84 protein-coding genes, 2 pseudogenes and 1 riboswitch (1 of these 87 cut by a window edge) are annotated in these 94,521 nt (G+C 71.7%); of the genes and pseudogenes, 44 read left to right on the top strand and 42 right to left on the bottom strand.

Going from position 1 to position 94,521, the window contains the following annotated elements:
• The first annotated feature begins 134 nt into the window (after positions 1-134).
• Positions 135-554, top strand: coding sequence for a phage holin family protein (locus GTY47_RS06680; RefSeq protein WP_029181040.1), 420 nt, complete (start codon positions 135-137; stop codon positions 552-554).
• A complete protein-coding gene (locus GTY47_RS06675) occupies positions 551-946 on the top strand; it encodes a DUF3618 domain-containing protein (protein ID WP_010037948.1) in 396 nt (131 codons plus the stop codon). Before GTY47_RS06680 ends, GTY47_RS06675 begins: the two co-directional genes overlap by 4 nt.
• 221 nt (positions 947-1,167) lie before the next feature.
• Here the strand turns inward: GTY47_RS06675 and GTY47_RS06670 are convergent, their stop codons facing one another.
• Positions 1,168-2,997 carry an endonuclease/exonuclease/phosphatase family protein gene (locus GTY47_RS06670; protein WP_010037946.1) on the bottom strand — a complete coding sequence of 610 codons (1,830 nt, stop codon included), beginning with the start codon at positions 2,995-2,997 and terminating at the stop codon, positions 1,168-1,170.
• A 305-nt stretch (positions 2,998-3,302) separates the two neighbouring features.
• Between GTY47_RS06670 and GTY47_RS06665 the strand changes: the two genes are divergently transcribed.
• The 8 genes and pseudogenes from GTY47_RS06665 to GTY47_RS06630 all read left to right on the top strand — a co-directional run bounded on the left by GTY47_RS06665 (position 3,303) and on the right by GTY47_RS06630 (position 10,773).
• Positions 3,303-4,721 carry a hypothetical protein gene (locus GTY47_RS06665; RefSeq protein ID WP_010037944.1) on the top strand — a complete coding sequence of 473 codons (1,419 nt, stop codon included), beginning with the start codon at positions 3,303-3,305 and terminating at the stop codon, positions 4,719-4,721.
• A gap of 153 nt (positions 4,722-4,874) precedes the next feature.
• Positions 4,875-6,320 carry an alkaline phosphatase PhoX gene (locus GTY47_RS06660; RefSeq protein ID WP_010037941.1) on the top strand — a complete coding sequence of 482 codons (1,446 nt, stop codon included), beginning with the start codon at positions 4,875-4,877 and terminating at the stop codon, positions 6,318-6,320.
• 48 nt (positions 6,321-6,368) lie between these two features.
• Positions 6,369-6,537 (top strand): annotated as a pseudogene (locus GTY47_RS40700) (TROVE domain-containing protein); the annotation flags it as partial.
• Positions 6,538-6,644: 107 nt separating this feature from the next.
• Entirely contained in the window at positions 6,645-7,286 is a 642-nt protein-coding gene (locus GTY47_RS06650) for a GntR family transcriptional regulator (RefSeq protein ID WP_010037938.1), read from the top strand.
• 29 nt (positions 7,287-7,315) lie between these two features.
• Positions 7,316-8,332: a 1-aminocyclopropane-1-carboxylate deaminase gene (locus GTY47_RS06645; RefSeq protein WP_010037937.1), complete on the top strand. Its 1,017-nt coding sequence runs from the start codon at positions 7,316-7,318 to the stop codon at positions 8,330-8,332.
• A gap of 94 nt (positions 8,333-8,426) precedes the next feature.
• Entirely contained in the window at positions 8,427-8,831 is a 405-nt protein-coding gene (locus tag GTY47_RS06640; RefSeq protein ID WP_010037936.1) for a VOC family protein, read from the top strand.
• A gap of 55 nt (positions 8,832-8,886) precedes the next feature.
• Entirely contained in the window at positions 8,887-9,924 is a 1,038-nt protein-coding gene (locus GTY47_RS06635; protein WP_010037935.1) for a LacI family DNA-binding transcriptional regulator, read from the top strand.
• A 252-nt stretch (positions 9,925-10,176) separates the two neighbouring features.
• On the top strand, positions 10,177-10,773 hold the full coding sequence (locus tag GTY47_RS06630) for a TetR/AcrR family transcriptional regulator (RefSeq protein ID WP_040902914.1): 597 nt from the start codon (positions 10,177-10,179) through the stop codon (positions 10,771-10,773).
• 187 nt (positions 10,774-10,960) lie between these two features.
• Here GTY47_RS06630 and GTY47_RS06625 read toward each other — a convergent pair whose 3' ends face one another.
• The 8 genes from GTY47_RS06625 to GTY47_RS06590 all read right to left on the bottom strand — a co-directional run bounded on the left by GTY47_RS06625 (position 10,961) and on the right by GTY47_RS06590 (position 18,634).
• Positions 10,961-12,160: a TerD family protein gene (locus GTY47_RS06625; RefSeq protein WP_010037930.1), complete on the bottom strand. Its 1,200-nt coding sequence runs from the start codon at positions 12,158-12,160 to the stop codon at positions 10,961-10,963.
• A 64-nt stretch (positions 12,161-12,224) separates the two neighbouring features.
• Entirely contained in the window at positions 12,225-12,446 is a 222-nt protein-coding gene (locus GTY47_RS06620) for a hypothetical protein (protein ID WP_010037929.1), read from the bottom strand.
• Positions 12,447-12,517: 71 nt separating this feature from the next.
• Entirely contained in the window at positions 12,518-13,507 is a 990-nt protein-coding gene (locus GTY47_RS06615; RefSeq protein ID WP_010037927.1) for a zinc-dependent alcohol dehydrogenase family protein, read from the bottom strand.
• Positions 13,504-14,355, bottom strand: coding sequence for a carbohydrate ABC transporter permease (locus GTY47_RS06610; RefSeq protein WP_010037925.1), 852 nt, complete (start codon positions 14,353-14,355; stop codon positions 13,504-13,506). The genes GTY47_RS06615 and GTY47_RS06610 overlap by 4 nt, the downstream gene beginning before the upstream one ends.
• The gene (locus tag GTY47_RS06605; RefSeq protein ID WP_010037923.1) at positions 14,352-15,293 is read right to left on the bottom strand and encodes a sugar ABC transporter permease; all 942 of its coding nucleotides are present in this window, start codon (positions 15,291-15,293) and stop codon (positions 14,352-14,354) included. The genes GTY47_RS06610 and GTY47_RS06605 overlap by 4 nt, the downstream gene beginning before the upstream one ends.
• A complete protein-coding gene (locus GTY47_RS06600; protein ID WP_010037921.1) occupies positions 15,290-16,663 on the bottom strand; it encodes a sugar ABC transporter substrate-binding protein in 1,374 nt (457 codons plus the stop codon). Before GTY47_RS06600 ends, GTY47_RS06605 begins: the two co-directional genes overlap by 4 nt.
• An 81-nt stretch (positions 16,664-16,744) precedes the next feature.
• A complete protein-coding gene (locus GTY47_RS06595) occupies positions 16,745-17,512 on the bottom strand; it encodes a DeoR/GlpR family DNA-binding transcription regulator (RefSeq protein ID WP_010037919.1) in 768 nt (255 codons plus the stop codon).
• Between the two features lie 312 nt (positions 17,513-17,824).
• Positions 17,825-18,634, bottom strand: a complete 810-nt coding sequence (locus GTY47_RS06590; RefSeq protein WP_010037916.1) for an NAD(P)-dependent oxidoreductase — start codon at positions 18,632-18,634, stop codon at positions 17,825-17,827.
• A 224-nt stretch (positions 18,635-18,858) separates the two neighbouring features.
• Between GTY47_RS06590 and GTY47_RS06585 the strand changes: the two genes are divergently transcribed.
• Both GTY47_RS06585 and GTY47_RS06580 read left to right on the top strand, forming a co-directional pair.
• On the top strand, positions 18,859-19,800 hold the full coding sequence (locus GTY47_RS06585; RefSeq protein WP_029181038.1) for a 5-dehydro-4-deoxyglucarate dehydratase: 942 nt from the start codon (positions 18,859-18,861) through the stop codon (positions 19,798-19,800).
• Positions 19,797-20,963, top strand: coding sequence for a hypothetical protein (locus GTY47_RS06580; RefSeq protein ID WP_029181037.1), 1,167 nt, complete (start codon positions 19,797-19,799; stop codon positions 20,961-20,963). The genes GTY47_RS06585 and GTY47_RS06580 overlap by 4 nt, the downstream gene beginning before the upstream one ends.
• Here the strand turns inward: GTY47_RS06580 and GTY47_RS06575 are convergent.
• Both GTY47_RS06575 and GTY47_RS06570 read right to left on the bottom strand, forming a co-directional pair.
• On the bottom strand, positions 20,900-22,138 hold the full coding sequence (locus tag GTY47_RS06575) for an MFS transporter (protein ID WP_029181036.1): 1,239 nt from the start codon (positions 22,136-22,138) through the stop codon (positions 20,900-20,902). The two genes, GTY47_RS06580 and GTY47_RS06575, sit on opposite strands and share 64 nt — an antisense overlap.
• A 78-nt stretch (positions 22,139-22,216) precedes the next feature.
• Positions 22,217-22,756, bottom strand: a complete 540-nt coding sequence (locus GTY47_RS06570) for an SRPBCC domain-containing protein (RefSeq protein WP_010037908.1) — start codon at positions 22,754-22,756, stop codon at positions 22,217-22,219.
• A 161-nt stretch (positions 22,757-22,917) separates the two neighbouring features.
• Between GTY47_RS06570 and GTY47_RS06565 the strand changes: the two genes are divergently transcribed.
• The 17 genes from GTY47_RS06565 (at position 22,918) to GTY47_RS06485 (ending at position 43,037) form a co-directional block, all read left to right on the top strand.
• Complete coding sequence (locus GTY47_RS06565) at positions 22,918-23,514, top strand: TIGR03086 family metal-binding protein (RefSeq protein ID WP_010037906.1); 597 nt, start codon at positions 22,918-22,920, stop codon at positions 23,512-23,514.
• 152 nt (positions 23,515-23,666) lie between these two features.
• Complete coding sequence (locus GTY47_RS06560) at positions 23,667-24,326, top strand: GntR family transcriptional regulator (protein WP_010037903.1); 660 nt, start codon at positions 23,667-23,669, stop codon at positions 24,324-24,326.
• The gene (locus tag GTY47_RS06555; protein ID WP_010037900.1) at positions 24,323-25,234 is read left to right on the top strand and encodes a dihydrodipicolinate synthase family protein; all 912 of its coding nucleotides are present in this window, start codon (positions 24,323-24,325) and stop codon (positions 25,232-25,234) included. Before GTY47_RS06560 ends, GTY47_RS06555 begins: the two co-directional genes overlap by 4 nt.
• Complete coding sequence (gene araD, locus GTY47_RS06550) at positions 25,231-26,961, top strand: L-arabinonate dehydratase (protein ID WP_010037897.1); 1,731 nt, start codon at positions 25,231-25,233, stop codon at positions 26,959-26,961. Before GTY47_RS06555 ends, araD begins: the two co-directional genes overlap by 4 nt.
• Positions 26,962-27,073: 112 nt before the next feature.
• On the top strand, positions 27,074-28,009 hold the full coding sequence (locus GTY47_RS06545; protein ID WP_010037896.1) for a sugar ABC transporter permease: 936 nt from the start codon (positions 27,074-27,076) through the stop codon (positions 28,007-28,009).
• Positions 28,006-28,902, top strand: coding sequence for a carbohydrate ABC transporter permease (locus GTY47_RS06540; RefSeq protein ID WP_010037895.1), 897 nt, complete (start codon positions 28,006-28,008; stop codon positions 28,900-28,902). The genes GTY47_RS06545 and GTY47_RS06540 overlap by 4 nt, the downstream gene beginning before the upstream one ends.
• Positions 28,899-30,182, top strand: coding sequence for a pectate lyase (locus tag GTY47_RS06535; protein ID WP_029181035.1), 1,284 nt, complete (start codon positions 28,899-28,901; stop codon positions 30,180-30,182). Before GTY47_RS06540 ends, GTY47_RS06535 begins: the two co-directional genes overlap by 4 nt.
• The gene (locus GTY47_RS06530) at positions 30,179-31,366 is read left to right on the top strand and encodes a Gfo/Idh/MocA family oxidoreductase (RefSeq protein WP_010037893.1); all 1,188 of its coding nucleotides are present in this window, start codon (positions 30,179-30,181) and stop codon (positions 31,364-31,366) included. The genes GTY47_RS06535 and GTY47_RS06530 overlap by 4 nt, the downstream gene beginning before the upstream one ends.
• Positions 31,363-32,211, top strand: coding sequence for a PmoA family protein (locus GTY47_RS06525; protein WP_010037892.1), 849 nt, complete (start codon positions 31,363-31,365; stop codon positions 32,209-32,211). The genes GTY47_RS06530 and GTY47_RS06525 overlap by 4 nt, the downstream gene beginning before the upstream one ends.
• Positions 32,208-33,716, top strand: a complete 1,509-nt coding sequence (locus GTY47_RS06520) for a glycoside hydrolase 43 family protein (protein WP_010037890.1) — start codon at positions 32,208-32,210, stop codon at positions 33,714-33,716. The genes GTY47_RS06525 and GTY47_RS06520 overlap by 4 nt, the downstream gene beginning before the upstream one ends.
• A gap of 34 nt (positions 33,717-33,750) precedes the next feature.
• A complete protein-coding gene (locus tag GTY47_RS06515) occupies positions 33,751-35,739 on the top strand; it encodes a pectinesterase family protein (protein ID WP_029181034.1) in 1,989 nt (662 codons plus the stop codon).
• 49 nt (positions 35,740-35,788) lie between these two features.
• Positions 35,789-37,138 (top strand): sugar ABC transporter substrate-binding protein, encoded by a 1,350-nt coding sequence (locus tag GTY47_RS06510; RefSeq protein ID WP_010037886.1) that lies wholly within the window; start codon positions 35,789-35,791, stop codon positions 37,136-37,138.
• A 125-nt stretch (positions 37,139-37,263) separates the two neighbouring features.
• Complete coding sequence (locus GTY47_RS06505; protein WP_029181033.1) at positions 37,264-38,061, top strand: rhamnogalacturonan acetylesterase; 798 nt, start codon at positions 37,264-37,266, stop codon at positions 38,059-38,061.
• A gap of 32 nt (positions 38,062-38,093) precedes the next feature.
• Positions 38,094-39,404 carry a pectate lyase gene (locus tag GTY47_RS06500; RefSeq protein ID WP_029181032.1) on the top strand — a complete coding sequence of 437 codons (1,311 nt, stop codon included), beginning with the start codon at positions 38,094-38,096 and terminating at the stop codon, positions 39,402-39,404.
• Positions 39,405-39,519: 115 nt separating this feature from the next.
• Positions 39,520-40,641, top strand: coding sequence for a pectinesterase family protein (locus GTY47_RS06495; RefSeq protein ID WP_010037879.1), 1,122 nt, complete (start codon positions 39,520-39,522; stop codon positions 40,639-40,641).
• On the top strand, positions 40,634-41,893 hold the full coding sequence (locus GTY47_RS06490; RefSeq protein ID WP_010037877.1) for a pectate lyase: 1,260 nt from the start codon (positions 40,634-40,636) through the stop codon (positions 41,891-41,893). Before GTY47_RS06495 ends, GTY47_RS06490 begins: the two co-directional genes overlap by 8 nt.
• Positions 41,880-43,037: an alpha/beta fold hydrolase gene (locus GTY47_RS06485; protein WP_010037876.1), complete on the top strand. Its 1,158-nt coding sequence runs from the start codon at positions 41,880-41,882 to the stop codon at positions 43,035-43,037. Before GTY47_RS06490 ends, GTY47_RS06485 begins: the two co-directional genes overlap by 14 nt.
• Before the next feature lie 3 nt (positions 43,038-43,040).
• On the opposite strand, the gene GTY47_RS06480 is transcribed toward GTY47_RS06485, so the two are convergent.
• On the bottom strand, positions 43,041-45,248 hold the full coding sequence (locus GTY47_RS06480) for a family 43 glycosylhydrolase (protein WP_010037875.1): 2,208 nt from the start codon (positions 45,246-45,248) through the stop codon (positions 43,041-43,043).
• Positions 45,249-45,504: 256 nt separating this feature from the next.
• Between GTY47_RS06480 and GTY47_RS06475 the strand changes: the two are divergent.
• Positions 45,505-46,653 (top strand): annotated as a pseudogene (locus GTY47_RS06475) (right-handed parallel beta-helix repeat-containing protein); the annotation flags it as partial.
• Positions 46,654-46,927: 274 nt separating this feature from the next.
• On the opposite strand, the gene GTY47_RS06470 reads toward GTY47_RS06475, so the two are convergent.
• The 3 genes from GTY47_RS06470 to GTY47_RS06460 form a co-directional block, all read right to left on the bottom strand.
• On the bottom strand, positions 46,928-47,761 hold the full coding sequence (locus GTY47_RS06470) for a pectate lyase (RefSeq protein WP_029181031.1): 834 nt from the start codon (positions 47,759-47,761) through the stop codon (positions 46,928-46,930).
• Positions 47,762-47,845: 84 nt separating this feature from the next.
• Entirely contained in the window at positions 47,846-48,694 is an 849-nt protein-coding gene (locus GTY47_RS06465; protein WP_010037870.1) for a hypothetical protein, read from the bottom strand.
• On the bottom strand, positions 48,691-49,296 hold the full coding sequence (locus GTY47_RS06460; RefSeq protein ID WP_010037866.1) for a SigE family RNA polymerase sigma factor: 606 nt from the start codon (positions 49,294-49,296) through the stop codon (positions 48,691-48,693). Before GTY47_RS06460 ends, GTY47_RS06465 begins: the two co-directional genes overlap by 4 nt.
• A 269-nt stretch (positions 49,297-49,565) precedes the next feature.
• On the opposite strand from GTY47_RS06460, the gene GTY47_RS06455 reads away from it, so the two are divergent.
• Positions 49,566-51,023: an NCS2 family permease gene (locus tag GTY47_RS06455; protein ID WP_010037864.1), complete on the top strand. Its 1,458-nt coding sequence runs from the start codon at positions 49,566-49,568 to the stop codon at positions 51,021-51,023.
• A gap of 72 nt (positions 51,024-51,095) precedes the next feature.
• Here GTY47_RS06455 and GTY47_RS06450 read toward each other — a convergent pair whose 3' ends face one another.
• The 6 genes from GTY47_RS06450 to GTY47_RS06425 form a co-directional block, all read right to left on the bottom strand.
• Positions 51,096-52,553: a penicillin-binding transpeptidase domain-containing protein gene (locus GTY47_RS06450; protein WP_010037862.1), complete on the bottom strand. Its 1,458-nt coding sequence runs from the start codon at positions 52,551-52,553 to the stop codon at positions 51,096-51,098.
• Positions 52,554-52,607: 54 nt separating this feature from the next.
• Positions 52,608-53,270 carry a response regulator transcription factor gene (locus GTY47_RS06445; protein WP_010037861.1) on the bottom strand — a complete coding sequence of 221 codons (663 nt, stop codon included), beginning with the start codon at positions 53,268-53,270 and terminating at the stop codon, positions 52,608-52,610.
• Entirely contained in the window at positions 53,267-54,592 is a 1,326-nt protein-coding gene (locus GTY47_RS06440) for a histidine kinase (RefSeq protein WP_010037857.1), read from the bottom strand. The genes GTY47_RS06445 and GTY47_RS06440 overlap by 4 nt, the downstream gene beginning before the upstream one ends.
• Positions 54,589-55,596, bottom strand: a complete 1,008-nt coding sequence (locus GTY47_RS06435) for a hypothetical protein (RefSeq protein ID WP_010037856.1) — start codon at positions 55,594-55,596, stop codon at positions 54,589-54,591. Before GTY47_RS06435 ends, GTY47_RS06440 begins: the two co-directional genes overlap by 4 nt.
• Positions 55,597-55,676: 80 nt before the next feature.
• Positions 55,677-56,147, bottom strand: coding sequence for a GNAT family N-acetyltransferase (locus GTY47_RS06430; RefSeq protein ID WP_010037855.1), 471 nt, complete (start codon positions 56,145-56,147; stop codon positions 55,677-55,679).
• Between the two features lie 3 nt (positions 56,148-56,150).
• Positions 56,151-56,924 (bottom strand): IclR family transcriptional regulator, encoded by a 774-nt coding sequence (locus GTY47_RS06425; RefSeq protein ID WP_010037854.1) that lies wholly within the window; start codon positions 56,922-56,924, stop codon positions 56,151-56,153.
• 132 nt (positions 56,925-57,056) lie between these two features.
• Between GTY47_RS06425 and GTY47_RS06420 the strand changes: the two genes are divergently transcribed.
• From GTY47_RS06420 to GTY47_RS06400, 5 genes are all read left to right on the top strand, one after another.
• Entirely contained in the window at positions 57,057-58,586 is a 1,530-nt protein-coding gene (locus GTY47_RS06420; RefSeq protein WP_078602789.1) for an aldehyde dehydrogenase (NADP(+)), read from the top strand.
• 99 nt (positions 58,587-58,685) lie between these two features.
• Positions 58,686-59,294 (top strand): DUF1349 domain-containing protein, encoded by a 609-nt coding sequence (locus GTY47_RS06415; protein ID WP_010037848.1) that lies wholly within the window; start codon positions 58,686-58,688, stop codon positions 59,292-59,294.
• A gap of 9 nt (positions 59,295-59,303) precedes the next feature.
• Entirely contained in the window at positions 59,304-59,768 is a 465-nt protein-coding gene (locus tag GTY47_RS06410) for a GNAT family N-acetyltransferase (RefSeq protein ID WP_029181030.1), read from the top strand.
• 76 nt (positions 59,769-59,844) lie between these two features.
• Positions 59,845-60,558 carry a DsbA family oxidoreductase gene (locus tag GTY47_RS06405; RefSeq protein WP_010037844.1) on the top strand — a complete coding sequence of 238 codons (714 nt, stop codon included), beginning with the start codon at positions 59,845-59,847 and terminating at the stop codon, positions 60,556-60,558.
• 95 nt (positions 60,559-60,653) lie between these two features.
• Positions 60,654-61,706 carry an aminotransferase class V-fold PLP-dependent enzyme gene (locus tag GTY47_RS06400; RefSeq protein WP_010037842.1) on the top strand — a complete coding sequence of 351 codons (1,053 nt, stop codon included), beginning with the start codon at positions 60,654-60,656 and terminating at the stop codon, positions 61,704-61,706.
• A gap of 78 nt (positions 61,707-61,784) precedes the next feature.
• Here GTY47_RS06400 and thpD read toward each other — a convergent pair whose 3' ends face one another.
• From thpD to GTY47_RS06370, 6 genes are all read right to left on the bottom strand, one after another.
• The gene (thpD, locus tag GTY47_RS06395; protein ID WP_029181029.1) at positions 61,785-62,684 is read right to left on the bottom strand and encodes an ectoine hydroxylase; all 900 of its coding nucleotides are present in this window, start codon (positions 62,682-62,684) and stop codon (positions 61,785-61,787) included.
• Between the two features lie 16 nt (positions 62,685-62,700).
• Positions 62,701-63,099 carry an ectoine synthase gene (locus GTY47_RS06390; RefSeq protein WP_010037840.1) on the bottom strand — a complete coding sequence of 133 codons (399 nt, stop codon included), beginning with the start codon at positions 63,097-63,099 and terminating at the stop codon, positions 62,701-62,703.
• Positions 63,100-63,142: 43 nt separating this feature from the next.
• A complete protein-coding gene (ectB, locus tag GTY47_RS06385) occupies positions 63,143-64,414 on the bottom strand; it encodes a diaminobutyrate--2-oxoglutarate transaminase (RefSeq protein WP_010037839.1) in 1,272 nt (423 codons plus the stop codon).
• A gap of 56 nt (positions 64,415-64,470) precedes the next feature.
• Positions 64,471-64,977 (bottom strand): diaminobutyrate acetyltransferase, encoded by a 507-nt coding sequence (ectA, locus tag GTY47_RS06380; protein WP_029181028.1) that lies wholly within the window; start codon positions 64,975-64,977, stop codon positions 64,471-64,473.
• Between the two features lie 339 nt (positions 64,978-65,316).
• Positions 65,317-65,868, bottom strand: a complete 552-nt coding sequence (locus GTY47_RS06375) for a DinB family protein (protein WP_010037835.1) — start codon at positions 65,866-65,868, stop codon at positions 65,317-65,319.
• A 42-nt stretch (positions 65,869-65,910) separates the two neighbouring features.
• Positions 65,911-67,011, bottom strand: coding sequence for an aminotransferase class V-fold PLP-dependent enzyme (locus GTY47_RS06370; protein ID WP_010037833.1), 1,101 nt, complete (start codon positions 67,009-67,011; stop codon positions 65,911-65,913).
• A gap of 188 nt (positions 67,012-67,199) precedes the next feature.
• On the opposite strand from GTY47_RS06370, the gene GTY47_RS06365 reads away from it, so the two are divergent.
• Genes GTY47_RS06365 through GTY47_RS06350 form a run of 4 tightly spaced genes read left to right on the top strand, consistent with a single transcriptional unit; the run spans position 67,200 to position 70,779 of the window.
• The gene (locus GTY47_RS06365; protein WP_010037831.1) at positions 67,200-68,045 is read left to right on the top strand and encodes a transporter substrate-binding domain-containing protein; all 846 of its coding nucleotides are present in this window, start codon (positions 67,200-67,202) and stop codon (positions 68,043-68,045) included.
• Complete coding sequence (locus GTY47_RS06360; protein WP_010037829.1) at positions 68,042-68,878, top strand: amino acid ABC transporter permease; 837 nt, start codon at positions 68,042-68,044, stop codon at positions 68,876-68,878. Before GTY47_RS06365 ends, GTY47_RS06360 begins: the two co-directional genes overlap by 4 nt.
• Complete coding sequence (locus GTY47_RS06355; RefSeq protein WP_010037827.1) at positions 68,875-69,666, top strand: amino acid ABC transporter ATP-binding protein; 792 nt, start codon at positions 68,875-68,877, stop codon at positions 69,664-69,666. Before GTY47_RS06360 ends, GTY47_RS06355 begins: the two co-directional genes overlap by 4 nt.
• 21 nt (positions 69,667-69,687) lie before the next feature.
• A complete protein-coding gene (locus GTY47_RS06350; protein ID WP_010037825.1) occupies positions 69,688-70,779 on the top strand; it encodes an amidohydrolase family protein in 1,092 nt (363 codons plus the stop codon).
• 236 nt (positions 70,780-71,015) lie between these two features.
• Here the strand turns inward: GTY47_RS06350 and cobC are convergent, their stop codons facing one another.
• The 14 genes from cobC to GTY47_RS06280 all read right to left on the bottom strand — a co-directional run bounded on the left by cobC (position 71,016) and on the right by GTY47_RS06280 (position 89,264).
• Positions 71,016-72,071: an Rv2231c family pyridoxal phosphate-dependent protein CobC gene (cobC, locus tag GTY47_RS06345; protein WP_010037823.1), complete on the bottom strand. Its 1,056-nt coding sequence runs from the start codon at positions 72,069-72,071 to the stop codon at positions 71,016-71,018.
• The gene (locus tag GTY47_RS06340; protein WP_010037822.1) at positions 72,061-72,987 is read right to left on the bottom strand and encodes a sirohydrochlorin chelatase; all 927 of its coding nucleotides are present in this window, start codon (positions 72,985-72,987) and stop codon (positions 72,061-72,063) included. Before GTY47_RS06340 ends, cobC begins: the two co-directional genes overlap by 11 nt.
• A 40-nt stretch (positions 72,988-73,027) precedes the next feature.
• Positions 73,028-74,710, bottom strand: coding sequence for a precorrin-3B C(17)-methyltransferase (gene cobJ, locus GTY47_RS06335; protein ID WP_010037821.1), 1,683 nt, complete (start codon positions 74,708-74,710; stop codon positions 73,028-73,030).
• A gap of 58 nt (positions 74,711-74,768) precedes the next feature.
• Positions 74,769-75,587 (bottom strand): precorrin-4 C(11)-methyltransferase, encoded by an 819-nt coding sequence (cobM, locus tag GTY47_RS06330; RefSeq protein ID WP_010037819.1) that lies wholly within the window; start codon positions 75,585-75,587, stop codon positions 74,769-74,771.
• 58 nt (positions 75,588-75,645) lie between these two features.
• On the bottom strand, positions 75,646-76,395 hold the full coding sequence (cobI, locus tag GTY47_RS06325; RefSeq protein ID WP_010037816.1) for a precorrin-2 C(20)-methyltransferase: 750 nt from the start codon (positions 76,393-76,395) through the stop codon (positions 75,646-75,648).
• Positions 76,392-77,774, bottom strand: coding sequence for a cobyrinate a,c-diamide synthase (locus GTY47_RS06320; RefSeq protein WP_029181026.1), 1,383 nt, complete (start codon positions 77,772-77,774; stop codon positions 76,392-76,394). The genes cobI and GTY47_RS06320 overlap by 4 nt, the downstream gene beginning before the upstream one ends.
• Complete coding sequence (gene cobO / locus GTY47_RS06315; protein WP_010037813.1) at positions 77,774-78,373, bottom strand: cob(I)yrinic acid a,c-diamide adenosyltransferase; 600 nt, start codon at positions 78,371-78,373, stop codon at positions 77,774-77,776. Before cobO ends, GTY47_RS06320 begins: the two co-directional genes overlap by 1 nt.
• Positions 78,373-80,379 (bottom strand): putative cobaltochelatase, encoded by a 2,007-nt coding sequence (locus GTY47_RS06310; RefSeq protein ID WP_010037811.1) that lies wholly within the window; start codon positions 80,377-80,379, stop codon positions 78,373-78,375. Before GTY47_RS06310 ends, cobO begins: the two co-directional genes overlap by 1 nt.
• Entirely contained in the window at positions 80,376-84,032 is a 3,657-nt protein-coding gene (gene cobN / locus GTY47_RS06305; RefSeq protein WP_063738897.1) for a cobaltochelatase subunit CobN, read from the bottom strand. Before cobN ends, GTY47_RS06310 begins: the two co-directional genes overlap by 4 nt.
• Positions 84,029-85,540: a cobyric acid synthase gene (locus GTY47_RS06300; protein WP_010037807.1), complete on the bottom strand. Its 1,512-nt coding sequence runs from the start codon at positions 85,538-85,540 to the stop codon at positions 84,029-84,031. Before GTY47_RS06300 ends, cobN begins: the two co-directional genes overlap by 4 nt.
• A complete protein-coding gene (locus tag GTY47_RS06295) occupies positions 85,537-86,478 on the bottom strand; it encodes a cobalamin biosynthesis protein (protein WP_010037804.1) in 942 nt (313 codons plus the stop codon). The genes GTY47_RS06300 and GTY47_RS06295 overlap by 4 nt, the downstream gene beginning before the upstream one ends.
• 120 nt (positions 86,479-86,598) lie before the next feature.
• Positions 86,599-86,672: riboswitch (cobalamin riboswitch) on the bottom strand.
• Positions 86,673-86,860: 188 nt separating this feature from the next.
• Positions 86,861-87,082, bottom strand: coding sequence for a hypothetical protein (locus GTY47_RS06290; protein WP_010037803.1), 222 nt, complete (start codon positions 87,080-87,082; stop codon positions 86,861-86,863).
• A 34-nt stretch (positions 87,083-87,116) separates the two neighbouring features.
• Positions 87,117-88,367: an inorganic phosphate transporter gene (locus GTY47_RS06285; protein WP_010037802.1), complete on the bottom strand. Its 1,251-nt coding sequence runs from the start codon at positions 88,365-88,367 to the stop codon at positions 87,117-87,119.
• A 144-nt stretch (positions 88,368-88,511) separates the two neighbouring features.
• On the bottom strand, positions 88,512-89,264 hold the full coding sequence (locus GTY47_RS06280; RefSeq protein ID WP_010037801.1) for a lysozyme: 753 nt from the start codon (positions 89,262-89,264) through the stop codon (positions 88,512-88,514).
• 196 nt (positions 89,265-89,460) lie between these two features.
• Here GTY47_RS06280 and GTY47_RS06275 point away from each other — a divergent pair, with 196 nt between their 5' ends.
• From GTY47_RS06275 to GTY47_RS06265, 3 genes are all read left to right on the top strand, one after another.
• A complete protein-coding gene (locus GTY47_RS06275; RefSeq protein ID WP_029181025.1) occupies positions 89,461-90,192 on the top strand; it encodes a class II aldolase/adducin family protein in 732 nt (243 codons plus the stop codon).
• Between the two features lie 83 nt (positions 90,193-90,275).
• Positions 90,276-91,403 (top strand): alpha/beta fold hydrolase, encoded by a 1,128-nt coding sequence (locus GTY47_RS06270; RefSeq protein WP_010037797.1) that lies wholly within the window; start codon positions 90,276-90,278, stop codon positions 91,401-91,403.
• Between the two features lie 297 nt (positions 91,404-91,700).
• A complete protein-coding gene (locus GTY47_RS06265; RefSeq protein ID WP_086012490.1) occupies positions 91,701-93,026 on the top strand; it encodes a hypothetical protein in 1,326 nt (441 codons plus the stop codon).
• Positions 93,027-93,042: 16 nt separating this feature from the next.
• Here GTY47_RS06265 and GTY47_RS06260 read toward each other — a convergent pair whose 3' ends face one another.
• Positions 93,043-93,456: a VOC family protein gene (locus GTY47_RS06260; protein WP_010037794.1), complete on the bottom strand. Its 414-nt coding sequence runs from the start codon at positions 93,454-93,456 to the stop codon at positions 93,043-93,045.
• 200 nt (positions 93,457-93,656) lie between these two features.
• Here GTY47_RS06260 and GTY47_RS06255 point away from each other — a divergent pair, with 200 nt between their 5' ends.
• A protein-coding gene (locus GTY47_RS06255; RefSeq protein WP_010037792.1) for an ABC-F family ATP-binding cassette domain-containing protein crosses the window boundary here: on the top strand, positions 93,657-94,521 show its 5' portion. The gene runs 734 nt beyond the window's last position; only the first 865 of its 1,599 coding nucleotides appear in the window; its start codon is at positions 93,657-93,659; the stop codon falls past the right edge of the window.

Here is a 94,521-nt window from a genome sequence, read left to right as displayed (position 1 = left end):
GGCGGGGAGGGGGGGCCGGGCTGGAGGGGGCGCGAGGCCGGACAGCCGGGGTGGTGGCCGGGCCGGGTTGAAGGGATAGCGGCAGGGTGGGCCGGGTACTCGGGGGTTCCTACTTCGAGAGGAGGCGGAACACCGTGACCGGGACCATCGATCATCGGGCCGTGCACGACGAGCGCCACTCCGTGGGCGAGCTCGTCTCACAGGCCACGGAGCAGCTCTCCCGGCTCGTGCGGCAGGAAGTTGCTCTGGCCAAGGAAGAGCTGGCCGAGAAGGGCCGGCGCGCGGGGCGTGGCGGTGGGCTGCTCGGCGCGGCGGGTGCCGTCGCCTACGCCGGGCTGCTCGCGCTGGCCGGGACGGGGATCGCCGCCCTCTCGCTGGTGCTGCCCGTCTGGGCCGCGGCGCTCATCGTGACGGGGGTGCTGTTCGTGATCGCGGCCGTGCTGGGCGCTGCCGGCCGGGCGCAGTTGCGCCGGGCCACGCCTCCCACGCCTGAGGAGGCCCTCGGCAGTGTCAGGGCGGACGTGGAGGAGATCAGGGAAAGGGCACATCGATGACGGATGCGACGGGTGGGGCCAAGGGGCCCGATGAGCTGCGGCAGCAGATCGAGCGGACCCGTGGTGAACTCGGGGACACGGTGGAAGAGCTGGCGGGGAAGGCCGATGTGAAGGGGCGTGCGCGGGCGCGGGCGGCCGATCTGCGGGACAAGGCCGGGGCGATGACGGTGCAGCTGCGGAGCAGCGCCGCGCAGGCCGGGCATACGGTGCACGACAAGGCGACGCATGTGGGGCCTCGGCCGGTGCGTGGTGTTGTCCGGGCGGGGATGCGGCATCCGAGGCCGGTCCTGGTGGCCGGGGCGGCTGCGGGGGCTGCGGTGGTGGCTGTCGAGGTGCTGCGGCGCCGGCAGCAGGTGACTCACCGGCGTCACGGGTCGCTCTGGCATCGCTGAGCGGGGTGGTGCCGCGCCGCTCGTGCCTATGCCCGGGGGTGGGTCGCGGCCGCGCCTCCTCGCCGTAGGCCGGTGCGGGCGCGTCTCGGCTCAGCTGCCGCAGACCGCAAGCGCCGGGTCGCGCAGCGCCCCGGACCCGGCAGTCGGCATGCCCTGGGGCTCGTGCCCGTGTGCCGTGGGGCCGGCTGGACCCATGGTGCAGCCGGCCCCTGGCCGGGGGCTTACGGACGGAAGCGCAGGACCTGCGGGTCGTGGTCGCTGATCTGGTCGTTGAACTCCGCGTTGACGTGCACGCTGTCGTACTCGAAGTCGCAGTCGCGGCGGATCGACGGGCTGATCAGGATCTGGTCGAGGACCTGGCTGTTGCCCTGGTAGACGTACGAGTAACGCTCGTTCCCGGGCAGCGACTTGACGGCCGACCAGAGTTCGCCGCGGCCTTCGAGGAGCTTCGTGGTCTGCGAGAACTCGAAGTCGTTGATGTCGCCCAGGGCGATGACGTCCGCGTTCTTCTGGGTGTCGAGGATGTCCTTGACGAAGGCGTTCACCAGCGCGGCCTGCTGGTGGCGCTGGGTCTCGGAGCTGCGGGCCGGTGGCTGGTACTGGGAGGTCAGGCCCTGGTCGCCGCCCTTGGAGTTGAAGTGGTTGGCGATCACGAAGACCGTGCGGCCGCGGAAGACGAACTCGCCGGCCAGCGGCTTGCGGCTGTTCTTCCAGGCCTCGTCGGCGGGGGCGATGCGGCCGGGGCTGAGCGTCAGGTGCGCCTTGCCCCGGATCTTCGTCACGTCCGTCGCCGTCGTGGCGTCGCCGCCCGCGCGGTCCGTGAAGGAGACCCGCTCCGGGTTGAAGAGGAACGCCTGGCGGATGTTGCCCCCGGGCTCACCGCCGTCGGCGCCGTCGGCCGGGTCGATCGAGCGCCAGTCGTACCTCGGGCCGCCGGCCGCGACGATCGCGTCGATCAGCTTCGTCATGGTCTGGTCGGCGGCGACCGTACCGTCGTTCTTCGCGCCGTTGTTGTCCTGGATCTCCTCCAGGGACACGATGTCCGGCGACTTCAGGTTGTTCACGATCGCGGAGGCGTGCTCGGCGAAGGTGTCGTCGGCCGGGTCGAGGTTCTCGACGTTGTAGGTGGCGACCGCGAGTTCCGAGGAGCGCTGCTTGCTCGTCGTCTCGCGCTTCAGGCCCGCGGACCTGAGCGTGCCGAGTTCGCTCGCGACCAGGGTGTAGCCGCCGAACTGGTTGTAGTCGAGCGGGCCCGCCGTCGTGCCGGTGAGGGTGTCGCCGACGTTCGCCTTCGGGAAGTCGGCCGTCGAGCCGAGGGACTGGATCTGGAGCCGGCCGGTGTTCTGGGCGTCGTAGGAGCCGTAGACCGTGCCGCCGTGGCGGTTGCGGTTCTCGTGCGGCTTCACCGTCACCCAGAGTTCGGTGTACGGGTCGGTGGCGCCCACGACACGGGTGTCGGTGACGCGGACGGTCATGCCCTCCAGTGCCTCGTAGTGGTCCAGGGCGTACGCCGAGGGCTTGAGGGGGAGGGCGTTGATCGAGCCGTTCGCCGTGGTGTCGCCGGCCGGCGCGTAGGCGGCGGGGACCGACTTCGCGTCGATCGTCGTGGCGGCGGGCAGCTGGTTGCCGCTGGAGACGACCGTGGTCGTCGGCTTGGTGATCTCCGTCAGGGACTGGTTGCCGGAGGCGGTGCCACCGGGGACGTACTCCGAGACGGTGCCGCTGACCGTGACGGCGTCGCCGACGGCGACCCCCTTCGGCGTCGAGCTGGTGAAGACGAAGACGCCCTCACTGGTCGCGGGGTCGGCGTCCGGGCTCGGGTCCTGGATCCAGAAGCCGCGGGACGAGCCGTAGGTCCGGATGCCGGTGACGATTCCGGTCACGTCCGTGACCTGCTTGCCGGCGAACGGCGATATCCGGGTGCTGCCCTGGATGTCGTGGATGCGGACCGAGTCCGCGTGTGCGGGGGCGGTGAGGACGATCGTGGATGCCGCGGAGCACACGGCGGCGACGGTGAGCGCGGCGAGGCGCGCGGACGACTTGCTCGGCAACGGGAATCCCTCCGGGGACGTGACAGGGCGCCGGGACGAGGGTGGAGCGTGGACTGTCTGCCGCTACCTGTGGGGCGGGCGGTGTGACGCGCGTAGACGACGGTGGACGGGTGGGTCTGTGGGGCCGACCCGGTGAACAAGTGTCCGCCGACTTCTACGCGCGTCAATCTCCAGCCTGCTCAGGCCACTTGTCAAGGTTTCGGCCATGTACAACTCCTGACGGGGACATGAAGTAGGCGGCATGGGTGTAAATCCGTCTAGGCTGAGCGGCTGAGTCGTATGAGGCGCCCTAGGAGAAACAGCCGATGTCAGACAGCTCCCCCCTGCCGCCGGTGCGGCTGACTTCCGAAGCGGAGCTGGCGCGCGACGCGCTGTCCACGCCGTTGCTGTCCCGGGCCGCCCGGCTGGCCCGCTGGGCCGGGCCGGAGACCCGGGTCGACGCCGGGGGCGGGCTCGTCGACGAGCAGTTGCCCGCGGCCGCCGAGGTGCTCGGGCTGAGCGGGGACGACGCCGCCGCCGACGCCAGCGAGGCGTGGCGGGTGGCCGTGGACACCGGGCTCGTCGAGATCGCCGACGAGGAGGAGGGCACCGTCACCGCGGGCGAGGACCTCGCGCTGCTCACCGGCGGCTCGCCGCAGGACGTGCTCGCGGTGTGGCTCGCGGCCCTGGAGACGGTGCTCGCCGACGCGAGCGTGCCCGACCTGGACGGGCTCGTGGCCGAGGACGGCGAGGTCGACCTCTCCGCCCTCGACTGGGACCCGGAGGCCGAGGCCGAGTTCCTCGACGGCGTGCTCGGCAACCTCTACCTGCTGACCGCGGGCGAGGACACGCCCGCCGAAGCCCCCGTGCCGCTGCCCGCGCTGGCCGCGTCGGTGATCGTGCCCAGCGACATGGGCGAGCCGACCAACGACGTCCTGGAGCAGGTGTCCGACGCGATGATGCGGCTGGACGGCCAGTTCCGGATGCTGGAGCCGGTGGGGCTCGTGGCGTACCAGCCCGTGGACGAGGCCCTCATGGCCGATGCCGACGAGGAGCCCGCGGCACCCGTCGACGACACCGACGTCTCCCGCTACGGCATGGTCCGGCTCACCCCGCTCGGGCTCTACGGCCTGCGGGCCCGGCTGCTGGAGGCCGGGTTCGAGGCGCCGGCCGTCGGGGACCTCGCGGACAAGGGAGCCGACGCGCTGCTCGACGGCACGGCGGCCTTCCCGCCGGGTGCTGCGCAGGCCGAGACCGAGCAGTGGCTGGAGCGGCGCGAATCGCTCGCCGCCGCACGGGAGTTGCTGGCGGCGGCCCGGGGCGCGGATGCCGGGGCGCCGCTGCGGCGGTTGCGGTGCCAGCAGGCCTTGTCGCTGGTGGGTGCTTCGGCCGAGCCGGCGTTGCGGGAGGTGCTCGATGATGCCGAGTTGGGTGGCCTCGCGCGTGTCTGGCTCACCGAGCATGGTGCGGCTGATGTGCCTGCGCCGTCGGAGGCGATGGTCTATTGGCTGACCATCGATACGGTGGCTGCGCAGCTGGCGGCGGAGGGTAATTCCGAGGAGTTGCGGGCGTTGGTCGAGGGGCTTGCGCGGCAGCACGGCGGGTTCTTCGAGGCGGTGTGGCGGGTTGAGCATCCCGCTACTGCTGATGTGCTGGAGGCGATGGGGCGGTTGCATCCCGACAAGAGGGTTGCGAAGGAGGCGCGGAAGGCCGCGTTCAAGGCGCGGTCGCAACAGGGTGGTTGATCCTGTTCTGTGACTGCGGCGCCGTCGTGGCTTGGCGCGCAGTTCCCCGCGCCCCTGGGGCGTTGTTCAACCGGCGTTCATGGATGAACGGGACGGTGTTGCCGAACGAGGTCCGCCGCCCTCCACGGCACATCCACCGTCACAGGAGACACCATGTCGCTCACCCGCAGGGACTTCGCCAGAACCTCCGCGATCACCGGTGCCGGTGTCGCGCTGGCGGGCAGTGTCGGCGCCCTCGCCACGGCACCGAACGCCCTCGCGTCCTACGACACCGAGAGCACGGGGGACGAGGCGGCGGACGCCCGGCACGGAGTCGGCTACGGACCGCTCGTCCCCGACCCCAAGGGCATCCTCGCCCTGCCCGCCGGCTTCACGTACCGGATCATCACGTACAGCGGCAAGACCAAGCTGGAGTCCGGTGAGTTCACGCCGTCCAACCACGACGGCACCGCCACCTTCGACGGTCCCCGCGGCACCACCCTGCTCGTCAACAACCACGAGCTGAAGGGCCCGCGCGCCAAGTGGAAGTACCCGGTGCCGCTCACCGAGGGCCTCGTCTACGACCCGGCGGCGGCCGGCGGCTGCACGGTCGTCGAGGTGCGCCCCGACGGACGGGTCGCCGAGTGGGTGGGCATCGCCGGTACCTCCACCAACTGCGCGGGCGGCCGCACCCCCTGGGGCACCTGGCTCACCTGCGAGGAGAACTCCGACCGGGCCGGCGTCAACGGCATGACCAAGGACCACGGCTACGTCTTCGAGGTCGACCCCTGCGACCGGCGCGCCAACCGCGGCCCCAAGCCGCTGAAGTTCTTCGGCCGCTACGACCACGAGGCCGTGGTCATCGACCCCAAGCGCGGCCACGCCTACCTCACCGAGGACGCCGCCGGCCCCAACGGCCTCTTCTACCGCTGGACCCCGCCCAAGGGCTTCGAGTACGGCCCCGGAAAGTTCCGCAAGCTCGCCGACGACGCCGGTGTCCTCCAGGCGCCCAAGTGCTTCGACTCCGGCGGGAAGTTCGTCGACGACCTGTCCCGCGCCACGAAGATCGGCACCGTCTACGGCGTCGACTGGGTGGACGTGCCCGACCGCGACGCACGGACGACCCCCGTGCGCAAGCAGTTCGCCGACGGCGAGGTCACACGCGCCCGCAAGCTGGAGGGCATGTGGTGGGGCGACGGCGGTGCCTACATCGTCTCCTCGTACGCCCGTGAGGAGAGCCCCGTCCAGCACGACGGCCAGGTCTGGTTCTACGACCCCAAGCGCCGGACGCTGACGTTGAAGGTCCTGCTCGGCGTGAACCCCGACCCCTCCGAGGACGGCGCCTTCGACGGCCCCGACAACATCACCGTCTCCCCGTACGGCGGCCTCGTCATCGCCGAGGACGGCGAGGGCGTGCAGCACCTGTTCGGCGCCACCGACAGCGGCCGGACCTACCCGATCGCCCGCAACGAGCTGAACATCGGCACCGAGGAGGAGCCGGAGTACAGCGAGTTCGCCGGTGTCACCTTCTCACCCGACGGCCGGACCCTTTTCGCCAGCATCCAGACGCCCGGCATTCTGCTCGCCATCACTGGTCCCTGGAAGCGGCAGCGGATCTAGAACGCCGGGTCACGGCGAAGCAAGGTGCGCCGGCACCACCGGAAGCACGTCCCGGCCGACGTGCCGGTCCACACCTGGCACCCCGCCGGACACCGGGCGGGCCACGGCCCGTCGGGGAAGGGCAATCGGCACACGTTCGCAGGCCTCTCGGACGCGGCCTTTCCGGATGGTTCCGCTGATCCAGGCCTCCCGGGACGCCGGCTGGCCCTGGGCGGCAAGAGAGACCGTGGCCCGCACCGCCTGGGGAGTGCGGGCCACGGTCCTGACCGGCCCTGGGGGCACACCTCTTGTCGGCCCTCGTCCTGACATCTAACATTTCAATTCGTGGAGGCCATCCGGCCCGTCCCCCGCACCCTGCTCAGGGACCGGGCGTACGCGGCCATCCGGGACGCCATCGTGGCCGGGGAGATCGAACCCGGTGCGGTGGTGCGGGACGCCGAGCTCGCGGAGCGGCTGGGGCTGTCCCGGGCGCCGGTGCGGGAGGCGTTCTCCCGGCTCGTGGACGAGGGGCTGCTGGAGAGCAAGCCGCAGAGCTACACCCGGGTGACCCCGCTCGTGGCCTCGGACGTCCGGGACGCCGCCGCCGTGGTCGGTGCCATGCACGAGCTGGTGACGCGGGTCGCCGTGCCCCGGCTGGGTGCCGCGGACATCGAGGCGATGCGCGCCGCCAACGAGCACTTCGCCGCCGCCGTCGGCACCGGAGACGTGGACGGGGCCCTGCGTGCCGACGACGCGCTGCACGACGTCCTCGTCCGGGTGAGCGGCAACCGCGCGGCGGCCGCGACCGTAGCCCGCTACACCCCGCTCATCCGCCGCCTGGAGCGACGGCGCTTCGGCGAGGGCGGCAGCTGCCGTTCGGCCGGGCTGCACGAGCGGCTGATCGAGGCCTGCGCGGCCGGTGACGTGGTCGAGGCGGTCCGCGTCACGGCGGAAATCTGGCGGGGGCTCGAAGAGCTCGCCGACTGAGGCGGACCGACACCGACCCGGGAGGACCCATGTCCCTTTCCTCGTACGAGCGTTACCCCCTGCTCTTCGGGCCCTCGCCCGTCCACCCCCTGGAGCGGCTGACCGCGCACCTCGGCGGTGCGTCCCTCTGGGCCAAGCGGGAGGACTGCAACTCCGGTGTCGCCTACGGCGGGAACAAGACGCGCAAGCTGGAGTACCTGGTCGCCGACGCGCTCGCCCAGGGCTGCGACACGCTCGTGTCGATCGGCGGGGTGCAGTCCAACCACACCCGCCAGGTCGCGGCGGTCGCCGCCCGGGCCGGGCTCAAGTGCGTCCTCGTGCAGGAGAGTTGGGTGGACTGGCCGGACGCCGTGTACGACAAGGTCGGCAACATCCTGATCAGCCGCCTCGCCGGGGCCGACGTACGGCTGGTGAAGGCCGGGTTCGGGATCGGGTTCAAGGAGAGCTGGGAGCAGGCGCTCAGGAAAGTCGAGGAGGCGGGCGGCAAGCCCTACGCCATCCCGGCGGGGGCCTCCGACCATCCGCTCGGCGGCCTGGGTTTCGCCGGGTGGGCGTACGAGGTCGCCGAGCAGGAGCGTGCGCTGGGTGTCTTCTTCGACACCGTGGTCGTGTGCTCGGTGACCGGCTCCACCCAGGCCGGCATGGTCGCCGGGTTCGCCGCGCTGGAGGAGGCGGGCGGGCGGCCCCGGCGCGTGCTCGGCATCGACGCCTCGGCGAAACCCGCCGCGACCCGCGGCCAGATCGCCCGGATCGCGCACCGCACCGGGCAGCTGATCGGCGTCAAGCGTGAGGTGACCGAGTCCGACGTCGAACTCGACGAGCGGTACCACGCGGGCACGTACGGCATCCCCGACGAGACCACGCTGGCGGCGATGCGGCTCGCGGCCCGGACGGAGGGGATGGTCACCGACCCCGTGTACGAGGGGAAGTCCATGGCCGGGATGATCGACCTGGTCTCGCGGGGCGAGATCGGCCGCGACTCCACGGTGCTCTACGCCCACCTGGGCGGACAGCCTGCGCTGAACGCGTACAGCGCGCTGTTCTGACAGGGCGGCTGCCGCGTCGGGCCCGGCCGCGCACAGGAATCAACCGGCCGTCCCCCGGGTTGTCAGCGGTTACCCGAGCCCTGAAGGAGCCTTCATGCCCGACGAACCAGCCGTACGGGAACTCCGCCTGGTCGTGACCGCGGACGACTACGACGCCGCGCTGCACTTCTACCGGGACGTGCTCGGCCTCACCGAGCAGGGCGCGTTCGCGTCTCAGGACGGGCGGGTGACGATCCTCGACGCCGGGCGGGCCACCCTGGAGCTGACCGACCCGAACCACGCCGCCTTCATCGACGAGGTCGAGGTGGGGCGGCGGGTCGCCGGGCACATCCGGGTCGCCTTCCAGGTGGACGACTCCGTCGCCGTCACGGCGAAGCTGGCCGCCGCCGGGGCCGAGGTGGTCGCCGAGCCCACGCGCACCCCCTGGAACTCCCTGAACTCCCGGCTCGAAGCCCCGGGCGCCCTCCAGCTGACGCTCTTCACCGAGCTCGACGACTGAGGGGCCGCGCTGCCGCCCTGCCGGGCGGCGTCCGCCGCCGGATAAAGTGCTCAGCGTGTGGACCGACAATCAGCGGGCGGAGCCGGGTGCCGAGCGGCCCGGTGGTGCCCGGCGCCGGGCCACGATCCATGACGTCGCACGACTGGCCGGCGTGTCACGGCAGACGGTCTCCCGGGCGGTCAACGACAAGGGTGAGATCGACCCGGCCACCAAGGAACGGGTCCTGGAGGCGGCCCGGCTCCTGGACTACCGGCCCAGCCGTTTCGCGCGCGGACTCGTCCAGAAGGGGGCGGTGACGGCGGGCCTGGTCATCCCGGACCTGCGGAACCCCTTCTTCCCCGAGGTGGCCGCCGGAGTGCTGGAGGCGGCCGAGCAGCGCGGCTGGCAGGTGGTCGTGTGGGACTCCCGTATCGACGAGGCCAGGGAGCGGCAGGCGCTCGACGTGCTCTCCCACCAGGCGGACGCGGTGGTGGGCTACTTCAAGGACCCGGACGACGTCCTCACCCGGCACCTCGGAGGCGTGCCGCTGGTGCTGCTGGAACGGGGCCCGCAGCAGACCCGGTTCGCGGCCGTGGGCATCGACGCCGCCACCGGAGTCGAGCAGGGCATGAACCACCTGTTCCGCGCGGGGCACCGCAGGATCGGCATGCTGGACGGCGTGCACGGCCCCGGCCCCCGCAGGCTGGCCTTCCTGGAGCAGGTGCGGCGGCTCGGACTGCCGGTCGACGAGGACTGGGTCGTGGTGTGCCCCGAGCACAGCGTGACCGGCGGCGAGGCCGGCATGGAACGGCTGCTGGCGGAGCGGCCCGAGATCACCGCGGTCTTCGGCTTCAACGACCTGATCGCGGTCGGCGCGATGCGCACCGCCCGGCGCCGTGGCCGGAGCGTCCCCGACGATCTGGCGGTGCTGGGCTTCGACGGTCTCTCCCTGGGCGAGCTGGTGGACCCCGCCCTGACCACCCTGCACATCGACAAGCGGCGGCTGGGACGGCTGGCCGTGGAGCAGGTGGCCCGGCTGCGCGCGGGTGAGGAGCCGCTGCGGGGCGCGGACGCGTGGGTGGTGCCCGAGCTGGTGGTGCGCGCCTCCGCCTGACCTCGCCTCCGCCCGACCTCGTCCGACCGTCCGGGCGTGGGTCCGCCAGATCGTTCCGCGCAGTTCCCTCGACACCGGTTTTCGGACGCCTCCACATCCTCTTCGGGGCGCGGCACTTCCTGCGGGATCTGGCTGCGGGGGCGATGAAGATGTGAGGCGGCGGGTGTACGGGCCCGGGCCCGTCGGCCGATCTCGATAAGGTGCGGAGAGGGTCCCCGGTCCGTGAGTCCCCGGTTGGTGAGGAGTGGCTGCATGGCGCAGGTCAGGCCCATGCGGGCGGATGCTCGGCGTAATTACGAGCGGTTGCTGAAGGTGGCCGTGGAGGCCTTCGCCGAGCACGGGGAGGGCGCGTCGCTCGACGACATCGCCAAGCGGGCCGGGGTCGGCTCGGGCACGCTGTACCGGCACTTCCCGACCCGGCAGGACCTGCTGGAGGCCGCCTATCTGGACCGGATCGAGGCGATGGCGGCGCGGGCCGACGAACTCGCGGCCGGGCTGCCGCCGGGCGAGGCGCTCGGGGAGTGGCTGTACGAACTCGGTGCCGGGCTGATCCGGATGCGCGGTCTGAAGGCCCTCCTCGGCCCGGCCGTCACCGACGGCGACTCGGCCATGGCCACGGCCTGCGGCGACGCGGTGAACAGCGCGGCGGCCCGGCTGGTCCGCGCAGCTCAGCGGGAGGGGACGCTGCGCGGCGACGTCGAGCCGGTCGAGGTGCTCCGGCTGGCCCACGGCGTGGCGACGGCCTCGGAGCTGGCGGACGGGGAGGGCAGGCACATGCGGCGGTATCTGGCGTTGCTGACGGAGGGGTTGCGGCCGTTGCCGCCGGGTGGCCGTGACCGTGAGGGCTGAGGCGGCGGCACAGCGGGATGCGGCGGCGCCTCCGGCAGGCTGGGCGTCGGGTCGGTCGCCCGCGCCCGGGCCGGCGGCGGAGGCCTTGAGGTCTGGTGGCCGAGTGCCGGGGCCGTGACCCCCGGCCGCCGGGACGGCCGGACGCCCCCTCGGGCAGGGGGCGTCCCGGAGCCGGGGCGGGGTGCCGTTACAGCGCCTGCGCGGCCGGCTTCACCATTCCCCTGACCGTGCGGGACTTCACGAAGTCGCCGATCGCCGTCATCTCCCACTCGCCGGAGAACTGGCGGATCAGCTTGGCCATCATCACGCCGGTCTGCGGCTCGGCGCTGGTGAGGTCGAAACGAACCAGCTCCTCGCCGGTGGTGGCGTCCAGGAGGCGGCAGTAGGCCTTGGCGACCTCGGTGAACTTCTGGCCGGAGAAGGAGTTGACCGTGAAGACCAGGCCGGTGACCTCCTGGGGGAGGCGGCCGAGGTCGACCGTGATGACCTCGTCGTCGCCACCGCCCTCGCCCGTGAGGTTGTCGCCGGAGTGCCGGATGGCGCCGCCCACGATCTGCAGCTTGCCGAAGTAGCAGCTGTCGATGTGGTTGCGCTGCGGCCCGTAGGCGATGACCGAGGCGTCCAGGTCGATGTCCTTGCCGCGGTAGGCCGGCTCCCAGCCGAGGCCCATCTGGACCTGGGAGAGCAGCGGGCGGCCGCCCTTGATCAGGGAGACGGTCTGGTTCTTCTGGAGGCTGACGCGGCCCTTGTCGAGGTTGATCTTGCCCGAGCCGGGCGCGGGCGGCGGCGGAGCGGCCGGAGCCGGGGGCGCCGCGGGCGTGGTGACGGGCGGGGCAGGCGGCTGCGCCGGGGCCGGCGGCGGGGTCACCGGCTGGGCCGGGGCCGCCGCGGCCGGTTCCTCCACCGTGACACCGAAGTCCGTGGCGATGCCGGCGAGGCCGTTGGCGTATCCCTGGCCGACGGCTCGGGCCTTCCACTGGCCGTTGCGCCGGTAGATCTCCACGATCACCAGGGCCGTCTCGTCACCGAGCTGCGGGGGCGTGAACGAGGCCAGGACGGAGCTGTCGTCCGCGTTGCGGATCGTGGCCGTCGGTTCGATGCCCCGGAAGGTCTGGCCCGCGGCGTCCGGGCTCGCCGTGACGACGATCTTCTCGATGCCGGGGGGCACGGCCGTCGTGTCTACCACGATCGCGTCGGGCGTGGTGCCGCCGCCCGAGCGGTACGTCACGCCCGGGCCCGACGGCTGGTTGTAGAAGATGAAGTCGTCGTCGGAGCGCACCTTGCCGTCGGCGGTGAGCAGCAGGCCCGATACGTCGAGCCGCACCGGTGCGGCGACGTCCACCGTCACGCGGGCGGCGGACAGGGGGATGTTCGAGCCGGGGGTCATAGCTGTCATGCCGGGTGAACGAGCGAGGCGGTTTTGCCGTTCCCTTACCTTGGGCCCATTCGGGTCAGCGGCGGTTGCGGGGGTGGTCGCGGGCGGTGCGTTCGTTGCCCCGCTTGTAGTTTCCGGTCCAGCGGGCCATGACGAGCTGGGGGTCACAGGCCTCGACCTCGGCGACGAACTGCTCGGCCCGGGGGCCGTTCAGCGTGGTGGCGGGGCGGCCGTGGTGGGTGATGCGGACGGTTCCGCCCGCGTGCTGCTCGTAGGCGAATCCCTGTGGTCGTGGCATGCGTGCGAGCGTACGGGGCGGGGGGCGGGCGACCCACTTGTTTTCGCCTGCCCCCCGGAGCGGTCCGTTCCCTACGGAACGACGACGATCTTGCGGCCGACCCCCGCCGCGAACTGCTCCAGCGCCTCCGGGTACCGCTCCAGCGGGATCCGGTCGCTGATGAAGATGTCGGGGTCCAGGACTCCGTTCGCGAACAGCTCGGCCGCCCGCTCGAAGCTGTGCAGCACCGCCATCGAGCCCGTGATGGTGATCTCCTGGTTGTAGATGCGGTACGGGTCGATGGTCACGCGCGTCGCGTAGTCGGCCACGCCGAACTGGAGGAACGTGCCGGCCTTCGCCACCCGGTCCAGGCCGTCCTGGATCGCCGCCGCGTTGCCCGTGGCGTCGACGACCAGGTCCCAGCCCTGCGGGCGGTCCAGTTCGTCCGGGTTGGCCGCCGACGCCGAGACGCCGAGGCGGCGGGCCGTCTCCAGGCGGGCCGGGTTCACGTCGACGACGTCCACGCTCGCCGCACCCGTGCGCTTGGCCAGCTCCAGCATCATCAGGCCCATCGTGCCGGAGCCGTAGATCAGGACGTGCGCGCCGAGCCGGGACCGGAGCACGTCGTAGCCGCGTACCGCGCAGGACAGCGGCTCCACGAGGGCCGCGTCCTGCGTGCGGACGTGCTCGGGCAGCTTCACACAGTTCGCCACCGGGGCGACCGCGTACGTGGCCGCGCCTCCGGCCGTCGTGACGCCGATCGCCGCCCAGCGTTCGCAGAGGTTGTTGTGGCCGGTACGGCAGTAGCGGCACTCGAAGCAGTACAGGGACGGGTCGACCGCGACCCGGTCGCCCACCGACACCTCGGTGACCTGGGTGCCGACCCCGACCACCTCGCCCGCGAACTCGTGCCCGGGCACGATCGGCAGCTTCGGGGCGAACTCGCCCTGGAGGATGTGCAGGTCCGTGCCGCACAGCCCGCAGGCCGCGACCTCGACGACGACCTCGCGCGGCCCTGGCGTCGGGTCCGGGACCTCGGCGACGACGGCCTTGCCCACGGACTCGATGACGGCGGCCTTCATTTGACGGCTCCCAACGACAGGCCCTGGACGAGCTTGTCCTGGGCGGCGAACCCCGCGGCGAGCACCGGCAGGGAGATGACGAGCGACGCGGCGCACACCTTCGCCAGGAACAGGCCCTGGCTGGTGATGAAGCCGGTCAGGAAGACGGGGGCGGTCTCGGCGACCACGCCGGTCAGCACCCGTGCGAAGAGCAGTTCGTTCCAGCTGAAGATGAAGCAGATCAGGGCTGTCGCCGCGATTCCGGGCAGTGAGATCGGGGCCACTACGCGGGCCAGGATCGTCGGCAGCCTCGCCCCGTCGACCCGGGCCGCCTCGATCACCGCGACCGGGATCTCGGCGAGGAACGACTGCATCATCCACACCGCGATCGGCAGGTTCATGGAGGTGTAGAGGATGACCAGCAGCCAGATGTTGTCGAGCATCCCGGCGTTCTTGGCGAAGAGGTAGATCGGGAGCAGGCCCGCGACCGCCGGCAGCATCTTCGTGGAGAGGAAGAAGAACAGGACGTCCGTCCACTTGCGGACGCGGTTGATCGACAGCGCGTACGCCGCCGGGAAGGCCAGCAGCAGGACCAGCAGGGTCGAGGCCACCGACGCGACCGTGGAGTTGATCAGCGCCGGCCAGGGGCTCGCGCCGCCGCCCGCGCCGAAGAACTCGCGGTAGCCGTCCAGGGTCAGGGCCGCGGCGAAGGAGGGCGGGTTGGTCGCCGCGTCCTGCTCGGAGTGGAAGGACGTCAGCGCCATCCACGCGATGGGCAGGAAGAACGCGATGCCGAGCAGCCAGGCCAGCAGGCCCAGGCCCGCACCCTTGCCACGGACACGACGGACACGCAGGGCGTTCGTGCTCATGCGCGGGACACCTCCTCGCGGAACAGGGACGACACCACGCGCAGGGCGAAGGTCGCGATGACGATCGAGCCGATGACCACCAGGACGCCCGCTGCCGAGGCGAGGCCGTTCTCGTGGGCCTGGTAGAAGCTCTGGTAGACGGTGTAGGGGAGGTTGGCGGTGCCCAGGCCGCCGGACGTGATCGTGAAGACCGCGTCGAAGTTCTGGACGATGTAGATCGAGCCCAGCAGGGCGCCCAGTTCGAGGTAGCGGCGCAGGTGCGGGAGCGTCAGATGGACGAAGATCTGCCAGTCGCTCGCGCCGTCGACCCGGGCCGCCTCGATCTGCTCGTGGTCGCGGCTCTGGAGGCCGGCCAGCAGGATGAGCATCATGAACGGCGTCCACTGCCAGACGAGCGACGCCTCGACCGCGAGCAGCGGGGTGTTGGAGATCCAGTCGGGCTGCGGGCCGCCCACATAGTGCAACAACCCGTTGAACAGGCCGTATTCGGGGTTGTAGAGCACGTGCTTCCAGAGCAGGGCCGCCGCGACGGGGACCACCAGGAACGGGGCGATCAGCAGCGTCCGTACGATGCCCCGGCCGCGGAACCTCCGGTCCAGCAGCAGGGCGAGAGCGAGTCCCAGCACCAGGCTGGCCAGGACCACCGCCACCGTGAGCAGGACGGTCGTCCACACCGACTGGCGCAGGTCCGCGTCGGTCAGGACCTCCTGGTAGTTGTCGAGGCCCGTGAAGTGGCGGGCGTCGGGATAGAGGGAGTTCCAGTCGAAGAAGGAGATCACCAGCGTGGCCACGAAGGGCAGCTGGGTGACGACGATCATGAAGATCAGGGCGGGGAGCAGCGGGGCGCGGGTGGCCCAGGCGCGCAGGCGGGCGGAGGGCCGGCGGACCGGGGTGTGCCTCTCGGGAGCGGCCAGGGGGGCCGTTGTCGTGGCGGTCATCGTCCCTCGTACTCCTCTGAGATCTTCTCGGCGAGCTCCTGTGACTTCTTCAGGGCCGACTCGACGGACTGGCGTCCGGCGATGGCCGCGCTGATCTCCTGCGAGACCTTGGTGCCGAGGTCGGTGAACTCGGGGATGCCGACGAACTGGATGCCGGGCGCGGGCCGCGGCTGCACGCCGGGGTCGTTCGGGCGGGCGCCTTCGATGGCCTGCTTGGTCATCTCCTGGAAGGCGGCGGCCTCCTTGCGGTAGTCGGCGTTGGCGTAGGTCGACGCCCGCTTGCCGGCCGGGACGTTGGACCAGCCGATCTGGTCGCCGACCAGCTGTTCGTACTTCTTGCCGGACGCCCAGGAGACGAACTTCCAGGCGTCGTCGGAGTTGCGGGAGGCCTTCTGGATGCCCCAGGCCCAGGTGTAGAGCCAGCCGGAGGACTTCGTCTTCTCGACGGGGGCGGGGGCGTAGCCGACCTTGCCCTTGACCGGGGAGTTCGCCGCCTCCAGGGATCCGGCCGCGGAGGTGGCGTCGTACCACATGGCGACCTTGCCCTGGGTCATGTTGTTCAGGCACTCGGCGAAGCCGGACTGGGCGGCGCCGGACTCGCCGTGTTCGCGGACCAGGCCGACGTAGAACTTCGTCGCCTTCTCGAAGGCGGGGGAGTCGAGCTGTGCCTTCCAGTCCTTGTCGAACCAGGTGCCGCCGAAGGTGTTCACGACGGTGGTCAGGGGGGCCATCACCTCGCCCCAGCCGGGCAGGCCGCGCAGGCAGATGCCCTTCATGCCGGGTTCGGCGCCGTCCGCCTTCGCCGCGAGGTCCGCCACCTGCTGCCAGGTGGGGTGGGCGGGCATCGTCAGGCCCTTCTTCTCGAACACGTCCTTGCGGTACATCAGGAACGACGACTCGCCGTAGAAGGGCTGGCCGTAGAGCTTGCCGTCGTCCCCGGTGAGGGACTGGCGCATCGGCTTCAGGATGTCCTGCTCGTCGTAGGCCGGGTCCTTGGCCACATAGCCGTTCATCTCGTGCAGCCAGCCGTTGCGGGCGTAGATCGGTATCTCGTAGTTGGACAGCGTGGCGACGTCGTACTGGCCGGCCTGGTTGGCGAAGTCCTGGCTGATCTTGTCGCGGACGTCGTTCTCGGGCAGGACGGTGAAGTTGACCTTGATGCCGGTCTCTTTGGTGAAGTGGGCGCGGGTGAGCTTCTGGAGCTCGACCATCTGGGGGTTGTTGACCATCAGGACGTTGATGGCGTCGCCGCCGGATCCGGCCCCGCCCGCGCCGACCCAGCAGCCGGAGAGCAGCGGGGCGAGCAGCGTCCCTGCGGCGGCCGCGGCGAGCGTGGCTCGCGGTGGCCGTCGTCGGCTCTGGGTTCGCATGGATCGCTCCTGGATGTATGGGGAGATAAGGGGCATCGCAGGGCATGGAGGCGCCCTGGGGGGACAAGGGGTGGTGGGTGGTCAGACCCGGATGACCTGCGGTCCGAGCAGTGAGTAGCGGTGGGCCTCGGCGGCGGGCAGGAGCGTGCTCGTCACGATCGTCTCCAGGGAGCCGACCTCGGCGAACCGGCAGAAGCTGACCGCTCCGAACTTGGTGTGCACGCCCGCGAAGACCGTGCGGCGGGCGGCCCGGATCGCCTGGGTCTTGACCTCGCTGACAGCCGGGTCGGGGGTGGTGAGGCCGTGTTCGCGGGAGATGCCGTTGGCGCCGATGTACGCCAGGTCGACGACGAAACCGGCCAGCATCTTCGTCGTCCAGTGGTCGACGGTGGCGAGGGTGCCGGAGCGGACCCGGCCGCCGAGCAGGAGGACGGAGACGGTGTCGGTCCCGGCGAGGGCGCCGGCGACGGGGAGGGACGCGGTGACCACGGTCAGCGGCCGGTCCCGGGGGAGTGCCTCGGCGATGAGCTGCGGGGTGAAGCCCTCGTCGACGAAGACGGTCTCGGCGTCGCCGAGCAGTTCGGCCGCGGCTGCCGCGATGCGGCGCTTCTCGGGGACGTGGCTGGTGGCGCGGAAGGCGAGCGTCGTCTCGAAGCCGGCGCTCTCCACCGGGTAGGCGCCGCCATGGGTGCGGCGGAGCAGGCCGTGGTCCTCCAGGACGCGCAGGTCCCGCCGGACGGTCTCCTTGGCCACGCCCAGTTCGGCAGCGAGGGCGGTGACGTCCACAGAGCCGGCGCGCCGTGCGGCCAGCACGATCTCGCGCTGGCGTTCTTCCGCGGTTCTGGTCATGGCCGTCACCTGCCTTCCTGCCGTGCTGCCCGTTCGGGCCCTCGGTCGGGCCATGGGGGAAGTTCTACAGCGGGTGTTCTGCGGCGACCAGGTCTGTTGCGGAAGTGTTCCTGCCCGGGTGTGCCCGTTCGGTCCCGGACGTGCGCGACGTGCGGCAGGGGGGTCGCGGACGTCTGCGGGTGCGTTGTGGCTGGTCGCGCAGTTCCCCGCGCCCCTGAGGGCGCTGCCCGACCGCATCCGGACCGTGCCCGAATGCCCGGGCGGGCGGGCCCGTTCTCTGCCCGGCCGCCCTCTCGCGACGACTCTTTCCGGTCAGTACGGCCAGATCGGCGGGTCCGTCACGAAGTGGCCGCCCAGGTAGGCGTGCGCCTCGTTCTCCGGGTCCAGCTCGCCCTGCTCGGCGATGAGCTTCTCGGCCCACGGCTCGGAGTCGTCCTGCGGCTCGTAGCCGAGCGCCCGGGCGGTGCCGAGGTCCCACCACAGCCGGGTGTTGGCGGAGGAGCCGTGGACGACGGTGTGGCCGACGTGCTCGGCGGTCAGGGCCGCGTGGAAGAGGCGGGCGCCGTCGGCGGGGCTCATCCACACCGAGAGCATGCGCACGCTGGTCGGCTCGGGGAAGCAGGAGCCGATCCGCACCGAGACCGTCTCCAGGCCGTGCTTGTCCCAGTAGAGCTGCGCCAGGTCCTCGCCGAAGCACTTGGACAGGCCGTAGAAGGTGTCCGGGCGGCGGGGGGTGTCGACCGGGATCAGGGGGTCGTCGCCCTGGGGGCGCGGGGTGTAGCCGACGGCGTGGTTGGAGGAGGCGAAGACGATCCGGCCGACGCCCTCCTCGCGGGCGGCCTCGTACAGGTGGTAGGTGCCCTCGATGTTCGCCTTGAGGATCTTCTCGAACGGGGCTTCCAGGGAGATGCCCGCGAGGTGGATGATCGCGTCGACGCCGCGGACGGCCTCGCGTACGGCGTCCCGGTCGGCGAGGTCGGCGGTGATCGCGTCCGGCGCGCCCTCGATGGGCCGCATGTCGAGCAGCCGCAGCTCGTAGCCGTAGTCCGGGAGCAGCTCCCGCATCAGGGTGCCGAGGCCACCGGCGGCGCCGGTGAGCAGGACGGTGCGGGGAGCGGGCATCCTCGGTCTCCTTGAATCTCCCATGCCGTGCACATGAGTGCACGGCATTCATATTCGTGGACACGCTAAGGATCTGGGGCGGAGCCCGTCAAGTATGCCGCGGAAGGAGTGAATCCGCTGGTGCGTCGCGGGTTCGCGCGCTTGACCGGCGCCGAGGCGGCACCTTAGCGTGGAGACGTTCAGAAATATAGACGGCAAACATGAATATGGAACCGGGAGAGCTCGTGACGTCAGCCCCTCTCGCCGCCCGCCTCAACCTCCCCAGCGGACCGCTGTTCTTCCCGGTCACCCCCTACGGCCCCGACGGCTCCGTGGACCTCGACACCTACCGCACGCACGTGCGCCGCGGGGTCGAGGCCGGAGCCGCCGCCGTGTTCGCCTGCTGCGGCACCGGCGAGTTCCACGCGCTCACGCCCGAGGAGTTCGAGGCGTGCGTACGGGTCGCCGTCGAGGCGGCCGAGGGGCGCGTGCCGGTCGTCGCGGGCGCCGGGTACGGCACCGCGCTCGCCGTGCGCTGGGCCCGGCTCGCCGAGGCGGCCGGGGCGGACGGGCTGCTCGCCATGCCGCCGTACCTCGTCGTCGCCGGGCAGGAAGGCCTGCTGCGGCACTACCGGGAGGTCGCCGCCGCGACCGCCCTGCCCGTCATCGTCTACCAGCGCGACAACGCCGTCTTCACCCCGGAGACCGTCGTCGAATTCGCCCGTACCGACGGGATCATCGGCCTCAAGGACGGGCTCGGCGACCTCGACCTCATGCAGCGCGTCATCAGCGCCGTCCGCTCCGAGGTCCCCGGCGACTTCCTCTACTTCAACGGCCTGCCGACCGCCGAACAGACCCAGCTCGCCTACCGCGCCCTCGGCGTCACGCTCTACTCGTCGGCCGTGTTCTGCTTCGCGCCCGAGATCGCCCTCGCCTTCCACCAGGCGCTCCGCGGCGGCGACGACAGCACCGTGGAGAAGCTGCTGGACGGCTTCTACCGCCCCTTCGTCGAACTGCGCGCCCGGGGCCGGGGCTACGCCGTCGCCCTCGTCAAGGCCGGCGTCCGGCTGCGCGGACTGGACGTGGGGGAGGTGCGGCCCCCGCTGCACGAGCCGACCGAGGATCATGTCAAGCAGCTCGCCGAAGTGATCGAGCGTGGCTACGCGCTGCTTGAGGAGGCCAAGTGAAGGCGTCGGCATTCGTCTACCCCTGGGACGTCAACGGGGACCCGGAGGCGCCCGCGCGGATCGCGGCGCTCGGCGTGGAGCAGGTGACGCTCGCCGCCGCCTACCACTCCACGCGCGCGCTCACCCCCCGCCACCCGCGCCACCGCATCGTCACCGCCGAGCACGCCGCCGTGCTGTACCCGGCGGACGACCGCTGGGACGGGCGGGAACTGCGCCCCTACCAGGCCGGTGACTGGGCCCCCGGGGACGCCTTCGGCACAGCGGCCGACGCGCTCACGGGCGCCGGCCTGGAGGTGCACACCTGGGTCGTCCTCGCGCACAACTCCCGCCTGGGGGCCGAGCACCCCGACACCTCGGTCGTCAACGCCTACGGCGACCGCTACCCCTGGGCACCCTGCATCGCGCAGCCCGCCACGCGCGCGTACCTGACCGACCTTGCGGCGGAGGCGGCCGTTCGGCCCGGGGCGCGCGGCACCGAGCTGGAGTCGCTCGGCTGGTACGGCCTGCAACATCTGCACGCCCACGACAAGACCGGCGGCGTCGGCCTCGGCGACGCCGGGCAGTACCTGATGGCGCTGTGCTTCTGCCCGTCCTGCCGGGAGGGCTACGGCAGGCACGGCCTGGACGCCGACGAGCTGGCCGCCGCCGTACGGACCGCGCTGGAGCCGGTGTGGCAGGGGGTGACGCCGTCCGACGGAGGCTGGACGGGCGTCGAGAAGCTCCTCGGCGAGACGCTCGCCGGCACCACGCGCGCGTACCGGGACGAAACCGCCCGCACGCTCCAGGAGGATGCCGTGACGGCGGTCCGGGCGGTCGCGCCCGAGGGCTTCCAGGTGCTGCTGCACGCGGACCCGGTGTCGTACCACGTCGGTGCCAACCCGGGGGTCGACCCGGCGCACATCCTGTCCGTCGCGGACGGTGTGGTCGTGCCCTGCGCGGGCGGCACCGGCACCCTGACGCCGTTCGCCCGGCAGGTCAAGGAGGGTGCGGTCATCGCGGCCAACTTCACCGTCGTCTCCGGCATGGGCGGCAGCCCCGGCACCCTCGCCGCCGACGCGGTCGAGGCGCGGCGGCTCGGTGCCACAGAACTGCGGCTGTATCACGCCGGGTTGGCGTCCGACGGCGACCTGGAGACCGTCCGTTCCGCTCTCGCCCGGCTCTGAAACAGCGGGGCCGCCGTCACCAGCAGGGCCACGCCCAGGGCCACCAGCACCAGCCGGTGGCTCACCAGCTCGACCAGGGCCGCCCCGGCGGCCAGTCCGACCACGTTCGGCGTGTACACGAGCGTGTTGGCGGTGGCGGTGACCCGGCCCAGCAGCGGGCCCGGCGTCTCGCGCTGCACCGACGTCAGCGCGGCGATCAGCACCGCGGGCAGCCCCGCACCGACCGCCGCGCTGCACGCCAGCGCCAGTGGGTCGGAGGGCACCGCACGCAGGGCCACCGCGACAGCCAGCAGGGCGATGCCGTACGCCGCGAAGCGCCGCTCGCCCAGGCGGCGCAGAGCGGTGCCGGAGAGCAGGCCGACCGCGACCGACCCGGCGCCCTGCACGGCGTACAGCACACCGGCGTAGGCGGGCAAGTGCCCGAGGTCGTCGACGACGGCGTAGACCACCGCCCCGTTCACGCCGGCGAACAGCATCGTGGCGCCGCCCGCCAGCACCAAGGGGCGCAGCACGGGGTGCGCCCACAGGTGGCGGGCGCCCTCGGCGGTCCGCTCCCGGCGGCTGCCGGTGGGCGGCGCGGGTTTGTCCTCCCGCACCCGCAGCAGCGCGTACAGGCCCGCGGCCAGGACGAACGTCGCCGCGTCCAGGAGGGCGACGCTCGCACCGCCGTACGCCGCGTACAGGCCCGCGCCGGCGAGCGGCGCCAGGAGCTTCATGCCCTCGGTGGCCGTCAGGCGCAGGCCGTTGAAGTCGCCGAGCAGGGACGCGTCGACGGCGGTCGCCACGAGCGCCGACTCGGCCGCGTCATGGACGACACCCGCGGCGCCGTACACGAACAGCACCGCGTACAGCAGCCACAGGTCGCCCGGGTCGTCGACGCCCACGAGGGTGAGCAGGAGGGCGCCCAGGAGCAGGTTCAGGCCGATCAGCAGCGGTTTGCGGCGGCCCCGGTCGGCGAGCGTGCCCAGCAGCGGTCCGGCCAGGGTCGGCAGCCACATGGCGAGCACGCACAGCGCGGCCAGGCCGTCCGAGCCGGTGAGGTCCTTGACCCACACGCCGGAGGCCAGCCACAACGCGGAGGTGCCGAAGCCGGAGATCACCACTCCGGAGAGGTAGAGCCCGGAGTCGCGGTCGCGCAGGACACGCACGAGGGGCCGGGTCGTTTCATGCGTCATGCCTGGCCACTGTGGGCCTAAGGACCGTGCCGGCGGATCGGGAGGGTGCCTTAGTTCCGCTCGGAACGGGTGGCCGCCTCACCGGTCGTCGTCACACGGGCGCGTCGTCATCCCGGGTTCGCCCGCATGCCGGGGAACACCGGTCCGGCGTGGGGGACGGTGATCAATCCCATTGCGACGCGAGCATTTCCCCGAGCTTGCCGAGACCCTGGACCCAGCCTTCCTCGTGGAGGGCCAGCCGCCGCTCAGTGGCGAAGGGGCCCTGTCGAGGGTGAGTTCGGACCGTCTGATGTCGGTGTCGTGCAGTGACAGCGTCACCACCGTCTCCCGGTCGTCAGGGTCGGGCTCCTCCCAGCGGAAGGTGTACGACAGGCCCACCGGGGGATCGACGTCGATGTATTCGCCCACCAGGTAGAACAGCTCGCCTTCCGGGGGCTGCATCGCTATCCGGTAGGCACCACCCGGGCGGAGGTCGATCTCCACGCTCGGGGTGCTGAACCCGTCCGGGCCCCACCAGCGGGCCACTTCCCGGGGGTCGGTCAGCTTTCGGAACACGACCGGGCACAGATCGTCCAGCTCGCACTGCAGATGGAGTCTCAGCTCGCCGTCCCGTGTCATACGCACCACCTGTCACCGAAGGTGCCTGGAACAACCCCTATGTGCATTTTAGGTTGGCCGGCCACAGGTCACGATTCCTGAGGGCGGACGGCGTCCCGGCGATGAGTTCCGCGTGCACCGTCGGTCTACTTCGCAGGAGACCGAACCAGGAGGAACCACGGATGACCGACACCACCCCGACCCTCGACCTCGGGCCGCAGACGACGGTCCTGGCGCGCCTTGCCGAGGGCGTCACCGACGCGCGACTGGCGGACCCGACGCCCTGCCCGGAGTACGCGGTGCGCCACCTGCTGGGCCACCTGGTCGGGCTGACCGTCGCCTTCCGTGACGCCGGCCGCAAGGACCTGGGCGTCACGACCGACACCAGCCCGGGCTCCACCCGCCCGGACATCGGGCCCGGCTGGCGCGAGGAGCTGCCCAAGGTCCTCGCCGAACTGGCCGAGGCCTGGCGCGACCCGGCCGCCTGGACCGGCATGACCCGGGCCGGAGGCGTGGACCTGCCCGGCGAGGTCGCCGGGCTCGTCGCCACCGACGAGCTGGTGATCCACGGCTGGGACCTGGCCCGCGCGACCGGCCAGGCGTACACCCCCGACCCGGCCGCGCTCCAGGTCTGCCACGACTTCCTCGAAGCGGCGGTCGACGACCCCGGCCGGGGCGACATCTTCGGCCCCGTCGTCCCCGTCGAGCCCGACGCGCCGCTGCTGGACCGGGCGGTGGGTCTGAGCGGCCGGGATCCGGGGTGGACGTCCAGGTCGTAGAAAGCGATTGCTACTTCCTTCGTCGAAAGCATTGACGAAACAAACGCGCCCTCCTACCGTCATCGCGTCGTACTTCGTACGTCATATATGAGACGCGATACGCGAGATCCGATACGTGATCCCCCAGGGGACGCGAGATCCGAGAGGCGCGCATGACCTCTGTGCCCACGCCGATCCCCTCCCGCACGCAGTACGTGCTGGAGGGGATCAAACACCGCATCCTCACCGGGCAGTTGACGCCGGGCCAGGCGCTGGTCGAGACCGAGCTCGCCGCGCAGTTCGGGGTGTCGAAGACCCCGGTGCGCGAGGCGCTCAAGACCCTCGCCGGGACCGGGCTGGTCGTGATGAGCCAGTACAAGGGCGTCACGGTGCGCATGGTGGACGCGGACATGGCGCGCGAGGTCTACGACGTCCGGCTGCTGCTGGAGCCCGAGGCGCTGAAGCGGGCCGTGCAGCGCGGCGCTTCCCTGGACGCCGCCCGGTCCGCGCTGACCAGGGCCGACGCCGCCACCGACACCGCCGAACGCTCCCTCGCCAACCGGGAGTTCCACCGCGCCCTGTACCTGCCGTGCGGCAATCCGCTGCTCGGCCGGATGCTCGACGAGGTCCGTGACCAGGCCGCCCTCGTCTCCGCCGTCGCGTGGGCCGCCTCGCCCTCCTGGGAGCGGGAGGCCGGCGAGCACCGCGAGATCCTCCGGCTCGCCCTCGACGGCGACGCCGACGCCGCGGCCCGCGCCCTGCACTCCCACATCGCGTCCTTCGTGCAGCGTGCTTTCCCCCAGGCAGGACTGGAACAGGAAGGTCAGGAATGAGCAGCGTGGCGTTCGAGACCCAGCGGGCGGCCCTGGCCGACGTGGTGGCCATCCCGGTGACGCCGTTCGCCGAGGACGGCTCCGTCGAGCAGGACACCTACCGGGCCCTGCTGCGCCGTCTGCTCGACGGCGGCATCACCACCCTCACCCCGAACGGCAACACCGGCGAGTTCTACGCCCTGACGCCCGAGGAGCGCCGGCTCGTCACGGAGTTGACGATCGACGAGGCCGGGGAGCGGGCCGTCATCCTGGTCGGCGTCGGGCACGACATCCCGACCGCCGTCGCCTCCGCCCGGCACGCCCGTGACCTCGGCGCCCAGATGGTGATGGTCCACCAGCCCGTCCACCCGTACGTCTCCCAGGCCGGCTGGGTCGACTACCACCGGGCCGTCGCGCAGGCCGTGCCGGAGCTGGGCGTCGTCCCCTACATCCGCAACGCGCAGCTCACGGGTGCCCGGCTCGCCGAACTCGCCGACGCCTGCCCGAACGTCATCGGCGTGAAGTACGCCGTCCCGGACGCCGCCAAGTTCGCGGCCTTCGCCCGGGACGCCGGGCTGGAACGTTTCGTGTGGGTGGCAGGACTCGCCGAGCCCTACGCGCCCTCCTACTTCTCCGCGGGCGCCACCGGCTTCACCTCCGGGCTGGTGAACGTCGCCCCGGCCGTCTCCCTGAACATGATCGAGGCGCTGCGCTCCGGCGACTACCCGGCCGCCATGAAGGTCTGGGAGCAGATCCGCCGCTTCGAGGAACTGCGCGCCGACAGCGGCTCCGCCAACAACGTCACCGTCGTCAAGGAGGCCCTCGCCTCCCTCGGGCTGTGCCGCCGGGACGTCCGCCCGCCGAGCAGGCAACTGCCCGAGAGCGAGCGGGCCGAGGTCGCCGCGATCGCCGCGGGGTGGTCGATATGACCGGCAGGCTGCGTCCCGAGGACCTCAGGAGCCACCAGTGGTACGGGGCCGAGGGCCAGCTGCGCACCTGGTCGCACAACGCCCGGATGCGCCAGCTCGGTTACGAGGCGGAGGAGTACCAGGGCCGCCCGGTGATCGCCGTACTGAACACCTGGTCCGACATCAACCCCTGCCATGTCCACCTGCGCGAGCGCGCCGAGGCGGTCAAGCGCGGGGTGTGGCAGGCCGGCGGCTTCCCGCTGGAGTTCCCGGTCGCCACGCTCTCCGAGACGTACCAGAAGCCGACCCCGATGCTCTACCGCAACCTGCTCGCGATGGAGGCCGAGGAACTGCTGCGGTCGTACCCGATCGACGCGGCGGTGCTGCTCGGCGGCTGCGACAAGTCGACGCCCGCGCTGCTCATGGGCGCGGCCTCGGCCGACGTGCCGGCGCTCTTCGTGCCCGCCGGGCCGATGCTGCCGGGCCACTGGCGCGGTGAGACCCTCGGGTCCGGCACCGACATGTGGAAGTACTGGGACGAGCACCGCGCGGGCAACCTGACCGACTGCGAACTGCGGGAACTGCAGGGCGGGTTGGCGCGTTCACCCGGTCACTGCATGACCATGGGGACCGCGTCGACGATGACCGCGGCGGCGGAAGCCCTCGGCATGACACTGCCGGGCGCCTCCTCGATCCCGGCCGTCGACTCCGGGCACGAGCGGATGGCCGCCGCCTCCGGGCGCCGTGCCGTGGAACTCGCCTGGACCGCGCTCAAGCCGTCCCGGATCCTCACCCGCGAGGCCTTCGAGGACGCCGTCACCACGGTGCTCGGCCTCGGCGGCTCCACCAACGCCGTCATCCACCTGATCGCGATGGCCGGACGCTGCCGGGTCGAGCTCACCCTCGACGACTTCGACCGCATCGCCCGCACCGTGCCGGTGCTCGCCAACGTCCGGCCCGGCGGACAGACGTACCTCATGGAGGACTTCCACTTCGCCGGTGGCCTGCCCGCCTTCCTGTCGCGGATCACCGACCTGCTGCACCTGGACCGGCCCACCGTCAACGGCACCCTGGGAGAGCAGCTCGAGGGCGCCGTGGTCCACAACGACGACGTCATCCGCACCCGCGAGAACCCGGTCGCCGCCGAGGGCGGGGTCGCCGTGCTGCGCGGCAACCTCTGCCCGGACGGCGCCGTCATCAAGCACATCTCCGCCGAGCCGCACCTGCTCAAGCACACCGGTCCCGCCGTCGTCTTCGACGACTACAAGACCATGCAGCGCACCATCAACGACCCGGCGCTCGGCATCACCCCCGATCACGTCCTCGTGCTGCGGGGCGCCGGCCCCAAGGGCGGCCCGGGCATGCCCGAGTACGGGATGCTGCCGCTGCCCGACTACCTGCTCAAGCAGGGTGTCCGGGACATGGTCCGCATCTCCGACGCCCGGATGAGCGGCACGAGTTACGGCGCGTGCGTACTGCACGTCGCCCCCGAGTCGTACGTGGGCGGGCCGCTCGCCCTCGTCCGCACCGGCGACTCCATCACCCTCGACGTCGAGGCGCGCACCCTCCACCTCCACGTGGACGACGAGGAGCTGGCGCGGCGCCGGGCGGACTGGACGCCGCCGCCCACCCGGTACGAGCGCGGCTACGGCGCGCTCTACAACGAGCAGATCACGCAGGCCGACACCGGCTGCGACTTCGAGTTCCTGGCACGCTCGGGCACGGTGCAGGACCCGTACGCGGGCTGAACCACCGCACCACCCCAGTACCTCAGCACGACCCGGCACGACCCTGCACAGGAAGAAAGCGCTTCCCACGCACGCACGACGTACCACGACGTACTGAGAACGGAGAACAGTCATGGCCCAAGCCGCAGCCGTGGCGAAACCGCCCGCGCCACCCCGGCGGCGCCGTGCCTCCGCCACGCCGCGCAGGCTTCCCTACCTGCTGATCGCACCGGCCGCCCTGCTCATGCTGGGCTTCATCGCCTACCCGGTCATCAGCGTCTTCTACTACAGCCTGCAGAACTACAACCCCACCAAGCCGTGGCGGAACGGATACGCGGGCTTCGACAACTTCGTCCACGCCTTCACCGAGGACCCGGTCTTCTGGGACACCCTGGTCTTCAGCGCCAAGTGGGTCTTCGTCGAGGTCGGCCTGCAACTGCTGTTCGGTCTCGCGCTGGCCCTCATCGTCAACCAGACCTTCGTGGGCCGGGGCCTGGGGCGCGCCCTGGTCTTCTCCCCGTGGGCCGTCTCCGGCGTGCTGACCTCCGCGATCTGGGTGCTGCTCTACAACTCCCAGACGGGCATCACCCGTTACCTCGCTGACATGGGCATCGGCTCCTACGGCACGAGCTGGCTGTCGGACACCTCCACGGTGTTCCCGGCGGCGGTCGTGGCCGATCTGTGGCGCGGAGTGCCCTTCTTCGCGATCCTCATCCTCGCCGACCTCCAGTCCGTCTCGAAGGACCTGTACGAGGCAGCCGAGGTCGACGGGGCCAGCCGCCTCAAGCAGTTCTGGCACATCACGCTGCCCCATCTGAAGGACGCCATCATCCTGTCCACCCTGCTGCGCGCGGTCTGGGAGTTCAACAACGTCGACCTGCTCTACACGCTGACCGGCGGCGGCCCGGCGGGCGAGACCACGACCCTCCCGCTCTACATCGCCAACACCTCGGTCGACGCCCACAACTTCGGCTACGCGTCCGCCCTGACCACGGTCGCGTTCGTGATCCTGCTCTTCTGCTCGATGGTCTATCTGCGGCTGAGCAAGTTCGGAGGCGAGAGCAAGTGAGCGTCAAGGAAGCCACCAAGGCGGCGCCCGCTCCGGCGCCCACGGCCCCCGAACCGCCGCGTCCCGCCAAGGGGAAGCGCGCCTGGGACGAGGCCCCCCGCTGGCAGATCTACCTGCCCCTGGGGATCTACCTGGTCTTCACCCTCATCCCCTTCTACTGGATCCTGCTCTTCGCCCTGCGCCCGGCCGGCTCGACCTCGCTCGTGCCCTGGCCGATGACCTTCGACCACTTCGAGAAGGTGTGGACGGAGCGCAGCTTCGGCACCTACTTCACCAACAGCGTGCTCGTCGGCGTCGCCACCCTGGTGATGACGACCCTCGTCGCCCTGGCAGGCGGCTACGCCCTCGCCCGGTTCGACTTCAAGATCAAGCGGGCGTTCATGCTGGGCCTGCTGTGCTCCCAGTTCGTGCCGGGCGCGCTGCTGCTGGTCCCGCTGTTCGAGATCTTCGCCGAACTCCAGATGATCAACAGCCTCGGCAGTGTCATCCTCGCCGAGACGGTCTTCCAGCTGCCGCTGTCGATGATCCTGATCAGCAACTTCATCAAGAACGTGCCGTACTCCCTGGAGGAGGCGGCCTGGGTGGACGGCTGCAACCGCATGACGGCCTTCCGGATCGTCGTGCTGCCGCTGCTGCGGCCGGGCCTGATCGCCGTCGGCTCCTTCGCCTTCGTGCACTCCTGGAACCACTTCCTGTTCGCCCTGATGTTCCTCAACAACCAGGACAAGCAGACCATCCCGGTCGGCCTGAACACCCTGATGAGCGCGGACAGCGTCGACCTCGGCGCGCTCGCCGCGGGCGGCATCATCGCGGCCGTGCCGGTCGTGATCGTGTTCGCCTTCATCCAGAAGTGGCTGATCACCGGGTTCAGCGCGGGGGCGGTGAAGGGATGAGACTACGTCAACTCGCCGTCGCGGCAGGGCTGGTGGGCGTGCTCTGCGTCCCCGCGCACGCCGAGGCACGGGACATCGGCCGCGACACCCTGCCCGCGAACGACGGCTGGGCCTCCGAGGGAGCGGGCACCACCGGAGGCGCGGCCGCCGACGCCGACCACGTCCACACGGTCACGGACCGCGCGGGACTCGTCCGCGCCCTCGACGGCGGCAGCGACACCCCGAAGATCATCAGGATCGCCGGGACGATCGACGCCAACACCGACGACGACGGCGACCGTCTCGACTGCTCCGACTACGCCACCGGCGGCTACAGCCTGAAGAAGTACCTCGCCGCCTACGACCCCCGCACCTGGGGCGCCGCCAAGCCCAGCGGCCCGCAGGAGGAGGCCCGCCAGGCCTCCGCCGCCCGGCAGGCCGAGCGGGTCGTGCTGCCCGTCGGCTCCAACACCACGATCGTCGGGCTCGGCGACTCGGCCGTCCTGAAGGGCGCGAGCCTCCAGGTGCGGAACGCGGGCAACGTGATCATCCGCAACCTCGACATCCGCGACGCCTACGACTGCTTCCCCGTCTGGCAGCCCAACACCGGCGGACTCGGCGACTGGAAGACGGCGTACGACACGATCTGGCTGACCGGCGCCACCCATGTGTGGGTCGACCACGTGACGTTGAGCGACAAGGGCCACCCGGACGCCCAGGAGCCCACCTACTTCGCCCGCAACTACCTGCGCCACGACGGACTGCTGGACATCACGAACGGCTCCGACCTGGTGACCGTCTCCTGGAGCCGGTTCGCGGACCACGACAAGGCGATGCTCATCGGCAACGGCGACACCGCCACCGGCGACCGCGGAAAGCTCCGGGTCACCCTCCACCACAACGCGTTCGAGTCGGTCGTCCAGCGCGCCCCGCGCGTCCGCTTCGGCCAGGTACACGTCTACAACAACCGCTACGAGATCACCGACGACTACCGCTACTCCCTCGGCGTCTCCACCGAGTCGAGGATCTACGCCGAGAACAACGCCTTCCACGCCCCCGGCCATGTGGAGGTCGCCGACCTGGTCAAGAGCTGGAACGGCAGCGCCCTGCACCAGGGCGGCACGCTCTTCAACGGCTTTCCGGTTGACCTGCTCATGATCTACAACGCCTACAACTCGGGCAGTGAGCGCGACCTGACGGACGACGTCGGCTGGACACCCGCCCTGCACGGGCGGATCGACAGCGCCGCCGCGGCCGACCGGGCGGTGGCCCGCGGCGCGGGTGCGGGGAGGATCCCATGACCGGTCGCATGATCGACTCCATGAACACACCTCTGCCTGTCGTCCTCGCCGGCGCCCGGGGCCACGGCCGCTGGCACGTCGAGAACATCCGCCGCCTCCAGGAGCTGGGCCTCGTCCGGCTGGCCGGCGTCTGCGAACTGACTCCGCTGACCGAGGCGGAGCTCGACGGCCTGGGCACGCCCGAGCAGTCCGCCGACTTCGGCGCCCTGCTGGACTCCACCGGCGCCCGGATCGCCGTGATCTGCACACCCATCCCCACCCACACCGACCTCGCGCTCACCGCGGCCGAGCGGGGCGTGCACCTCCTGCTGGAGAAGCCGCCCGCCCCCTCGTACGCGGAGTTCCGCCGCATGGCCGACGGGGTCGAGGCCGCCGGGGTCGTCTGCCAGATCGGCTTCCAGTCGCTGGGCTCGCACGCCCTGCCCGCCATCCGCGAGCTGGTCGCCGAGGGGGCGATCGGCCGGCTGGTCGGGCTCGGCGGGGCCGGTGCCTGGGTGCGGGACGAGGACTACTTCCGGCGGGCGCCCTGGGCGGGCAAACGGCGGCTGAACGGCGTCGACGTGATCGACGGGGCGCTGACCAACCCGCTCGCCCACGCCGTCGCCACGGCACTCGCCCTCGGCGGCAGCACCCGCGCCGAGGACGTCACCGGCATCGAGACCGAACTGCTGCGCGCCAACGCCATCGAGTCCGACGACACCTCCTGCGTCCGGATCAGCACCGCCCAGGGCCACCCGGTCACCGTCGCGGCGACCCTGTGCGCCGAGCGGGCGGACGAACCGTACGTCCTCGTGCACGGGAGCACCGGCCGCATCACCTTCTGGTACAAGCAGGACCGCGTGCTGCTCCAGCGCGCGGGGCACGGCCCGGAGGAGTTCGAGCACGGCCGCACCGACCTGCTGGAGAACCTCGTCGCGCACCTCACCACCGGCGCCGACCTGCTGGTCCCGCCGGACGCGACCGGCGCCTTCATGAAGGTCGTGGAGGCCATCCGCACTGCTCCCGACCCGGCGCCGCTGCCGGACACCGCCTGGCACCGCGTCCCCGGTGAGAACCGCCGGGTGGTGCCCGGCATCGACGGGCTCGTCGCGGCCTCCGCCGACACCCTCTCCCTCTACTCCGAGCTGGGCGCCCCCTGGGCGCTGCATGCGGCGCACCTGTCGAAAGAGGTGAGCACCAGATGACCAGCGGCAACGACACCGCGGTACTGCGTGTCGCGGGCCGGCCGGTCGGCCGGTACGTCACCCGGCCCGAGCTGCCGGCACGGCTCTCCCCGCGCCCGTACCTGCACCCCGTCACCACCCTGGCCGGAACGGCGGTCACCGAACTGGCCCCCGCCGACCACGCACACCACCTCGGCGTCGGTGTCGCCGTTCCCGACGTCGAGGGGTTCAACTTCTGGGGCGGGCGCACCTACGTCCGCGACCAGGGCCCGACCGAGCTGGACAACCACGGCTCCCAGCGGCACGTCGCGTTCCAGCTGCGCGACCCGGACGGCTTCGTGGAGGAGCTGCGCTGGGTCGCCGCGGGCGGTGAGCTGCTGCGCGAGCGCCGCACGGTCGCGGCCACCGCACTCACCGACCAGGCCTGGGCGCTGGACCTCACCTTCTCCCTCACCAACGTCACCAGGAACCCGCTGTCGATCGGCAGCCCCGCGACCAACGGACGGCCGGGCGCGGCCTACGGCGGCTTCTTCTGGCGGGCCCGCAAGGAGTCCTCCGCGCCGGAGGTCCTCACGGCCGGGGCCGAGGGCGAGGGGCAGGTCCACGGCCGCCCCGCCGACTGGCTCGCCCTGCGGGGCGGCACCTGGACGCTGGTCTTCGCCGGCGCCACCGAACAGACCCGCCGCGACCCGTGGTTCGTGCGCACCGAGGAGTACCCGGGCGTCGGCTCCTCGCTGGCGTACGGCGAGCGGCTGCCGGTCCCGCCGGGTGAGACCGTCGTCCGCCGGGTGGTCACCGTCGTCGCCGACGGCCGCCTCGACCGGGACGCCGCGGCGGCCCTCGTCCGCAAGGCGGTGAGCCCGTGACCGCCGAGACCTACCGCAACCCGGTTCTCGACGCCGACTGGTCCGACCCGGACGTCGTCCGCGTCGGCGACGACTTCTACCTGACCGCCTCCAGCTTCGGCCGCGTCCCCGGACTGCCGTTACTGCACTCCCGTGACCTGGTGAACTGGACCCTGGTCGGCCACGCCCTCGAACGGCTGGAACCGGCCGAGGAGTTCGAGAGGCCCCGCCACGACTGCGGCGTCTGGGCCCCGTCCCTCAGGTACCACGACGAACACTTCTGGATCTTCTGGGGCGACCCCGACCAGGGCATCTTCCAGGTCAACGCCCCCGGGATCAGAGGCCCCTGGACCCGCCCGCACCTGCTGAAGGCCGGCAAGGGCCTGATCGACCCCTGCCCCCTGTGGGACGAGGAGACCGGCGAGGCCTATCTGGTCCACGCCTGGGCCAGGTCCCGCTCCGGGATCAAGAACCGCCTCACCGGGCACCGCATGCGCCCCGACGGCACCGAACTCCTCGACGAGGGCAAGGTGATCGTCGACGGCGACCGCATACCCGGCTGGTTCACCCTCGAAGGTCCCAAGCTCTACAAGCACGACGGCTGGTTCTGGATCCTCGCCCCGGCCGGGGGCGTGGAGACCGGCTGGCAGGGCGCCTTCCGCTCGCGCGGCTTCTTCGGGCCGTACGAGGAGCGGATCGTCCTGGAGCAGAAGGACACCGACGTCAACGGCCCCCACCAGGGCGGCTGGGTGCGCACCCCGTCCGGCGAGGACTGGTTCCTGCACTTCCAGCAGCGCGGCGCCTACGGCCGGGTCGTGCACCTCCAGCCGATGCGCTGGGGCGCGGACGGCTGGCCGGTGCTCGGGGACGACGGCGCCCCCGTCGCCGTGCACGAGATGCCCGACCTGCCGCAGCAGCCGCCCGCGGCGCCCGCCACCGACGACGACTTCCCGGGCGGACGGTACGGACGCCAGTGGCAGTGGACCGCCAACCCGGGCGACGGCTGGGCCACCCAGCACTCCGGGGACGGGCTCCGGCTGACCTGCGTCCGCTCGGCCGACGCGCACGATCTGCGCAAGCTGCCGAACGTGCTCACCCAGCGGCTGCCCGGCACGCCCTGCACGGTCGAGGTGGAGCTGCGGCTCGACAGCAACGAGCCCGGGGCCCGGGCCGGTCTCGCGGTCCTCGGGGACGCGTTCGGCTGGATCGGCCTCCAGCGGGGCGCGGACGGCACCGCGCACCTCGTGCACCGGTTCGCCGAGGCGGTCGCGGAGGCCGAACGCGACGCCGCCCACCCGCGGCTCGCACCCGGGGACCGGGCCCGGCTGCGGATCGAGATCGGCGCGGGCGCCCGCTGCCGCTTCTCGGCCGACGTCGGCGACGGCTTCCGGCCGTCGGGCCCGGTCTTCGCCGCCACCCCCTGGCGCTGGGTCGGCGCCCTGCTCGGGCTCGTCGCCCTCGCGCCCGCCGGTCAGGGACACGCCGGCGCGGCGACGTTCACCCAGTTCCGGATCAGCGCCTCGTAAAGCACCTGAAGTCCTAAGCCTGTTGGGAGCCGCAATGACGCACCTCCGTAGCAAGCGCTTGTCGAGACCGGGGCACGGCAAGGTCGTGGCCGCGGTGCTCGGCCTCGTCGCCGCGCTGGGCCTCGGGACACTCGGGGACGCACAGGCGGCCCCGCAGTCCGGGTCCGGGCCCGCCGCCGACCGCTGGACCGACCGGCCGCACGGCTTCGCCTCCCTCGCCGGCGGCACCACCGGAGGGGCGGGCGGCAAGGTCGTCACCGTCACCGACCAGGCCGCGCTGGCGAAGTACGCGGCGGCCGAGGAGCCGTACGTCATCCGCGTCAAGGGGTCCCTCGACATGGACCCCTTCGGCACGGAGATACCCGTCGCCTCCGACAAGACCATCATCGGCGTGAGCGACACCGCCGAGATCGTGCACGGCGGCTTCACCCTCGATCCCGGCACCCACAACGTGATCATCCGCAACCTGACCATCCGCGACACGGCCATCGAGGGCAACTGGGACTGCAAGGACACCGGCTACGACGGCATCCGCCTGGACACCGCCCGCCACGTGTGGATCGACCACATCCGGTTCTCGCGGATCTGCGACGGCCAGCTCGACATCCGCAAGGACAGCGAGTACGTCACCGTCTCCTACAACCAGTTCACCGACAACAACAAGACCTTCGGCATCGGCTGGACCCCGAACGTCAGGACGCAGATCACCGTCGACCACAACTGGTTCCGCGGCACCAAGCAGCGCAACCCGTCCGCCGACAACTGCGCCTACGCCCACCTCTACAACAACTACCTGTCCTCGCAGCTGTCCGACGGCGACCCCGTGTGGACCTACGGCAACTGGTCGCGCGGCCGGACGAAGATGGTCATCGAGAACAGCTTCTACGACGGTGTCCAGCACCCCTACCAGGCCGACGCCACCGCCGAGCTGGTGCAGCGCGGGTCGGTCCTGCGCAACACCACGGGCCGGCACGACGCGTGGGGCACGGCGTTCGACCCGCGCGCGTTCTACGCCTACCGGCTCGACCCGGCCGCCGCCGTGCCCGCGCTGGTGAAGCGGTTCTCCGGACCGCAGAAGCGGATCGGCGGCCCGTTCGTCCTGCGCGTCCCGGGCGACTACCCGACCGTGCAGTCGGCCGTCGACGCGGTGCCCGACGGCAACGACACCGCCGTCGAGATCGCCGTCGCGCCGGGCACGTACCGCGAGAAGGTGGTCGTCCCGGCGAGCAAGCCGAACATCGTGCTGCGGGGGACCGGACAGGACCGGTCCGACACCGTCATCGTCTTCGACACGCCCGCCGAGTACGGGGGTTCGACGGGGAGCGCCACCGTCCGGATCGCCGCGAACGACGTCACCGCACGCAACCTCACCTTCAGCAACGACTTCGACGAGGCCGCGCACGAACTGAAGGGCGAGCAGGCGCTGGCGATGAAGACGACCGGCGACCGGATCGTCTTCGAGGACACCGCGTTCCTGGGCAACCAGGACACCCTGATGACCGACAGCCCCAAGCTGACCACCGTCAGCCGGGTCTACGTCCGCGACTCCTACATCGAGGGCGACGTCGACTTCGTCTACGGGCGGGCGACCACCGTGATCGAGAGATCGGTGATCCGGGCGCTGAGCCGGGGCTCGGACACGAACAACGGCTACATCACGGCGGCCTCGACCTGGAAGGGCAACCCGTACGGCTTCCTGATCACCCGGTCGAAGATCGTCAGTGACGCCCCAGCCGGGAGCTTCCACCTGGGCCGGCCCTGGCACCCGGGCGGAGAGCCGGATGCGATCGCCCAGGTGCTGATCCGGGACACCGAGCTGCCGGCCGCCGTCAAGTCCTCGCCGTGGACCGACATGAGCGGGTTCTCGTGGAAGGACGCGCGGTTCGCCGAGTACCGCAACCACGGCCAGGGAGCGACGGTCACTTCCGACCGTCCGCAGTTGAGCGACCAGGAGGCGCGGTCCCACACCGTGGCCGCCTACCTCAAGGGCACCGACGACTGGGCACCCCACGCCCGCCACTGACCCCCCACACCTTCAAGTTCCGCTGGATCCAGAAGAAGAGAGCCGACCAATGAAGATCAGCAATCGCAGAAGCAGGCGCGCCGCCACGGCCGTCGCCCTGGGGGCCGTGCTCGCGCTGACCGCCACCGCCTGCGGTGACGACGGCAGCGGGGCGGGCGGTGACAAGGGCGCCGACGGAAGCGGCAAGGGCAAGATCGTCTTCTGGGACAACAACGGCGGTGTCCGCACCGAGGCCTGGAAGGAGATCATCGCCGACTTCGAGAAGGCGAACCCCGAGATCAAGGTCGAGTACGTCGGGATCGCCTCCACCGAGTACCAGTCCAAGGTCGACACCGCCCTCCAGGGCGGCGGTCTGCCGGACGTCGGCGGTGTGGGCGCGGCGATGCTCGCGGGGTTCGCGGCACAGGGCGCGCTGGAGCCGCTGGACGAGCGGCTCGCCGAGTCCTCGCTCGACGGCAAGCTCAACAAGGACATGGTCGAGTCGCTGAAGGCGGCCGGCGGCGGTGACGACAAGCTGTACTCGATTCCGACCTCCGCCAACAACGGTGTCCTGTACTACCGCACCGACCTGTTCGAGAAGGCGGGGCTGGAGGAGCCCACGACCTGGGAGCGGTTCTTCACGGCCGCCGACAAGCTCACGAACAAGGGGAAGAACGAGTTCGGCTACACCATCCGTGGCGGCGCGGGCTCCATCGCCCAGGCGCTCGACGCGATGTACGGGCAGTCCGGGATCACCTCGTTCTGGGACTCCAGTGGTGAGAAGACCACGGTCAACGACCCCAAGAACGTGGCGGCGCTGGAGAAGTACGCGAAGCTGTACAAGAAGGTCACCCCTGCGGCCGACCTCAACAACGACTTCACCAAGATGGTCGCGCAGTGGGACTCCGGCACGATCGGGATGCTGAACCACAACCTCGGGTCGTACCAGGACCATGTGAAGGCGCTCGGGGTCGACAAGTTCCGCGGCATTCCGCAGCCGACCGGGCCCGGCGGGAAGCGGGTTCAGGTCTCCAACCCGGTGGACGGCCTCGGGCTGTTCAAGAGCTCCAAGAACAAGGACGCCGCCTGGAAGTTCATCGAGTTCGCCACGTCGAAGGCGGAGAACTCGAAGTTCAACGAGTCGGCGGGACAGGTGCCGTCGAACACGGACGCCGCGAAGGATGCGTGGATCTCGAAGGCCGAGCCCACGAAGCTGGCCGCTGACGCGTTGTCCGACGGGTCGACGACGATTGTGCAGTTGCCGTACTACCTGCCGGACTGGAACACGATCTCCAAGGCCGACAATGAGCCGAACTTTCAGAAGGTGCTGCTCGGGAAGATGAGTGCGAAGGAATTCCTGGACACGTTGGCTGAGCAGCTGAACGCCGCGCAGGAGGAGTGGGACCAGCAGAAGGGTTGATCCCTGCTGGGTTTCGCCGTGGGGCGGCCTGTGGTTCGCAGGGCGCGGGCCGTCCCGTGGCTTGGCGCGCAGTTCCCCGCGCCCCTGAGGTGCATGTCCCCGCCCTTCGTCGAAAGGAACTCTTAGTGTCTCTCAGCCGAAGACAAGTGGCTGCGGCGGGTATCGCCGCCGTACCCCTCGCGCTCTCCGTCACCCGTACCGCACAAGCCGGTGGTCGCCGGAGCCGCACCCTCTACATCGCCGGTGATTCCACCGCCGCCCAGAAGTACGCGAACGCCGCGCCCGAGACCGGGTGGGGTATGGCGCTTCCGTTCTTTCTCCGTCAGGAGCTGCTGGTCGCCAACCATGCGGTGAACGGGCGTAGTTCCAAGAGCTTCGTCGACGAAGGGCGGCTGGAGGTCATTCTCTCCGCCATTCGGCCCGGCGACTTCCTTCTCATCCAGTTCGGGCACAACGATGAGAAGGCGGAGGACCCGTCTCGGTACACCGAGCCCTGGACGACGTATCAGGACCATCTGCGGATGTACGTCGAGGGGGCCCGGGCCCGTGGAGCGCGGCCCGTGTTCGCCACCTCCGTCGAACGGCGGAAGTTCGACGGAGGCGGGAATGCCCTTCCGACGCACGGTGAGTACCCGGCGGCCATGCGGGCGCTCGCCGCCGAGGAGCGGGTCGCGGTGCTCGACGTGCAGGCGCTGTCGCTCGCCCTGTGGCAGGAGCTCGGGGTCGAGGAGACGAAGAAGTACTTCAACTGGACCGCCACCGAGCAGGACAACACGCACTTCAATCCGCCGGGCGCGATCGCCGTGGCCCGGCTCGTGGCGAAGGAGCTGCTCCGGACCCGGGTGCTCGGGCCGCGCGATGTGCGCCGGCTGGACGAGCGGATCCCCGAGTCGTGGATCACCTGGCCGCAGGCCGCCGCGTAACACCCCCGACGCAGAAGGAAGAGAGCCGCACCATGAACGTTCGGAAGTGTCATGATCATGCCAGAGTTAAGGTCGCCGCGGTGGTCGGATGTGCCGCGCTCGTGCTGTCCCTCAGCGGTACCGCCGCGCAGGCCGGGCCCCGGGACGTGGCCCGCCAGACGCTCGGGGCCAACGACGGGTGGGGTGCGTACGGCACCGGTACCACGGGTGGGGCCGCGGCCGATGCGGCGCACGTCTACACCGTCACCACCTGGGAGCAGTTCAAGGCCGCCCTGAAGGACGGCGGGTCCGCGCCCAGGATCATCAAGGTGAAGGGGATGATCGACGCCGTCTCCCAGGGCTGTGAGGCGTTCGAGGCCGAGGGGTACGACTTCCAGAAGTACCTCGCCGCCTACGACCCCGCCGTCTGGGGACACGACAAGCCGGTCAGCGGTGAACAGGAGGACCTGAGGGCCGCGTCCGCCGCCCGGCAGGACAAGGTCATCAAGGCGGCCGTGCCCGCCAACACCACCATCATCGGCGTGGGCAAGGACTCCGGGATCCTCGGCGGCAGCCTCCAGATCAAGGGCGTCGACAACGTCATCGTCCGGAACCTGACCATCGAGGCCCCGGTCGACTGCTTCCCGCAGTGGGACCCGGCCGACGACAACAAGACCGGCGCCTGGAACAGTGAGTACGACGGGGTGGTGGTCTACGGCTCCACGCACGTGTGGGTCGACCACAACACGCTGACCGACGGCCGCCACCCCGACAGTTCCCTGCCGTCCTACTTCGGCAAGACCTACCAGCAGCACGACGGACTCCTCGACGTCGTGCGCGGCTCCAACCACGTCACCGTGTCCTGGAACTCGTTCAAGGACCACGACAAGACCATGCTGATCGGCAACAGCGACAGCGCCACCGCCGACGACACGGGCAAGCTGAAGGTCACGCTGCACCACAACCGCTTCGAGGGCATCGTCGAGCGGGCGCCGCGGGTGCGGTTCGGGCAGGTCGACTCGTACAACAACCACTTCGTGGTCACCAAGGGCCAGAAGTGGGGCTACGTCTACGGCATCGGCAAGGAGTCCCGGCTCGTCGCCGAGCACAACGCGTTCACCCTGGCACCGGGCATCAGCCCGGCGAAGATCCTCAAGAAGTGGAACGAGGCGCCGGTCACGGCGGGGGCCAACTACGTCAACGGCAAGGCCGTCGACCTGATCGCCGTGCACAACGCGGAGATCCCCGGGGAGACGCTCCAGTCGGGTGCCGGCTGGACGCCGACGCTGCGGGCCGGCGTCGACCCGGCGAAGGCGGTCCCGGGCATCGTCGACGCCCGCGCGGGCGCCGGCCGCGTGTGCTGACCTGACCCGACCGACACGTGAACCAGCCGGGGCGGCCCGCATCGCATCCCCGCCCCGGCCCTTCCCCCTCCGCACGAGTCACCCCGCACCAACCGCACCGCGAAGGAGCAGCAATATGCCCTCGCAGCCCCATGTCTCCCTCTCCCGCCGGAAGTTCCTCGTCACGAGCGCCGCCGCGGGTGCCGTCGTCGGCCTTGCCGCCGTCCCCGCGAGGGCCGCAGGCACCCGGCCGCGCCCGTTCGGCCGGTACGGCTCACCGGCCGCGCGCCCCGACCCGAAGACCCTCTACGTCCACCCGGGCGGCGCCGGTGACTTCACCACGGTCCGGGACGCCGTGGCCGCCGCGACCGGCAGCGGATACACCCTCGTCATCGCCCCGGGCGTCTACCGGCAGACCGTCGCCGTCGACCCCGCCCGTACCGAGATGACCTGGATCGGGGCGAGCGAGAACCCCCGTGACGTCGTCATCGTGTACGACAACGCGGCCGGGACGCCCAAGCCCGGCGGCGGCACCTACGGCACCACCGGGTCCGCCACCACCACCGTGCAGGCCGACGGCTTCACCGCCCGCTGGATCACCTTCGCCAACGACTGGCTGCGCGCCGACCACCCCGGCATCACCGGCACCCAGGCCGTCGCCCTCAAGGTCCAGGGCGACCGGTCCGCCTTCCACCACTGCCGCTTCCTCGGCCACCAGGACACCCTGTACGCCGACTCCGTGGCGCTGGGCACCTTCGCCCGGCAGTACTTCGCCCACTGCTACGCCGAGGGGGACGTCGACTTCGTCTTCGGGCGGGCGACCGCCGTCTTCGAGCAGTGCCGGTTCCGGACCCTGAACCGGACCGACCTGCCGGCCGCCCCGTACGGGTTCGTCTTCGCCCCGTCGACGGCCGGTGCCAACCCGCTCGGGTACCTGGTGACCAGGAGCCGCGTCGACAGCGAGGCTCCCGACGGTTACTACAAGCTGGCCCGCCCCTGGGTGCCCAGCTCCGACACCACCGCCCGCCCCATGCTCACCGTCCGGGACACCTGGCTCGGCCCGGGCATCGACGCGGTCGCGCCCTACGCCAACATGTCGAACGACCGTCCCTGGCAGTCGATGCGGTTCGCCGAGTACCGCAACACCGGGCCGGGCGCCGCCGTGTCCGTGCCCGAGAACCGGCCCCGGCTGAGCCGCGCGCAGGCCACGCTGCACACCAAGGAGACGTACCTCGGCGACTGGCGGCCCGGTGCGTAGGGCCGCGGCGCTCCTCCTCGGTGCGTGCCTGCTCTGGCCGGCCGCGCCGGCCTCGGCCGTCGAACGCGCCCCCGTCGGCTGGGCCTCGACCGGCTCCGGCACCACCGGCGGGGCGGGCGGCAGGACCTGGACGGTGGACACCCGCGCCGAACTCAAGGAGGCCTTGGCGGGCGACGGCGATCCCACCGCGCCCAAGGTCATCCGGGTCGTCGGCGACATCAACGGCCACGAGAGCGACGACGGTTCCCTGCTCGGCGAGCAGGACTACGCGCCCGGCTACGACCTCGGCCGCTACATGTCCTGCTTCGGCGAGGACGGCGCCCTCTGGTCCGACACCCGCTTCGACTACTGCAAGCAGCAGCGGCAGCTGCGCCAGACCGGCTCGAACAGGGAGAAGGCGCAGATCCAGCTCACCGTGCCGAGCAACACGACCCTCGTCGGCGTGGGCCGGGACGCCCGGCTGCTCGGGGTGTTCCTGACGGTCAACACCGGCAGCAACATCGTCGTGCGGAACCTGCGCCTGGAGGCGCCCGTCGACCACTTCACCAGCTGGTCCCCGGACGACGGCACGCAGGGCAGCTGGAACGCCCGCTTCGACGCGCTGACCGTGATCACCGGCAAGAACATCTGGGTCGACCACTGCACCTTCACCGACGGCCGGTTCCCCGACCGCGAGGCGCCCCTCGGATTCCACGGCGAGCGCGTGCAGCGGCACGACGGACTGCTGGACATCGAGGACGGCTCCGACTTCGTCACCGTCTCCGACAGCCGGTTCGAGGACCACGACAAGGCGATCCTCATCGGGTCGGGCGACGGGCGCGGCGACCGGGACCGGGGGCATCTCAAGGTGACCTTCGTCCGCAACCTGTTCAGCGACATCGTGCAGCGCGCCCCGCGGGTCCGCTTCGGGCAGGTGCACGTCGTCAACAACGTCTACCGCGGCCGGGATCCCCTGTACGCCCTGGGCGCCGGCGTGGAGTCCGCGGTCTTCTCCGAGCGCAACGTCTTCCGGCATCCGCGGCCGCCCCAGACCGTCGCCGCCTACGGGGGCGAGCACTTCCACGACACGGGCTCCTGGTTCAACGGCCGGCCCGCCGGCCTGAACGCGGTGGCGAGCCGTCTCGGACTCACCGACGACGTCGGCTGGGACCCCGCCGACGTCTACGACTACCGCGCCCTGCCGTCCCCGTCGGCCGTCGAGCGGTACGTGCTGCGGCACGCCGGAGCCGGGAGGCCGTATGGACGCCCATGAGCGGCTCGGCCGGCGGACGTTCGTCGCCGGGGCGGGCGCGGCCCTGCTGGCCGCGGGACCGGTGAGTTCGGCGGAGGCGGCGGTCGTGGACGGTCCGCTGCCCGACTTCCACCCCGCGCTGAAGGACGCCCTGACCTTCCCGCTCGCCTGGGGGAGATCCCCGATCCGCGACTTCCGCGCCTGGCGGCGTGCCGCCCGGGCCACGGTCGAGGAGCACCTGCTCGTCGACCGGCAGGACGGGACGCCGTACGCCCCGGAGGTCGTCGGTCGTGCCCAGGGGGAGGGATACACAAGGGAGTTGGTGGCCGTCTCCCTCACCCGCTACGAACGCGTGCGCGGCGCCCTGCTCACCCCGCACGGCAGGGGACCCTTCCCCGCCGTGCTGCTCCTGCACGACCACGGCGCCAGGTTCGACATCGGCAAGGAGAAGATGGTCCGGCCCTGGTACGACGACACGCGTCTCGCCTCCGCGCGGGCCTGGGCGGACAAGTACTTCAGCGGGCGGTTCGTCGGAGACGAACTGGCCCGGCGCGGCTATGTCGTGCTGTGCCTGGACGCGCTCGGCTGGGGCGACCGCGGGCCGCTCGCCTACGACCAGCAGCAGGCCCTCGCCTCCACCTTCTACCAGCTCGGCTCCTCACTCGCCGGGCTCATGGCCCGGGAGGACCAGCGGGCCGCCGCCTTCCTGGCGGGACTCGACCGGGTGGACGCCCGGCGGGTCGCGGCCGTCGGCTTCTCCATGGGCGCCTACCGCGCCTGGCAGACCGCCGCCCTCGGCGACGACATCGCGGCCGCCGCGAGCGTGTGCTGGATGACCGGCCTGAAAGAAATGATGGTGCCCGGCAACAACACGCTGCGCGGGCAGTCGGCGTACTACATGCTCCACCCCGGGCTTGCCCGGCATCTCGACATCCCCGACGTGGCGAGCATCGCCGCACCCAGGCCGATGCTGTTCCTCGACGGCGGGCTCGACACGCTCTTCCCGGCCGAGGGCGTACGGGTCGCGTACGACAAGCTGCGTGCCGTCTGGCGGTCGCGCCACGCCGAGGAGCGGATACGGACGAAGACGTGGCCGGAGCTCGGCCACGTCTTCACCCACCAGATGCAGGACGAGGTCTTCAGCTGGCTCGACGACGTCCTGTGAGGCTCATCGCCGTACCGGCTCGATGCCCTCCAGCGTCGGTACCACCGGCTTGATGGTTCCGTCGGCCGCGAACTCCATGCGGTCGATGGTGGTCTCGCGGTGCATGCCGTCACCGCCCGGCCTGCCCGGGCCGTTGAGGGCGAAGCGGTGGTAGACCATGTACCAGTCGTCGGTGCCGGGGGTGTTCACCACCGAGTGGTGACCGGTGCCGAGGATGCCGTACTCGGGCCGCTTCTCCAGGATCGTCCCGCGCTTGGTCCACGGGCCGAGCGGGGACGGCCCCGTCGCGTACGCCACGTGGTAGTTCTCGCTGCGGGTGTCGTCCTCCGACCACATGAAGTAGTACGTGCCCTTCCGCTTGATCACGAACGAGCCCTCGCGGAAGTTGTCCGGGGTGATGTCCTTCACCTTGGACGCGTCGTACGACACCATGTCGTCGTTCAGCGGGACGACGTACCCGTGTCCGTTGCCCCAGTACAGGTACGCCTGGCCGTCGTCGTCGGTGAAGACCGACGGGTCGATCATCTGGCCCTTGAGCGCCCCGCCCTTGGCGACCAGCGGCTTGCCGAGGGCGTCCGTGAAGGGGCCGGCGGGGGAGTCGGCCACCGCCACGCCGATCTGCTGCTCGGCGCAGAAGTAGAAGTAGTACTTGCCGTTCCGCTCGGCGATCGCGGGCGCCCAGGCGTACTTGTCGGCCCAGGTCACGTCAGGCCCGAGGTCGAGGATGACGCCGTGGTCCTTCCAGTGGACCAGGTCCTTCGACGAGTACGCCTTGAACCTGGTACCGCTCCAGCCCTGGAAGCCGTCCGTCGTCGGGTAGATCCAGTACCTGCCGTCGAGGTAGTGGACGTCGGGGTCGGCGTTCAGTCCGGGCAGCATGGGGCTGCGGGTGCGGACCGCCTCGACCGTCCAGGTGCGCTTGGTGCCGTCGGCCGCCGTCACGGTGTACTTCTGCGGCGTGCGGAAGTCGCGCCGGGTACCGGACTTCGGGCTCAGCGTGGCGCCCTCACCGACCCACAGCTTCGGGGCGAGGTTGCGCAGATCGGCGTTCGGCTCCATCGGGAGAACGACCTTCGACGCGCTCTCCGTGACGATGGAGTACCCCTTCTCGTGCTTTGCCGTCGCGTCCACCACGGAGGTCGGGGTGCTCGGGTAGGCAGTGAGCAGCCGGTCGTACTCCTTCTGCGTCACCGGCAGCACCGTGCCGTGCCGGGGGCTGGCCGGGAGCTGGTAGTTCGTCGACGGGGTCCACTTGCCGGAGGCGAGGTCGGTGGTCTCGAACGGGACGTAGCCGCGGCCGCCGTACTCGTCGATGAACAGGTACCACTTCTTCTCGGTGTTGGACTTGAACACCGTCGGGCCCTCGCCGCGGTCCATCGCGCCCTTGCCGATGCAGTCGGCCACGAAGTCGTACTTCGTCGAGGTGAGGGACGTCGACTTCTCACCGGTGATGAACTTGGAGCAGGGGCTGGAGGAGCTGGGGTCCCGCTCGTCCTTGGTGTAGCGGTAGTACTCGTCCTTGTACTTCACGACCGTGGAGTCGATCACCGAGTAGCCCGGGTCGTTCCAGATCTTCGGCTCGCTGAAGGTGCGGAAGTCCTTGGTCGTCGCGTACATCATCTTGTTGTACGTGTCGCCCTTGTGGTCCGGGTCGTCGTCGGCGTACAGCTTCGACGCCCAGAAGACGACGTACTCACCGAGCTCGTCGTCCCAGTAGGCCTCCGGGGCCCAGGTGTTGCCCGCGTTGTCCGGGGACACCTTCACCAGGCGCTGGTCGGTCCAGTGGACCAGGTCGGTGGACTCCCAGACCATGATCGACTTGCTGCCGTGCCGCTGCACCTGGTCCCAGCTGCCGCTGGAGTTCTGGTACATCCGCAGGTCGGTCGCGATCAGGAAGAACTTGTCGCCCTTGGGGGAGCGGATCACGAAGGGGTCGCGCAGGCCCTTCTCTCCGATCGTCGACGTCAGAACCGGCTTGCCGGCGTTCAGCTCACGCCAGTGCAGCGCGTCGTTGCCCCGGCTCAGGGCGTAACGGATCTGCTCGCCGTCGGCGGTGCCCTCGCCCGTGAAGTAGGCGAAGAGATAGCCGGCGTACTTGGAGTGCTTCACGGGTGGTGCTCCGGAGTCCGCGGTGCTGGGTGGCGCCGTGAGAAGGGTCAGGAGGAGGCCGGTCAGGGCCAGGAACGGCAGCAGGAGCGTGCGGGGGCGCATGACACTTCCTGTCGAAGTCTGGGGGATTCTGTTGGATGGCGGCCCTCGGAGTTTCACCGGACGGGGACAGGGCGTCAACGGGTGTGCGTGAGGCCGGTGGTTCCGAAAGTTTCGGAGACTCGGGCCCGCCCGTGCACGTGACGGCGGCAACGGCGGCAACCCTTTCGCGGCACGGCGGCGACTGCCGGTCGGAAACGGGCCGGAGCGGGCCCCTCCGAACCGTTTCCGTCCCCATCGCCTAGGAAAGGAACGCTCCGTGCTGCTCAGCGCAGGACGCCACCGCAGGACCCGTACGCTCACCATCGCCGCCGCGGTGGTCTGTGCCTCGGGGGCGGGCGGCGTCTACCTCGGGCTCTCGGGCGGCGGCGCGCAGGCCGCCTCGTCGACGGTCACCGTCTCCACCGCGGCCCAGCTCGAAGCGGCCGTGAAGAACGCCACCGCCGGTACGGTCATCCAGGTCCGCGCCGGCACCTACTATCCGGCCGCGACCCTCAAGTCCACGGCAAGCGGCACAAGTTCGGCACGCATCACCCTGCGGCCCCATGGCGCCGAGAAGGTCACGATCGACGGCTCCAAGCTGCCCGCCGGCTCCTGGCTGGCCGCCCTGCACGGCGACTACTGGACCGTCCAGGACCTCGCCTTCGTCAACTCCCCGGCCCAGGGGTTCGTCGCCACGTCCTCCGTCGGCGGCGTCTTCAGGAACCTCGTCACCGCGGACAACGGCGACTCCGGCTTCACCCTGCGCGGCGACGGCACCACCGGCAACCTCGTGCAGAACCTGGACAGCCACGGCAACCACGACCCGGCCGGCCACGGCCAGAACGCCGACGGCACCACCGTCAAGTTCGGCTCCGGGACGGGCAACAGGATCACCGGCGCCCGGCTGTTCGACAACTTTGACGACGGCCTCGACCTCTGGCAGTTCTCCTCGCCCGTCACCATCGAGCACTCCTGGGCTTTCGGCAACGGCGAGAACCGCCGGCGCGACCCGGCCTTCGAGGGCAACGGCAACGGCTTCGAACTGGGCGGCGGGGGAGCGTCGGTCGCCCATGTCGTCAACAACAACGCCGCCTGGGACAACACGCTGCACGGCTTCACCGAGAACTCCAACACCGGCGCCATCGCCCTGAACCGCAACACCACGTACGCCAACGCCCAGCACGGCTTCCACTTCGCCACCGGCAAGGCCCGTCTCGGCAAGAACCTCGCGGTGGGCGACAAGAAGGGCCCCGCCGAGCTGGGCTCCGCGGCGGTCTCCACGGGCAACGACTGGGACAGCGGCGCCACCCCGCCCTTCCGGTCGACGGACGCGAAAGGCGCGTACGCGGCTCGCCGGGCGGACGGCTCCCTGCCCGCGACGACGTTCCTGACCACCGGCTCCACGACCATCGGCTCGACGATGGACCAGGGCCTGTGCGTGCAGCTGCAAGGCGGAGGAGGGAGTCGACGCGGAGCGTCGGCGACCGACGACGAGGCACACGACGACGCCCCCGCCGGTTCGCACCTGCGGGGGCGTCCTGCCGACCGGCCGAGGGGGGCTCGGCCGGGGCTGTTCGACCGTCCGGAGGGGGGCTCCGGAGGGCCGGGGTGCCGAACGTCCGACTGGGGGCCCGGACATCCGGCAGCCGGCCGGCCCAAGGGGGGATTCGGGCCGGCCGGAGCTCACACGTGCCGCGGCGTCACTGGTAGCTGATGTCCGAGGCCTTGAACTTGCAGGTCTTGCCGTCCGGGCCGGGCGGGGTCAGCTCCTTGGGCTCCTTGCCCGTGTTGTTGCCCTCGAAGCGCACACACGTCTTGATCTTCTTCTTGCTGTCGCCGTGGATGCGGATCTTCGACAGCGTGGCCGTGTCGCCGTAGTTGGCGTTCACGCCGACGATCGAGTTCATCGGCGCCGTCACGTCGACGTCGTTCAGCACGACCGTGCGCTTGTACTGCGTCTTGCAGTTGCCGCAGGAGCGCACCAGCTTCCCGGCGTTCTGCACCTGGAAGCCCGACACGTTCAGCGTCCCGGCGCCGTTGAACTGGAGCACCTTGTCGTCGGCGTTCTTCGCGCCGCCGCCGATCACCTTGTACACGGCCGACGACGACTTGCCCTTGAAGCTGGCCGCGTCCTCGCCGACGTCCGTCCACCACACGTTCTGCAGCGTGCAGCTGCCCTTGCAGTGCACGCCGTCGGCGGCCGGGGTGCCGATGATGACGTTCTTGAGGACCGCGCCGTCGGCCAGCTCGAAGATGGGATCCTGACCCTCGTCCTGGCTGTCGCCACCGAGCGCGCCGGTGCCGTAGAACATCTTCATCCCGCCGTCGCGGACACCGGAGACCGGGATGGTCTTCGACACCGGCGTCTTGCCCGTTTCCGTGGGCCAGGAGGACGCGGCGCCCGCGGTGGACAGCATCGACGTGGTGACGACCGCCGCTCCCGTGATGCCGAACGCGGATAACCCGGCGATCAACGCCCGCCGCTTGGTGACCCGGCGGCGATGGCGGACGCGCTGTTCTGCTGGTGCAGTCATGTACCGATTCCTCGATGGGGGGTGACTCTTGCGCCTGGTGGTCGCCACCGGTGAGGAAAGGGTTGCCGCCTCTTCAGGAATTTTTCACGAGTCGTCTTCCGAGTCGTCCACGGCCGCGAAACCGCCGCCCACGGACAGCCGCTCCGCACCGGCGGCGGCCGTCACCGCGTAGCGGTCGGCGCCGGCGTCACGGCCGCCGCGCTCGTGGTCGAACTGGCCCGCGAACACCCACTCGCCCGCCGGGACCCTACGGCCCTCCTTCAGGGTCCAGGTGTAGACGAGGAAGCCGTCCCGCTCGGCGACCGTGAGTGTGAAGTCGTTCTCGGGCAGCGACCGCCAGGCGCCCGCGTCGGAGACCCCGCCGGTCTGGGCGACGCTCAACCGCACGGTCAGCGCGGTCAGTTCCGCGCGCGTCCTGATCGTGATGTTGCTCTGTGCCCAGAAGTCGTTGCTGTGCGGGTCGACCGAGCCGTCCGACCACAGCGGCCCGTCCTCGGTGGCGGCGGGCGGGCGCCCGGTGGGGGAGGTGCTCGGCGTGCGCGAGGGCGGCGGAGCGGACTCGCGGCGCTCCGGCGGGGCGGACGGTGTGGGGTCCACCGGCGGTGCGGGGGCCCGGCTCGTCGCCTCCGGCGACGGCGTGGGCGTCGGCGACGTCGCCACGTCCTGCTGCTGCGGGGCGGAGGTCTCCTCCTTCACCGCGGACGCGACCGCGTAACCGCCCACCGCCAGCACACCCGCCACCGCGGCCGTCGCGCCCGCCACCCGCATCCACCCGAACACCGGCGGACGCGTGGCCCGGTGGCCGGAACCGGCCGGACCGGCCATGCCGCGCTCGACCCGGGCCAGGATGCGCTCCCGGTCGGGCTCGTGCGCCCCGGCCGCCTCGTGCAGCCGGGCGCGCAGCTCCTCGTGCACGTCCCGCCGCATGGTCATCGGTCCCTTCCTTCGCCCTCACCGGTGCGCGCCGGCAAGCTTTCCACGACCGGCGAGCAACGGGGAGCGCCCACCGCCGCGTGCATCCGCTGCGGCAGTCCCTGTGTGCCCAGCAACCGCTGGAGTTCGGCCATTCCCTTCGAGGTCTGGCTCTTCACCGTACCCACCGAGACGCCGAGGGCGAGGGCGGTGTCCTTCTCCGACAGGTCGAACGCGTGCCGCAGCACCACGCAAGCGCGCTTGCGGAACGGCAGCCGGCGCAGGGCCTCCTGCACGTCGACCACACCCGCGACGTCCGGGTTCTCGGTGTTCTCCTCGCGCTGCGACCAGAACAGGGCGATGCGCCGCCGCTCGCGCACGGCGCTGCGGATCCGGGTGCGGGCCAGGTTGGCGACCACACCGCGCGCGTACGCCGCCGGATGGTCGGCCGCGCGTACCCGGTCCCAGCGGTGCCACAGCGCCAGCAACGCGTCCGCCGCCAGATCGTCGGCGGTGTCCGGCTCGCCCGTCAGCAGGTGGGCCAGGCGGGACAGTTCGGCGTAGTGACGCTCGAAGAAGGCGTGGAACTCCACGGAGGCGGCGTCGTCGACGACTGTGCCCACGGGCGACCTCTCCTCGCAGCGGCTTCGGGCACTCCCGGCCGGGGTGCCCATGAGTGTCACGTAGATGACATGTGATCATCCGGGGGAGGTCCGGACGAGATCGGGAAGCGTAGCAGCGTTCTCGGAACGGTTCGTACGGAGCTTCGAACAGCGTATGGCGGGCCGGACTTCGATTCCGTAACACGAAGAAAACCTGAACGTGGTTCAACGCGGGAACAATCCAGCCAGCATCCGCACACCGATCACCCAGGCACCGAGGAGCACTCGCCATGTCCGAATCGCAGAAGGTGGCCGACCGGTCCGACGCCGCACCACCCGCGGTGAACAGCGTCGACCGGTTCTTCAAGATCTCCGAGCGGGGGTCCACCTTCGGCCGTGAGATACGCGGCGGCTTCGCCACGTTCTTCACCATGGCCTACATCCTTGTCCTGAACCCCATCATCCTGGGCAGCGCGAAGGACAAGTTCGGGCACCAGCTGGACGCCGTCCAGCTCACCACCGCGACCGCCCTGGTGGCCGCGGTCATGACGATCATCATGGGCGTGGGCGGCAACCTGCCCCTCGCGCTGGCCGCCGGACTGGGCCTGAACGCCGTGGTCGCCTTCCAGATCGCCCCGCTGATGAGCTGGGACGACGCGATGGGCCTGATCGTCCTCGAGGGCCTGCTGATCTGCGTGCTGGTGGTGACCGGGCTGCGCGAGGCCGTCATGCACGCCATACCCCAGCCGCTCAAGCAGGCGATCAGCGTCGGCATCGGCCTGTTCATCGCCTTCATCGGCTTCGTCGACGCCGGGTTCGTCAGCCGCATCCCCGACGCCGCGAACACCACCGTGCCCGTTCAGCTGGGCGGCACCGGCACCCTCACCGGCTGGCCGATGCTCGTCTTCTGCCTCGGCGTGCTGCTGACCATCGGCCTGCTCGCCCGCAAGGTCAAGGGCGCCATCCTGATCAGCATCGTCACCATGACGGCCCTGGCGATAGTGATCAACTCCATGGCCGACATCAAGAGCTGGGGCCTGACCACACCCTCCTGGCCCGACAGGCTCGTCGACGCCCCCGACTTCGGACTCATCGGCGACTTCGACCTGTTCGGGGCCTTCGGCGCCCCCGGCGTCGGGGTCATCACCGTCGTCCTGCTGGTCTTCACCCTGATCCTGTCCGACTTCTTCGACACCATGGGCACGGTCGTCGGCATCAGCGCCGAGGCGGGCCTGCTCGACGAGGAGGGCAAGGTCCCGAACCTCGGCCGGGTCCTGCTGATCGACGGCGCCGCGGCGGTCGCGGGCGGCGCGGCCTCGGCCTCCTCGGCGACCTCCTACATCGAGTCCGCGGCCGGCGTAGGCGAGGGCTCGCGCACCGGCTTCTCCAACCTCGTCACCGGCTCACTGTTCGGCCTCGCGCTGTTCCTGACCCCGCTGCTCACCATCGTCCCGCTCCAGGCGGCCGCCCCCGCCCTGGTCGCCGTCGGCTTCCTGATGATGACCCAGGTCAAGCACATCGACTGGGACCGCTACGACATCGCCATCCCCGCGTTCCTCACCATCGCCGTGATGCCGTTCACCTACTCCATCACCAACGGCATCGGCGCCGGCTTCCTCGCCTACGTCGTCATCAAGACCGTGCTCGGCAAGGCGAAGGAGATCCACTGGCTGCTGTGGGGGACCTCGGCGCTGTTCCTGGTGTACTTCGCGATCGACCCGGTCCAGCAGCTCCTGGGAGCGAAGTAGCGATGACGGGCCGCCCCCGGGGGGAAGGGGGCGGCCCGTCGCTTGTACAGACGGCTTTCGCGCCGCCGGGGTTCAGTCCTTCAGCGCCGCTTTCATCATCGCCTTGGCGACCGGCGCCGCCAGGCCGTTGCCGCTGACCTCCGAGCGGGCCGCGTCGGACTGCTCCACGACGACCGCCACGGCGACCTCCTTGCCGGACGAGTCGGACTTCCCGTACGAGGTGAACCAGGCGTAAGGCACCTGGCTGTTGTTCTCGCCGTGCTGCGCCGTACCCGTCTTGCCGCCGACCGTCGCGCCCGGGACCTGGGCGTTCGTGCCCGTGCCCTTCTCCACGACCGTCTGCATCGCCGACTGCAACTGCTCGGCGGTCGAGGAGGAGACGATCTCCTTCGTACTCGCCTCGTCGTCGTAGTCCTGCAACACATCACCGCCGCTGTTGGTGATCTGCGAAACCATATGCGGCGAAACCAGCTTGCCGCCGTTGGCTATGGCCGCCGACACCATGGCCATCTGGAGCGGCGTCGCGGTGACGTCGAACTGGCCGATGCCCGTCAGGGCCGTCTGCGACGGGTACATGTCCGACGGGTACACGCTCGTGTAGGCCCGGACCGGCACATCCAGCTTGTCGTCGTTGAAGCCGAACTTCTCGGCCATCGCCTTCACCTTGTCCTGGCCCAACTGGACGGCCATCTTCGCGAAGACGTTGTTGCACGAGTACTCCAGCGCCGTACGGATCGTGGCGTTCGTACAGGGCGCGTTCGGGTTCTCGTTCGACAGGTCCCGGGTGGTGCCCGGCAGCGTGTACGGGTCCGGGCTGTCGGTCTTCTCGTCCACCGACTGGTACAGCCCGTCCTCCAGCGCCGCTGCCGCCACGACCAGCTTGAACGTCGAACCCGGCGGCAGCGGCTGCCGCAGCGCACGGTTGACCAGCGGCTTCTCCGGGTCGGACGTGAGCTTCTTCCAGGCCGCCCCCGCGGTGTTGGCGTCGGTCAGCGACGAGGGGTCGTACGACGGGGTCGACACGACCGCGAGGATCTTCCCGGTCTTCGGGTCGATGGCGACGGCCCCGCCCTTCTTGTCGCCGAGCGCGTCGTACGCCGCCTTCTGCACGTCCGGGTCGATCGTCGTGACCACGTTGCCCGGGTCGGCCCGCTGGTTGGTGATGGTGTCCATCACGGACTTCAGACGGTTGTCCGTGCCGTTGAGGAGGTCGGTGTAGATGCCCTCCAACTGGGTCGGCGCGTACGCCTGCGAGGCGAAGCCCGTCACCGCCGCGTACAGCTCGCCGTCCGTGTACGTGCGCTTGTACTTGAGGTCGCCCGACTTCGTCGGGGCCGAGCCGGTGACCGACCGGCCGCCCACGATGATGTTCCCGAGCGGCGCCGAGTACGTCTCGATCGCGTTCCGCCGGTTGTCCTTGTCGTCTGCGAGCGCCTGGCCCTCGTAGAACTGCACCCAGGTCGCCCTGCCCAGCAGGGCCAACACCAGCAGCAGCGTGAAGACCGATGCGCGCCTGATCGTCTTGTTCATCCCGAACATGAGGACGAGCGAGGCCGGGCGGATCGTTCCCGCCGTCCGGTTTTCTCATCTGCCGTTCAGAAAGCCCGCTTCGTACGCGGCGATGACCGCCTGCGTACGGTCCCGGGTGCCCGTCTTGGCCAGCACCGCCGCCACATGCGACTTCACCGTGGCCGGACCGACCTCCATCCGGCGGGCGATCTCCGCGTTGGTCAGCCCCTGCGCCATGTGCCGCAGCACCTCCCGCTCGCGTCCCGTGAGCTTCGCCACCCACTCCGGCGGCGCCGGGTACGCGCGTGCGTGCTCGGTCGCGAGGGTGCGGACGGCCGCCGGGAACAGCAGGCTGTCGCTGCGCGCCACCAGCCGGACCGCCTGCACGAGCGCGTCGGCGTCCGCCCGCTTCAGCAGGAACCCGGCGGCTCCGGCGCGCAGGGCGTCGTACACGTAGGAGTCGTTCTCGAAGGTCGTCACGACGACGATCCGGGGCGGGTCGTCCAGTGTGGCGAGGATCTGCTCGGTGGCGCGGATGCCGTCGATCTCCGGCATGCGGACGTCCATGAGGACGACGTCCGGCCGCAGGTCCCGGACGACCGACACGGCCTCGGCGCCGGTGGCCGCCTCGCCCACCACCTCCAGGTCCGGCTCGGCGGAGAGGATGGCGCGCAGCGCGCTGCGGACCATGCGCTCGTCGTCGGCGAGGACGACACGGATCGGCGTCGGGCGGGTCATGCGGGTCCTTTCATCGGCAGGCGGACGTGCAGCCGCCAGGTCTCCCCGGCCGGTCGGGACGAACCGGGTGAAACGGGTGAACCGGCAAGTCCGGACGAACCGGTGGCCGGTCCGGCCGTCATGGTGCCGCCCAGCAGCCTGACCCGGTCCGCGATGCCGCGCAGGCCGTGGCCGCCGCCGGGACGGGAGGAGGCGGGACCGGTGACCGCGGCGGGGCCGGACAACGGGTTCTCCACGGTGATCTCCAGCCCTGCGCCCGCCACCGCGATCCGTACGTCCACGGCGACCCGGTCGCCCGCGTGCCGGAGGGCGTTGCTCAGCCCCTCCTGGACGATCCGGTAACCCTCACGGGACAGCAGTGGAGGCAGCGCCTCCGGGTCGGCGTCGATCGTGGCCGTCACGCGCTGTCCGCCCGCCCGGGTGCGGCGCAGCAGCCCGTCGAGGTCGGCCGCGAGGGTCGGCGCCGGGGCCGTGCCGGGGGCGTCGCCCTCGCGCAACACGCCCAGTACGGCGTCGAGTTCGCCGACGGTGCGCCGGGTCGTGTCCTCGATCGCGGCGAGGGCCTCGCGGACGAACTCCGGGTCGGAGCCGAGGACGCGGCGCGCCGCGCTCGCCTGGAGACCGATCGCGCTCAACGCGTGGCCGACGGAGTCGTGCAGCTCCCGCGCCAGCCGGTTGCGTACGGCCAGGTCGGCGGCGCGGGCCTCGGCGGCCGCGAGCCGGCCCTCGGGGGACGGGCCGAGCAGCGCGGGCGCCCAACGGGCCAGCAGCGCACCGCAGCCGGCCGCGCAGCCGGCGAGGGCGACGAGCATCGCCACGCCCGCGACCGGCGCGAGCGCCAACGCCCAGGTGTGACCGAGGACTTCGGGCAGCCCGAGCCGGGTGCCGCGCAGTGCCGCGAAGACCGGCAGCACGATCAGCACGGCGGCGAACGGCGGCACGGCCAGCGACATCCCGGCGATGATCCCGCCGGCCCCGAGATGCAGCGTGAACCAGCCCGCCGTACGGCCCTTCTCGCCCCGCGTCCGGGCCGGTCCCAAGGCGAGCCGGTCCGCGTCGACACCGCACAGCCAGCGCACGGCGGCGGCCTCCAGCGGCCGGGTCAGCGGGAACAGGGACGTGACGGCGGCGAGCGGCAGCGCCACGCCGAAGGAGGCGAGCTGGAGGGGAAAGGACGCGAAGACGTCCGTGCTGCCGGTGGCCGGGCCGATGATCACCGAGCCGACCAGGACGTACGGCATCGCGAGCGCGCCGCCGAGGATCAGATGCACCCAGCGCAGCCGGGCCCGCCGGCCGAACAGCGACCGGGCGGCCTGTCTCACGGCGCCCGCCGCGCGGCCCTGGCCGAGCGCTCCGCGAAGGAGTAGACGCCGATGGCGGCGACGAGGAAACCCACGAGCATCTGCCCAGCGTAGGCAAGGCTCATCAGCGGCGTCGGACGATCGGCGATGTCCTCGACACCGCCCAGGGAGGCGAGCGACAGCCAGCCGCCCCAGCAGGCGGCGGCGCCCGAGCCGACCCAGGCCAGTCCGAGCGGCACCGCCGCGGACAGCGCCCGCCCGCGTCGGAAGGCCAGCAGGAAGCCGCCGGCGACGGCCGCGAGGAGGAACACCGCGTACACCGCTTCCAGGACGTGGAAGTCACCGCCCCGGTTCGCCGCCCGGCCCTCGCTGAGTCCCGCGGTGCCGCCGCAGGCCCACAGGACGTGCAGGGCGAGCGGCAGCAGGGCGAGCACGGCGGCCGCGACGGCGAGGGCGCGGTGGGCCGGCCCCACCACACTCACGGGCAGCTCCCACATCCGTCCGCGCCACAGATGCCCCCAGCGGTCGCGGGCGTAGAGCACGAACAGGGCGCCCAGAGCGAGCCCTTGGAGGATGAACCCCGTGTACACCACGGTGAACACCCACGCGTGGAGGAAGGGCTCGTGGCCCTGGTCCGGTGCGGAACCGCCGCCGAACGCCCTCACGACCAGCTGCGCCGGGAACCCGGCCATGATCGGCGCGAGCAGCCCGGTGGCGACCCACACGGGGAATGCCGGCAGCCAGGCGGGCACCCGCAGCCCCCACGGCCGGGTCAGCACCAGCGCCAGCACGATCACCGCGCTGTCCAGGAGCACGGAGATCCCGTTGAGCACGGCCATGCCCACCCGGTCGTCGAGCAGCCCGCTCCCCTCCGGGATACCGACGTGGCTCCCGGCGATCCAGGCGGCCTTGAGCGCGAGGTAGGGCCCGCAGGAGAGGACGGCGACGGCACGGAGGACGCGCCGGGGGCGGCTGAGACGGACGGCGGGGCCGTCGACGGATGCGCGAGCGAGGGACTGCGTCATGCGATCAGGCTCCCGCGCGGCGGGCCGGCGGCACCTCCTGCACGGCGACGATCCGCCTCCGCCGGACGGGGGAGGGCGGCTCAGCCCTCCAGGATCAGCACCGTCTCCTCGATCTCCGCCCCCCGCGCGGAGGCGTACCCGCTGACCGTCGCGACGGCACGGAAGCCGCACTTCTCCAGCACGCGCAGCGAGCCCGCGTTGTCCGCCGCCGCCCGGGCGTACAAGGGGCGCTCGGGAACCTCCGCCAGCAGCGCCCGCAGGGCCGCCGTGGCGATGCCCTTCCCCCAGTACGCGCGGTCGACCCAGTACGTCACCTCGCGTTCGCCCGGCACGCCGTACACCGCCGCGCTGCCGACGACATCGCCGTCGGCCAGCACCGTGCGGACCACGTCGGCGGAGGACCGGATCCGAGCCCAGTGGGCGTCGAAGGCGTCCCGGTCGGCCGGGTCCTCGGGGACGAAGGCCGCCATGTGGAGAGCCTCGGGGTCGTTCATCTGCCGGAAGAAGACCGGCAGATCGCTGTCATGGACCTCGCGCAGCTCTACGTTCATGCCTCAGAGCCTACGGGTGGCCAGTGTCAGCCGGTCCCGCGCGTCGAACAGCGCGTCCTTCACCAGCTGCTCGTGCGCCGGCGTGAGCCGCGCCACCGGCACCGAGCAGCTGATCGCGTCCCGCGCCGGCGTGCGGTACGGGATGGCCACGCCGAAGCAGCGCAGCCCCAGCGTGTTCTCCTCGCGGTCCACCGCGAAGCCCTGTTCCCGGACCTGGTGCAGTTCCTCGATGAGCTTCTCGCGGTCGGTGATGGTGTTCTCGGTCAGCGCGGGCAGCGTCTCCGGGAGCATCTTGCGGACCTGCTCGTCCGAGTAGGTGCTCAGCAGCGCCTTGCCGAGGGACGTGGAGTGCGCGGGCAGGCGGCGCCCGACCCGGGTGAAGGGACGCAGGTAGTGCTGCGACTGGCGAGTGGCGAGGTAGACGACGTTCGTGCCGTCGAGGCGGGCGAGGTGGATCGTCTCGGTCGTGTCGTCCGAGAGCCGGTCCAGCGTCGGGCGGGCCGCCGCCACGACCTCGTCGCCGTCGATGTAGGAGGTGCCGACCAGCAGGGCCCGCACCCCGATGCCGTACCGCGTGCCCGTCGCGTCCGTCTCCACCCAGCCCAGCTCGACGAGCGTGCGGAGCAGCATGTAGAGGCTGGACTTGGGGTAGCCGACGGCCTCCTGGACCGCCGCGAGGGAGTGCATACCGGGACGCCCGGCGAAGTATTCGAGCAGTTCAACCGTTCGTACCGCGGACTTGACCTGCGCCCCGCCGCCCGTCTCGCCAGCCGACATCGCCCTTGACCCCTTCGTTCGACGGGAAATAGTCTCCACAGCATATTCATCATCAGAGACGGCGTTCAGTATATCGAACGTCCCTGGTGGATGACCCAGTACTGCGGCATTACATGTGTGGAGGGACCCGCGGTGGCAGCAGCACCAGTCTGGAGTGTCGACCCCCGAACCGGGAAGCAGCGTGAACAGGTTGCGGTGGAGGCCACAGCCCAGGAGGTGGACGCCGCCGTCCGTGCCGCTCACGAGGCGCGTGGCTCACTCGCGGACCGCACCGTCCGCGCGGCCTTCCTGCGCAGCGCCGCCGAGGAGCTGGAGGCGGCCAAGGACGGTCTCGTGGAGACCGCCGACGCCGAGACCGCGCTCGGCCCGGTCCGGCTGACCGGCGAGCTCGCCCGCACCTGCTACCAGCTGCGGGCCTTCGCCGACATCGTCGACGAGGGCGCCTTCCTCGACGTCGTCATCAACCACCCCGACGACACCGCGACCCCGCCGATCCCGGACCTGCGCCGCTACAAGGTGCCGCTCGGCGTCGTCGCCGTCTACTCGGCCTCGAACTTCCCGTTCGCCTTCTCCGTCGCCGGCGGCGACACCGCGAGCGCCCTCGCGGCCGGCTGCCCCGTCGTGGTCAAGGCCCACCCGGACCACCCGGCCCTGTCCGAGTACGTCGCCAAGGTGCTGCGCCGCGCCGCCGCCCGGCACGACATCCCCGACGGTGTCCTCGGGCTGGTGCACGGCTTCGAGGCGGGTGTCGAGCTGATCAAGCACCCGCTGGTCGCGGCGGCCGGATTCACCGGTTCCGTGCGGGGCGGGCGCGCGCTGTTCGACGCGGCAGCCGCGCGTCCCGTGCCGATCCCGTTCCACGGCGAGCTGGGCTCGCTGAACCCCGTCGTCGTCACCGAGGCCGCCGCCGCCGAGCGGGCCGAGGCGATCGGTGCGGGCCTCGCCGGCTCGATGACGCTGGGCGTCGGCCAGTTCTGCGTGAAGCCGGGCCTCGTCCTCGCGCCGTCCGGCGCCGCCGGTGACGCCCTGCTGAAGTCGCTGACCGACGCCGTCAGCGACACCGACGCCGGGGTCCTGCTCGACCACCGGATGCGCGACAACTTCGTCGCCGGTGTCGCCGAGCGCGCCCAGCTGCCCGACGTCGACTCCCCGGTCACGCCCGGCGCGGGCGGCGAGCACACCGTCAGCGCGGGCTTCCTCACGGTGCCGGCGAGCAGGCTGGCGCAGGAGGGCGAGCACGACCTGCTCCTGGAGGAGTGCTTCGGGCCGGTCACGGTGGTGGCCCGCTACGAGGACGAGGACGAGGTGAAGGCCGTGCTGTCGCGGCTGCCGGGCAACCTCACGGCGACGGTGCAGCTGTCCGAGGAGGAGGCCGCGGGGCAGGGCCGGGGCGCGGAGCTTCTGCAGGACCTGACGCCGCTGGCCGGGCGTGTGCTGGTGAATGGGTGGCCGACGGGGGTTGCCGTCGCGCCGGCTCAGCATCACGGGGGGCCGTACCCGGCGACGACGTCTACGTCCACGTCGGTGGGCGGTACGGCGATCGAGCGGTGGTTGCGGCCGGTTGTTTATCAGAACGCGCCTGAGGCCCTGCTTCCTGCGGAGCTGCGGGATGAGAATCCGTTGGGGTTGCCGCGTAGGTTCAACGGGCGCTTGGAGCGGTAGCGCCGTTGGGGGTGCGGTGAGTTGCGGGCTGCCGGTTCGTTGTGGCTTGTCGCGCAGTTCCCCGCGCCCCTGAAGGTCGGACCTGGGAGACTCGGTCAAATGGATCTCGAGATTTCCGAACTTCCGTTCCCCCTGCGCTCTTACGGGCCCGAGGCGCACTGGTCCTATGAGGACGGGGTGCTCACCGGGTGGGCCGGGGCGCGGCAGGATCGGTTCGTGCCGCCCACCGGGGAGGCGCTGGACCCCGCCTCCGACGCGCCGCGGCTGCTGGGGGCGCCCGAAGGGGACTTTCAGCTGATCGCCCGGGTCACGGTCGGGTTCGGCGCGGCCTTCGACGCCGGGGTGCTCTACGTCCACGTCGGCGAGCGCGCTTGGGCCAAGCTCTGTCTGGAGTACTCCCCGGACGTGCCCACCGTCTGCACGGTGGTCACCCGGGGACACTCCGACGACGCCAACTCCTTCGCCGTCGACGGCAGTTCCGTCTGGCTCCGGGTGAGCCGCACCGGCCGCGCCTTCGCCTTCCACGCCTCCCGCGACGGCGAACGGTGGACCTTCGTCCGCCTCTTCACCCTCGGCGACGAGAAGGAGACGGGCGCCGCCCTGATCGGCTTCATGACCCAGTCGCCGATGGGGGAGGGCTGCGTGGTGACGTACGACCACATCGAGTTCAGGCCGCACTGGCCGAACGACCTGCGCGACGGCAGCTGAGGCGTGGTGGTGATCCGTACCGTCCTGCCCGCCGAGGTGGAGGAGGTCGTCGCGCTGCACGCGCGGGCCCGGGCCACCTACTACCCCGACGGGCTGCCGCAGGACGGCACCGACTGGCTCGCCGCCTGGCGGAGCGCCCTCGCGCGACCGGACGGCCAGGTGCTCTGCGTCGTCGAGGAGGGCCGCATGGTCGGCCTGGCCTCCTTCCGCACCCCCGAGGGCGCCCGGGCGGACACGGTGAAGCTGTTCCAGTTCCACGTGGACCCCGACCACTGGCGCCGCGGCGTCGGCACCGCCCTGCACACGGCCTGCGTCGAGGCGTGGACGTCCGACGGCAAGTGGGCGGCCGTCCTCGACGTGCACGTCGACAACCGGCGGGCGCAGGCCTTCTACCAGCGGCAGGGCTGGGTGCCGGAACCGGCTGGGCCGGGAGACCATCACCTGCCGATGCGGCTCTCCCTGACCGGGGAATGAACACAGCTGCTTGAATGTTCATGCACTCGGCGGAGGGAGTCTCCGCACCCCGTGCGAGCTGGAGAGAGCCGAAGACATGCGCGTCGAGATCTGGAGCGACATCGCCTGCCCCTGGTGCTACGTGGGCAAAGCCCGCTTCGAGAAGGCGCTGCGGGACTTCCCGCACCGTGACGAGGTCGAGGTGGTGCACCGCTCCTTCGAGCTGGACCCGGGCCGCGCCAAGGACGACATCCAGCCCGTGATCACGATGCTCACCAGGAAGTACGGGATGAGTGCCGCGCAGGCCGAGGCCGGTGAGGACAACCTGGGCGCGCAGGCCGCCGCCGAGGGGCTGGACTACCGCACCCGGGGCCGCGACCACGGCAGCACCTTCGACATGCACCGCCTGCTGCACTTCGCCAAGGAGCAGGGGCACCAGGAGCGGTTGCTCGACCTGCTGTACCGGGCGAACTTCGCCGAGGAGCGCTCCGTCTTCAACGACGACGAGCGCCTGGTGGAACTCGCCGTGGCCGCCGGGCTGGAGGCGGACGCCGTCCGCGCGGTGCTCGCCGACCCCGGCGCCTACGCCGACGACGTACGCGCCGACGAGCGGGAAGCCGCGCAGCTCGGCGCGAGCGGTGTGCCGTTCTTCGTGCTCGACCGCAAGTACGGCGTCTCCGGTGCCCAGCCCGCGGAGGTCTTCGCCCAGGCCCTGACCCAGGCGTACGGCGAACGCTCGCCCCTGAAGATCGTCGACAGCGGGGACGCGGACGCGTGCGGGCCGGACGGCTGTGCGGTGCCTCAACGCTGAAGCCGCAGGTCGGGGCGTATGTATAAGCGCTCCTTAGCGACATCACGCAGAAATCGGTAATGGACGGGGAGATCCAAGGGACGCAGAGTGGTTCCATGGAGACCTTCGAGAACCTCGTCCGTGCCGAGTTCGCCCCGAAGCACACCTACCTCAACACCGCGAGCAACGGGCTCCTGCCCGCCCGAACCGTCACCGCCCTGCACCGGGCCGTGCGGATGCGTGCCGAGGGCGTGCCCCTGGGTCCCCTGTACGAGGACGTCGAGGCCGCCCGCGCGTCCTTCGCCCGGCTGGCCGGCGTGCCGGCCGAGCGGGTCGCCGCCGGTGCCTCGGTCGCCGAGTACGGCGGGCTGATCGCCGCCTCGCTGCCCGCGGGCGCCGAAGTCCTCACCGCGGAGGCCGATTTCGCCTCCCTGGTGAACCCGTTCCACGCGCGCGGCGACCTCAAGGTGCGCGCCGTGCCCCTGGAGCGGCTCGCCGAGTCCGTCCGCCCCGGCACCGCGCTCGTCGCGGTCAGCACCGTCCAGTCCGCCGACGGCCGGCTCGCCGATCTGCCGGCCGTGCGCGAGGCGGCCCGGGCGCACGGGGCCCGTACCTACGTCGACGCCTCCCAGTCGGCCGGCTGGCTGCCGATGGAGGCCGGCGCGGACGACTTTCTCGCCGCCGTCGGCTTCAAGTGGCTCCTGGGACCGCACGGGGCCGCGTTCTTCGTCGCCCCGCAGGACTTCGGCGGGCTCACACCGCTGCTCGCCGGGTGGGTCGCCGGTGAGCAGCCCTGGGAGAGCTGCTACGGCCCCGTCGAGGAACTCGCCCACTCCGCACGGCGCTTCGACATCAGCCCCGCGCTCTTCAGTCACGCCGGGCTGCGTGCCTCCCTGGAGCTGCTGGAGGACATCGGGATCGACGTCGTGCACGCCCACGACGTCGCCCTCGCGGACCGCTTCCGCGCCGGGCTCGCCGAGCTGGGCCACGCGCCGGTGCCCGCTCCGGGCTCGGCGATCGTGTCCGTGCCGGGGCTCGGCCACCGGCAGGGCGAGCTGGGCCGGGCGGGCATCGAGGTGTCCGACCGGGCCGGGAATCTGCGGGCCGCGTTCCACCTCTACAACACGGCGGCGGACGTCGACCGGCTCCTGGACGTCCTCAAGGCGTGAAGGCGTGAAGGCATGAAGAACCGGGTGGGGCCTCCCGTCCCACACGAGGAGGCCCCACCCGGCAGCTTGGTCACACGGTCACTTCACCGGCGTGAAGTCCCGCGCCCCGATGAACTCCGGACGCCGCACCGGTGCCGCGAACGGTTCCACCGCTGTGTTCTCCACGCTGTTGAACACGATGAACACGTTGCTGCGCGGGAACGGCGTGATGTTGTCGCCGGAACCGTGCATGCAGTTGCAGTCGAACCACGTCGCCGAACCGGCCTTGCCCGTGAACAACTTGATGCCGTGCTGTGCGGCCAGCTGGGTCAGCGCCTCATCGGACGGCGTGCCCGCGTCCTGCATCTGCAGCGACTTCTTGTAGTTGTCCTTCGGCGTGGCCCCCGCGCACCCGAGGAACGTCTTGTGCGACCCCGGCATGATCATGAGCCCGCCGTTGGTGTCGTAGTTCTCGGTCAGCGCGATCGAGACCGACACCGTACGCATCCGCGGCAGACCGTCCTCGGCGTGCCAGGTCTCGAAGTCCGAGTGCCAGTAGAAGCCACTCGCCCCGAAGCCCGGCTTGACGTTGATCCGCGACTGGTGGACGTAGACGTCCGAGCCGAGGATCTGACGTGCCCGGCCGACGACCCGCTCGTCCCGCACCAGCTTGGCGAACACCTCACTGATCTTGTGCACCTCGAAGACCGAGCGGATCTCCTTGGACTTCGGCTCGACGATCGACCGCTCGTCGGCACGGATGTCCGGGTCGTTCACCAGCCGGTTCAGCTCGTTCCGGTAGACGGCGACCTCGTCGTCGGTGATCAGCTCGTCGATGGCGAGGAAGCCGTCACGCTCGAAGGACAGCAGGTCGCCCGGCGATACCGGACCGGGCGCGTCGGGGGCGCCCCAGACGACCGGGTCCTGGCGCGGGGTGAGCACCTCGGTGGCGCCACGACTGGGGTACAGGTCGGGGATACCGGTGGTGGTGTCGGTGATGGCGGTCATGGAAACGTCACACCTCCTCGGTGAGCAGCGGGTAAACGCCGTTCTCGTCGTGGTCCTCCCGTCCGGTCACGGGCGGATTGAAGACGCAGAGGCAGCGGAAGTCCTTCTTGATCCGCAGCGTGTGCTTCTCGTGCCCGTCCAGGAGGTACATGGTCCCGGGCGTGATGGTGTACGACTTCCCGGTCTCGTGGTCGGTCAGCTCGGCCTCGCCCTCCACGCAGACGACGGCCTCGATGTGGTTCGCATACCACATCGACGTCTCCGTACCCGCGTACAGGATCGTCTCGTGCAGGGAGAAGCCGACCTTCTCCTTGGCGAGGACGATGCGTTTGCTCTCCCACGTTCCGGACGCCGACTTCACGTGCCGGTCGGTACCTTCGATCTCCTTGAACGAACGGACAATCACGGTGCTGCGATGCCTCCTAGATGGGGTGGTGCCGGTTGTGTGGTCAGGCGGTCTCGCGGACGGCGCGGGCCAGCGTCGACAGGCCCTCGTCCAGTTCCTCCGGCGTGATGGTCAGGGCGGGGAGCAGTTTCACGACCTCGCTCTCGGGCCCGGACGTCTCGATGAGCAGCCCGAGCTCGAAGGCGCGCTTGGCGACCTTGCCGGCGCGCTCCTTGTCGTGGAACTCCATGCCCCACACCAGGCCGCGGCCCCGGTACTCCTTCACGTCGGCCAGGTTCTCCTCCGTGATGGAGATCAGCGCCTGCTCGACCTGCTCGCCGCGCTTGCGGGTCTGCTTCTCCATCGCGGAGCCGTCGGCCCAGTACGCCTCCAGGGCCGCCGTGGCCGTGACGAAGGCGGGGTTGTTGCCGCGGAAGGTGCCGTTGTGCTCGCCGGGCTCCCAGATGTCGAGCTCGGGCTTGAACAGGCACAGCGACATGGGCAGGCCGTAGCCGCTGATCGACTTCGAGACGGTGACGATGTCCGGCGTGATGCCCGCCTCTTCGAAGGAGAAGAACGCGCCGGTACGGCCGCAGCCCATCTGGATGTCGTCGACGATCAGCAGCATGTCCTGCCGCTCGCACAGCTCGGACAGGGCACGCAGCCACTCGGCCCGGGCCACGTTGATGCCGCCTTCGCCCTGCACGGTCTCGACGATCACGGCGGCCGGCTTGTTCAGGCCGGAGCCCTGGTCCTCCAGCAGCCGCTCGAACCACAGGAAGTCCTCGACGGTGCCGTCGAAGTAGTTGTCGAACGGCATGGGCGTGCCGTGCACCAGCGGGATGCCGGCGCCGGCCCGCTTGAAGGCGTTGCCGGTCACGGCCAGCGAACCCAGCGACATGCCGTGGAAGGCGTTGGTGAACGACACGATCGACTCGCGCCCCTTCACCTTCCGCGCCAGCTTCAGCGCGGCCTCCACGGCGTTGGTGCCGGTCGGGCCCGGGAACATGACCTTGTACGGCAGGTCGCGCGGCCGCAGCAGCAGGTTCTGGAAGGCCTCCAGGAACGTGCGCTTGGCGGTGGTCGACATGTCGAGCCCGTGCGTGACGCCGTCCCGCTCCAGGTAGTCGATCAGAGCGCGTTTCAGGACGGGGTTGTTGTGCCCGTAGTTCAGTGACCCGGCTCCGGCGAAGAAGTCGAGGTACTCATGGCCGTCCTCGTCGTACATGCGGCTGCCCACCGCACGGTCGAAGACGGTGGGCCAGCCGCGGCAGTAGCTGCGCACCTCGGACTCGACGGTCTCGAAGACGCTCAGGTCGGGCTGGGTGATGGTCACGACGAATCGCTCCTCGGTACGTGGGGGAAGTCTGCGGGAGTGGGGGCGGGAAGAAGTCAGCGGGGCAGGGGGCCGATGCGGTACAGCACCTCTGCGTCGTGCGGCCCGTCGGGGAACAGGCCCGTGTCGAACAGCACCTCGCGCTCCAGCCGCGCGCCGTGACGCTCGGCGAACGACGTGAACAGGCGCTCCGAGGCGGTGTTGCCCGGAGTGATGGTGGTCTCCACCGTGGTCACCCCTCGCTCGGTCACGGTCCGCGCGACCAGACCGTCGAGCAGCGCGGCGGCCAGTCCGCGCCCGCGGTGCGCCTCGTCCACCGCCACCTGCCAGACCAGCAGGGTGCGCGGGCTGTCCGGCCGCACGTACCCGGTGATGAAACCCATCGGCTCGCCGTGCTCGTCACGCGCTACGGCCGACGTGGCCGCGAAGTCGCGGCACCACAGCAGATAGCTGTAGGACGAGTTCAGGTCGAGAACCTTCGAGTCCTTCGCCATCCGCCACAGTGCGGCTCCGTCAGCCACCGTGGGGCGGTCGATTTGCGGATCTGCTTGTACGGCAGTCATGCGAATTGAACTTACCCAGCGAAATTCGAAATTGCATCGCCGAGAGGGGTTACGTATGAGCCGAGCCTGTGTTATCGCGCGAGCGCGAGGCTTCACATCGCACGGCGGCAAGATGCCCGATATTGTCCGGGTAATACCGGGCATAGCGGTCACGATGTGTAACGCGTCACAGCCATGTAATCCCCACGAGATCCGCCCGAATTTCCTCTCCGAGTGTCCGCAAAATCTTCGGGTTTAGGATCGGAGAAAGCGGGCAGAAGAATACAGGAATCTATTCCTGAAAGAATTCTTAATTGTGTGCCAGCTTACATACGGGTCGCTTCGGAAAGCACGTGCAATTCAGGCCCCGGTCACTCCGTCGACGCGTTCCCGCAGGAGATCGGCGTGACCGTTGTGCCGTGCGTACTCCTCGATCATGTGAATCAGCACCCAGCGCATGCTGACCTCCATCCCGGGCACCGGTCCCTCGGCGACCCGTCCGATGTGGTCCAGCGGCAGCCCCGCACACAGCTCCCGGCCCCGCGCGATCTCCCGCCGCCAGATCCCGAGCGCCTCGTCGAGCCCCCGCCCGGGGTCCAGCGTGTAGCCGGTGCCGTCCTCGTAGACCGGCGGCACGTCGAGGCCGGCGGCCACCCGCTGGAACCAGTTCCGCTCGACCTCGGCGAGGTGCTGCACCAGCCCGAGCAGCGTCAGCGTGGACGGCTCGGCCGACGCCGTCCGTACCTGCGCGTCGTCCAGCCCGGCGCACTTCAGCGCCAGCGTGGCGCGGTGGAAGTCCAGCCAGCTCTCGAGCATGGCCCGCTCGTCACCGGTGAGGAGCGGGACGGGACGGCCGTCGGGAAGGGTGTGGGGGGTGCCGGCGGGGATGTCGGAAGGGGTGTCGGTGGTCATGCGGGGAGCATGACACGGGCCACTGACAACGGCGCGCCCCTGCTACCGCCACGCCTCCTCGGCAGCCCGCAGCGCCCCGGCCACGTCCACCGACAGCCCCGCCTCCGAGAGTGCGGCCCCCAGCGCCGCCAGGCTCGCCCGCACGGCCCCCGGCGTGGCATCGGCCCCGTAGTGATTGACCCGGATCATCTCCTTGGCCAACGCACCCCCGCCGGCGGCGAGCGGCACCGCCGGATCCGCCCCCAGCGCCCTGGCCACCAGCTCCGACGCCACCACCCCGGACGGCGCCCGGAGCGTCGTTGCGACGGGCGCCGCGTCCCGGGCCTCGTACACGTACGGCTCCAGCCCGCCACCGAGCGCGAGGGCCCCGGCCCGCGTGGCCGTCGCGGCCGAGGCGTGCCGGGCCATCACGGTGTCCGGCCCCACCGCCTCGATCCGCTCCACGCACGCCTCCAGCGCCAGCATCTCCAGCTGCGCCGGAGCGTGCAGCAGCGTCTTGCGACCGCCGTCGATCCACCGCTCCTTCCAGTCGAGCAGCGACAGATACGACCGGCGCGGCGCCCGCGGGTTCGCCGCCATCCGGGCCCAGGCCCGCTCGCTCACCGACACGGCCGACACGCCGGCCGGCCCGCCCATCGCCTTCTGCGCCCCGATCACGCACAGATCCACGCCCCACGCGTCCGGGAGCACCGGCTCGGCACCGATCGACGCCACCGCGTCCAGGTAGAACAGGGCCCCGTGCGCCCGCACCACCTCGCCGATCTCCGCGACCGGATTGGTGTTGCCGGTCGCCGCCTCCGCGTGCACCAGGGACACGAAGTCGATCTCCGGGTGCTCGGCGAAGGCCTGCCGGACCTGCTCGGCCGTGACCGCCGTGTGGAAGGGCACCGCCAGGTCGACCACCGTCGCCCCGCAGTCCCGCAGCCAGTCGCCGAAGGTCTGCCCGTACGGGCCCGTGATGACGTTCAGGGCCGTCGTGCCCGGACCGGCCGCGGCACGGATCGCGCCCTCCAGCGGCAGCAACGCCTCGCCCTGCATGATCACGACGTCCTGCTCGGTGCCCAGCAGCCGTGCCACACGGTCCTCGATCGCGGCGAAACGGTCCGCACCGAGCGGGGCCAGGTCCAGAAACGGATGCGTCACGGTGGCGCTCTCTCCAACTCATGGGGACAAATCGCGGAAACAACGGAAACGAGCGTAACCGCCGTGCCCCGGCGCCCTGCGACCGGCGACTTCCCAGGCCCGACGGCTGCGCAGCCATCGGATTGTTTTCAGAGACCCAAACTTCTCCTTATGATCAGAACCCACAGTTCACTCACAGGAGGCTCGCCGTGAACACGCACCCCGGGCACCGGGCCCGCATCCTGGCCGCCACCACCGCGACGGCCGGGCTGCTGCTCGTGGCCGGCTGCACCTCCACCGACGACGGCGGCAGCGGCAAGAAGACGGCCGCGGGCGGCGTCGAGCTCGTCAAGGCGGGCAAGCTCACCACCTGCACCCACCTGCCGTATCCGCCGTTCCAGTCGGAGATCGACGGCAAGGTCCAGGGCTTCGACGTGTCGCTGATCGACCTGGTCGCCAAGGACCTGGGCGTGCAGCAGGACATCGTCGACCAGCCCTTCGAGAACTTCAAGACGGGCGGGTCCCTCAACGCCGGCCAGTGCGACCTCGCCGCGGCCGGCATGACCATCACCGAGGAGCGCAAGAAGAACGTCGACTTCTCCGACCCGTACTTCAACGCCACCCAGGCGGTGCTGGTCGACAAGAAGAGCGGCATCGGCTCCTTCGCCGACCTCAAGGGCAAGAAGCTCGGCGCCCAGGCCCAGACGACCGGTGAGGACTACGCCAAGAGCAAGGGCCTCGACCCGGTCTCCTTCGAGTCCTCCGACGCCGTCCTCAACGGCCTGCGCACCGGCCAGGTCCAGGCCGTCGTCATCGACTACCCCGTCGTCCAGGGCTGGCTGAAGGACAAGGCCAACGCCGACGCCTTCAAGGTCGTCGACAACCTCGACACCGGCGAGCAGTACGGCTTCACGGTGAAGAAGGGCAACACTAAGCTCCTCGCCGCCATCAACAAGGCGATCAAGGACGCCGAGACCGACGGCACGTACAAGAAGCTGTACGAGCAGTGGATCGGCCCCTACGACGAGTCCGCCGCGTCGCCGGCCGCCTCATGACCGACACCGCCACGCCCGGGGTCCAGCCGAAGAAGAAGGGCCTGACCCGGCGGCAGAAGCGCAGCCTGTCGCGCGGCGTCCAGTACGCCGTCTTCGTCGCGGCCGTGATCGCCTTCGCGGTCTCGGCCGACTGGGGCCGGCTGCAGAACCAGTTCGCCCAGGCGGACATCGCCGAGCGCATGTTCCCGGACGTCATCACGCTGGCGCTGAAGAACACCGTGCTCTACACGGTGACCGGCTTCGCCGTGGGGCTGGCCCTCGGCATGGCGATCGCGCTGATGCGGCTGTCCTCCGTGGGCCCCTACCGCTGGCTCGCCGGGATCTACATCGAGATCTTCCGCGGCCTGCCCGCCCTGCTGATCTTCATCTTCATCGGCGTGGCCGTACCGCTGGCCTTCCCCGGCACCGAGATCGTCGGCGGCACCTACGGCAAGGTCGCCCTCGCCCTCGGCCTGGTGGCCGCCGCGTACATGGCCGAGACGATCCGCGCCGGCATCCAGGCCGTGCCCAAGGGGCAGATGGAGGCGGCCCGTTCGCTCGGCTTCTCGCCCGCAAGGGCCATGATCTCCATCGTCATCCCGCAGGCGTTCCGCATCATCCTGCCGCCGCTCACCAACGAACTGGTGCTGCTGTTCAAGGACTCCTCGCTGGTGCTGTTCCTCGGCGTCACCCTGGAGGAGCGCGAACTGTCCAAGTACGGCCGCGACCTGGCCAGCCAGACCGCCAACTCCACGCCGATCCTGGTCGCCGGACTCTGCTACCTGCTGGTCACGATCCCGCTCGGCTTCGTCGTACGCCGCATGGAGGCGAAGGCCCAGGAGGCCGTCACATGAGCCGACCCGAGATCGAGGTGCGCGCGCTGCACAAGTCGTTCGGCGCCAACGAGGTGCTGCGCGGCATCGACCTGGAGATCGGCCGGGGCGAGGTCGTCTGTGTCATCGGCCCGTCCGGCTCCGGCAAGTCGACGCTGCTGCGCTGCGTGAACCTGCTGGAGGAGCCGACCAAGGGCCAGGTGTTCGTCGGCGGTACGGAACTGACCGACCCGGACGTCGACATCGACGCCGTGCGCCGCCGCATCGGGATGGTCTTCCAGCAGTTCAACCTCTTCCCGCACCTCACGGTGACCGAGAACCTCACGCTGCCGCAGCGCCGGGTGCTTCGTCGCGACAAGGCGGCGGCCGCGCAGGTGGCCGCCGAGAACCTGGCGCGCGTGGGCCTGTCCGAGAAGGCGGCCGCCTACCCCTCCTCCCTCTCCGGCGGCCAGCAGCAGCGCGTCGCCATCGCCCGGGCCCTGGCCATGGGCCCCGAGGTGATGCTGTTCGACGAGCCGACCTCGGCGCTGGACCCCGAACTGGTCGGCGACGTCCTCGCGGTGATGCGCATGCTCGCCGACGAGGGCATGACGATGATGGTCGTCACCCACGAGATGACCTTCGCCCGCGAGGTCGCCGACCGGGTCGTCTTCATGGACGGCGGCGTGATCGTCGAGGACGGCACGCCCGAGCAGGTCATCGGCAACCCGCGTCACGACCGCACCCGCCACTTCCTCTCCCGCCTCCTCGACCCCGCCATGGCCGAGGTGGAGGAGGAGACCTCGGACCAGGTGGGCAAGGCCGACTAGCCGCTGACTAGGGTGCCGTACATGAGCGATCGCACGGTGCTGCACGTGAAGGGACGGGTGCTCGTCGGGCCCGAGGAGGTCCGCGACGAGCTGTGGGTCGTCGACGGCCGGATCTCCTACGACCGTCCCGCCGGCGCCCGCGACATCCGTACCGTCCGGGGCTGGGCCCTGCCCGGCCTCGTCGACGCGCACTGCCACGTGGGACTCGACCGGCACGGCGCGGTCCCGCAGGACGTCGCCGAGAAGCAGGCGCTGACCGACCGGGACGCGGGCACACTGCTGATCCGCGACGCGGGCTCGCCCTCCGACACCCGCTGGATCGACGACCGCGACGACCTGCCGAAGATCATCCGCGCCGGGCGGCACATCGCCCGCACCCGCCGCTACATCCGCAACTACGCCTGGGAGATCGAGCCGGACGACCTGGTCGCCTACGTCGCCCGGGAGGCCCGGCGCGGCGACGGCTGGGTGAAGCTGGTCGGCGACTGGATCGACCGCGACCTCGGCGACCTGTCGGCCTGCTGGCCCCGCGGGGCGGTGGAGGCGGCGATCGCCGAGGCGCACCGGCTGGGCGCCCGGGTCACCGCGCACTGCTTCTCGGAGGACTCCCTCCAGGACCTCGTCGAGGCCGGCATCGACTGCGTCGAACACGCGACGGGCCTGACCGAGGACCTCGTCCCGCTCTTCGCCGAGCGGGGCGTCGCCATCGTCCCGACCCTGGTCAACATCGCGACGTTCCCCCGGCTCGCCGACGGCGGCGAGGCCAGGTTCCCGCGCTGGTCGGCCCATATGCGCAGGCTCCACGAGCGCCGCTACGACACCGTACGCAGCGCCCACGACGCCGGGATCCCGGTCTTCGTCGGCACCGACGCCGGCGGCGGACTCGCCCACGGCCTCGCGGCGGCCGAGGTCGCCGAACTGGTCACCGCGGGCATCCCGCCCGTCGAGGCCCTGGCCGCCGGGACCTGGACGGCCCGGGCCTGGCTCGGCCGCCCCGGCCTGGACGAGGGCGCCCCGGCCGACCTCGTCGTCTACGACGAGGACCCGCGCAAGGACGTGGGGGTGCTGGCGGCGCCGCGCCGGGTGGTGCTGAACGGGCGCGTGGTCGGGTAGCCGGGCGGCGGCTCCACGACGCCGTACCTCGTGGGCGGCGTCATCGCCCTGCTCGCGGCGGGCGGGACACGGTGGTCCTGGCCCGCCGCCGGAGCTGACCTGCGGCTTCCGGCCCCGGACGGCAGGGCGTGCGGACCTCTGAGACCGTGGAGGACCAGGACGAACCCAGCCAGGGTGGGCCCCGGGCCGGCGCACCGATCGGGACCGAGACGGCCGGGCCGCCCGGCGGTGGGCCGTCAGGCCGCCACCGCACGCTCCAGCGCCCGCAGGAACCCGTCCATCGTCGCCCGGTCCCGCACCGCCAGCCGCAGCCACTCCCCGTCCAGGCCGGGGAAGGTGTCCCCACGCCGCACGGCGTAGCCGAGGTCGCGCAGGCGGCTGCGTACGGCCGCCGCGTGCGGAAGGCGGACCAGGACGAAGGGGCCCTGCGCGGGCCCGGCCACCCGCAGCCCGGCCGGGGCGAAGCGGGCCAGGCCCGTCAGCAGGTGGGCCCGGTCCGCGGCGATGCGGTGCGCCGCGTGGGCCGCCTCCGCCACCGCCCGTGGCCCCACGCACGCCTGCGCCGCGGCCAGCGCCGGCGTCGACACCGGCCACAGCGGCTGCGCCCGCTCCAGGTCCCGGACGGTCTCCGGCGCCGCCAGTACGTACCCGATCCGCAGCCCCGCGAGCCCCCACGTCTTGGTCAGGCTGCGCAGCACCACGAGGCCGGGCACGTCGACGCGCTCCGCGAGGGACTCCCGCTCGCCCGGCACCGCGTCCATGAACGCCTCGTCCACGACCAGCAGCCGCCCGGGCCGGGCGAGGGAGGCGATCACGTCCGCCGGGTGCAGCACCGACGTCGGGTTCGTCGGATTGCCGATCACCACCAGGTCCGCGGTCTCGGGGACGGCCGCCGGGTCCAGCCGGAAGCCGTCCTCCTCCCGCAGCAGCACCCGGTCGACCGTGTGCCCCGCGTCCCGCAGCGCGGCCTCCGGCTCCGTGAACTGCGGGTGCACGACGACCGGCCGCCGCACCTTCAGCGCCCGCGCCAGCAGCACGAACGCCTCCGCCGCCCCCGCCGTCAGCAGCACCCGCTCCGCCGGCAGACCGTGCCGCGCCGCCACCGCCGCGCGTGCGGCCCGCCCGTCCGGGTAGGCCGCCAACCCGCCCAGCGACGCGGCGATGTGCTCCCGCAGCCACGCCGGCGGGGTGTCCGCGCGGACGTTCACGGCGAGGTCGACGAGCGAGCCGCCGTCGTCCCGGACCTCCGCGTCCCCGTGGTGCCGCAGATCGTGGCCGCCGTCAGTGGGCATGGGAGTGCGCCCCGTGGTGGTGCCCGTGCCCGTGGTGGTGGCCGTCGTCGTCCGGGTGGAAGTGCGGCTGCTGCGGCAGCCCCACCTTGTCCTCGAAGCCCGGCAGCGCGATGCGGTACACGCACGAGTCGCAGTTCATCCGCAGATCACCCTCGACGGCCTCCGCGTACCGCTCCCACACCAGGTCCAGCAGCTCCGGCTCCGGCCCGATGACGTCGGCCGAGCACACCTCGACCTCCGGGTGCGCCGCCGCCCAGCCCTCCGTCTGCTGCCGCACCCGGTCCGGCAGGATGCCGGTGAACAGGAAGTAGGGGAGCACCACGATCCGGCGGGCGCCCAGCCGTGCGCACCGGTCGAGTCCGCTCGGCACGTCCGGCGCCGCCAGCGACACGAACGCCGTCTCGACCCCCGCGTACCCGCGCCCCTCCCACAGCAGCCGGGCCGCCTTGTGCACCTCGGCGTTGGCGTCCGGGTCCGTCGACCCGCGCCCCACCAGCAGCACCGTCACGTCGGCCCGGTCACCCGGCCGGCGCCCCGCGGCGCCGCCCAGCGCCTCGTCCAGCCGCCGCTCCAGCACGTTCAGCAGCGCGGGGTGCGGGCCGAGCGGACGCCCGTACGTGTACGAGATCCCGGGGTGCCGTTCCTTCTCGCGGGCCAGCGCCGCCGGGATGTCGCCCTTGGCGTGCCCGGCGGACACCAGCATCAGCGGCACGGCGGCGAACCGCCGTACGCCCCGCTCCACCAGCTCGGTGACGGCCTCGCCCAGCGGCGGCGGGGAGAGTTCGATGAAGCCGCCCGCGACGGGCAGTTCCGGGTGGCGGGCCCCCAGCTCCCGCACGAAGTCGCGGAACGCCTCGGCTCCGGCGTCGTCACGGGTGCCGTGGCCGGCGATGAGCAGGGCGGGCGGGGTGGTCACAGTTTCTCCTCGGCGGAAGTGGGGTGGTGGACGGCGCGGTTCACTCGGGCTCCTCCTGCCAGCGGTAGCCGCGCGGCGTCACCATGCGACCGGCGATCTCGCGGGTCGCGGTGTTGCCCACGGTGACGACCGTCATCATGTCGACCGTCGCCGGGTCGAGCGCGGCCAGAGTCGTGAGCCGGGCGGACTCGTCCGGCCGTGAGGCGTTGCGCACGACACCGACCGGCGTCGTCGGCGCCCGGTGCTCGGCGAGGATGCCCAGCGCCTTGGGCAGCTGCCAGTCGCGGCCGCGGGAACGCGGGTTGTAGAACGTCACCACGATGTCGGCCTCGGCCGCCGCCCGTACCCGCCGCTCGATGACCTCCCACGGCGTGTGCAGGTCGGACAGGCTGATCGACACGTGGTCGTGGCCCAGCGGCGCGCCCAGGATCGCGCCGGCCGCGAGCGCCGCCGTCACGCCGGGCACACCGACCACGTCGATGTCGTCGGAGGCCTCGGCGAGCGCGGGGGAGGCCATGGCGTACACGCCCGCGTCCCCGCTGCCGATCAGCGCGACGGCCCGCCCCTCGCGAGCCTCCTCGACGGCCGTGCGCGCCCGCTCCTCCTCGGCCCCCAGCCCCGACTCCAGGATCCGGGTGCCGGGCCGCAGCAGATCGCGGATCTGGTCGACGTACTGGTCGAGTCCGACGAGCACGGAGGCGCGCCGGAGTTCGGCCTTCGCGCGCGGCGTCAGCAGGTCCCGGGCACCCGGCCCGAGCCCGACCACCGCGAGCCGCCCGCGCCCCGGTCGCCGTACGACGGCACAGGTCGCCATGGCGGGGCTGGCGGCCGACTTCCGCTTGGGGACGAGGAGTTCGCCCCCGCGCACCAGGGCGGCGGCCTCCGCGACCGAGGGGGTGCCGACGGCGGTGAGCGGCGCGTCGGACGGGTTGGGCACGTCGACCCCGGCCAACTCACCGGCGGGGTACGTCACCAGGGGCACACCGAGCCGCCGGGCGGCCTCGACGATGCCGGGCTCCTCGGCCTTGGCGTCGACGGTGGCGAGCTCGGCGACCGACGCCGCGGACAGCCCGGCCTCCCGCAGCGTGCCCTCGACCAGCCCGAGCACCTCCTCGGCGGGAGCGCCCTTCGACGCCCCGACCCCGACGACCAGGGACGGCGGGCGCAGCACCACCTCGCGCTCGGCCACCTCGACGAGCCGGTCGGTCAGCCGGATCGTGCACGCCCCCTCGGCGGCCACCGGGAGCGCCGGCAGCGGCCAGGCCACCTCGGCACGCAGCGCCACCGCCTCACCGTCCAGCAACGCCCGGGAGACCCCGGCGACATCGCCCTCCACGGGCAGGCCGAGGGTGTCCAGGCCGGGCAGGTCCACGGCGTCCGTCGCCGTGGTCACGACCGGCTCGGCACCCAGCAACTCCCCGACTTCCCGGGCGAGTTCGTTGGCCCCGCCCGCGTGCCCGCCCACCAGGGACACCGCGAACCGCCCGCCCTCGTCGACGCACACCACGCCCGGGTCCGCCGTCTTGCCGGACAGCAGCGGTGCCACCAGCCGCACCACCGCGCCGGTCGCCAGGAAGCACACGAGCTGCTCGCACTGCGCGAACGCGGCCCGTACGGCGTCACCGACGGGACCCTCGTACACGCGTGTGCGGTCCGGCCACGCGGCGGCAAGCCGGTCCCGCGCAGCCGCGCCCGCCGTCGTGGCGGAAATGAGGCCGATCACTGAGCGACTCCTTCTGCGATGTCTTCCCTGCGTTCGACAGGTACGGGAGGCCGGACCATCATGAGCGGGCACCCCGTTCGCGCAGGGCCTTGCGGGCCTCGGGGTCGGCCTTGCGGTAACCGTGGAAGTGGCCCGGGTGGTAGAGGTGCGAGCGCGTGCCGTGCGCGTCGAGCGCCGGGCCGACCAGGAACAGCGTGTGCTTCCAGAGCTTGTGCTCCTTGACCGTCTCCTCCAACGTGCCGACCGTGCACTTCACGACCAGCTCCTCCGGCCAGGTCGCCTGGTACGCGACCACGACCGGGGTCGTCGTCGGATAACCGCCCTCCAGCAGCTCCCGCACCAGCTGCCCGCTGCGGGCGGCGGAGAGGAAGATCGCCATGGTGGTGCCGTGCTTGGCGAACTCGCGGACCTCCTCCCCGGGCGGCATGGGCGTCTTGCCCCCGCCCAGCCGGGTCAGCACGACGGACTGGGCGACCTCGGGGATGGTCAGCTCGCGCCGGGCGAGCGCGGCGACCGCGGAGAAGGCGGACACCCCGGGCACGACCTCGGTCGCCAGGCCGATCTCGGCACACCGGTCGAGCTGCTCCTGGGTGCCGCCCCACAGGGCGGGGTCACCGGAGTGGATCCGGGCCACCTTCAGCCCCTCCTCGCGCGCCCGCTCGTACACCGCCACCACGTCCTCCAGGGACAGGGCCGCCGAGTCGAGGATCTCCGCGTCCCGGCGCGCGTGCTGGAGGACCTCCGCCTGGACCAGGCTGGCCGCCCAGATCACCACGTCGGCCTCGGCGATGGCGCGCGCGGCACGGAACGTCAGCAGGTCGGCGGCGCCGGGGCCGGCACCGACGAAGGTCACCTTGCCGGTGGGGGCGTCGGCCATGGGGTTGGTCCTCTCGTACAGGGGGGTTACCGGTGGGGCAGGGTGATGGACGGGCGCGTCAGAGCTTTCCGCCCCGGCCGCCGTCGCGCCGCGCGGGGGAGATGAGCGTCGACAGATAGGGCAGGGGAGTGCCGTCGAGTTCGGCGGCCGGCCGGATCGACTCCTCCGTCAGCCCCAGCGCCGACCCCCACACCGCGTCGCCGATCCGCCCGGTCTCCCGCAGCGCCTCGCCGACCTCGTGCGCCTGCCGGCCGAACTTGTAGGCGACGACGGTCCCGGGCCCGGCGAGGGCCTCCTTGAGCACGGTCGACCCCGCCGTGACGGGCACGAGCGTGAGCGGCTCGGTCCCCTCGGTCAGCACGGCGCCCGACCGCGCGGCGAGGTCCTGCATGGCGGTGATCCCGGGCACGGTCTCGACGACGGTCCCGGGCACCAGCTCGGCGATGGTCTGCGCGAGGTAGGTGAAGGTGGAGTACACGTTGGGGTCCCCGATGGTCGCGAAGGCGACGGCGCCGTGCCCGCGCAGCAGCTCGGCCACCCGCTGCCCGGCCGCGTCCCAGGCCGCCTCGCGCCGGGCCCGGTCGCTCCGCTCGTTCAGCGCGAACACGACCCGGACGACCTTCTCCTCGGGCACGTAGTGCAGCACGGTCGCCTCGGCCCGCCCGCGCTCGCCCCCGTCCTTGCCATCGGGCGCAGCCATCACGGGCACGACGACGACGTCCGCCTCGCGCAGGGCGTTCACGCCCTTGACGGTCACCAGCTCCGGATCCCCGGGCCCGACCCCGACCCCGACCAGCCTGCTGCTCATGACGTCCGGCACCTCTCCACGAACCGACGGGCGACACCGGGCTGCGCCGCCCAGTGCGTGTGCAGATAGCTCGCGTGCACACCGCGCTGCACGAACCCCTCGACCCGCCGCCGAGGGGTCTTGAGGCCCCAGGCGGGTTCGGCCCCCGCCCCGGGCTCCACGGCGGTCCGGTGGAACTCGTGCCCCCGCATCCGTGTCCCCGCCGCCGCGAGCACACTGTCGCCGACGGCCACCGCGTCCCGGTACCCCAGGGTCAGCCGTCCGGTCATCCGCGCCCCGGCGTCCAGCACCCCGCACATCGGCTGCCCGTCCAGCTCCCGGCACAGATACAGCAGCCCGGCACACTCGGCGGCCACCGGAGCGCCGCTCCCCGCCAGGTGCGCAACGGCCTTCCGCAGGGGTTCATTGGCGGACAGCTCGGCGGCGTACACCTCGGGGAACCCGCCCCCGATCACCAACCCGCGCGTCCCTTCGGGCAGTTCCTCGTCCCGCAGCGGATCGAAGGGCACGACGTCGGCACCGGCGGCGGCGAGCAGCTCGGTGTGCTCGGCGTAGGAGAAGGTGAACGCGGGACCACCGGCGACAGCGACCCTCGGCTTCGGCTTCTCGTCCGACTGCGTCGAGTGGTGGGTGGACGAGGAAACAGCCTCAGCCGCATCCCAAGCCGCACCCGACAACGCCCCCGCACCCCGCGCCAACCCCATCAACGCGTCCAGATCACAACCGTCGGAGACCTGCGCGGCCATCGCCGCGACCGCCTCCACCGCCTCGGCCCGCCGCTCGGCGACCGGCACCAGCCCCAGATGCCGCGACGGCGTGTCCACCTGCGGAGCCCGCCGCAGCACCCCGAGCACAGGCACCCCCACCTGCTCCAACGCCTCCCGCAGCATCACCTCGTGCCGGTCCGAGGCGACCTTGTTCAGGATCACGCCCCCGACCCGCACCTGCGGATCCCAGGAGACGAACCCGTGCACCAGCGCCGCCACCGACCGGGACTGCGACGACGCGTCGACGACCAGCACCACCGGCGCCCGCAACAACTTCGCGACATGAGCCGTGGAGGCCAGCTCCCCCTCCCCGGCGGCCCCGTCGTACAGCCCCATCACGCCCTCGACGACGGCGACGTCACACCCGCGCGCCCCGTGCAGGAACAACGGCCCGACCAGGTCCGGCCCGCACAGGTACGCGTCGAGGTTCCGCCCCACCCGCCCGGTCGCGAGCGCGTGGTACCCGGGGTCTATGTAGTCCGGCCCGACCTTGTGCGGGGACACCGCGAGTCCCCGCGCGGCGAACGCGGCCATCAGCCCCGTGGCGACGGTGGTCTTGCCGCTGCCCGACGAGGGCGCGGCGACGACCAGCCGGGGCACGGACGAGGACATCACCACTCGATGCCCCTCTGCCCCTTCTGCCCGGCGTCCATCGGGTGCTTCACCTTGGACATGTCGGTCACGAGGTCGGCGAAGTCCACGAGCTTCTCCGGAGCGTTGCGCCCCGTGATCACCACATGCTGGGTACCGGGCCGGTTCCGCAGGACGTCCACGACCTCGTCCGTGTCGACCCACCCCCAGTGCATCGGGTAGGCGAACTCGTCCAGCACGTACAGCCGGTAGGTCTCCGCCGCCAGGTCCCGCTTGACCTGCTCCCAGCCCTCCCGGGCCTTCTCCTCGTTGTCCAGTTGCGCATCGCGCTGCACCCAGGACCAGCCCTCGCCCATCTTGTGCCAGGCGACGGTCCCGCCCTCGCCGGAGGCACCGAGCACGCGCAGCGCGTTCTCCTCGCCGACCTTCCACTTCGCCGACTTGACGAACTGGAACACCCCGATCGGCCACCCCTGGTTCCAGGCCCGCAGCGCGAGCCCGAAGGCGGCCGTCGACTTGCCCTTGCCGACGCCCGTGTGCACGACGACGAGCGGCCGGTTCCGGCGCTGCCGGGTCGTCAGACCGTCGTCCGGAATGACACTCGGCTGTCCCTGCGGCATTACGCGGCCCTCCTCGAAGTCCCCTGCACATCCCTGACCAGCCCGGCGATCGAGTCGGCCCGCAGCTCGTCCAGCGTCACGGCGGTGCCGCCCAGCTCACCGGCGAGCTGCCCGGCGAGCCCCAGCCGCACCGGCCCCGACTCGCAGTCCACGACGACCGACGCGACGCCCTCGGCCGCGAACAGCCGTGCCGCCCGCCCGGCCAGGGCGACCGGCTCCGGGCCTCCGGTGGCCCGCCCGTCCGTCACCAGCACGACCAGCGGCCGCCGTGCCGGATCCCGCAGCCGCTCCACCCGCAGCACGTCGTGCGCGCGCAGCAGCCCGGCGGCCAGCGGTGTGCGCCCGCCGGTCGGCAGCGACTCCAGCCGGGCCGCCGCCGCGTCCACGGACGAGGTCGGCGGCAGCGCGACGTCGGCGCCCGAACCCCGGAACGTCACCAGCCCCACCTTGTCGCGCCGCTGGTACGCGTCCAGCAGCAGCGACAGCACGGCCCCCTTCACGGCACTCATCCGCTGCCGCGCCGCCATCGACCCGGAGGCGTCCACGACGAAGAGCACGAGGTTGCCCTCGCGCCCCTCGCGGGTCGCCTGCCGCAGATCGTCCCGGCGCACGACAAGACCCGGCCCGGACCGCCCGCGCGCCCGCTGGTGCGGTGCCGCGGCCTGCACGGTCGCCGCCAGGTGCAGCTTGGTGAGCGCGCCCCGCGGCCGCCGGGCCCCGGTCGTCCGCCCGTGCTCGGTCCGCGCCCGGGAACGCCGCCCGGTGGCCCCCTCGCCGATCCCGGGCACGCTCAGCACCTTGGTCCTGAACGGCTCCGCCGCCCGTACGGCCGACTGCTCACCGGCCCCGGACGGCTGCGGCTGCCCGTTCTCCCCGGCCTCGGGCGGAGCCCCGGTGTCATCGCCCTGGGGCCCCTCGTCGGGCTCGGGCTGCCCGCCGCCCCCGCCGGGCCCCTCCGGGCCCTGGTCGGGATCGGGGTCCGGGTCGTCGTCCCCGGAGAACTCCTCCAGGGTCTCGTCCAGCTTGTCCTCGTCCAGCCCCGGCGCGTCGAAGGGGTTGCGCCGCCGGCGGTGCGGCAGCGCGAGCAGCGCGGCCTGCCGGACGTCCTCCGCGAGCACGTCCGTACGCCCCGCCCAGGCCGCCAGCGCCGTCGCCGTGCGCGCCATCACGATGTCGGCGCGCATGCCGTCGACCTCGAAGGCCGCGCAGGTCGCCGCGATCTGCCGCAGCGCCCCGTCGCCCAGCCGTACCGACGGCAGCAGCTCCCGCGCCGCGACGATCCGCGCCCGTACGTCGGCCTCCTCGTCCGCCCACCGGGCCGCGAACCCCTCCGGATCGGCGTCGTAGGCGAGCCGCCGCCGGACGACCTCCACCCGCTGCTCGGGCTCCCGCGAGGCCGAGACCTCCACGGTCAGCCCGAACCGGTCGAGCAACTGCGGCCGCAGCTCGCCCTCTTCGGGGTTCATGGTGCCGACGAGCAGGAACCGTGCCGCGTGCCGTACGGAGACGCCCTCGCGTTCCACGTACGAGGCGCCCATCGCGGCCGCGTCGAGCAGCAGATCGACCAGGTGGTCGTGGAGGAGGTTGACCTCGTCCACGTAGAGGATGCCGCGGTGCGCGTCGGCGAGCAGGCCGGGCTCGAAGGCCTTCACGCCCTCCGACAGCGCCCGCTCGATGTCCAGCGCGCCCACCAGCCGGTCCTCCGAGGCGCCGACGGGCAGTTCCACCATCCGGGCCGGACGGGACCGGCCGGCGGTTCCCGGCGCGTGCGGCCCGTCCGGGCAGGCGGGGTCGGGGGAGCCGGGGTCGCAGGAGAAGCGGCACTCGGGGACGACGTCCACCTGAGGCATGAGCGCGGACAGCGCCCGCACGGCGGTCGACTTGGCGGTGCCCTTCTCACCGCGCACCAGCACACCGCCGACCGCCGGCGACACGGCGTTCAGCAGCAGTGCGAGCCGCAGGTCGTCCTGGCCGACCACGGCCGTGAACGGGAACGGGGTGCTCACTTGTCGTCACCTTCCAAGTCGCCTTCGAGCTCCAGGTAGGTGGCGCGCAGCCGGTCCAGCGTCTCCGCGTCCGGCTCCGCCCACAGTCCGCGGTCGGCGGCCTCCAGCAGCCGCTCGGTGATGCCGCGCAGCGCCCAGGGGTTGGACGTCTTCATGAAGTCCCGGTTCTCCGGGTCGAAGACGTACTCGGCGCTGAGTTTCTCGTACATCCAGTCGTCCACGACCCCGGCCGTGGCGTCGTACCCGAACAGGTAGTCCACGGTCGCGGCCATCTCGAAGGCGCCCTTGTAGCCGTGCCGCCGCATGGCCGCCATCCAGCGCGGGTTGACCACCCGGGCGCGGAACACCCGGTGGGTCTCCTCGCCCAGCGTGCGGGTCTTCACCTGGTCCGGAGTGGCCGAGTCGCCCACGTACGCCTCGGGGCTCGCGCCCGTCAGATGGCGGACCATGGCGACCATGCCGCCGTGGTACTGGAAGTAGTCGTCGGCGTCGACGAGGTCGTGCTCCCGCGTGTCGACGTTCTTCGCGGCGACCGCGATCCGCCGGAACGCCGTCTCCATGTCGCCGCGCGCGGCCCGCCCGTCGAGGCCCCGCCCGTAGGCGTAGCCGCCCCAGACCGCGTACACCTCGGCGAGGTCCGCGTCGGAGCGCCAGTTGCGCGCGTCGATCAGCGGCAGCAGACCGGCCCCGTACGCCCCCGGCTTGGAGCCGAAGATCCGGGCGGTCGCCCGGCGCCGGTCGCCGTGCTCGGCGGTGTCCTCGTCGGCGTGCGCCCGGACGTAGTTCTGCTCGGCGGGCTCGTCCAGCTCGGCGACCGCGCGGACTGCGTCGTCGATCAGCCCCACCACATGCGGGAACGCGTCCCGGAAGAAGCCGGAGATCCGGACCGTCACGTCGATGCGCGGCCGGCCGAGCTCCTGCGGGGGGATCACCTCGAACCCGGTCACCCGGCGCGAGGCGTCGTCCCACACCGGGCGGCAGCCCAGCAGCGCCAGGATCTCGGCGATGTCATCGCCCTGGGTGCGCATGGCCGAGGTGCCCCACACCGTCAGGCCGACGGACTCCGGGTACTCACCGGTGTCGGTCAGGTACCGCTGCACCAGCGAGTCCGCGAGCGACTGCCCGACCTCCCAGCTCAGCCGGGACGGGATCGCCTTGGGGTCGACGGAGTAGAAGTTGCGCCCCGTCGGCAGGACGTTGACCAGACCGCGGGTTGGCGAGCCGGAGGGACCCGCCGGGACGTAACCGCCGTCCAGCGCCCGCAGGATGTGCCCGATCTCGTCGCTGGTCCCGGCCAGCCGCGGCACGACCTCCGTGCAGGCGAACTCCAGCACCGCCACGGCGTCGGCGACGTCCCCGCCGAGCACCTCCCGGACCAGCGCCGGGGCCTCGGCGACCGCCCAGCCGCGCTCCTCCATGCCCTCCGCGATCCGCCGGCACAGCTGCTCCAGCAGGTCGATCGCGTCGGCGGCGGTGCGCGCCGGGCCCGCCACCAGCTCCGTCAGCTCCGCCGGCACCTTCACCGCAGCGCCCGGCTCGGCCAGCAACTCCTTCTCCACCAGCCCGAAGTGCGCCGCCAGCGCCGCCCTGAGCCCGGGCAGCGCGTCGGCCTGCCCGCCCCACACCTGCGAGGCGCGCAGCACCGCCAGCACGAGGTTGACGCGCGGCTCACCGACCGGGCCGCCGCCCAGGATGTGCAGGCCGTCGCGGATCTGCACGTCCTTGATCTCGCACAGATAGCCGTCGATGTGCATGACGAACTCGTCGAACGCGTCGTCGTCCGGCTGCTCGTCGACATGCAGGTCGTGATGGAGCTCGGCGGCCTTGACGAGGGTCCAGATCTGCGCGCGCACGGCCGGGGCCTTCGCCGGGTCCAGGTCGGAGACGAGCGCGTACTCGTCCAGGAGCTGCTCCAGCTTGGCCAGGTCGCCGTAGGTGTCGGCGCGGGCCATCGGCGGCACCAGGTGGTCGACGACCGTGGCGTGCCCGCGCCGCTTGGCCTGGGTGCCCTCGCCCGGGTCGTTGACGATGAACGGGTAGATCAGCGGCAGCTCCCCGAGCACGGCGTCCGGGGCGCACCCGCCGCTGAGCCCGAGGCCCTTGCCGGGCAGCCACTCCAGCGTGCCGTGCTTGCCCATGTGCACGATCGCGTCCGCGCCGAAACTGTTCTCCAGCCAGCGGTAGGCCGCCAGGTAGTGGTGGGACGGCGGCATGTCCGGGTCGTGGTAGATCGCGATCGGGTTCTCGCCGAAGCCGCGCGGCGGCTGGATCATCACCACGACGTTCCCGAACTGCAGGGACGCCAGCACGATGTCGTCCCCGTCGACGTAGAGGCTGCCCGGCGGCTCGCCCCACGCCTCGGTCATGGCGTCCCTCAGCTCCGGGTCGAGCTTCTCGAACCAGGCCCGGTAGTCCGCCAGCGGCACCCGGGCGGGCGCGGCGGCCAGCTGCTCGTCCGTCAGCCACTCCACGTCGTGCCCGCCGGCCTCGATGAGCCGGTGGATCAGCTCGTCGCCCTGGTCCGGGTACTCGGTGAGGCCGTACCCGGCGTCCTTGAGGGCGTCCAGCACCCGCACCGCCGAGGCCGGGGTGTCCAGCCCGACGGCGTTGCCGACGCGCGAGTGCTTGGTCGGGTACGCGGTGAAGACGAGCGCGAGCTTCTTGTCGGCGTTCGCCTTGTGCTTCAGCCGCGCGTGCCGTACGGCGATCCCGGCGACCCGCGCGGCCCGCTCCGGGTCGGCGACGTACACGGGCACGTCGTCCGCACCCTGCTCCTTGAACGAGAACGGCACGGTGATCAGCCGCCCGTCGAACTCCGGGATGGCCACCTGCATCGCGGCGTCCATGGGGGAGAGGGCGGCGTCGGACGCCTCCCAGGCGCGCCGTGAGGACGTCAGGCACAGCCCTTGCAGCACGGGGATGTTCAGCTCGGCGAGGGCGCCGATGTCCCAGGACTCCTCGTCTCCGCCCGCGGAGGCCTGCGAGGCGTGGGTGCCGCCGGCGGCGAGGACGGTGGCGACGAGGGCGTCCGCCCGCCCGAGGAGCTCGTACAGCCCCGCGTCGGCCCCGCGCAGCGAACCGCAGTAGACGGGGAGGGCGTTGGCGCCCCGCGCCTCGATCGCATCGCACAGGGTGTCCACGAAGGCGGTGTTGCCGCTCAGCTCGTGTGCCCGGTAGAAGAGCACGCCGACGGTCGGCCGGCCCGCCTCCTGCGCGCGCTCGCCGCGGACGCCGTACTCCGGCATCCGCTGTGGGGCTGCGAACCCCTCGCCCGTGAGCAGCACGGTGTCGGACAGGAACCGCGCCAGCTCGGTGAGGTTGGCCGGACCGCCCTCCACGAGGTACTTCAGCGCCTCCGCCACGACACCCGCCGGCACCGACGACTCGGCCATCAGCTCCGCGTCGGGCACCGCCTCGCCGCCCAGCAGCACGGTCGGGACGCCGGAGGCCTTCAGCGCGGCGAGCCCGTCCTCCCAGGCCCGCTTGCCGCCGAGCAGCCGCACGACGGCGATGTCCGCGCCGTCGAGGAGGGCCGGAAGCTCCTCCTGGACGTCCACGCGGGTCGGGTTGCCGATCCGGTACGAGGCACCGGAGGCGGCCCGGGCCGCCAGCAGGTCCGTGTCGGCGGTCGACAACAACAACACAGTGCTCATGCGGGTGCTCCCGGTGGAATGAAGGGCAGTCCTCGCGGCGCGCCCGACTCGATGAGCCGCCACAGCGCGTCCGTGTCCGCGTGCTGTTCGATCAGGTCGCCGAGCCGGTCGAGCTGCTCCTCGCGCAGCGCGGCGAACGAGGTGTCGGGCGCCGGCACGAAGCGGCGCCCGGCGGCGGCCGCGACCTCGCGCAGGAAGGCCCGCCGGAACCCGTCCGACTCCAGCGAGCCGTGCCAGTGCGTGCCCCAGGTCTGGCCGACCCGGCAGCCGTCCAGGAAGGCGTCCCCGCCCTGGACGTCGGCGACGCCGTGGTGGATCTCGTACCCCTCGACGCGCTCCCCGAGGGCCTCGCCCTCCGGCCGCGTGAGGGTCTTCTCGCGGGCGAACCGCACCCGCACGGGCAGGACCCCGAGCCCCTCGACATGGCCCCGGCGGCTCTCCACGTCGTCCTCGATGTGCGCGCCGAGGATCTGGAAGCCGCCGCAGATCCCGAGGACGGGCCGCTGCTCGGCGGCCCTGCGCCGAAGCGCGTCGGCCAGTCCGCGCTCCCGCAGCCACTCCAGCGCACGGACGGTGCCGCGGGTCCCGGGCACGATGACGAGGTCGGCGTCGGCGAGTTCCTCCGGCCGGTCCACGAACCGCACGACGACACCGGGTTCGGCGGCCAGCGCGTCCACGTCCGTGAAGTTGGACATCAGCGGAACGGCACAGACCGCGACCCGCAGCACGTCCGCGCCGACCGGCGGGGCCACGACGGACTCCCGGACCGTCCCCCGCAGGGAGACCCGCAGCCCGTCCTCCTCGTCGATGCCCAGCCCGTGCCGGAAGGGCAGGACGCCGTACGTACGCCGCCCGGTGAGGCCCTGGAGCATGTCGAGCCCCGGCTCCAGCAGGGAGACGTCCCCCCGGAACTTGTTGACGAGGAACCCCGCGACGCACTCCTGGTCCTCGCGCGACAGCAGCGCCACGGTCCCGAAGAACGAGGCGAAGACACCGCCCCGGTCGATGTCGCCGACGACGAGCACGGGGAGCCCGGCGCCCCGGGCGATCCCCATGTTGACGATGTCGGTCCGGCGCAGATTGATCTCGGCGGGACTGCCCGCCCCCTCACAGATCACCGCGTCATACGTGCCCCGCAACTGCTCCAGACAGTCCAGCACGGTCCCGAGGAGCCGCTGCTGCCGTCCGCCGTGGTACCCGCGCGCGCTGAGCTCGCCGACCGGCTTGCCCAGCAGCACGACCTGGCTGCTGCGTTCACCACCGGGCTTGAGCAGCACCGGGTTCATCAGCGCGGTCGGTTCGACGCGGCAGGCCTGCGCCTGCATGGCCTGCGCCCGCCCGATCTCGGCGCCCTCCTTCGTCACGAAGGAATTCAGGGACATGTTCTGCGCCTTGAAGGGCGCGACCTTGACGCCCTGCCGCACCAGCCACCGGCAGATCCCGGCGGTCACGACGCTCTTGCCGGCGTCGGAGGTGGTACCGGCGACGAGAAGCCCACCGCCCGTCATGAGTCACGCCCTTTCGCGATGCGGCGCGCGGCGACACAGACACCGAGCGCGAGCCAGCCGACACGCCTGGACAGCCGTACGGCCCGTTCGACGTCCCGGGTGCGCACCCCGCGCCCGGCCCCGTTGAGCACGGGCCGGTGCTCGACGCGCCCGCCGTACGACAGGCTCCCGCCCAGCCGCACCCCGAGCGCCCCAGCGAACGAGGCCTCCACGGGCCCGGCGTTGGGGCTCGGGTGCCGGGCGGCATCGGCACGCCAGGCGCGCACCGCTCCCCGGGGATCGTCTCCTGCCAGGGCCGCGAGCACGGCGGTCAGCCGGGCCCCCGGCCAGCCCGCGAGATCGTCCAGCCGCGCGGAGGCCCACCCGTAGCGCCGGTACCGGGCCGACTTGTGCCCGACCATGGCGTCGAGGGTGTTGACGGCCCGGAACCCGACGAGCCCCGGCACACCACCGACGGCCCCCCACACGAGCGCCCCCACGACCGCGTCGGAGGTGTTCTCGGCGACGGACTCGACCACGGCCCGGGCGATCCCGTCGGCGTCGAGCGCCTGCGGATCCCGCCCGCACAGATGCGGCAGCCGCGCCCGGGCCCCCTCGACGTCCCCCGCCTCCAGGGCACGCCCGATGGCCCGGGCCTCCCGCGCGAGCGAAGTCCCCCCGACCACGGCCCAGGTGGCGGCGGCGGTCAGCACGACGGACGCGACGGCGGAGTCCCGCACGGCACGCTGGGCGACGCCGCCGAGCGTGACGGCACCTCCGGCACACACCACGGTGTGCAGCGCGCCCCACCCCCGGTGGTCCCGCCACAACACCCGTTCCACGGCGCCCGCGGCCCGCCCGAACACGGCGACCGGATGCCCCCGGCGGGGATCGCCGAGCAGCAGGTCACCGATCAGACCGGCGGCGGCGCCGTACGCGAAGACGCGACCGGCACCCATGGGCTCAGCCGGCCGCGTGGGCAGGCAGGGGTGGGGTGATGAACCTCGATCGGCAGCCGCGCATGGCGATATGTCCTCACTCAGGGTGTCCACGCCCTGGTTCGACTAGACCGGCGGTGAGAGTTCCTGGCTCCCGGGGATTGCTACCCCGGTGACAGTGGCGGGACCGCGCCGGACTCGCACCGGCTTCCTCTCCTGCCGCCGTACTGGCCCCGGCAGTCCACCACGGCCGGGTTCAGCCGTCAACTTGCCGTTGACCTGCGAGGGGAGAGTGTGGAGAAGCCCACACCGCCGCTGTGGCGCCGAGTTGGTCACCCCCGCCAACACGGCACCGGGCGGTACGGGACCCAAGTCCCGTACCGCCCGGCGGAGTCGATCGCGATCAGGCCACGATCAGATAGATGCCGTATCCCACGGCCGCCGCACACGCTGCGAAGCACGCGTACGCACCCGTCACCGCGAGCCCCGCGGACCCGCCCTCCGCGGCCGCCCGCTCGCGGCGGGACAGGCCGGTGATGCCGAGGGTGAACAGGCCCACCAGGGCCACGGTGACCACGAGGCTGACGCCGAAGACGGAGCCGAGGGCCGCCCAGTCGATCTTCATGGCAGAGGTTCTCCTTGTAACCGAGTGGGCGGGATCAGACCGGGGTGGTCGTGGTGGAGGGCTCGCGGTCGGCCGGGGCCGGCGCCGGGATCGTGGCGCTCGGCACGTCCGTGGCCGGGCCACCCGCGGGCGGCGGCGTCACCGCGGCCATCGCCGTGGTCACCACACCGGCCGGCTCCGCCTCGTCGGCGTCGTTGACGTTGGTGTGGTCGACGACCTCACGCCGCGAGATCTTCCAGATCGCCGCACTGGAGGCGACGAGGAAGACGGCCACCACCGCGGTGCCCCAGCTGCCGAAGCCGGTGACGTACTCGGCGAGCGCGCCCACCAGGGCCGCCGCCGGCAGGGTCAGACCCCACGCGACGAACATCCGCGTCGCCGTCGACCAGCGGACGACACCGCCCTTGCGGCCGAGCCCCGCGCCCATCACCGAGCCGGACACGGAGTGGGTGGTGGAGAGGGAGAAACCGATGTGCGAGGAGGCCAGGATGACCGTGGCCGCGCTGGTCTGGGCGGCGAAGCCCTGCTGCGGCTGGAGGTCGGTCAGGCCCTTGCCCATGGTGCGAATGATGCGCCAGCCACCCAGGTACGTGCCGAGAGCGATGGCGAGACCCGCCGAGAGGATGACCCACATGGGCGGGTCGGAGTCGGGGGCGACGGCACCGCCGGCGACCAGGGCGAGGGTGATGACACCCATCGTCTTCTGGGCGTCGTTGGTGCCGTGGGCCAGCGAGACCAGGCCCGCGGAGGCGATCTGGCCGGCCCGGTAGCCCTTCTCGGAGGCCTTGCCGTCGGCCTTCCTGCCGAGGGAGTACGTCAGCCGTGTGGCGAGCAGTGCCGCGATGCCCGCGACCACCGGGGCGGCGATCGCCGGGATCAGCACCTTGGTGACCAGGACGTCACCGTGCACCGCGCCGACGCCCGCCGAGGCGATCGTGGCGCCGATCAGGCCGCCCATCAGGGCGTGCGAGGAGCTGGACGGCAGGCCGACCAGCCAGGTCAGCAGGTTCCAGAGGATCGCGCCGACCAGGGCGGCGAAGATGACCTCGGGACGGATGCCGGCCTCGTCGACGAGGCCTTTGGAGATCGTGTTGGCGACTTCCACGGACAGGAAGGCGCCGACCAGGTTGAGGACGGCGGACATGGCGACGGCGACCTTGGGCCTCATGGCGCCCGTGGAAATGGTCGTGGCCATCGCGTTCGCGGTGTCGTGGAAACCGTTCGTGAAATCGAACGCGAGTGCGGTTACCACCACAATCGCGAGGATCAGCGAGAAGCTTTCCATTTACCCAGGCAATCGTTCGAGGTCGTTGGCCCGTCGAACGTAGGTAACCCGAGTGAACGGAAGATGAACTGGGAGGGGCGCAGGGGTGTCCGCATGCGAGGGGTGGTGTTCCGCCCCGCTGCCAGGCTCCCCGCGCCCCAGGGGTTAGGCGCCGCGCGCGAACTGTTTCAGTCGATGGAGTGATCCGTCGAAGAGGTTCTGATCCCCCGGAAGGCTCCCGGAGTCGTTGTCGTACTGCCAGAAGGTCCACGAGGACCAGCCGGCCGGCAGGGTACCCGCGCTCGCGGCGTTGTAACGGGCGATCCACAAGGGGTGGTCGGCGGCGAAGGCGCGGCTGCTGCCCGTGCAGGTGTTCCACCAGTGGGTGGTCGTGTAGATCACCGGACGGCGGCCGGTGAGCCGCTCGACCTCGTCGCTGAACGACCTGATCCAGCCGACCATCCTCGCCTTGCTCAGGCCGTAGCACTTGTGCTTCTTGTCGTACGGGTTGTACTCGATGTCGAGCGCGGGCGGCAGCGTCCAGCCGTCGGCGGTCCAGCCGCCGCCATTGCGTACGAAATGCGCCGCCTGCGCCTGGCCCGACGACCGGTCGGGTATCGCGAAGTGGTAGGCGCCGCGGACGAGACCCGCCGTGCGCGATCCGTCGTACTGCCGGCCGAAGTAGGGGTTGCGGTAGCTGGTGGACTCCGTCGCCTTGACGTAGACGAACCTGGCGCCCTTCGCCTTCGCGTCGTGCCAGTCGATGTCCTTCTGGTGCGACGAGACGTCGTGTCCCTTGGGACGGCTCGCCCCCGAGGCGGGAGCCTCGGCGAGGGCGGTGCCTCCCATCACGAGTGCCGCCGCGTACACGGCGAGCCACCGGCCGCGGCGTCGGGACGGTGTGCGGTCACGGGCCATGATTCCCCCCGGAATGGCGACGTGCACGGCAAATCCCCCAGAGGGTATTGGAAGATCATTGGATATCCGAAGATCTCCAGCCAAGAGAGAACTCTGGGGCACATATGCGGGTATGTGCCCTTACGGAGGCGCGGCGTCCGGCCTAAAGTGCCCCCGCCCGGCGGCGCGTTGGGGGATCGCCTGGCAGGATCGCCGCATGGCTGAGCAGCGAGGTGACGGGCGGGGCACGGGAGACGTCCGGGGCATCGGGCAGGATGCGGGGGAGTCGCGGCGGAGGGGGGTGCGCCCCGAGGAGGCGCGCGCCTGGGAGGAACTCGTCACGACGGCCCGCCGGACCGTCTCCGACGGCCTCGTCGTCGGCACGTCCGGGAACGTCTCGGTGCGCGTCGGGGACACCGTCCTGGTCACGCCTTCGGGCGTCCCCTACGACCGGCTCGGGCCGGACGACGTGACCGGCGTCGGGCTCGACGGCCGGCAGGTCCTCGGCACGCTCGTCCCGACCAGCGAGCTGCCCATGCACCTCGCGGTCTACCGCACGACCGGCGCCCGTGCCGTCGTCCACACCCACGCCGTGCACGCGACGGCCGTCTCGACGCTCGTGAGCGAGCTGCCGCTGATCCACTACATGGCCGCCGCGCTCGGCGGGCCCATCCGGGTCGCCCCGTATGCCACGTACGGCACCGACGAGTTGGCCGAAAACATGCTCCGCGCCCTCGACGGCCGCTCCGGCTGCCTCCTCCAGAACCACGGCACCGTCACCCATGGCGCCTCCCTGGACCAGGCCTACGACCGCACCGCCCAGCTGGAATGGATGTGCCGCCTGTGGCTGACCGCCACATCGGTGCCGGGCCTGTCCCCGAGCCTGCTGTCGGGCGAGCAACTGGCGGAGGTGGAGAAACAGCTACGGGGCTACGGCCAGCAGCGCTGACCATCCGCCCCGGCCGCCCGCCCCCGTCACCCCGCCGCTGCCTCCCACTGGTCCGTCGCCGGGTCGGCCGGGACACTGGAGTCGTGCGCACCGCCAGAGCGACGGCCGCTGCCGTCACCGCCCTGATCGGAGCCGGAGCTGCCGCCGTGGCCGCCGGACGGTTCGCCAGTGACGCCGCGCTCAAGGCGCCTCCCGGCCGGCCCCTGCCCACCGAACCCCGGCTCACCGTGCACGGCACCGCCGCGGGGCAGATCAGCCTCACCCGCGACCTGGCCGCCCTGCGGCCCGGCCGCTACGGCCTGTCCGGCAACGGCTCCCACGCGGTCGTCGGCCCCGTCCTGGCCGACACCCCGCATCCCGCCGACACCGTCGTACGCCGCCTGGAGCGGGTCACCCACGGCACCCTGAAACCCGGCGACAAGGCCTGGCTCACCCCGAACGTGTACGTCGGCAACCCGAGCGCCGCCCTCGGCATCGAACACGACGACGTCGACATACCCGGCGAACTCGGCGCCCTGCCCGCGTGGTTCGTCCCCGGCGCCCGGGACACCTGGGTGATCGCCGTGCACGGCCTCGGCACCACCCGGGAACTCGCCATGAACGTCTTGGGGTTCCTGCACAGCAACCACTTCCCGGTGCTCGCCCTCGCCTACCGTGGCGACCTGGGCGCGCCCCGCCCGCCCGACGGCCTGAGCCACCTCGGCGAGACCGAGTGGCGCGACCTCGACGCGGCGATCCGGTACGCCGTGCGCCACGGCGCCCGGCAGGTCGTCCTGCACGGCTGGTCCACCGGCGCCACCATGGCCCTGCGCGCCGCCGCGCACTCGGAACTGAGCGACCGCGTCTCCGGGCTCGTCCTGGACTCCCCGGTGCTCAGCTGGGAGGCCACCCTGCGCGCCCTCGCCGCGGCCCGCCGCACCCCGGGCGTGCTGCTGCCCCTGGCGGTCCGCGCCGCACAGGGCCGCACCGGCCTCTACGGCGACCGCGTCCCGGGCGCGGCCCTCGCCGCCGGGCTCCGGGTCCCGTCGCTCGTCCTCCACGGACCGGACGACACGGTGGCCCCCTGGCAGCTCTCCCGCCGGCTCGCCGGCGCGCGCCCCGACCTCGTCGCCTTCCGCACCGTCGGCAACGCGCCCCACGGAGCGATGTGGAACGCCGACCCGCAAGGCTACGAGGAGGCCCTGCGCCGCTTCCTGACCCCTCTCATGTGACCCCTACACGTCACGCACCCCCCGTTCACGCCCCCTTCGCCCCGTCGCAACCACGTTCCGACCCGTTCCCCACCGACCGGTCGTGATGATTCCGTTTAGCGTCGTACCACTGGCCTGTTTGCGGCCCTCGACCGCTCGCGGGACCCCGTGCGTTGGCCATCCCCGTCGCCCGCCGTGACATTCCGTTTGGGTTTTCGGACCGTCAACCGGAAGACTGCCCCCGTGACGTCCCGTATCCCGCGCGACTCCAGGCTTCGACTCGTCCGCCCGCGACCCCTGGCCGCCGCCCCCCAAGCGATGAACCAGCGGCGCTCGCGCCGACCCGCACCGCGGCCCCCGGAGGGCACCCCGGCCCCGGCGGAGCTGGCCAGAATGGCACGCTCAGGTCTGGCCGACGCGGCCCGCGTCGCCCGCTGGGCCGACACCGAGCTGGGCCCCGGCCGGGGCAGTGCCACCGCCGACGGCAAGGCCACCCTCTCCGCAGCGACCGCCGAACGGGCCGCCCGCGAGCTGGGCCTGACCCCGGATCAGGTCAGAGCCGACTGGGACACCGCCCGGCTCGCCGGTCTCGTCGAGGTGCACGGCGACAGCGCCCGCCCCGGCTGGCGGCTGCGCGCCTGGGACCGCGACGACAGTGCCGTCCTGCGCGGCTGGGTCGCCCTCTTCGACGCCTGGTCGCTCGCCTATCCGGAACCCGAGGATCACGAGCCCGCCGCCGTCGCCGAGGTCGTCTCGGCCATGCCGCAGGCGCTGTCCTTCCTCCAGCTGTCCGCCGGCCCCGTCCCCGTGGAGCAGCTCCTCGATCTCCTGGAGCAGCGCGTCACCGAGCTGCGCACCGCACGCTGCGAGATCCCCTACGGCCCGCAGCCCGAGCCGCCGGCCGACCCGGAGCCCACCGACGCCCCGCTCGCCCCGCTCCTCGACTGGGCCCTGCGCGCCCTCGCCTCCGTCGGCGCCCTCACCTACGGCGACGGCCAGGCCACGCTCACCCCGCTCGGCAGCTGGGCCGTCTGGGTCAAGCTGGAGCAGATCTGCGTCGCCGCGCAGAGCCCCGCCGGGAACATCGAGCAGGCCGCCGAGGACATGCTCCGCGGCTGCGCCCAGCTGCGCCCGAACGCGGCCCGCGCCGAGTACCGCGCCTGGCTCGCCGCCCGCCCCGTCGGCAGCGCCGTCACCGAACTCCTCGGCGCCGCCCGCGGGGAGGACGCCCTGCTGCGCGGCCTCGCCTTCGAGGCGCTGCGCGTGGTCGGCGCCCCGGCGGAGCCGGACGTCCGCGCCGTGCTGGACGAGCCGACGCTGAGGCCGTACGCGCTGCTGTGGCTGGCCGAGCACGACGGGGCCGACCCGGAGGACGCCCACGAGGTCCTCACCCGGGAGGAGGCGACCTGGCTGTGGGTGGACACCGCAGCCGCCGTCGCCGACCACGGTGAGGCCCCGCTGCTCGTCCGCCACCTGGAGTCCGCCGTGCAGCCGACCATCCCGATGCTGCTGGACGAGGTGCGCGCCGTGGGCCACCCGCGGACCGTGCAGGTCCTGGTCGCCCTCGCCGCGGCGCATCCCGACCCGGCCCTGGCCAAGGCCGTACGCCGGGCCGCCTTCCAGGTGCACACCGGCGGCAGCTAGGGACCCGGCCGGGCCGTCACCCGGCCGTCTCCGGCGCGTACGTCCCGAAGCTCCACACATTGCCCTCGAGGTCCCGGGCCATGTAGTCCCGTGAGCCGTAGTCCTGGTCCGTCGGGGGCATCAGGATCTCCGCGCCGTGGTCCACGGCGCGGCGGTGGTGCGCGTCCACGTCGTCCACGACGACGTACACCCCGGTCGTGCCCGCGTCCTTCATCGCCTTGTCGAAGACGCTGCCCGTGCCCTTGCTGCCGATCATCACCGCGCCGTTGCCCTGCACCAGCTCGGCGTGCATCACCGCGCCGTCCTCGCCCTCGAACACCGACAGCTCCGTGAAGCCGAAGGCCCCCGTGAGCTGCCGGATCGCCGCCTTCGCGTCGGCGTACAGCAGCGTCGGGTAGATGCTCGGACGCCCGCCGGACGTGTCTGCCATACCGACCACTCCCTTCTGCTGCCCAGTCTGGCACCCACCACTGACACCGACCCGGCGAGACCAACCGAACACCCGCACGCAGAAAAAGTGGTTGCACCGCCCCGTTAGACTGTCCCCCATGGCCTTTCTCCTCGCGCATTAGACGGCGGGAACGTCCTCAGCCGCCCATCCCGCCCCCGTATCCGCCCTGGAGTCTGTCCGTGATCTCCGCCTCCGGTATCGAGCTGCGCGCCGGTGCCCGTGTCCTCATCGAAAACGCCACCTTCCGCGTCGCCAAGGGCGACCGCATCGGCCTCGTCGGCCGCAACGGCGCGGGGAAGACCACCCTCACCAAGTGCCTCGCGGGCGAGGGCGTGCCCGCCGGCGGCACCATCACCCGCTCCGGCGAGGTCGGCTACCTCCCGCAGGACCCCCGCACCGGCGACCTCGACATCCTCGCCCGCGACCGCATCCTCTCCGCACGTGGCCTGGACGTGCTGATCCGCAAGATGCGCGACAACGAACAGCGCATCGCCAGCGGCAAGGGCGCCACCCGCGAGAAGGCCCTCAAGCAGTACGAGCGCCAGGAGACGGAGTTCCTCACCAAGGGCGGGTACGCCGCCGAGGCCGAGGCCGCCACCATCGCCGCCGCGCTGAACCTGCCCGACCGGGTGCTCGGCCAGCCCCTGCACACGCTCTCCGGCGGTCAGCGCCGCCGCATCGAGCTGGCCCGGATCCTGTTCTCCGACGCGGACACGCTGCTGCTCGACGAGCCGACCAACCACCTCGACGCCGACTCGATCATCTGGCTGCGCGACTACCTCAAGACCTACCGCGGCGGCTTCATCGTGATCTCCCACGACGTCGACCTGGTCGAGACGGTCGTCAACAAGGTGTTCTACCTGGACGCCAACCGTGCCCAGATCGACATCTACAACATGGGCTGGAAGCTCTACCAGCAGCAGCGCGAGGCCGACGAGAAGCGGCGCAAGCGCGAGCGCGCCAACGCCGAGAAGAAGGCCGCCGCGCTCCATTCGCAGGCCGACAAGATGCGCGCCAAGGCCACCAAGACGGTCGCCGCGCAGA

It is taken from the genome of Streptomyces sp. SID5464 (assembly GCF_009862985.1).
In the GTDB taxonomy this organism is placed as follows: domain Bacteria; phylum Actinomycetota; class Actinomycetes; order Streptomycetales; family Streptomycetaceae; genus Streptomyces; species Streptomyces chartreusis_D.
Note: the sequence above shows the minus strand (reverse complement) of the source record. Positions and strands in the feature narration are given on the sequence as shown.

Bases quoted from the DNA above. Each gene is read 5' to 3' on its own strand.
- araD (WP_010037897.1), top strand. From the start codon at position 25,231: ATGACCGGCAGGCTGCGTCCCGAGGACCTCAGGAGCCACCAGTGGTAC.
- GTY47_RS06295 (WP_010037804.1), bottom strand. From the start codon at position 86,478: ATGGGTGCCGGTCGCGTCTTCGCGTACGGCGCCGCCGCCGGTCTGATC.
- GTY47_RS06630 (WP_040902914.1), top strand. From the start codon at position 10,177: ATGGCGCAGGTCAGGCCCATGCGGGCGGATGCTCGGCGTAATTACGAG.
- GTY47_RS06445 (WP_010037861.1), bottom strand. From the start codon at position 53,270: ATGACCCGCCCGACGCCGATCCGTGTCGTCCTCGCCGACGACGAGCGC.
- cobI (WP_010037816.1), bottom strand. From the start codon at position 76,395: ATGAGCAGCAGGCTGGTCGGGGTCGGGGTCGGGCCCGGGGATCCGGAG.
- GTY47_RS06265 (WP_086012490.1), top strand. From the start codon at position 91,701: ATGAACCAGCGGCGCTCGCGCCGACCCGCACCGCGGCCCCCGGAGGGC.
- GTY47_RS06465 (WP_010037870.1), bottom strand. From the start codon at position 48,694: ATGACCATGCGGCGGGACGTGCACGAGGAGCTGCGCGCCCGGCTGCAC.
- GTY47_RS06400 (WP_010037842.1), top strand. From the start codon at position 60,654: ATGGAGACCTTCGAGAACCTCGTCCGTGCCGAGTTCGCCCCGAAGCAC.
- GTY47_RS06570 (WP_010037908.1), bottom strand. From the start codon at position 22,756: ATGACACGGGACGGCGAGCTGAGACTCCATCTGCAGTGCGAGCTGGAC.
- GTY47_RS06555 (WP_010037900.1), top strand. From the start codon at position 24,323: ATGAGCAGCGTGGCGTTCGAGACCCAGCGGGCGGCCCTGGCCGACGTG.
- GTY47_RS06425 (WP_010037854.1), bottom strand. From the start codon at position 56,924: ATGTCGGCTGGCGAGACGGGCGGCGGGGCGCAGGTCAAGTCCGCGGTA.
- GTY47_RS06560 (WP_010037903.1), top strand. From the start codon at position 23,667: ATGACCTCTGTGCCCACGCCGATCCCCTCCCGCACGCAGTACGTGCTG.
- ectA (WP_029181028.1), bottom strand. From the start codon at position 64,977: ATGACTGCCGTACAAGCAGATCCGCAAATCGACCGCCCCACGGTGGCT.
- GTY47_RS06660 (WP_010037941.1), top strand. From the start codon at position 4,875: ATGTCGCTCACCCGCAGGGACTTCGCCAGAACCTCCGCGATCACCGGT.
- GTY47_RS06435 (WP_010037856.1), bottom strand. From the start codon at position 55,596: ATGACGCAGTCCCTCGCTCGCGCATCCGTCGACGGCCCCGCCGTCCGT.
- GTY47_RS06350 (WP_010037825.1), top strand. From the start codon at position 69,688: ATGAGCGATCGCACGGTGCTGCACGTGAAGGGACGGGTGCTCGTCGGG.
- GTY47_RS06605 (WP_010037923.1), bottom strand. From the start codon at position 15,293: ATGACCGCCACGACAACGGCCCCCCTGGCCGCTCCCGAGAGGCACACC.
- cobN (WP_063738897.1), bottom strand. From the start codon at position 84,032: ATGAGCACTGTGTTGTTGTTGTCGACCGCCGACACGGACCTGCTGGCG.
- GTY47_RS06300 (WP_010037807.1), bottom strand. From the start codon at position 85,540: ATGACGGGCGGTGGGCTTCTCGTCGCCGGTACCACCTCCGACGCCGGC.
- GTY47_RS06290 (WP_010037803.1), bottom strand. From the start codon at position 87,082: ATGAAGATCGACTGGGCGGCCCTCGGCTCCGTCTTCGGCGTCAGCCTC.
- GTY47_RS06480 (WP_010037875.1), bottom strand. From the start codon at position 45,248: ATGCGCCCCCGCACGCTCCTGCTGCCGTTCCTGGCCCTGACCGGCCTC.
- GTY47_RS06620 (WP_010037929.1), bottom strand. From the start codon at position 12,446: ATGCCACGACCACAGGGATTCGCCTACGAGCAGCACGCGGGCGGAACC.
- GTY47_RS06565 (WP_010037906.1), top strand. From the start codon at position 22,918: ATGACCGACACCACCCCGACCCTCGACCTCGGGCCGCAGACGACGGTC.
- GTY47_RS06665 (WP_010037944.1), top strand. From the start codon at position 3,303: ATGTCAGACAGCTCCCCCCTGCCGCCGGTGCGGCTGACTTCCGAAGCG.
- GTY47_RS06640 (WP_010037936.1), top strand. From the start codon at position 8,427: ATGCCCGACGAACCAGCCGTACGGGAACTCCGCCTGGTCGTGACCGCG.
- GTY47_RS06645 (WP_010037937.1), top strand. From the start codon at position 7,316: ATGTCCCTTTCCTCGTACGAGCGTTACCCCCTGCTCTTCGGGCCCTCG.
- GTY47_RS06495 (WP_010037879.1), top strand. From the start codon at position 39,520: ATGCCCTCGCAGCCCCATGTCTCCCTCTCCCGCCGGAAGTTCCTCGTC.
- GTY47_RS06320 (WP_029181026.1), bottom strand. From the start codon at position 77,774: ATGTCCTCGTCCGTGCCCCGGCTGGTCGTCGCCGCGCCCTCGTCGGGC.
- cobC (WP_010037823.1), bottom strand. From the start codon at position 72,071: ATGCCCACTGACGGCGGCCACGATCTGCGGCACCACGGGGACGCGGAG.
- GTY47_RS06415 (WP_010037848.1), top strand. From the start codon at position 58,686: ATGGATCTCGAGATTTCCGAACTTCCGTTCCCCCTGCGCTCTTACGGG.
- GTY47_RS06525 (WP_010037892.1), top strand. From the start codon at position 31,363: ATGACCAGCGGCAACGACACCGCGGTACTGCGTGTCGCGGGCCGGCCG.
- GTY47_RS06515 (WP_029181034.1), top strand. From the start codon at position 33,751: ATGACGCACCTCCGTAGCAAGCGCTTGTCGAGACCGGGGCACGGCAAG.
- GTY47_RS06545 (WP_010037896.1), top strand. From the start codon at position 27,074: ATGGCCCAAGCCGCAGCCGTGGCGAAACCGCCCGCGCCACCCCGGCGG.
- GTY47_RS06285 (WP_010037802.1), bottom strand. From the start codon at position 88,367: ATGGAAAGCTTCTCGCTGATCCTCGCGATTGTGGTGGTAACCGCACTC.
- GTY47_RS06470 (WP_029181031.1), bottom strand. From the start codon at position 47,761: ATGACTGCACCAGCAGAACAGCGCGTCCGCCATCGCCGCCGGGTCACC.
- GTY47_RS06485 (WP_010037876.1), top strand. From the start codon at position 41,880: ATGGACGCCCATGAGCGGCTCGGCCGGCGGACGTTCGTCGCCGGGGCG.
- GTY47_RS06405 (WP_010037844.1), top strand. From the start codon at position 59,845: ATGCGCGTCGAGATCTGGAGCGACATCGCCTGCCCCTGGTGCTACGTG.
- cobO (WP_010037813.1), bottom strand. From the start codon at position 78,373: ATGCCGCAGGGACAGCCGAGTGTCATTCCGGACGACGGTCTGACGACC.
- GTY47_RS06575 (WP_029181036.1), bottom strand. From the start codon at position 22,138: ATGACGCATGAAACGACCCGGCCCCTCGTGCGTGTCCTGCGCGACCGC.
- GTY47_RS06625 (WP_010037930.1), bottom strand. From the start codon at position 12,160: ATGACCCCCGGCTCGAACATCCCCCTGTCCGCCGCCCGCGTGACGGTG.
- GTY47_RS06355 (WP_010037827.1), top strand. From the start codon at position 68,875: ATGAGCCGACCCGAGATCGAGGTGCGCGCGCTGCACAAGTCGTTCGGC.
- cobM (WP_010037819.1), bottom strand. From the start codon at position 75,587: ATGGCCGACGCCCCCACCGGCAAGGTGACCTTCGTCGGTGCCGGCCCC.
- GTY47_RS06530 (WP_010037893.1), top strand. From the start codon at position 30,179: ATGACCGGTCGCATGATCGACTCCATGAACACACCTCTGCCTGTCGTC.
- GTY47_RS06500 (WP_029181032.1), top strand. From the start codon at position 38,094: ATGAACGTTCGGAAGTGTCATGATCATGCCAGAGTTAAGGTCGCCGCG.
- GTY47_RS06375 (WP_010037835.1), bottom strand. From the start codon at position 65,868: ATGACCACCGACACCCCTTCCGACATCCCCGCCGGCACCCCCCACACC.
- GTY47_RS06610 (WP_010037925.1), bottom strand. From the start codon at position 14,355: ATGAGCACGAACGCCCTGCGTGTCCGTCGTGTCCGTGGCAAGGGTGCG.
- GTY47_RS06600 (WP_010037921.1), bottom strand. From the start codon at position 16,663: ATGCGAACCCAGAGCCGACGACGGCCACCGCGAGCCACGCTCGCCGCG.
- GTY47_RS06675 (WP_010037948.1), top strand. From the start codon at position 551: ATGACGGATGCGACGGGTGGGGCCAAGGGGCCCGATGAGCTGCGGCAG.
- GTY47_RS06615 (WP_010037927.1), bottom strand. From the start codon at position 13,507: ATGAAGGCCGCCGTCATCGAGTCCGTGGGCAAGGCCGTCGTCGCCGAG.
- GTY47_RS06280 (WP_010037801.1), bottom strand. From the start codon at position 89,264: ATGGCCCGTGACCGCACACCGTCCCGACGCCGCGGCCGGTGGCTCGCC.
- GTY47_RS06590 (WP_010037916.1), bottom strand. From the start codon at position 18,634: ATGCCCGCTCCCCGCACCGTCCTGCTCACCGGCGCCGCCGGTGGCCTC.
- GTY47_RS06450 (WP_010037862.1), bottom strand. From the start codon at position 52,553: ATGAACAAGACGATCAGGCGCGCATCGGTCTTCACGCTGCTGCTGGTG.
- GTY47_RS06260 (WP_010037794.1), bottom strand. From the start codon at position 93,456: ATGGCAGACACGTCCGGCGGGCGTCCGAGCATCTACCCGACGCTGCTG.
- GTY47_RS06430 (WP_010037855.1), bottom strand. From the start codon at position 56,147: ATGAACGTAGAGCTGCGCGAGGTCCATGACAGCGATCTGCCGGTCTTC.
- GTY47_RS06535 (WP_029181035.1), top strand. From the start codon at position 28,899: ATGAGACTACGTCAACTCGCCGTCGCGGCAGGGCTGGTGGGCGTGCTC.
- GTY47_RS06510 (WP_010037886.1), top strand. From the start codon at position 35,789: ATGAAGATCAGCAATCGCAGAAGCAGGCGCGCCGCCACGGCCGTCGCC.
- GTY47_RS06455 (WP_010037864.1), top strand. From the start codon at position 49,566: ATGTCCGAATCGCAGAAGGTGGCCGACCGGTCCGACGCCGCACCACCC.
- GTY47_RS06275 (WP_029181025.1), top strand. From the start codon at position 89,461: ATGGCTGAGCAGCGAGGTGACGGGCGGGGCACGGGAGACGTCCGGGGC.
- GTY47_RS06360 (WP_010037829.1), top strand. From the start codon at position 68,042: ATGACCGACACCGCCACGCCCGGGGTCCAGCCGAAGAAGAAGGGCCTG.
- GTY47_RS06595 (WP_010037919.1), bottom strand. From the start codon at position 17,512: ATGACCAGAACCGCGGAAGAACGCCAGCGCGAGATCGTGCTGGCCGCA.